The 115,343-nt window shown below is 70.4% G+C and carries 76 protein-coding genes, 1 tRNA gene and 3 pseudogenes (2 of these 80 cut by a window edge); 45 read left to right on the top strand and 35 right to left on the bottom strand.

Features of this window, described 5'->3' with window-relative positions; all coding sequences use genetic code 11:
• The 7 genes from ACZ7MG_RS23630 to ACZ7MG_RS23600 all read left to right on the top strand — a co-directional run.
• On the top strand, positions 1-501 hold the 3' portion of the coding sequence (locus ACZ7MG_RS23630) for an inositol-3-phosphate synthase (protein ID WP_471383991.1). The gene continues 666 nt to the left of window position 1, outside the view; the window shows 501 of its 1,167 coding nt (coding positions 667-1,167); the start codon falls outside the window, past its left edge; it ends in the stop codon at positions 499-501.
• Positions 498-1,409 (top strand): sugar phosphate isomerase/epimerase family protein, encoded by a 912-nt coding sequence (locus ACZ7MG_RS23625; RefSeq protein ID WP_471383156.1) that lies wholly within the window; start codon positions 498-500, stop codon positions 1,407-1,409. Before ACZ7MG_RS23630 ends, ACZ7MG_RS23625 begins: the two co-directional genes overlap by 4 nt.
• Positions 1,406-2,116: an EboA domain-containing protein gene (locus ACZ7MG_RS23620; protein WP_471383155.1), complete on the top strand. Its 711-nt coding sequence runs from the start codon at positions 1,406-1,408 to the stop codon at positions 2,114-2,116. Before ACZ7MG_RS23625 ends, ACZ7MG_RS23620 begins: the two co-directional genes overlap by 4 nt.
• Positions 2,116-2,964 (top strand): TatD family hydrolase, encoded by an 849-nt coding sequence (locus tag ACZ7MG_RS23615; RefSeq protein ID WP_471383153.1) that lies wholly within the window; start codon positions 2,116-2,118, stop codon positions 2,962-2,964. The genes ACZ7MG_RS23620 and ACZ7MG_RS23615 overlap by 1 nt, the downstream gene beginning before the upstream one ends.
• Before the next feature lie 3 nt (positions 2,965-2,967).
• The gene (eboE, locus tag ACZ7MG_RS23610; protein WP_471383152.1) at positions 2,968-4,137 is read left to right on the top strand and encodes a metabolite traffic protein EboE; all 1,170 of its coding nucleotides are present in this window, start codon (positions 2,968-2,970) and stop codon (positions 4,135-4,137) included.
• On the top strand, positions 4,134-5,546 hold the full coding sequence (locus ACZ7MG_RS23605; protein ID WP_471383151.1) for a nucleotide pyrophosphatase/phosphodiesterase family protein: 1,413 nt from the start codon (positions 4,134-4,136) through the stop codon (positions 5,544-5,546). The genes eboE and ACZ7MG_RS23605 overlap by 4 nt, the downstream gene beginning before the upstream one ends.
• A gap of 86 nt (positions 5,547-5,632) precedes the next feature.
• Positions 5,633-6,694 carry a sugar phosphate isomerase/epimerase family protein gene (locus ACZ7MG_RS23600; protein ID WP_471383149.1) on the top strand — a complete coding sequence of 354 codons (1,062 nt, stop codon included), beginning with the start codon at positions 5,633-5,635 and terminating at the stop codon, positions 6,692-6,694.
• A gap of 83 nt (positions 6,695-6,777) precedes the next feature.
• Here ACZ7MG_RS23600 and ACZ7MG_RS23595 read toward each other — a convergent pair whose 3' ends face one another.
• The 4 genes from ACZ7MG_RS23595 to ACZ7MG_RS23580 all read right to left on the bottom strand — a co-directional run bounded on the left by ACZ7MG_RS23595 (position 6,778) and on the right by ACZ7MG_RS23580 (position 13,360).
• Positions 6,778-8,166 (bottom strand): OFA family MFS transporter, encoded by a 1,389-nt coding sequence (locus ACZ7MG_RS23595; RefSeq protein WP_471383147.1) that lies wholly within the window; start codon positions 8,164-8,166, stop codon positions 6,778-6,780.
• A gap of 118 nt (positions 8,167-8,284) precedes the next feature.
• Positions 8,285-10,429: an acetate--CoA ligase family protein gene (locus ACZ7MG_RS23590; RefSeq protein WP_471383145.1), complete on the bottom strand. Its 2,145-nt coding sequence runs from the start codon at positions 10,427-10,429 to the stop codon at positions 8,285-8,287.
• 3 nt (positions 10,430-10,432) lie between these two features.
• Positions 10,433-11,662 (bottom strand): formyl-CoA transferase, encoded by a 1,230-nt coding sequence (frc, locus tag ACZ7MG_RS23585; protein WP_471383144.1) that lies wholly within the window; start codon positions 11,660-11,662, stop codon positions 10,433-10,435.
• A 12-nt stretch (positions 11,663-11,674) separates the two neighbouring features.
• Positions 11,675-13,360, bottom strand: a complete 1,686-nt coding sequence (locus ACZ7MG_RS23580; RefSeq protein WP_471383142.1) for a thiamine pyrophosphate-binding protein — start codon at positions 13,358-13,360, stop codon at positions 11,675-11,677.
• A gap of 176 nt (positions 13,361-13,536) precedes the next feature.
• Between ACZ7MG_RS23580 and sucC the strand changes: the two genes are divergently transcribed.
• The 5 genes from sucC (at position 13,537) to fusA (ending at position 19,861) form a co-directional block, all read left to right on the top strand.
• Entirely contained in the window at positions 13,537-14,667 is a 1,131-nt protein-coding gene (gene sucC / locus ACZ7MG_RS23575; RefSeq protein WP_471383140.1) for an ADP-forming succinate--CoA ligase subunit beta, read from the top strand.
• A 10-nt stretch (positions 14,668-14,677) separates the two neighbouring features.
• A complete protein-coding gene (sucD, locus tag ACZ7MG_RS23570; protein WP_471383139.1) occupies positions 14,678-15,562 on the top strand; it encodes a succinate--CoA ligase subunit alpha in 885 nt (294 codons plus the stop codon).
• A gap of 64 nt (positions 15,563-15,626) precedes the next feature.
• The gene (locus tag ACZ7MG_RS23565; RefSeq protein ID WP_471383138.1) at positions 15,627-17,192 is read left to right on the top strand and encodes an aldehyde dehydrogenase family protein; all 1,566 of its coding nucleotides are present in this window, start codon (positions 15,627-15,629) and stop codon (positions 17,190-17,192) included.
• Between the two features lie 175 nt (positions 17,193-17,367).
• Positions 17,368-17,455: transfer RNA gene (locus tag ACZ7MG_RS23560), tRNA-Leu, on the top strand.
• Between the two features lie 330 nt (positions 17,456-17,785).
• Positions 17,786-19,861, top strand: coding sequence for an elongation factor G (gene fusA / locus ACZ7MG_RS23555; RefSeq protein WP_471383136.1), 2,076 nt, complete (start codon positions 17,786-17,788; stop codon positions 19,859-19,861).
• A 167-nt stretch (positions 19,862-20,028) separates the two neighbouring features.
• Here fusA and ACZ7MG_RS23550 read toward each other — a convergent pair whose 3' ends face one another.
• On the bottom strand, positions 20,029-21,399 hold the full coding sequence (locus ACZ7MG_RS23550; RefSeq protein ID WP_471383134.1) for a glycoside hydrolase family 43 protein: 1,371 nt from the start codon (positions 21,397-21,399) through the stop codon (positions 20,029-20,031).
• 394 nt (positions 21,400-21,793) lie between these two features.
• Between ACZ7MG_RS23550 and ACZ7MG_RS23545 the strand changes: the two genes are divergently transcribed.
• The 5 genes from ACZ7MG_RS23545 (at position 21,794) to ACZ7MG_RS23525 (ending at position 30,748) form a co-directional block, all read left to right on the top strand.
• On the top strand, positions 21,794-22,723 hold the full coding sequence (locus ACZ7MG_RS23545; protein WP_471383132.1) for a hypothetical protein: 930 nt from the start codon (positions 21,794-21,796) through the stop codon (positions 22,721-22,723).
• A 301-nt stretch (positions 22,724-23,024) separates the two neighbouring features.
• On the top strand, positions 23,025-23,468 hold the full coding sequence (locus tag ACZ7MG_RS23540; protein WP_471383131.1) for a peptidase inhibitor family I36 protein: 444 nt from the start codon (positions 23,025-23,027) through the stop codon (positions 23,466-23,468).
• 207 nt (positions 23,469-23,675) lie between these two features.
• A complete protein-coding gene (locus ACZ7MG_RS23535; protein WP_471383989.1) occupies positions 23,676-27,773 on the top strand; it encodes an nSTAND1 domain-containing NTPase in 4,098 nt (1,365 codons plus the stop codon).
• Between the two features lie 172 nt (positions 27,774-27,945).
• Positions 27,946-28,836 (top strand): NlpC/P60 family protein, encoded by an 891-nt coding sequence (locus tag ACZ7MG_RS23530; protein ID WP_471383129.1) that lies wholly within the window; start codon positions 27,946-27,948, stop codon positions 28,834-28,836.
• A 244-nt stretch (positions 28,837-29,080) separates the two neighbouring features.
• Entirely contained in the window at positions 29,081-30,748 is a 1,668-nt protein-coding gene (locus ACZ7MG_RS23525; RefSeq protein WP_471383127.1) for an N-6 DNA methylase, read from the top strand.
• On the opposite strand, the gene ACZ7MG_RS23520 is transcribed toward ACZ7MG_RS23525, so the two are convergent.
• The 6 genes from ACZ7MG_RS23520 to ACZ7MG_RS23495 form a co-directional block, all read right to left on the bottom strand.
• Positions 30,732-32,867, bottom strand: a complete 2,136-nt coding sequence (locus tag ACZ7MG_RS23520) for a UvrD-helicase domain-containing protein (protein WP_471383125.1) — start codon at positions 32,865-32,867, stop codon at positions 30,732-30,734. The genes ACZ7MG_RS23525 and ACZ7MG_RS23520 overlap by 17 nt on opposite strands.
• Positions 32,868-32,907: 40 nt before the next feature.
• The gene (locus ACZ7MG_RS23515; protein ID WP_471383124.1) at positions 32,908-34,143 is read right to left on the bottom strand and encodes an McrC family protein; all 1,236 of its coding nucleotides are present in this window, start codon (positions 34,141-34,143) and stop codon (positions 32,908-32,910) included.
• Positions 34,140-35,948 carry a DUF4357 domain-containing protein gene (locus ACZ7MG_RS23510; protein ID WP_471383123.1) on the bottom strand — a complete coding sequence of 603 codons (1,809 nt, stop codon included), beginning with the start codon at positions 35,946-35,948 and terminating at the stop codon, positions 34,140-34,142. The genes ACZ7MG_RS23515 and ACZ7MG_RS23510 overlap by 4 nt, the downstream gene beginning before the upstream one ends.
• A 96-nt stretch (positions 35,949-36,044) precedes the next feature.
• Positions 36,045-37,064: an EcsC family protein gene (locus ACZ7MG_RS23505; protein ID WP_471383121.1), complete on the bottom strand. Its 1,020-nt coding sequence runs from the start codon at positions 37,062-37,064 to the stop codon at positions 36,045-36,047.
• Positions 37,065-37,114: 50 nt separating this feature from the next.
• The gene (locus tag ACZ7MG_RS23500) at positions 37,115-38,209 is read right to left on the bottom strand and encodes a PASTA domain-containing protein (RefSeq protein ID WP_471383119.1); all 1,095 of its coding nucleotides are present in this window, start codon (positions 38,207-38,209) and stop codon (positions 37,115-37,117) included.
• 110 nt (positions 38,210-38,319) lie between these two features.
• Positions 38,320-39,957 (bottom strand): hypothetical protein, encoded by a 1,638-nt coding sequence (locus tag ACZ7MG_RS23495; protein WP_471383117.1) that lies wholly within the window; start codon positions 39,955-39,957, stop codon positions 38,320-38,322.
• Positions 39,958-40,561: 604 nt separating this feature from the next.
• Between ACZ7MG_RS23495 and ACZ7MG_RS23490 the strand changes: the two genes are divergently transcribed.
• From ACZ7MG_RS23490 to ACZ7MG_RS23470, 5 genes are all read left to right on the top strand, one after another.
• The gene (locus ACZ7MG_RS23490) at positions 40,562-41,035 is read left to right on the top strand and encodes a hypothetical protein (RefSeq protein ID WP_471383115.1); all 474 of its coding nucleotides are present in this window, start codon (positions 40,562-40,564) and stop codon (positions 41,033-41,035) included.
• A 17-nt stretch (positions 41,036-41,052) separates the two neighbouring features.
• Positions 41,053-42,513: a hypothetical protein gene (locus ACZ7MG_RS23485; RefSeq protein ID WP_471383113.1), complete on the top strand. Its 1,461-nt coding sequence runs from the start codon at positions 41,053-41,055 to the stop codon at positions 42,511-42,513.
• Positions 42,510-43,064, top strand: coding sequence for a hypothetical protein (locus ACZ7MG_RS23480; RefSeq protein ID WP_471383111.1), 555 nt, complete (start codon positions 42,510-42,512; stop codon positions 43,062-43,064). The genes ACZ7MG_RS23485 and ACZ7MG_RS23480 overlap by 4 nt, the downstream gene beginning before the upstream one ends.
• A 186-nt stretch (positions 43,065-43,250) precedes the next feature.
• Entirely contained in the window at positions 43,251-45,578 is a 2,328-nt protein-coding gene (locus ACZ7MG_RS23475) for a DUF2786 domain-containing protein (RefSeq protein ID WP_471383109.1), read from the top strand.
• Between the two features lie 354 nt (positions 45,579-45,932).
• On the top strand, positions 45,933-47,315 hold the full coding sequence (locus ACZ7MG_RS23470) for an endonuclease domain-containing protein (protein ID WP_471383107.1): 1,383 nt from the start codon (positions 45,933-45,935) through the stop codon (positions 47,313-47,315).
• Positions 47,316-47,446: 131 nt separating this feature from the next.
• Here the strand turns inward: ACZ7MG_RS23470 and ACZ7MG_RS23465 are convergent, their stop codons facing one another.
• Positions 47,447-48,100: a class I SAM-dependent methyltransferase gene (locus ACZ7MG_RS23465; protein ID WP_471383106.1), complete on the bottom strand. Its 654-nt coding sequence runs from the start codon at positions 48,098-48,100 to the stop codon at positions 47,447-47,449.
• Positions 48,101-48,179: 79 nt separating this feature from the next.
• Positions 48,180-48,680 (bottom strand): glycine-rich domain-containing protein, encoded by a 501-nt coding sequence (locus ACZ7MG_RS23460; RefSeq protein ID WP_471383104.1) that lies wholly within the window; start codon positions 48,678-48,680, stop codon positions 48,180-48,182.
• Between the two features lie 357 nt (positions 48,681-49,037).
• Here ACZ7MG_RS23460 and ACZ7MG_RS23455 point away from each other — a divergent pair, with 357 nt between their 5' ends.
• Genes ACZ7MG_RS23455 through ACZ7MG_RS23445 form a run of 3 tightly spaced genes read left to right on the top strand, consistent with a single transcriptional unit; the run spans position 49,038 to position 50,640 of the window.
• Positions 49,038-49,289 carry a hypothetical protein gene (locus ACZ7MG_RS23455; protein WP_471383102.1) on the top strand — a complete coding sequence of 84 codons (252 nt, stop codon included), beginning with the start codon at positions 49,038-49,040 and terminating at the stop codon, positions 49,287-49,289.
• Positions 49,264-49,779, top strand: a complete 516-nt coding sequence (locus tag ACZ7MG_RS23450) for a DUF6879 family protein (protein WP_471383100.1) — start codon at positions 49,264-49,266, stop codon at positions 49,777-49,779. The genes ACZ7MG_RS23455 and ACZ7MG_RS23450 overlap by 26 nt, the downstream gene beginning before the upstream one ends.
• 6 nt (positions 49,780-49,785) lie before the next feature.
• The gene (locus ACZ7MG_RS23445; protein WP_471383099.1) at positions 49,786-50,640 is read left to right on the top strand and encodes a DUF5753 domain-containing protein; all 855 of its coding nucleotides are present in this window, start codon (positions 49,786-49,788) and stop codon (positions 50,638-50,640) included.
• A 676-nt stretch (positions 50,641-51,316) separates the two neighbouring features.
• On the opposite strand, the gene ACZ7MG_RS23440 is transcribed toward ACZ7MG_RS23445, so the two are convergent.
• Both ACZ7MG_RS23440 and ACZ7MG_RS23435 read right to left on the bottom strand, forming a co-directional pair.
• Complete coding sequence (locus ACZ7MG_RS23440; RefSeq protein ID WP_471383097.1) at positions 51,317-51,655, bottom strand: hypothetical protein; 339 nt, start codon at positions 51,653-51,655, stop codon at positions 51,317-51,319.
• Between the two features lie 169 nt (positions 51,656-51,824).
• Complete coding sequence (locus ACZ7MG_RS23435; RefSeq protein ID WP_471383095.1) at positions 51,825-51,968, bottom strand: hypothetical protein; 144 nt, start codon at positions 51,966-51,968, stop codon at positions 51,825-51,827.
• A gap of 162 nt (positions 51,969-52,130) precedes the next feature.
• On the opposite strand from ACZ7MG_RS23435, the pseudogene ACZ7MG_RS23430 reads away from it, so the two are divergent.
• Both ACZ7MG_RS23430 and ACZ7MG_RS23425 read left to right on the top strand, forming a co-directional pair.
• Positions 52,131-52,998, top strand: a pseudogene (locus tag ACZ7MG_RS23430) (helix-turn-helix domain-containing protein).
• Complete coding sequence (locus ACZ7MG_RS23425) at positions 52,995-53,180, top strand: DUF397 domain-containing protein (protein ID WP_471383094.1); 186 nt, start codon at positions 52,995-52,997, stop codon at positions 53,178-53,180. Before ACZ7MG_RS23430 ends, ACZ7MG_RS23425 begins: the two are co-directional and overlap by 4 nt.
• 63 nt (positions 53,181-53,243) lie before the next feature.
• Here the strand turns inward: ACZ7MG_RS23425 and ACZ7MG_RS23420 are convergent, their stop codons facing one another.
• The 4 genes from ACZ7MG_RS23420 to ACZ7MG_RS23405 form a co-directional block, all read right to left on the bottom strand.
• The gene (locus ACZ7MG_RS23420; RefSeq protein WP_471383092.1) at positions 53,244-55,550 is read right to left on the bottom strand and encodes a competence protein CoiA family protein; all 2,307 of its coding nucleotides are present in this window, start codon (positions 55,548-55,550) and stop codon (positions 53,244-53,246) included.
• A 120-nt stretch (positions 55,551-55,670) separates the two neighbouring features.
• Complete coding sequence (locus ACZ7MG_RS23415) at positions 55,671-59,804, bottom strand: Eco57I restriction-modification methylase domain-containing protein (RefSeq protein WP_471383091.1); 4,134 nt, start codon at positions 59,802-59,804, stop codon at positions 55,671-55,673.
• Positions 59,804-62,755 carry a helicase-related protein gene (locus ACZ7MG_RS23410; protein ID WP_471383089.1) on the bottom strand — a complete coding sequence of 984 codons (2,952 nt, stop codon included), beginning with the start codon at positions 62,753-62,755 and terminating at the stop codon, positions 59,804-59,806. The genes ACZ7MG_RS23415 and ACZ7MG_RS23410 overlap by 1 nt, the downstream gene beginning before the upstream one ends.
• Before the next feature lie 32 nt (positions 62,756-62,787).
• The gene (locus ACZ7MG_RS23405; protein ID WP_471383087.1) at positions 62,788-69,090 is read right to left on the bottom strand and encodes a protein kinase domain-containing protein; all 6,303 of its coding nucleotides are present in this window, start codon (positions 69,088-69,090) and stop codon (positions 62,788-62,790) included.
• A 217-nt stretch (positions 69,091-69,307) separates the two neighbouring features.
• Between ACZ7MG_RS23405 and ACZ7MG_RS23400 the strand changes: the two genes are divergently transcribed.
• From ACZ7MG_RS23400 to ACZ7MG_RS23380, 5 genes are read left to right on the top strand one after another with little or no spacing between them, the layout of a single operon-like run.
• Complete coding sequence (locus ACZ7MG_RS23400; protein WP_471383085.1) at positions 69,308-72,577, top strand: sigma-70 family RNA polymerase sigma factor; 3,270 nt, start codon at positions 69,308-69,310, stop codon at positions 72,575-72,577.
• Positions 72,578-72,622: 45 nt separating this feature from the next.
• A complete protein-coding gene (locus ACZ7MG_RS23395) occupies positions 72,623-75,748 on the top strand; it encodes a helicase-related protein (RefSeq protein ID WP_471383083.1) in 3,126 nt (1,041 codons plus the stop codon).
• On the top strand, positions 75,745-77,592 hold the full coding sequence (drmB, locus tag ACZ7MG_RS23390) for a DrmB family protein (protein WP_471383082.1): 1,848 nt from the start codon (positions 75,745-75,747) through the stop codon (positions 77,590-77,592). Before ACZ7MG_RS23395 ends, drmB begins: the two co-directional genes overlap by 4 nt.
• On the top strand, positions 77,589-78,674 hold the full coding sequence (locus tag ACZ7MG_RS23385; protein WP_471383081.1) for a DEAD/DEAH box helicase: 1,086 nt from the start codon (positions 77,589-77,591) through the stop codon (positions 78,672-78,674). Before drmB ends, ACZ7MG_RS23385 begins: the two co-directional genes overlap by 4 nt.
• A gap of 29 nt (positions 78,675-78,703) precedes the next feature.
• Positions 78,704-79,099 (top strand): hypothetical protein, encoded by a 396-nt coding sequence (locus ACZ7MG_RS23380; protein ID WP_471383080.1) that lies wholly within the window; start codon positions 78,704-78,706, stop codon positions 79,097-79,099.
• A 21-nt stretch (positions 79,100-79,120) separates the two neighbouring features.
• Here the strand turns inward: ACZ7MG_RS23380 and ACZ7MG_RS23375 are convergent, their stop codons facing one another.
• The 3 genes from ACZ7MG_RS23375 to ACZ7MG_RS23365 form a co-directional block, all read right to left on the bottom strand.
• Positions 79,121-82,435 carry a type ISP restriction/modification enzyme gene (locus tag ACZ7MG_RS23375; RefSeq protein ID WP_471383078.1) on the bottom strand — a complete coding sequence of 1,105 codons (3,315 nt, stop codon included), beginning with the start codon at positions 82,433-82,435 and terminating at the stop codon, positions 79,121-79,123.
• 231 nt (positions 82,436-82,666) lie between these two features.
• Positions 82,667-83,677, bottom strand: coding sequence for a Gfo/Idh/MocA family protein (locus ACZ7MG_RS23370; RefSeq protein ID WP_471383076.1), 1,011 nt, complete (start codon positions 83,675-83,677; stop codon positions 82,667-82,669).
• A gap of 73 nt (positions 83,678-83,750) precedes the next feature.
• Complete coding sequence (locus ACZ7MG_RS23365; RefSeq protein ID WP_471383074.1) at positions 83,751-84,512, bottom strand: SDR family oxidoreductase; 762 nt, start codon at positions 84,510-84,512, stop codon at positions 83,751-83,753.
• 195 nt (positions 84,513-84,707) lie between these two features.
• On the opposite strand from ACZ7MG_RS23365, the gene ACZ7MG_RS23360 reads away from it, so the two are divergent.
• Positions 84,708-85,748 (top strand): LacI family DNA-binding transcriptional regulator, encoded by a 1,041-nt coding sequence (locus ACZ7MG_RS23360; RefSeq protein ID WP_471383072.1) that lies wholly within the window; start codon positions 84,708-84,710, stop codon positions 85,746-85,748.
• Between the two features lie 72 nt (positions 85,749-85,820).
• Here ACZ7MG_RS23360 and ACZ7MG_RS23355 read toward each other — a convergent pair.
• Positions 85,821-86,380, bottom strand: a pseudogene (locus ACZ7MG_RS23355) (helix-turn-helix domain-containing protein); the annotation flags it as partial.
• A 132-nt stretch (positions 86,381-86,512) separates the two neighbouring features.
• Positions 86,513-87,493: a helix-turn-helix transcriptional regulator gene (locus tag ACZ7MG_RS23350; RefSeq protein WP_471383071.1), complete on the bottom strand. Its 981-nt coding sequence runs from the start codon at positions 87,491-87,493 to the stop codon at positions 86,513-86,515.
• Positions 87,494-87,629: 136 nt separating this feature from the next.
• On the opposite strand from ACZ7MG_RS23350, the gene ACZ7MG_RS23345 reads away from it, so the two are divergent.
• Complete coding sequence (locus tag ACZ7MG_RS23345; protein ID WP_471383986.1) at positions 87,630-88,025, top strand: RidA family protein; 396 nt, start codon at positions 87,630-87,632, stop codon at positions 88,023-88,025.
• Between the two features lie 94 nt (positions 88,026-88,119).
• On the opposite strand, the gene ACZ7MG_RS23340 is transcribed toward ACZ7MG_RS23345, so the two are convergent.
• The gene (locus ACZ7MG_RS23340) at positions 88,120-88,911 is read right to left on the bottom strand and encodes a CDP-alcohol phosphatidyltransferase family protein (RefSeq protein ID WP_471383069.1); all 792 of its coding nucleotides are present in this window, start codon (positions 88,909-88,911) and stop codon (positions 88,120-88,122) included.
• A gap of 106 nt (positions 88,912-89,017) precedes the next feature.
• Here ACZ7MG_RS23340 and ACZ7MG_RS23335 point away from each other — a divergent pair, with 106 nt between their 5' ends.
• The 5 genes and pseudogenes from ACZ7MG_RS23335 to ACZ7MG_RS23315 all read left to right on the top strand — a co-directional run.
• A complete protein-coding gene (locus ACZ7MG_RS23335) occupies positions 89,018-89,998 on the top strand; it encodes a zinc-dependent alcohol dehydrogenase (protein ID WP_471383067.1) in 981 nt (326 codons plus the stop codon).
• Between the two features lie 169 nt (positions 89,999-90,167).
• On the top strand, positions 90,168-90,566 hold the full coding sequence (locus tag ACZ7MG_RS23330) for a 6-pyruvoyl trahydropterin synthase family protein (RefSeq protein ID WP_045556695.1): 399 nt from the start codon (positions 90,168-90,170) through the stop codon (positions 90,564-90,566).
• A gap of 95 nt (positions 90,567-90,661) precedes the next feature.
• Positions 90,662-91,846, top strand: a complete 1,185-nt coding sequence (locus ACZ7MG_RS23325) for a glycosyltransferase family 4 protein (protein WP_471383984.1) — start codon at positions 90,662-90,664, stop codon at positions 91,844-91,846.
• On the top strand, positions 91,843-92,871 hold the full coding sequence (locus ACZ7MG_RS23320; RefSeq protein WP_471383066.1) for a methyltransferase domain-containing protein: 1,029 nt from the start codon (positions 91,843-91,845) through the stop codon (positions 92,869-92,871). Before ACZ7MG_RS23325 ends, ACZ7MG_RS23320 begins: the two co-directional genes overlap by 4 nt.
• Positions 92,868-94,574: pseudogene (locus tag ACZ7MG_RS23315) on the top strand (lysylphosphatidylglycerol synthase transmembrane domain-containing protein); the annotation flags it as partial. The gene ACZ7MG_RS23320 and the pseudogene ACZ7MG_RS23315, both read left to right, overlap by 4 nt.
• 119 nt (positions 94,575-94,693) lie before the next feature.
• Here ACZ7MG_RS23315 and ACZ7MG_RS23310 read toward each other — a convergent pair.
• A complete protein-coding gene (locus ACZ7MG_RS23310; RefSeq protein ID WP_471383065.1) occupies positions 94,694-95,449 on the bottom strand; it encodes a creatininase family protein in 756 nt (251 codons plus the stop codon).
• A gap of 78 nt (positions 95,450-95,527) precedes the next feature.
• Here ACZ7MG_RS23310 and ribA point away from each other — a divergent pair, with 78 nt between their 5' ends.
• The 4 genes from ribA (at position 95,528) to ACZ7MG_RS23290 (ending at position 99,746) form a co-directional block, all read left to right on the top strand.
• On the top strand, positions 95,528-96,187 hold the full coding sequence (gene ribA / locus ACZ7MG_RS23305; RefSeq protein ID WP_471383063.1) for a GTP cyclohydrolase II: 660 nt from the start codon (positions 95,528-95,530) through the stop codon (positions 96,185-96,187).
• 217 nt (positions 96,188-96,404) lie between these two features.
• On the top strand, positions 96,405-97,550 hold the full coding sequence (locus tag ACZ7MG_RS23300; RefSeq protein WP_471383061.1) for an NAD(P)/FAD-dependent oxidoreductase: 1,146 nt from the start codon (positions 96,405-96,407) through the stop codon (positions 97,548-97,550).
• Positions 97,547-98,587 carry a saccharopine dehydrogenase gene (locus tag ACZ7MG_RS23295; RefSeq protein ID WP_471383060.1) on the top strand — a complete coding sequence of 347 codons (1,041 nt, stop codon included), beginning with the start codon at positions 97,547-97,549 and terminating at the stop codon, positions 98,585-98,587. Before ACZ7MG_RS23300 ends, ACZ7MG_RS23295 begins: the two co-directional genes overlap by 4 nt.
• Before the next feature lie 7 nt (positions 98,588-98,594).
• Positions 98,595-99,746, top strand: coding sequence for a saccharopine dehydrogenase family protein (locus ACZ7MG_RS23290; protein ID WP_471383058.1), 1,152 nt, complete (start codon positions 98,595-98,597; stop codon positions 99,744-99,746).
• A 272-nt stretch (positions 99,747-100,018) separates the two neighbouring features.
• Here ACZ7MG_RS23290 and ACZ7MG_RS23285 read toward each other — a convergent pair whose 3' ends face one another.
• The 6 genes from ACZ7MG_RS23285 to ACZ7MG_RS23260 all read right to left on the bottom strand — a co-directional run bounded on the left by ACZ7MG_RS23285 (position 100,019) and on the right by ACZ7MG_RS23260 (position 107,480).
• Entirely contained in the window at positions 100,019-101,509 is a 1,491-nt protein-coding gene (locus ACZ7MG_RS23285) for a hypothetical protein (RefSeq protein ID WP_471383056.1), read from the bottom strand.
• Between the two features lie 204 nt (positions 101,510-101,713).
• Positions 101,714-102,937 (bottom strand): serine hydrolase domain-containing protein, encoded by a 1,224-nt coding sequence (locus ACZ7MG_RS23280; RefSeq protein WP_471383055.1) that lies wholly within the window; start codon positions 102,935-102,937, stop codon positions 101,714-101,716.
• 25 nt (positions 102,938-102,962) lie between these two features.
• Positions 102,963-104,426 (bottom strand): MFS transporter, encoded by a 1,464-nt coding sequence (locus ACZ7MG_RS23275; RefSeq protein WP_471383053.1) that lies wholly within the window; start codon positions 104,424-104,426, stop codon positions 102,963-102,965.
• The gene (locus ACZ7MG_RS23270; RefSeq protein WP_471383051.1) at positions 104,423-105,001 is read right to left on the bottom strand and encodes a TetR/AcrR family transcriptional regulator; all 579 of its coding nucleotides are present in this window, start codon (positions 104,999-105,001) and stop codon (positions 104,423-104,425) included. Before ACZ7MG_RS23270 ends, ACZ7MG_RS23275 begins: the two co-directional genes overlap by 4 nt.
• Before the next feature lie 184 nt (positions 105,002-105,185).
• Entirely contained in the window at positions 105,186-106,526 is a 1,341-nt protein-coding gene (locus ACZ7MG_RS23265) for an MFS transporter (RefSeq protein WP_471383050.1), read from the bottom strand.
• 288 nt (positions 106,527-106,814) lie between these two features.
• Positions 106,815-107,480 (bottom strand): TetR/AcrR family transcriptional regulator, encoded by a 666-nt coding sequence (locus tag ACZ7MG_RS23260; protein ID WP_471383049.1) that lies wholly within the window; start codon positions 107,478-107,480, stop codon positions 106,815-106,817.
• Between the two features lie 131 nt (positions 107,481-107,611).
• On the opposite strand from ACZ7MG_RS23260, the gene ACZ7MG_RS23255 reads away from it, so the two are divergent.
• Both ACZ7MG_RS23255 and ACZ7MG_RS23250 read left to right on the top strand, forming a co-directional pair.
• Positions 107,612-108,487, top strand: coding sequence for a shikimate dehydrogenase (locus tag ACZ7MG_RS23255; protein WP_471383047.1), 876 nt, complete (start codon positions 107,612-107,614; stop codon positions 108,485-108,487).
• A 127-nt stretch (positions 108,488-108,614) separates the two neighbouring features.
• Complete coding sequence (locus tag ACZ7MG_RS23250; RefSeq protein WP_471383045.1) at positions 108,615-110,405, top strand: TIM barrel protein; 1,791 nt, start codon at positions 108,615-108,617, stop codon at positions 110,403-110,405.
• Between the two features lie 19 nt (positions 110,406-110,424).
• Here ACZ7MG_RS23250 and ACZ7MG_RS23245 read toward each other — a convergent pair whose 3' ends face one another.
• The 3 genes from ACZ7MG_RS23245 to ACZ7MG_RS23235 all read right to left on the bottom strand — a co-directional run.
• Positions 110,425-111,900: a membrane-associated oxidoreductase gene (locus ACZ7MG_RS23245; protein WP_471383044.1), complete on the bottom strand. Its 1,476-nt coding sequence runs from the start codon at positions 111,898-111,900 to the stop codon at positions 110,425-110,427.
• 57 nt (positions 111,901-111,957) lie between these two features.
• The gene (locus ACZ7MG_RS23240; protein WP_471383042.1) at positions 111,958-113,367 is read right to left on the bottom strand and encodes a hypothetical protein; all 1,410 of its coding nucleotides are present in this window, start codon (positions 113,365-113,367) and stop codon (positions 111,958-111,960) included.
• Positions 113,368-113,428: 61 nt separating this feature from the next.
• Positions 113,429-115,343 carry the 3' portion of a peroxidase family protein gene (locus ACZ7MG_RS23235; RefSeq protein WP_471383040.1) on the bottom strand. 1,028 nt of this gene lie beyond the right edge of the window, so 1,915 of the gene's 2,943 nt are visible here — the last part of the coding sequence; the start codon falls outside the window, past its right edge — the gene reads right to left on this strand; it ends in the stop codon at positions 113,429-113,431.

Below are 115,343 nucleotides of genomic sequence, written 5' to 3'. Positions count from 1 at the left end.
TTCGCCCAGCGGGCGCTCGCCGTCCGGGCCTGGTCCGGCACCAATCTGCTCGGCGGCGGCGACGGTGCCGCCCTCGCCGACCCGGCCGCCGCCGCTGCCAAGAACGCCGGCAAGGAGCGCGTCCTGACCGACAGCCTGGGCGGCACCCCCGAGGGCGAGACCCACATCGACGACGTCCCCGCCCTCGGCGACTGGAAGACCGCCTGGGACCACATCGCCTTCGACGGCTTCCTCGGCACCCGCATGGTCCTCCAGACCACCTGGCAGGGCTGTGACTCGGCGCTCGCCGCGCCCCTGATCCTGGACCTGGCGCGCCTCCTGTCCCGGGCCCACGAGGCAGGCCTCTCCGGCCCCCTGTCCGACCTGGGCTTCTACTTCAAGGACCCGGTGGGGGAGGGCCCGGCGGCACTGGGGGAGCAGTACGCGGCGCTGGCGGGCTTCGCGGAGCGGCTGCGGCGGCAGGACGTCAACGGACCGGAGCAGCGCGAGGAGGCCCGATGAGCCACCCATCCCTCCCCCTCTCCTTCGGCTACGGCACCAACGGCCTCGCCGATCTCCGCCTCGACGACGCCCTCGCCCTCCTCGCCGACCTCGGCTACGACGGCGTCGGCCTGACGCTCGACCACATGCACCTCGACCCGCTCGCCCCGGACCTGGCCGCCCGCACCCGATGCCTCGCGCGGCGGCTCGGCCAGCTCGGGCTGGCCGTCACCGTGGAGACCGGGGCCCGCTATGTCCTGGACCCCCGCCGCAAGCACGGCCCCACGCTGCTGGACCCCGACCCGGACGACCGTGCCCGCCGGGCGGACCTGCTGATCCGTGCCGTACAGGTCGCCGCCGACCTGGGCGCCCACGCCGTGCACTGCTTCAGCGGAGTCACCCCACCCGGCACCGACGAGGACACCGCCTGGAAACGCCTCCCCGACGCGCTCACCCCCGTCCTCGACGCCGCCACCGCCGCCGGCGTCCCCCTCGCGATCGAACCCGAACCCGGTCACCTCCTCGCCACCCTCGCCGACTTCCACCGCCTCCGCGAGGCCCTGGACAGCCCCGCCCTACTCGGCCTCACCCTGGACATCGGCCACTGCCAGTGCCTAGAACCCCTTCCGCCCGCCGACTGCGTCCGCGCCGCCGCGCCCTGGCTGCGGCACGTCCAGATCGAGGACATGCGGCGCGGTGTCCATGAGCATCTGCCGCTGGGCGACGGCGAGATCGACTTCCCGCCCGTGCTGGCGGCCCTGGCCGCCGTCGACTACCGCGCCCTCACCGTCGTCGAACTGCCCCGCCACTCCCACGCCGGCCCCCACTTCGCCGAACGGTCCCTCTCCTTCCTCCACCGATCCCTCCCCAACCCGCCCCCGCCGCACCCCACGGCCAGCCGCACGGTCCCTCCCGGGAGCACCTCGTGATCCACGACCACACCCCGGCCGACCCGACGGCCCGCCCCGCACACCCCGCCCGCACCACCCCCGCCGACCTGCGCCGCCGCCTGAACGCCCATCTCGCGGGCGACGCCCGGGCCTGGCTGGGCCGGGCGCTGGACGAGGCCGCCGACCAGCCGGGCACCCACGGGCCCATCGCCGTCTGGGAGTTGCGTCTCGCCGAGGCGGGCCGCCGCTGCGGTACCGAGCACGCCGACGCCGTCCGCGTCCTGATCCTGCACGCGGCCCGCGCCGACACCGACGCGCTCACCCGGGTCTACCGCCAGGGCACCGCCGACGAACGCCGAGCCGTCCTGCACGCCCTGCCCCACCTCGTGGCCGGCCCCGACGCCGTGCCCCTCGTCGAGGACGCCCTGCGCACCAACGACACCCGCCTGGTCGCCGCGGCCCTCGGCCCGTACGCCGCCCGCCATCTGGCCCCGCACCCCTGGCGGCACGCCGTGCTCAAGTGCCTGTTCACCGGAGTGCGCCTCGACGAGGTCACCGACCTGACCCGACGCGCCCACGGCGACACCGAACTCGCCCGCATGCTCGGCGACTACGCCGAGGAACGCACCGCCGCGGGCCGTCCCGTACCCGAGGACCTGTACCGCGTCCTGGCCCTGACCGCGCCCCCACCGGCCGCCGAGCCCGGCCTCGACGGCAAGGAGTCCAAGGAATCCAAGGAGTCCTGATGCGCATCTTCGATCCCCACATCCACATGACGTCTCGCACCACCGACGACTACGAGGCGATGCGCGGGGCGGGCGTCCGCGCGGTCGTCGAGCCGGCCTTCTGGCTGGGCCAGCCCCGCACCTCGCCCGACTCCTTCGTCGACTACTTCGACTCCCTGCTGGGCTGGGAGCCCTTCCGCGCCGCCCAGCACGGCATCGCCCACCACTGCGCCCTGGCCCTCAACCCCAAGGAGGCCAACGACCCGCGCTGCACACCCGTCCTGGAACGGCTGCCCCGCTATCTGCTCAAGGACCGGGTGGTGGCCGTCGGCGAGATCGGCTACGACTCCATGACCCCGGCCGAGGACCACGCGCTCGAACACCAGCTCCAACTGGCCGCCGACCACGGCCTGCCCGCCCTCGTCCACACCCCGCACCGGGACAAGCTCGCCGGTCTGCGCCGCACCCTCGACGCCGTACGGGCCTCCGCACTGCCCGTCGACCGCGTCCTGCTCGACCACCTCAACGAGACCACCGTCAAGGAGGCCAAGGGCAGCGGCGCCTGGCTCGGCTTCTCCGTCTATCCCGACACCAAGATGGACGAGGAGCGGATGGTCGCCGTCCTCAAGGAGTTCGGCCCGGAGAAGGTGCTGGTCAACTCCGCCGCCGACTGGGGCAGAAGCGACCCCCTGAAGACCCGCCGGGTCGCCGACGCCCTCCTCGCCGCCGGGTTCGACGAGGACGACGTCGACCTGGTGCTGTGGCGCAACCCGGTCGCGTTCTACGGACTCAGCGGCCGGCTCGACCTCGACCCCACCGCCACCGGCCTCACCCACGAGGGCAACAGCATCCTGCGCGGCGGTGAGTGACCCATGCGCTTCCGCCACCCCGACGGCTCCACCGTCCACCTCGCCTACTGCACCAATGTGCACCCGGCCGAGACCCTCGACGGTGTCCTCGCCCAGCTCCGCGACCACTGCGAACCCGTACGCCGCCGCCTCGGCCGCGACCGCCTCGGTATCGGCCTGTGGCTGGCCAGGGACGCCGCCACGGCCCTGGTGACCGACCCGTCCGCGCTGCGCGGTCTGCGCACCGAACTCGACCGGCGCGGCCTGGAGGTCGTCACCCTCAACGGCTTCCCCTATCAGGGCTTCGGCGCCGAAGAGGTCAAGTACCGCGTCTACCGGCCCGACTGGGCCGACCCCAAGCGCCTCGACCACACCACCTCCCTCGCCCGCGTCCTGGCCCGGCTCCTCCCCGACGACGTCACCGAGGGCACCGTCTCCACCCTCCCGCTGGCCTGGCGCACCGCCTACGACGACACCCGCGCCGCCCGGTCCCGCACGGCCCTGCGCACCCTCGCCGAACGCCTCGACGTCGTCGCCGAGCTGACCGGCCGCTCCATCCGGGTCGGCCTGGAACCCGAGCCCGGCTGCACCGTCGAGACCACTGCCGACGCCATCGGCCCGCTGACCGACATCGGCCACGACCGCATCGGGATCTGTGTCGACACCTGCCATCTCGCCACCTCCTTCGAAGACCCGCACACCGCCCTGGACGCGCTCACCCGCGCCGGCGTCCCCGTCGTCAAATCCCAGCTCTCGGCCGCCCTGCACGCCGAACACCCGCACCTCCCCGAGGTCCGCGAAGCCCTCGCCGCCTTCGACGAACCCCGCTTCCTGCACCAGACCCGCACCTCCACCGCCGCCGGTCTGCGCGGCACCGACGACCTCGGCGAGGCCCTCGGCGGCGACGCCCTGCCCGACGCCTCCCCCTGGCGCGCCCACTTCCACGTCCCGCTCCACGCGGCCCCCGCCGAACCCCTCACCTCCACCCTCCCGGTCCTCAAAGCCGCCCTCACCCATCTGGTGGGCGGCGCGCACCCCGTCACCCGCCATCTGGAGGTCGAGACCTACACCTGGCAGGCCCTGCCGACCGAGCTGCGCCCCAGCACCCGCGCCCAGCTCGCCGACGGCATCGCCGCCGAACTCGCCCTCGCCCGCGACCTGTTGACGGACCTCGGCCTCAAGGAGCTGCCATGAACCCCGAGGCCGCCACGACCCCGCCACCCGAAGCCGGGCCCACTCCTCTCCTCGTCCTGGACGTCGTCGGCCTCACCCCGCGTCTCCTCGACCACATGCCCCACCTCAAGGCCCTCGGACAGTCCGGCTCCCGCGCCCCGCTCGGCACCGTCCTGCCCGCCGTCACCTGCGCCGCCCAGTCCACGTTCCTCACCGGCACGCTCCCCGCCGAGCACGGCATCGTCGGCAACGGCTGGTACTTCCGTGAACTCGGCGACGTCCTGCTGTGGCGCCAGCACAACGGTCTCGTCGCCGGGGACAAACTCTGGGACGCCGCCCGCCGCGTCCACCCCGGCTACACGGTCGCCAATATCTGCTGGTGGTACGCCATGGGCGCCGACACCGACATCACCGTCACCCCCCGTCCGATCTACTACTCCGACGGCCGCAAGGAACCCGACTGCTACACCCGGCCCCCGGCCCTGCACCACGAACTCACCGCGAAACTCGGCACGTTCCCCCTGTTCCACTTCTGGGGACCGGGCGCCGACCTGGTCTCCAGCCGCTGGATCATCGACGCGACCCGCCACATCGTCCGCACCCGCCGCCCCGACCTGGCGCTCTGCTACCTCCCCCACCTCGACTACGACCTGCAGCGCTACGGCCCCGACGACCCGCGCTCCCTCAAGGCCGCCGCCGACCTCGACAAGGCCGTGGCGTCCCTGCTCGACGACGCCCGCGCGGAGGGCCGTACCGTCGTCGCGCTCTCCGAGTACGGCATCACCCGCGCCGAACGGCCCGTCGACATCAACCGCGCCCTGCGCCGCGCCGGCCTCCTCGACGTGCACACCCAGGACGGCATGGAGTACCTGGACCCGATGGCCTCACGGGCCTTCGCGGTCGCCGACCACCAGATCGCCCATGTCTATGTACGCCGCCCCGAGGACCTGGACGCCACCAGGGAGGCCCTCGCGGACCTGCCCGGGATCGGTCAACTCCTCGACGACGAGGGCAAGAAGGCCCATCACCTCGACCATCCGCGCTCCGGCGAGTTCGTCGCCGTCGCGGAGCCGGACGCCTGGTTCACGTACTACTACTGGCTCGACGACGACCGCGCGCCCGACTTCGCGCGACTGGTCGAGATCCATCGCAAACCCGGCTACGACCCGGTCGAGCTGTTCATGGACCCGCTCGACCCGCTGGTGAAGCTCAAGGCGGCCACGGCACTGGCCCGCAAGAAACTGGGGCTGCGCTACCGCATGGCGGTCGTGCCGCTGGACCCCTCGCCTATTCGAGGCAGCCACGGCCGCCTTCCCGCGAGCGACGACGACGGTCCGCTCATCATCTGCTCCACCCCCCGAGCCGTCGGTGACCGTGTGGCGGCCACCGATGTGAAAGCACTCCTGCTCCGACTTGCCGGTCTCTCCTGACCGGTGCCCAGGACCCAGAGGTCCTGACTGGTCACAAGTGAAGCACTCACCACTGACAACGCCCGCCCACCCGGAGGAGTTCCAGCATGAGCCGCACGCACCAGCCCGATCCCGAACTCACCCACCGCCTCAGCAGACGAGGCATGCTCGGCGTGGCCGCAGGCGCCACCGTCGCCGCCCTGCTGGGCGCGGCGGCCCCGGCGCAGGCCGCCGCCGGCACCGAGGCCGCGACCGCCACCGGAGCCACGGGCAAGGGCCGGGGCCGGGGCCGCCCCGTCCTGCCGCCCGGCCGGCTCGGCATCCAGCTCTACAGCCTGCGCGACAAGGTCTCCACCCTCGGCTTCGCCCCCGTCTTCGCCGAGCTGGAGAAGTACGGCTACGACGAGGTCGAGTTCGCCGGCTACACCCAGGGCTCGGCGGGCGCCATCACCCTCAAACAACTGAAGCGGCTGGCGCGCGACCACGGCCTGAACCCGATCGGCAGCCACGTCGGCTACTACGCGAGCGACCCGAACGCGTACACCTTCGCCCAGAACCTCACCAAGGTCCTCGACGATGCCCAGGCCCTCGGCCTCAAGCACATCGGCACCGCCGCCGGCCCCTTCCGCTACGGCACGACCGTCGACGCGATGAAGCGGGCCGCGCACGAGTTCAACACCTACGGCGCGGCGGCCCGGGCGCGCGGCATGAAGTTCTACCAGCACAACCACTCCGAGGAGTTCTCCTTCGCCACCGACGACCCCAAGGTGCGCCTCTACGACGTACTGCTCCGTGAGACCGACCCCGACCTCGTCTTCCTGGAGATGGACATCTTCTGGGCGTACGTGGCCCAGTTCCGCTTCTCCAAGCGGCCCGACGGCACCGCCGCGCCGTTCGAGCCGCTCGACTACGTCGTGCGCCGCCCGGACCGCTACCCGCTGTTCCACGTCAAGGACGGCGAGAGCGACCCGTCCAACCCGTTCGGCTACCGCATGACGGACGTCGGCGACGGCGACATCAACTACCAGAAGTTCATCTCGGCCGTCAACGATCTGAAGGGTTCCCGACGCGCCCACCACTGGCAGGCCGAACACGACAACCCCGCCGAGTCCTTCACCTTCGCCCGCCGCTCCAGCGAGCATCTGCACTCGCTGCGGGAGAAGTGCTGACCGGCTCGGACGACGACGGCAGCAGGCGGCCGCCCCGTGGTGCGGGACCACGGGGCGGCCGCCTGCTGCCGTACGCGAAGGCGTCAGGCCACTTCGTCACCGAGCGGACGGGGGTTGGGAGTGATGTGCCGGTCACGGGGCCGCCCCGGCGGGTGCAGGAACACGGCCACACAGCCGGCGAACAGGGAGATCGAACCGGCCAGCACGAAGGCACCGGAGTAGTCCCAGGCGGAGACCACGACCGCGCCCATGCCGGAGCCGAGCAGACCCGACACCAGCTTCGACGAGTACACCAGGCCGTAGTTGGAGGCGTTGTTGTTCTCACCGAAGTAGTCCGCGGTCATCGCGGCGAACATCGGGAAGATCGCGCCGCCGCCGAAGCCGGAGATGGAGGAGAACAGCAGGAAGAGCGGCAGATTGCCGATGTTCCCGGAGAACAGGATGCCGTACTGCGAAAGACCGAGGACGATGCAGACGAAGATCAGGCACTGCTTGCGGCCGTACCGGTCGGACAGCCAGCCGATGACACCGCGGCCGGTGCCGTTGACGATCGCCTTCAGGGACATCGCGGTCGCCACGATGCCGCCCGCGAAGCCCGCCTCGTCACCGAAGGGTACCTGGAAGGCGATACCGAAGATGTTCACACCCGAGGTGCACAGCAGACAGAACCACATGAGGGCCACCCGGCCCGTTTTCCACGCCTCCCTGGGGGTGTACTGGTGCACGGCGGGCGGGTTCTTCTCCATCGCGCGCCGGGCGCGCGCGTCGGTGGGCTTCTTCAGCGGGTCGACCGCGGACGGCCACCAGTTCTTCGGCGGGTCCCGGAAGAAGTAGCCCGCCACCGCCACGACGGAGGCCAGGAAGACACCCACCGCGACGAGCACCCAGCGGAAGTTCGTCAGGTCCATGTAGCCGGTGAAGATGAAGACGAACGGCACCGAACCGTAGGCGAAACCACCGTTCACGAAGCCGGTCTTGCCGCCCTTGCGCTCCGGATACCACTTGGCGACCATGTTCACGCAGGTCGCGTAGACCATGCCAGCGCCCATGCCGCTGAACATGCCGAAGCCGATGTAGGCGACGATCACATGCGGTGCGAACGCCAGGGAGAGATAGCCGAGCAGCGTGCCGACGGCACCGAACATCATGGCCCAGCGGGCCGGGAGTTTGCCGCTCTCCCGCAGCTTTCCGGCGGGAAAGGCGACGGCCGCCTGGAAGAACACCCAGACGCCCAGCATCCAGAAGATGTGCGCGCTGCTCCAGCTGTGCGCCGTGTGCAGCGTGTCCTCGGCGGACGCGAACGCGTACTCCGCCGAACTGATGCCCATCATGCCCACCCACGGCAGGATGACCATCCACTTGCGTTTGCGCCCCATGATGTCCAGGTCGGACTCGCCGATCCGGTACATCCGGCCGTTGGCGTCCGTCACCTCCCGGTAGGGGACGGGTGTGGAGATGTCAGTTGTTGCCATGTCGATCGAACCCTCCGCGTGGAAGAAGTCTGGCCAGCGCCCCCTGTCCGTGCTTCTTTGCGCCGGGGCCCGCGGTGAGCGGTCGCCGCGGGCCCCGTGGTTCGAGCCGTCGCTCAGCTCATCGGCCGCCCCCCAACAACCCGGCCGCCCGCGCCCAGCGATACTTCGCGCCGAGCACCGCCACCGGCTTCTCGGTCGTGTACGGGTACGCCACGACCCCCCGCTCGAAGAGGTACTGGCAGGCATCCTCCACCTCGACGTCGCCCGCGAGCGACGCCACGACGGGCTTCTCGATGCCCCGCTCCCGGAACTCGGCCACCACGCGCGCGGTGAGCTCCGCGAAGACCATCGGGGGAGTGACGATGGTGTGCCAGTAGCCGAGGACCAGCGCGTGGATACGCGGGTCCTCCAGACCCAGCCGGATCGTCGCCTCGTACGTCGACGGCGGCTCGCCGCCGGTGATGTCAACGGGGTTGCCGGCGGCGCCGAACGGCGGGATGAACTCGCGGAAGGACGCGTCCAGGTCCGGCGGGATCTCCATCAGGGTCAGCCCGTTGTCGGTCACCGCGTCGGAGAGCAGCACACCACTGCCACCGGCGCCCGTGATGATCACGACGTTGTCGCCCCGGGGAGCCGGAAGCACCGGCAACGCGCGCGCGTACTCCAGCATGTCGTTCAGCCCGGGCGCCCTGATGACACCCGCCTGCTTCAGGATGTCCTCGTACACGGCGTCGTCGCCGGCCAGCGCGCCCGTGTGGGAGCCCGCCGCCTTCGCCCCGGCCGCCGTACGGCCCGCCTTGAGGACCACGACCGGCTTCTTGGGGACGGTCGCTCGCGCGGCCTCCACGAAGGCCCGCCCGTCCTTGAGGTCCTCCAGGTGCATCGCGATGCACTCGGTGTGCGGGTCCTCGCCGAACCAGGTCAGCAGATCGTCCTCGTCCAGGTCCGACTTGTTGCCGAGCCCCACGATCGCCGACACACCCGTCTTCGTGGTCCGCGCGAAGCCCAGGATGGCCATCCCGATCCCGCCGGACTGCGAGGTCAGCGCCACCCCGCCCTTGACGTCGTACGGCGTGCAGAACGTGGCGCAGAGGTCCTGCCAGGTCGAGTAGTAGCCGTAGATGTTCGGCCCGAGCAGCCGGACGCCGTGCCGCTCGGCGATCGCCACGATCTCGTCCTGGAGTTCGTGCTCGCCGGTCTCCGCGAAGCCCGACGGGATCAGTACGGCGTTGGGGACGCCCTTGCGGCCCACCTCCTCCAGCGCCGCGGCCACGAACTTGGCGGGGATCGCGAAGACCGCCACATCCACCTCACCGGGAACGTCCGTGACACTTTTGTACGCCTTGCGGCCCAGAATGTCATCGGCCTTGGGGTTCACCGGATGGATCTCCCCGGCGAAACCCCCGTCGATGAGGTTGCGCATCACCGAATTGCCGATCTTGCCCTGCTCGTTGGAGGCACCGATCACGGCCACCGACGAGGGCTGCATCAGCCGGCGCATCGACGTCAGGATCTCGTCCCGCGTGTACGTGCGCCTCGGCTTCGGCACGGACTCCGCGAGGATCACCCGGATGTCCGCCGCGACCGCCCCCTCCGGGGTCGCGATCACCGGGTTGAGGTCCACCTCGGCTATCTCCGGGAAGTCCGCGACCAGTTCGGAGACCCGGCGGATCTGTTCGGCGATCGCCCACCGGTCCACCGGGGCCGCGCCGCGCACCCCGCGCAGGATCTCCGCCGCGCGGATCGAGTCCAGCATGGAGAGCGCCTCGTCCGCGTCGACCGGTGCGAGCCGGAACGTCACGTCCTTGAGGACCTCCACCAGCACACCGCCGAGCCCGAACGCGACGACTTTCCCGAACGTCTGGTCGGTGACCGCCCCGACGATGACCTCCTGCCCCTTCGGCAGCAGCTCCTGCACCTGGACACCCTCGATCCGGGCGTCCGGCGCGTACGCGCGCGCGTTGTCGACGATCGTGTGGAACGCGGCCCGTACGTCACCCGCGCCCTCCACTCCGACGATCACACCGCCCGCGTCGGTCTTGTGGAGGATGTCCGGCGACACGATCTTCATGACCACCGGCCCGCCGAAGCGCGCCGCGAACGACACGGCCTCGTCGACGTCCCGCGCCAACTCCTCGCCGGGTACGGCGATCCCGTACGCGTCGGCGATCACCTTGCCCTCGGGGGCGGTCAGCGCGCTCCGGCCCTCGGCCCGTACGGCGTCGAGCAGCGTGCGCACCCTCAGCACCCGGTCTTCGGCCATCAATCAGATCACTCCGTTCGACTTGAGCAGGCGCAGCTCCTCGTCGCCGAGCCCCAGCTCACCGACGTAGACCTCTTCGTTGTGCTCGCCGAGCAGCGGTGAACTGGTCACGTCCACGGGGGAGTCGGACAGCTTCAGCGGGCTGCCGACGGTGACGAAGTCGCCGCGCTCGGGGTGTGGGACGGTGACGACCATCTCGTTGGAGACCAGGGACTCGTCCTCGATGATCTCCTTGGTGGAGAGGATCGGCCCGCACGGGATGTTGTGGGCGTTGAGCCGCTCCAGCACCTCCCACTTGGGCAGGGTGGACGACCACTCCTCGATCAGCTGGAACATCTTGTTGAGCTTGGGCAGCCGGGCCTCGGGGGTCGCCCACTCGGGGTCGTCCGCCAGTTCGGGCCGGCCGATCAGCTCGCTCATCGGCTGCCAGCCCACGGGCTGCACGATCACGTAGACGTAGTCGTTGGGGCCGCCCGGCGCGCACTTCACGGCCCAGCCGGGCTGACCGCCGCCGGACGCGTTTCCGGACCTGGGAACCTCGTCGCCGAAGTCGTCGTTGGGATATTCACGGAGCGGGCCATGTGCCAGTCGCTGCTGATCCCTCAGCTTCACCCGGCAGAGGTTGAGGACGGCATGCTGCATGGCCACATTGACCCGCTGGCCACGCCCGGTGTTCTCCCGCTGGTACAGCGCCGCGAGAATCCCCGCCACGGCGTGGATGCCCGTGCCCGAGTCCCCGATCTGGGCCCCCGTCGCCAGCGGCGGCCCGTCCTCGAAGCCCGTGGTCGCCATGGACCCGCCCATGGCCTGAGCGACGACCTCGTACGCCTTGAAGTTGGTGTACGGACCGTCCCCGAACCCCTTGATGGAGGCATAGACGATACGCGGATTGATCTCCTGGATACGGTCCCAGGTGAAGCCCATCCGGTCGACCGCGCCCGGTCCGAAGTTCTCGACCATGACGTCCGAGCGCCGGATCAGCTCGGTGAGGATCTCCTTGCCGCGCTCGGTCTTGGTGTTGAGGGTGATGCTCCGCTTGTTGCAGTTGAGCATCGTGAAGTAGAGGGAGTCGACGTCCGGGAGGTCGCGCAGCTGATTGCGCGTGATGTCCCCGGTCGGCGCCTCCAGCTTCACCACGTCCGCGCCGAGCCAGGCGAGGAGTTGGGTGGCGGACGGGCCGGACTGGACGTGCGTCATGTCGAGGACGCGGATGCCTTCGAGAGCCTTGGTCATGCCGAGGTCACCTCACTTGTACATCGTCTGGTTCATGGTTCCGGGGGCGTACGCGTCCGGGTCGACCCAGACGTTGATGAGCGACGGCTTGCCCGACTCGCGGGCGCGCCGGAGCGCGGGGCCGATGTCGGCGGGGTCGCGGACCTCCTCGCCGTGACCGCCCAGCATCTGGGCGAACTTGTCGTAGTGCACGTCGCCGAGGGTGTTGCCGATCCGCTCACGCTCCAGGCCGTACTTCTGGGCCTGGCCGTAACGGATCTGGTTCATGGAGGAGTTGTTGCCGATGATCCCGACGAAGGGGAGGTCGTAGCGGACGAGGGTCTCGAAGTCCCAGCCGGTGAGGGAGAAGGCGCCGTCACCGAAGAGGGCCACCACCTCCTTGTCGGGCCGCGCCTTCTTCGCGGCGAGCACGAAGGGGACGCCGACGCCGAGCGTGCCGAGGGGCCCCGGGTCCATCCAGTGCCCGGGTGACTTGGGCTGCACGACCTGACCGGAGAAGGTGACGATGTCGCCGCCGTCGCCGATGTAGATCGAGTCCTCGGTGAGGAAGTCGTTGATCTCGCTGACCAGCCGGTAGGGGTGGATCGGCGAGGCGTCGGACTTCAGGCTGGGCAGCCGCTTCTCGATGGCCACCTGCTCGGCGGCGCGCAGCTCGTCGAGCCACTCCTTGCGCCTCGACGCGCCCCCGTTGACGCGTCCGGAAGCCGCCTCCGTCACCGACTTGAGCACGAGGCCCGCGTCGCCGACGATCCCGAGGTCGATGTCGCGGTTCTTGCCGACGGTCCGGTAGTCGAGGTCGACCTGGACGACGGTCGCGTCCGGCGACAGCCGCTTGCCGTAGCCCATGCGGAAGTCGAAGGGCGTACCGACGATGACGATGACATCGGCGTTCGAGAAGGCGTAGCGGCGGGAGAGCTGGAAGTGGTGCGGGTCGCCGGGCGGGAGGGTGCCGCGTCCCGCGCCGTTCATGTAGGCCGGGATGTTGAGCGTGCGCACCAGCTCGATGGCGGACTCGGTGCCCCGGGTCGTCCACACCTGGCTGCCCAGCAGGATTGCGGGCTTCTCGGCGTGCACGAGCAGATCGGCGAGCTTCTCGATGGCCTCGGGGTCGCCGGCCGAGCGGGTCGAGGCCCGGTAGGCGCCGGCCTTCGGCACGCGTGCCTTCTCCACGGGCACCTTGGCGTCGAGGACGTCACGCGGGATCTCCAGGAAGGAGGGGCCGGGGGCGCCGTGGTAGCACTCACGGAACGCCATCGACACCATGTCGGCGGCGCGGGCCGTGTCCGGCACGGTCGCCGCGAACTTGGTGATCGGCGTCATCATGTCGACGTGCGGCAGGTCCTGGAGGGATCCCATCTTGTGCTGGGTGTGCGCGCCCTGGCCGCCGATCAGCAGCATCGGGGACTCCGCGCGGAAGGCGTTGGCGACACCGGTGACGGCGTCGGTCGTACCGGGGCCGGCGGTGACGACCGCGCAGCCGGGCTTGCCGGTGATCCGGGCGTAGCCGTCGGCGGCGTGGGCGGCGACCTGCTCGTGGCGTACGTCGACGACCTCGATGCCCTCGTCGACGCAGCCGTCGTAGATGTCGATGATGTGGCCGCCGCACAGGGTGTAGATGACCTCCACACCCTCCGCTTTGAGTGCCTTGGCGACGAGGTGACCACCGGAGATGAGTTCCTGGCTGTTGCCGTCGGGCATGGCGAAGTCCTGTCCCTTCGTAGGGTTTTCGAGGGGTTTGCACGGGGTCTTCGTAGGGGTCGGAGCGCTCTCGCGGTTGATTGCATACAGTCGACGAATACTGTATGAAGCTTGTTATCCCGCATCCGGTGGGTGGTGTCCAGGGGGCGTGCGGTACTTTTGAGTCAGGAGCCGGAATGGACCTTTTCGAGCACCAGGCAAGGGAACTCTTCGAGGAACACGGCATCGCGGTGCCACGGGCCGAGGTCACCGACTCGCCCAAGGAGGCCCGCGAGATCGCCCGCAGGCTGGGCGGACGCGTCGTCGTCAAGGCACAGGTGAAGACCGGCGGGCGCGGCAAGGCGGGCGGGGTGAAGCTCGCCGCCGACCCCGCCGCCACCGAACTGACGGCACGGCAGATCCTCGGCATGGACATCAAGGGCCACACCGTCCGCACGGTGATGGTCGCCGAACCCGTCGCGATCGAGAGCGAGTTCTACGTCTCGTACGTCCTCGACCGAGCCGCCGGCCGCTTCCTCGCCATCGCCTCGGCCGAGGGCGGCATGGACATCGAGGAGGTGGCGGCGACCCGGCCGGAGGCGGTGGCCCGTATCCCCGTCGACCCTGTGGAGGGCGTGACCTCGGCGAAGGCGGCCGAGATCGCCGACGCGGCGGGCCTGCCCCCGCAGACCGTCGACGTCCTCGTACGGCTCTGGCAGGTACTGACCCGGGAGGACGCCCTCCTCGTCGAGGTCAACCCCCTCGTCCGCACCGAACAGGGCCGGATCCTCGCCCTGGACGGCAAGGTCACCCTCGACGACAACGCCAGCTTCCGGCAGCGGCGTTGGGGCGACGAGGGCTTCGCGCACGACGACCCGCTGGAGGCGGCTGCGGCGGCCAAGGGCCTCAACTACGTGAAGCTGGACGGCGAGGTCGGTGTCATCGGCAACGGCGCCGGACTCGTCATGTCCACCCTCGACGTCGTGGCGGGCTGCGGTGCGCGCCCGGCCAACTTCCTCGACATCGGCGGCGGCGCCTCCGCCCAGATCATGGCCGATGGCCTCTCCGTCATCCTCTCCGACCCCGACGTCAAGTCCGTCCTCGTCAACGTCTTCGGCGGGATCACCGCCTGCGACGCCGTCGCCGACGGCATCGTACGAGCCCTGGACAGCGTCCAGTTGACCAAACCGCTGGTGGTCCGTCTCGACGGCAACAACGCCGTACGCGGCCGGGCGATCCTCGACGGCCGCGATCATCCGCTCGTCCACCAGGCCACCACCATGGACGGCGCCGCGCGCCGCGCCGCCGACCTCGCCCACGCGAACTGAGGAGCCGGACATGGCCATCTACCTCACCAAGGAGAGCAAGGTCCTCGTCCAGGGCATGACCGGCGGCGAGGGCATGAAGCACACCCGCCGGATGCTCGCGGCCGGCACGAACGTCGTCGGCGGCGTCAACCCCCGCAAGGCGGGCCGGACGATCGACTTCGACGACCGTGCCGTCCCCGTCTTCGGCTCGGTCGCCGAGGGCATCGAGGTCACCGGCGCCGACGTCAGCGTCGTCTTCGTCCCGCCCGCCTTCGCCAAGGCGGCCGTCACCGAGGCCGCCGACGCCGGCATCGGCCTCGCCGTCGTCATCACCGAGGGCATCCCCGTCCACGACTCCGTCGCCTTCACGGCGTACGCGCGGGCCAAGGGCACCCGGATCGTCGGACCCAACTGCCCCGGACTGATCACCCCCGGCCAGTCCAACGCGGGCATCATCCCCGCCGACATCACCAAGCCGGGACGGATCGGCCTGGTCTCCAAGTCCGGCACCCTCACCTACCAACTCATGTACGAACTCCGGGACATCGGGTTCTCCACCTGTGTCGGCATCGGCGGCGACCCCGTCGTCGGCACCACCCACATCGACTGCCTCGCCGCCTTCCAGGACGACCCCGACACCGAACTCATCGTCCTCATCGGCGAGATCGGCGGCGACGCGGAGGAACGGGCCGCCGCGTACGTCCGCGACCACGTCACCAAGCCCGTCGTCGGCTACATCGCCGGGTTCACGGCCCCCGAGGGCAAGACGATGGGCCACGCCGGCGCGATCGTCTCCGGCTCCTCCGGCACCGCGCGGGCCAAGAAGGAGGCGCTGGAAGCGGTCGGGGTGCGGGTCGGCGGTACGCCCACGGAGACGGCCCGGCTGGTGCTGGCCGCGCTGGAGGACGCGGCCTGACCGCACGCGAGGCCGGCGACAGACACACCCCCGCCCCCGACTGTGCACCGAGAGCGGAGAAACCATGGCACCACCCACCCTCACCGCCCCCTTGACCCTCAAATCCGGCACCGCCTGGACCGACGCCTGGCAGCACTGTCTCGCCGTCGCCCCCGAGGCCTTCCGGGACGACCGTGTCCTCAACCTCTGGAACGGCGCCTGGCAGGCCGACGGCCGGGTGCTGCCCGCCACCAGCCCCGTCGACGGCAGTCCCGTCGCCGGCCCGCCCCGCCTGGACGGCACCACCGCGCACCGGGCGGTACGGGCCGCCCTCGACCAGCACCGCGCCTGGCGCCACGTCCCCCTCGACGAACGCCGTGCCCGGGTCGCCGCCACCCTCGACGCCCTCACCCGGCACCGCGAACTGCTCGCCCTGCTCCTCGTCTGGGAGATCGGCAAACCCTGGCGGCTGGCGCAGGCCGACGTGGACCGGGCCATCGACGGCGTCCGCTGGTACGTGGACGGCATCGAACCCATGGTCGAAGGGCGCGTCCCCCTCGACGGCCCGGTCTCCAACATCGCCAGCTGGAACTACCCGATGAGCGTGCTCGTCCACGCGATGCTGGTCCAGGCGCTGGCGGGCAACGCGGTCATCGCCAAGACCCCGACCGACGGCGGCGTCGCCTGCCTCACCCTCGCCAGTGCGCTCGCCGCCCGCGAGGGCATCCCCGTCACCCTCGTCAGCGGCGGCGGACGCGACCTGTCCGAGGCGCTGGTCAGGGCCCCCGAGATCGGCTGCGTCTCCTTCGTCGGCGGCCGCGACACCGGCGCCGCGGTCGCCACCGCAGTCGCCGACCTGGGCAAACGCCATGTCCTGGAACAGGAGGGCCTGAACACCTGGGGCATCTGGAACCACACCGACTGGGACACCCTCACCGCCGTCATCCCCAAACTCTTCGACTACGGCAAGCAGCGCTGCACGGCCTACCCGCGCTTCGTCGTCCAGCGCGAACTGTTCGACGAGTTCCTCGCCGCCTACCTCCCGGCCGTCCGCACCCTCCGCGTCGGCCACCCGCTGGCCGTGGAGCACCCCGACGACCCGTACCCGAAGCTGGACTTCGGTCCCCTCATCAACGCGGCCAAGGCCAAGGAACTGACCGACCAGGTCGCCGAGGCCGTCGACCGGGGCGCCGTCCCCCTCCACCGGGGCGGGCTCTCCGCCGCGCGCTTCCTGCCCGGCCAGGACACCGGCGCGTACGTCCAGCCCGTCACCCTCCTCAACCCGCCCCCGTCCTCCCCGCTGCACCACGCGGAACCCTTCGGCCCGGTCGACACGATCGTCCTCGTCGACACCGAGGCCGAACTGCTCGCCGCGATGAACGCCTCGAACGGCGCGCTCGTCGCCACCCTGTCCACCGACGACCGGGCCACCTACGAGCGGCTGGCACCCCAGATCCGGGCGTTCAAGGTCGGCCACGGCACACCCCGCTCGCGCGGCGACCGCGACGAGCTCTTCGGCGGCTTCGGCGCGTCCTGGCGGGGGGCCTTCGTCGGCGGCGAACTGCTGGTGAAGGCCGTCACCCACGGCCCGCCGGGGGAGCGGCTGCCGGGCAACTTCCCCGAGTACCACCTCATGCCGTCCGCGGCCTGACATGGCCGGATCGTGACCGTCCCCTCACCCCCGGTGAGGGGACGCGAAACCCGCGCGCCGGGCCCCGCGCGACCCCGTCCGGGGCCCGGATATGCAGGTGAAGGGCACCCCGAAAGCTTGGTATTGTTGTCCATGTCGCCGCCGGGAACACTCCCGGCCAGGCGGCAGACACCTGGTCCGGGTGGCGGAATGGCAGACGCGCTAGCTTGAGGTGCTAGTGCCCTTTATCGGGCGTGGGGGTTCAAGTCCCCCCTCGGACACCACACAGATCGACAACGACCCCATCACCGGTTTCCGGTCGATGGGGTTCTTCGTTGTCGCCGGGATGAAAAATACGATGCCTCGGCCCCGATCTTCTCCCTAGACTCGCCCCACCGAACGACGAGAGAGGGGAGCCCGGCCATGCGTGAGCGCACCGCTGTCGTCGTTCCCCGTTCCCTGTACGAGGTGATCCTCGTGTCCTCGTCCGGCCGGTGCCCGCTGCGCGGCCGGTACCGGATGCCCGTGACGTACGCCTGACGACGCTCACGTTCCTGACGTCTCGCACGGGAATCGCGCTGCCCTGAAACAGCTCAGCTGAAAGGCCATGGGCCATGCGCAGCAACGTCACCAACATCGCCAACCCTCTGACCGTCGTCCGGAACCTCGGCATCCTCGCGCACGTCGACGCGGGCAAGACCACCGTCACCGAGCGGTTCCTGTACGCCACCGGTACGACGCACAAGCGGGGTGAGGTGCACGACGGCACGACCGTCACCGACTTCGACCCGCAGGAGCGCGACCGCGGCATCACGATCTTCGCGGCGGCGGTCAGCTGTGCCTGGGACGGGCATCGGATCAATCTGATCGACACCCCGGGCCATGTCGACTTCGCCGACGAGGTGGAGCGTTCGCTGCGGGTGCTCGACGGAGCGATCGCGGTGTTCGACGCGGTCGCGGGCGTCGAGCCGCAGAGCGAGTCGGTGTGGCGGCAGGCCGACCGGCACGGCGTACCGCGGATCGCGTTCGTCAACAAGCTGGACCGCGCGGGCGCCGACCTCGACACCGCCGTCGAGTCCATCCGGCAGCGGCTCCATCCGGCGCCGCTGGTGGTGCAGTTGCCGATCGGCGCGGAAGACGGGTTCGTGGGCGTCGTCGACCTGCTGCGGATGCGGACCCTGGTCTGGGCGGACGGCGACGGCACCGCCGCCGAGGGCCCGGTGCCGGACGCCCTGCGCGACGAGGCGCAGCGGCGCCGACGCCGGCTGGAGGAGGCGGTGGCGGAACTGCACCCGGGGGCGCTGGAGGAGTTCTGCGCCGAGTCCACGCTCTCCGGGGCGACCCTGGCCGCCGCGCTGCGCGACCTGACCCGCACGGGCGAGGGCGTGGTCGTGCTGTGCGGCTCGGCCTACCGCAACCGTGGCATCGAACCGCTGCTCGACGCGGTCCTGGCCTATCTGCCCTCGCCGCTGGACGTACCGCCCGTACGCGGTACGCACGACGGTACGGAGCAGGAGCGGGCCGCCGACGACCAAGTGCCCCTCGCGGCCCTGGCGTTCAAGGTGAGCGCCACGGCCACGGGACGGCTGACGTACGTGAGGTTGTACTCGGGGACGATCCGGAAGGGGGACGCCGTGCTGGACGCCGGTACGCGGCGCACCGAGCGGATCGGGCGGATCCTGCGGGTCCGGGCCGACCGGCACGCCGAACTGGACCGGGCCGTGGCCGGGGACATCGTCGCGGTGGTCGGGCTGAAGTCGGCCCGCGCGGGCACGACGCTGTGCGCGCCGGCGGCGCCGCTGCTGCTCGAACCGCCGTCCGTCGCCGACCCGGTGGTGTCGGTGGCCGTCGAGGCGCGCCGGAGCACCGACACCGACCGGCTCGCGACGGCGCTCGCGCGGCTGGCCGAGGAAGACCCGTCGCTGGTCGTGCGGACCGATCCCGAGACCGGTCAGACCCTGTTGTCCGGCATGGGCGAACTGCATCTGGAGGTGGCGGTGGAGAAGATCCGGCAGAGCCAGGGGCTCGACGTCGCCGTCGGCCGCCCCCGTGTCGCGTTCCGCGAGACGGTCGTGCGCGGGGTGTCCGGGCTGGTCTTCCGGCACGTCAAACAGGACGGCGGGGCAGGCCAGTTCGCCCATGTCGTGCTGGACCTGGCACCGCTGGAGGCGGAGGGCGACGGGGCCGCCACGGGCTTCGTGTTCCGCTCGACCGTCGTCGGCGGGCGGGTGCCGCAGGAGTACGTCCGCGCGGTCGAGGCCGGGTGCCGGGACGCGCTCGCCGAGGGGCCGCTCGGCGGTCATCCGGTGACCGGGCTGAGCGTCACCCTGACCGACGGGGCGACCCACTCCAAGGACTCCTCGGAGATGGCGTTCCGTACGGCCGGGCGGCTGGGGCTGCGGGAGGCCATGCGGGTCGGTGTGATGGGGCTGCTGGAGCCCGTCGCCGATGTCACCGTCACCGTGCCCTCGGATGCCGTGGGTGGGGTGCTCGGGGATCTGGCGGCTCGGCGGGGGCGGGTCACGGACTCCGTGACCCGGGGTGGTTCGGTCGTTGTCACCGCGACTGTGCCGTTGGCTGAGCTGTTCGGGTATGCGACGCGGTTGCGTGGGCGGACGCGGGGGCGGGGGACGTTCACTGCGCGGCCGGCCGGGTATGTGTCGGCGCCGGGGGTTGTGCCGGTGCGTTAGGGGATGGTGGGGGTGGGAATTTTTCTCGCCCCCGCCGCCCCTACCCGTCCCATCCTCAAGGGGCTGTGCCCCTTTGACCCCCTGGGTGTGAATTTCGGCGTGCGGTCTGTGGGGGTTCTCGCGCAGTTCCCCGCGCCCCTTTCGGGGCGCGGGGAACTGCTTCGGGCTCAGGCCCAGGGGGTTACCGCTGTGAAGGAGCTGTCGGCTCGGAAGGTGTCTGTGGCCTGGTGGATGTCGAGCCGTAGCTCGTAGTTGTAGTGGCGGATGTAGCGGCCGGGGTAGTTGTACGACTCCAGGCGGACCGAGCCGGAGGTCGTGCCCGGGCGGGCGCAGTACGTGGCGTCCTTGTCGAAGACGGTTGTGCCGTCGTCCGTGGCGAAGCGGATCCGGTAGTCCCAGTGCCGCAGGTAGCGGCCCGAAGTGTCGCGGAAGGAGTAGCAGTTGGCGTCCGCGAGGCCGGGCACGATCGTGAAGGTCGCGCTCTGCTTGACGGCGGTGGTGCTGGACGAGGTCACCGGGTCGGTGTAGCCGAGGCTGTCGGAGCGGACCACGGCGTAGCGGCCCGTGTAGTTGACGGACTGGAGGGAGCGGGTGGTGTTGGTGGGGAGGGTGACCCCGCCGGAGACCGTCTCCTTGAGCACCGTCAGATGGCGTACGAAACCGGTGAGGCCGGGGAGTTCGGTCGGGGTCGACCAGGTGGCGAAGTTGTCGTAGCTGTCGCTGTACCAGTACTTCCCGGCGCCGTAGGCGTCGTAGTAGATCCGCCAGCCGCCGTTGTCGAGCTGGACGAGCGCCGGGCCCTCCATGCCGGAGCCGAAGCCGGCCCAGTTGCCCGTCTTCGTGATGGTGTACGGGCCGGTGAGGCTGGAGGCGGTGCCGTACTCGATGTACTTCGTCGTCTCGTTCTTGGTGAACGCGTGGTACGTGGAGCCGATCTTGACGATGAAGGTGTCGATGTAGTTCGGGCTGATGCCGGAGAGCACGGTCGGGGCGGACCACGCGGTGAGCGCGGAGTTCGTGGCCGTCAGCTTGTACGGCTTGAAGATGTACTCGCCGTCGGCCGCGATGGACGCGGACAGGATGATGTTGACGCTGCCGTTGGTGTCGACGAACCACTCGGGTGCCCAGGCGCGCTGCAGACCGCTGATCGGGACCGTGTAGTCGTACAGGAAGGTCCAGTTGAGGCGGTCGGTGGAGCGGGCGAAGCCGATCGTGGTGGAGAGCGCCGACCAGGTGCGGGTGGTGTAGGTCAGGTAGTAGTAGCCGTCCGTGTGCTTGAAGATGCTGGGGTCGCGGATCAGGCCGGAGGGCGGCGTGTACGCCGGGCCCTTCCGGAGGGTGAAGCCGGTCGCGTCGGGCGAGTCGTAGACGTACATGTTCGACTCGCTGCTGTTGGTGAACGCGGTCATGGTGTACCGCGTCGCCTGTCCGGCCGCCGGGTGGGCGGCTCCGGCCGGAGCGGCGAGGGCGGTGGTCAGGCCCAGCAGGGCGGCCACCGAGGTGAGGAGGGCGAGGACCGCCCTGAGGGTTCTGTTCAACGCTCGTCCCGTCTACGCGTGAACTGCCCTGAGGCGTCGGATGTTGTTCGAAATGTCGGCTCTTGTGCGGAACTTCGGTCAGAAGATAAGAGGGGGGCATGTTCGCGTCAATGGATTGAGCCAGGATTTCTGCGAGACGAGATTCCGCTTTGGGGTCGCTGTGACTCCGCTGTGCTGTCTCCGCGTCCGTCTCCCTTGCCTTCCCTTGCCTTCCCTTGCCGCTCCGGCGTTGCCTCCGCCGTCGCGTTTCCCCAGCTCATCGCCCGTTTCCCGGTCGCCGTGCAGGAGGGCAACAGGAAACCCGTCGACCACGGTGAGCAACCGGGCAACTCTGGATTCGTCAGCGACGGCGAAACCCGGAGACGGGACGGACAGGCCAGAGGAGGTGGAGACCATGAGGCGGGCGCTCAAGGCTCTGTGCGTGGTCATGGCGGCCACCGCGGCCGTCACCACCGGATGCGCCGGCGGGGAAGCGGGCGACGGGGGCCGGGAGCGGGCGGACCGGAAACCGCGTCCCGAGGCGCTGACCTGGCAGCAGGAACTGCGCACCGGCGACGCCCAGCAGCACCTGACCGCCGAGTGCATGCGCCGCCAGGGCTTCATCTACTGGGAGGACCGCACCCTGACCCTCCAGGAGAGCCGCCCGGTGCGCTTCGTCCAGGACGACGTGGCGTGGGCCCGCACCCACGGATACGGCGGGCGGATCGACGCGAAGAGCCAGCGGGCCCGCGAGGACAATCCTCTCGGCGCCTACCGCCAGCGCCTCTCCACGTCCCGGCGCGCCGCGTTCGACACCGCGCTCGACGGTGGCGGCGACGCCCGCGTCCTCACGGCACCGCTGCCGAGCGGCGGGGAGATCCGCAAGCGCAGCGGCGGCTGCATGGAGGAGGCCGAACGCGAGCTCTACGGCGACCCGGCCGAATGGTTCCGGACCAGCAAGATCGCCACGGGGCTCAACGCCCTCTATGGCGAGGACCTGATGAAGGACCCTCAGCTGACCGACCGGCTGAAGGCGTGGGCCCGCTGTATGAAGAAGGCGGGACAGCCCTACGACGACCCCCAGGCGGCCCGGGACGCCGTCCGGGTCGACACCAGCCGGCTGGGCACCGCCCGCGCCGACGAGGCGTTCGCCGTCGAGCGCCGGACCGCCGTCGCGGACGCGACCTGTGCCCGCGAGACCTCCCTCAAGGCCGTGGCCTCGGCCCGGGAGACGTACTACCAGGACCGCCTGCGCGACCGCTTCGGCGAGGACGTCGACACCTACCGGAACCTCGGTCGGCAGGCCTATGACCGGGCGGTGCGCATCGTCCCGGAGCGCGACTGACCACCACGCGCCTCCGGCGCACACACCGACCACGGGGCGCGTGAGGGCGCACATCGGCCGCAGGGCGCCTCCGGGCGCATACCGGCCGCATGGCGCCTCCGGGCGCACACCGACCGCACGGCGCCTCCGGGCGCACACCGACCACCGGTGACGGAGCGACCGCCGGGCCACCGCCCGGCACACCGCCACCGGCGCACCACCCCACGCACCACCCGACGCACCACCGACCAACCGCACCACCGACCAACCGCACCACCACACCACCGACCAGAGCATCACCAAGGAAACGAGGGGAAACACCATGCGCAAGTTCACCGCCACCGCAGCGCTGCTCGGGCTCACCGCCCTGGGCGTTCTCGTACCCGCCGCCACCTCGCAGGCCGCCGTCGCCGGTCCCGGCTGCGACAGCAAGTGGGGCCCGCGCAACGGCAACATGTACGCCTGGCAGGACCTGGACTGCTCCGGCACGCAGCTGATCGTCGCCGCGGGCAACAGCGCCAACTGGGGCGCCGGCTCCAACGACAAGGCCACGTCCGTCATGAACCGCGGCTTCACCGGCGGCCTCGACCACGTCGCGTTCTACGAGCACGACAACTTCGGCGGCGGCCACGCCTGTCTCGCCCCGGGCGAGCTGTACGCCGACAACCTGACCGACAACCGCCTCACCAGCGGTGTGGGAGCGAACGACAGCATCACCTCGCACCGCTGGGTGGCCCGGAGCGCCTGCGGCGCCTTCCTGACCTGATCCCCCCACCGGCACGGACGGCCCGGAACTGACCACCCCGGGCCGCCCGTTCCAGCCCGCGAGCCTCGTACGAACGTCCGGAACCGCGCCACGGTTCCGGACGTTCGTGTTTTCGCCACTCCGGGTGAAAGCCATGGCTGCCCCGACCGCCCCGACAGTAACCTGGGCACCCGCCGTACCACGGCCAGCACTGCCTTGGGGGACACCTTGGGGGACCCGCAGCTCGGAGACGATCCGGACCACCGGGCCGACCGGGAGCGGACCGCGCCGACCACGCGATCCCTCCCCGCACAGCAGTCCTTCCCCGCCCAGCTGAGACGGCTGCGGCGGGAGCGAGGACTGTCGCTCACCGACCTGGCCCACCGGACGCACTACAGCAAGGGCTATCTCAGCAAGATCGAGACCGGTACGAAACGCGCCACCGTCGACGTCGCCCGGCTCTGCGACCAAGTCCTGTGCGCGGAGGGCGAGTTGCTGCGGCTGGTGCAGCAGGCCCCACCCCGCGACGGCGAGGGAGACGGTGGCCGCGGCGCACCCGAGGCCGACACCGTGCCGCGCCCGTCGGGCGGGACATGCCCCTACCGGGGGCTGTCGGCGTTCACCCCGCAGGACGCGGCATGGTTCTTCGGCCGGGAGCGCGCGACGGCCGCCCTGGTGGAGCGGATCTTCGAACGGCTCGGCAGCGGACCGCTGATGCTGGTCGCCCCCTCGGGCGCCGGCAAGTCGTCCCTGCTCAACGCCGGCCTCGTCCCCGCCCTGCGGCGCGGCGACCTCCCGATGCCGGGCGCCGACCGCTGGCCGGTGGTGCTGCTCACCCCCACCTCACGCCCCCTGGACGAGCTGCTGGAGCGCACCGCCAAAGCCCTCGGCGGCGACCTCGGTCTCACCGCGGAGGAGGTCCGCGAGAACCCGGCCGCGCTGCTCGACGCCGTACACGCGAGAACCGTGGACGCGACGGCCGTGGACGCGAGGGTTGTGGACGCGAGGGCCGAGGACGTGAGAGCCGTGGACGCGACGGCCGTACCGGCGGCGGCCCAGCCCGCGACGGCCGCGACGGCCGTTCCGGCGGCCCAGCCCGCGACGCCCGTGCACGCGAGGTCGGACGACCTGCCGACCGCCGCCGGGGACCGTGAACCCCCGCCTCCCCGGCCCGTCCTGATCGTGGACCAGTTCGAGGAACTGTTCACCCTCTGCTCCGACGACGAGGAACGGCGCGCCTTCGTCCGGGTGTTGCGCGCCCTGGCGACCGCCGGACCGGAACCGGACACACGCCCCCCGGCCGTCGTGGTCCTCGGCGTGCGCGCCGACTTCACCGGCAGCTGTCTGGGCCTGCCCGAGCTGACCCCCGTCCTCACCGACGGCCTGTTCGTCCTCGCTCCGATGTCCGTGACGGAGCTGCGGGAGGCGATCACCCGCCCCGCCGAACTCGCCGGTGTCACCCTCGAACCCGGCCTCCTCCCCCTCCTCCTGCGCGACGCCGGACTGCGCGACGAACCGGCGACACCCGTCCCGGACACCGCCCGGCCCACCGGGGTCGGCGCCCACGAGACACCGTCCGGCGCGCTCCCCCTGGTCTCCCACGCGCTGCTCGCGACCTGGCAGCGCCGCACGGACGCCGCGCTCCTGACGGTCGACGGGTACGAACGGGCCGGCGGCATACAGGGCGCCATCGCCCGCACCGCCGAGACCGTGTTCGCCCGGCTGTACCCGGCCGAGCAGAAGACGATCCGCCGCATCCTGTCCCGGCTGGTGCTCGTCGCGGACGGCGCCGGCGCGACCCGCCGCCGGATGAGCCGGGCCGCCCTGATGGAACAGCTCGGCGACGCGGACGGCACGGCCGCCGCCCTCGACGCCTTCGTCCGGGCCCGGCTCATCACCCTGGACAGCGACACGGTCCAGATCACCCACGAGGCCCTGCTGCACGCCTGGCCGCGGCTGCGCGACTGGATCCACGCCGACCGCGCCGGCCTCCTCCTCCACCAGCAACTCGCCCACGCGGCGGCCGAATGGGGGCGCGAGGACCGCGACCCGTCCGCCCTCTACCGGGGCACCCGCCTGGACACCGTACGTACCTGGGCCGACGAGTCGGACGGCTGGAGCCGCCTCGGGCCCGGCGAGGAGGCCTTCCTGAGAGCGAGTCAGGCCGAGGAGGACGGCCGCCGCAGACAGGCCGGACGCCAGGTCAGGCTGCGGCAGTCCATGCTCGCCACGCTCGCCGTCCTGCTCGGCCTCGCCGTCACCGCCGGCGGCCTCGCCTACCAGCAGCGGGAGGGCGCCCGCGCACAGGAACGGGCCGCCCGCTCCCAGGCCCTCGCCGTGCGCTCCGCGTCCCTCGCCGGGGGCCAGCCGGAGGCGTCGATGCTGCTCGCCGGGGAGGCCTACCGGGCCGACACCACCGCCGAGGCGCGCGGCGCCCTGCTCTCCACCCAGTCCCAGCCCTTCTCCGCCCGGCTCGACGGCTACCGGGGGCCGGTCAACGCGGTGGCCTTCGCACCGGACGACCAAACCCTCGCGACGGCCAGCTCCGACGGCACCGTCACCCTGCGCGCCACGGGCGGCGACCACCGGACACTCGCCACCTTCAGCGTCCCCGGCCGCGTCCGCTCGGTCGCCTTCAGCCCCGACGGCCGTACGCTCGCGGCCACTTCGACGGACGGGCCCGTCACCCTCTGGGACATCACCGCCCGCCGCCGGACGGCCCTCCTGTCCGCCGACACCCAGGGCGCCCGCGCCGTGGCCTTCGACCCGCGCGGCGGAGCGCTCGCCGTGGCCACCCCCGACGGCCCGGTCCAGCTCTGGGACACCGGGCGCACACCCCGGCGCACCGCCTCCCTCACGGGCCACAAGGGCACGCTCCACGCGCTGGCGTACGCACCCGACGGCCGCACCCTCGTCTCCGCCGGCGCCGACCGGACCGTACGGCTCTGGAACACCGACCGCGCCCGGCGGCTCACCGTGCTCAAGGGCCACACCGACGAAGTCCTGGGCGTCGCGTTCTCCCCGGACGGGCGGCAGGTCGTCTCCGGCGGCGTCGACCGGACCGTACGCGTGTGGGACGTGCGCGAGCGGCGGGTGACCGCGACGTTCACCGGCAGCAGCGACGACATCAACGCCGTCGCCTACACCCCCGACGGCGCCACGGTGATAGGGGCGGTCGGTGACGGCACGACCCGGCTCTGGGACGTGCGCGGCGGCCGGCAGACCGCCATACTCGCCGGACACACCGACTACGTCATGGGGGTCGCCGTCACCTCCGACGGCGCCCTGCTGGCCACGGCCGGCTTCGACCAGTCCGTCGTCCTGTGGGAGCTGGGCGGCCCGGTGCTGACGGCACGTCCGTTCACGGAGGTCTGGCAGGCGGTGTACAGCCCCGACGGGTCGCTGCTGGCCACCGCCGACACCGACCACACCGTCCGCCTCTGGGACGCCCGCGACCACCGGCTCCTCAAGCGGCTCACCGGCCACACCGAGACGGTCTTCTCGGTCGCCTTCGCGCCGGACGGCGACACGCTCGCCTCGGCGGGTTCGGACGGCACGATCCGCCTCTGGGACGTGGCCGCGCGCAAGCACCTGGCCACGCTCACCGGCCACACCGGCGAGGTCTTCTCGGTGGCCTTCGCCCCCGACGGCAGGACCCTCGCCTCGGCCGGCGCCGACCGTACGGTCCGCCTCTGGGACCTCGCCTCACGGCACGGCGTCGCCACCTTCGAGGGCCACGAGGACTACGCCAACGCCGTCGCGTTCAGCCCCGACGGCCGCACCCTGGCGAGCGCCGGCGACGACCTGACCGTACGGCTCTGGGACGTCCGTTCGCACCGCGCCCTGGCCGAACTGACCGGCCACACGGGCGCGGTGCGGGGCGTCGCCTTCTCACCCGACGGCCGCACCCTCGCCAGCAGCGGCAACGACGGCACCGTCCGCCTCTGGGACGTCCGCGCGCGGCGCTTCGAGACCGCGCTGACCGGCCACACCGGCTCCACCCGGGGCATCGCCTTCTCCCCGGACGGCCGCATGCTCGCCAGCAGCGGCAACGACCGTACGGTCCGGCTCTGGGACCTCACCACCCGGCGCCCGTGGGCGACCCTGACCGGCCACACCAACGCCGTGTGGGGCGTGGACTTCGCCCCCGACGGCCGGACCGTCGCCAGCAGCAGCACCGACGGCACGGTACGGCTGTGGGACCTCGACCCCGGCGCCAGGCTGGCGGAGATCTGCCGGCTGAGCGCCGGGATAGGCCCCGACGAACGCGACACCCTGCTCCCCGGGGTTCCGGTGTCGGCGGAACCGGCGTGCGCGAGCACGTGACTTCCCTGCTCGGACGGGGTTTCCCAGGGTGTTTCCCGGTTGCCCGTTCGAGTGGGGCGACGCCTGGACCTCGACGCACGGGCCGCGCCACCAGCAGGCTGCGACACGACCGCACCAACGCTCCATCCATCGACCGCTCGATCCACTCAAGACAGGAAACGGGGGTCCCGGCATGGTGAGCCGGACCGCACTCATCCGCACACTGATCACATTCCTCGCTGTCCTCTTCTGGGCGCCGCTGTCTGTGGCGGCCACCGCGCAGGCGGCACCGGCCGCACCGGCCGCACCGGCCGCCGACTGCCGCGCCCTCGCGCCCGGCGCGTCGGCCGCCGCCGAACGGGCCATCGCCGCCGCGTGCGCCGAGGTCGCGGCGGGCACCTGGTACACCTGGGGCGGTGGCCACGGCGCCCAGCCCGGCGCCACGTACGGACAGGTCGACCCCACCGACCCGGCCAGTGAACACGACCCCGAGCGGCGGGGCTTCGACTGCTCCGGCCTGGTCCGCCACGCCTACGCGCAGGCCGTCGGCTCGGACATCCTCGACGGGGTGGCCAGCCAGCAGTACTACACACACCGCGCCGCCGCCCGCTTCACCGCCGCCCAGGGCCTCGCCCCGCTCCTGCCGGGCGACCTCCTGGCCTACGGCACCTCGGACAACCTGCACCACATCGCCATCTACCTCGGCGCGGGCAAGATGGTCGAGGCCAAGCAGTCCGGCACCAAGCTGATGGTGAGCGACGTCCGCCTGGGCGGCAGCTACTTCGGCGCGGTCCGCGTCAACACCGGCCAGGTCACCGGCAACATCCACCAGACCTGGGGCACCGGCGTCTGGACCAAGGCCGAGCCCCGCCTCGCGGCCCGCCGCGTCTACGCCTTCCCGTACTCCACCACCATCCGCGTCCACTGCCAGAAGCACGCGGAGTGGGTCTCCTCCGAGGGCTACGAGAACGACGTCTGGTCCTACCTGCCCGACTACAAGGCCTGGGTCACCAACATCTACATCAAGGGCCCGGCGTGGCTGGCCGGCGTACCCGACTGCAAGGACAACCCGCCCCCGGCGTGACGCCCGCACAGTGACGCTTCCCGCACGGTGAACACATCCGCACCATGAACGCCGCTCGCGCCGGTGACCGCCAGGGGGACGGTCGCCGGCGCGGGTGCCTCTCCTGCTCCCCGAACGCGTTCTCGTAAAACTCCGGTGAGGGCCCATTCACAGTGCGTGTGCGATTGAGCGGCCGTGTCTCGTTGACGCCGTCAACGATACCTTTCATTGATGGCATCTGACTGCACTGTGTACGGTGGCAGGTATGTCAGACACCCCTGCGGCTCCCGTCAACGCACTGGTCACGGGCGCTGAGATCGCCAGGCTCGCAGGCGTCACCCGTGCCGCCGTATCGAATTGGAGGCGGCGGTACGACGACTTCCCCGCGCCTGCGGGTGGTGGAGTCAACAGCCCGCTGTTCGACCTGGCCGAGGTGCAGGCCTGGCTGGACAGCCAGCGCAAGGGGCAGCACGTGTCGGCGGAGGTCCAGCTGTGGCAGGCGCTGCGTGGGGCGTACGGAGACGAGATGGTCGGGGCGCTCGCCGACGTCGCCCAGCTCCTCGCCCACGCCGACGCGGAGGGGCCGACCGGGCTGCCGGATGAGGCCGTCCGGTTGGCGCGGGAACTGGCAGTGCAGGGATCGGCCGCCGAGGTGGTCGACGCTCTTGCCGAACGCTTCACCGACTCGGTGCGCAGGGCCGGATCGGATCAGGTCACGTCACCGCGCGTGGTCCGTGCCGTGCGGCACTGCGCCGGTGAGGTGACGGCGGACGCCACCCTTTTCGACCCGGCCTGCGGTATCGGTACACTGCTGTTGGCCGTCGGACCGGAGCGCGGACCGAGGCGGTACGGCCAGGAGTCCGACGCCCGCAGCGCCTCCTTCGCCCAATTGCGCGTCGACCTGACCGGACGCGGCGGGGTCGACATCGTCACCGGTGACTCCCTCCGTGACGACCGCTGGACGGATCTCAAGGCCGATCTCGTCATCTGTGACCCGCCGGTCGGTGACACGGACTGGGGCCGTGAGGAACTGCTGCTCGACTCGCGCTGGGAGCTCGGCACCCCCTCACGAGCTGAAGGTGAACTCGCCTGGCTGCAGCACGCCTACGCGCACACCGCGCCCGGTGGTCGCGTTCTGATGGTCATGCCGGCCTCGGTGGCCTACCGCAAGGCCGGCCGCCGCATCCGCGCCGAGCTCGTACGGCGCGGCATTCTCACCCGGATCACCGCCCTTGCGCCCGGCAGCGCTTCCTCGCACGCACTGCCGGTTCACCTGTGGCACCTGCGTCGCCCGCGAGCCTTGGGGGACACCGGTGGGACGGTCCGCATGGTCGACCTGACCGCGAACGATCCCGACGGCCTTCTGGAACCAGGGCCCGGCCAGGCTGCGGACGTGCCGCTGATCGACCTGCTGGACGACACGGTGGACCTCACCCCCGGCCGTCATGTCGAGGAGTCGCATCGTAACTACGTGACCGAATACGAGAACCTGCGACGGGAGTTGACGGAACAGCTACGGTTGCTGGCCGAGCTGCTGCCGACGCTGGCAGCGGGGGAGGAGCCCGGCGTCCTGGACGGCCCCTCCGTCAGCGTCGCCGACCTCGCACGCGCCGGACTCGTCGAGTACGGCGGCCCGGAACGTCCCGAGCCGGTCTCCGTCAGTGAGCACCTTGACACCGACTACCTGCAGGGTTTTCTGCGCAGCGCGGTGAACACCCGGCGCTCGACGAGCGCGAGTGGCACCTTCCGACTCGATGGCAAGGGCGCCCGTGTCCCACAGATGGACATCGCCCAACAACGCAGGTTCGGAGCCGCCTTCCGAGCCCTCCAGGAGTTCGAGGAGCGGTCGCGGCGGGTGACCGAGCTGAGCCGGGAGGCGGCGGCGCTGGCACGGGACGGGTTGGGCAACGGCGCTCTCACCCCGCGGGGTTGAGGAACGGACTGCCGACCCCGCTCCAGGAGACAGCCAGTGCTTCCCGCGCTCGCGTACACGCCACGAAGAGCAGGCACCGCTCCCGCAGCAGATCCGAATCGTGCTGCAACGCGTCCACGGAAGCGGGTGTCACCTCGCGGGCGAACGGAACGGCACTTGCGGTCACCCCCAGGACGGCGACACAGCGGAACTCCAATCCCTTCATGGCGTGCATCGTGGCAAGCCGTACACCCTCCACGCCCGGTCCGGGGTCGTCCCGGACCCGGACCACCGGCACCCGGGACGCGGCGAGCTTGTCGTGGACCTTGTCGAGGAGGACGTTGAAACGGGCGCACACGCCGATCTCGGACGGTCGGACGCCCTGCGAGATCCATGCCTGGACACGGTCGACGAGGGCCGCGACCTCCGCCTGCTCGGAGCCGTGCCCGTCGGTGTGCGGTCGGTGGCCGTGCAGCAGTGAGCGGTAGCCGGCGAGGCTGTCGCTGCCGTCGCCGCCCAGGTCGTCGATGGTCACCGGGCTGAGAATGCCGGTCGACCAGGCGAGGATCTCTTCCGTGCTGCGGTAGTTGATGCGGAGGCGATGGGCGCGCCCGGTCACCCGGATGCCCAGCGAACCGAGCGACACCTTCGAGTCGTAGATGCGTTGATGGGGGTCGCCCGTGAGGAACAGATCGTCAGGGCCGGGTGCCACCGCGCCACGCAGCACTCGCCACTGGGCGGGGTGCAGGTCCTGCGCCTCGTCGACCACGACGTGGTCATGGGTGGGAGCCGAGCCGCTCAACAGGTCTGCCGCACGCGAGCACACCCCCAGATATGTCGTGGCGCGCTGCTCGCGCAGCATCGACTCGAACAGTTGGACGGCGGGCCAGAGCAGGGCCCGACGCGCGGACGGCAGCGCGCTGCCGCGACCGCGCCGGGAGGCGGCCCGGTAGGCGTCCAGGGTTCGCAGGTCCTGAGCAAGGACGACGTGCCGGTATTCCTGGGCCAGGAACTGTTCGGTCCACGGAAGGCCGAGTTTCTTGACGACGCGTTCCCACAGCTGCCGTTCCTCCCGGTCGTTGACGGGAGAAGGAGCCCTTCCGTCGTGGCGGGTCACCACACCGTGCGCGTAGGCGTTGACCGTGGTCACGTCCACCCGGTCGAGCAGCGAGACGTCGCCGTCGAGGAGCAGCGACAGGTTCTCGCGCAGGGAGGAGGCCAGCGCGTTGGTGAAGGTGGTGAGCAGGACGCGGGCGTCGGGAGAACGGGCGAGGAGGTGTTTGACCCGGTGCAGTGCCGCGACCGTCTTGCCCGTGCCCGGACCACCGGTCACCTGGACCGGCCCGCCGTACGACACCCGGTACGCGACTCGGCGCTGCGACGGGTGCAGGAACACCCGCCAGGCCGCGAACGGCTTCTCCAGGATGTCGGAGAGTTCCTGCGGGCCGGTGACCAGGGTGATGCGGCTGGTGGTGTTGGCGATGGCGACGGCGAGGCTCTCGTCCGGGTCGGGACCGGCGTCGACCGGTCGCCGCACGGCCACCACGTCCCGGTACACGTCTTCGGCGCTGAACCCCTCCGCGAGATACTGCAGCGCCTCGAACTGGTCCTCGGGCAGCAGCGTGCCGAACGCCTCCAGCTGCGCTTTGTCGACGATGGTTCGTACAGCCCTCATGACCTGGTCGTCGATGCCCAGCTCACGCAGCACGGTGTCGGAGTACTTCGCGAACAGCAGTGAGGGCGCGGCGGCCGCCGCCTTCTCCAGCGCCGGGGTGAGCTGCTCGATGGCGGCCACGTTGCGGACTTCCAGGGCCCGCGTCGCGGAGTTCGTCGTGTACAGGCGCTTGGCCGCCCATGTGTATGCGTCGTCATGCCGGACGACGTTGACCAGCAGGAAGACATCGCTGCCGTCGTCGGGGGCGAGGACCACGCCCCGCCAGAAGTCGTTGACGCGGATCGTCCGCATGCGCCGATCGCGGGCGTTCTCCACGGATTCCAGGTGCAGTCCCTTGTCCGCGTGCAGTTCGGCCACAGTGAGCTGCTGGAACTTCTGCATCGCCTTGCGTACGCCGGCCCTGACGGGCTTTTCCAGAAGGTCGTAGCTCTCCCAGAAACTGTTGGCGAACGCGAGCTGCGGCACGAGGTGAACTCCCCACCCTGGACGGACACTCCGCAGTCGATCATACGCGCGGTGTGTTCACCAGTCGGAGTGCGATCCGCTCGATGTCCGTGAGTACACCGGCAGGCTCCTGGTCCAGGTCGAGCGCGTGTTGATGGATGACGATGCCGGCGTGCCGCACGGTGTGGGCCGCGTGCGCGGCGTTGCCCTTCGCATACACGAGGTGTCCCTCACGCAGTCCCAGCGCGGTGCAGTACGCCAGCATCTGGTAGAGGTCGTCGCCGGGATAACCGGCGCGTTTCTCCGCCTTGTACTTGGCGTCCACGACGGCACACGGGATGCCGTCCGGCCCGTACAGCACGAAGTCGGGTTTCATGCGGATCGCGGCTGCCTCGTCGAGGTGGTGCGGGTCCTGGAGCCGGGCCGTGTGTCCGGTGCCGCGACAGGCGTCCCGCAGCGCGACGGTCACGAAGTCCTCGAAGAGCTTGTTCATGTCGAACAGGAACCCGTCGACGCGCAGCCCCCCGGGCGCGTGCTCGGCGGAGAAGCCGTCCAGGACCGCGCGGGCGAGGTGCAGTGCAGGGTGGTACCGGGTGTTGAGGCGGGTAGGCTGCCAATCGGGGATCGGCTGCCCACGCACGATCGCGGTCACGTCGGCCAACCGGCCGCGCTGGTGCAGCAGTCTGCGGCGTACCTCGTGCGGGACGCCGGGCAGCCGCAGGAGACGCTCTACGGCTGTACGTAGGATGCGGTTCTCCGCGATGTCGGTGGTGAACTCGTCGTACGCCACCTCCACCGGCAGTCTCGCCCCGAAGCGACGCCGTATCTGCTCGGCCTCGCGGAGCCGTCCGCGGATGACGAGAGCGGTCGCTTCCGTCGCCTGGTACCCCTGCAGCAGTCCTCGCCGCAGCGACCGGTCGACCTGCCGCTCCACAGCGTGGGCGAGCGCGGGCACCAGATCGCGGTGCTCGGCGACCTCGACCTCCCCGTCCCGCCAACTGCCCTTGCGATCGAGGCTGTAGCCCAGCAGGAAGAAGAGACGGACGATGGGCACCTTGGGCGTGACGCGCACGGTGAGGGGCGCGCCACCCGGGACGGTGACCGTCACTGCCCCGACCTTGCTGCCCGCCCGCAGCGACCAGTGCGCGGGTGAGTACGGGTCGCGGGTCGCCTCCACGATCTCGGCGTCGGCCAGCGCCCGACCGACGGGGTCGGGGAGGGCACGGCGGACGGCCGGCGCGTGCTCCACCAGCTCGACGGGCGCCACGGAGTTCACGGATTCCGCGATGGAGGTCACCCCAGCGACTCCCGCAGCGCGGCCAGGCCGTACCGCTTCTCGATGTCCAGGCCCTCCCCGTAGTGGTGTTCTTCGAGCAGCGGCAGGATCTTCGTCCGCCAGGTCCGCTCCAGACCACCCTCCCGGTAGACACCCTTCTTCATCAGATAGGACGGCCCTATACGGAAGTCCGCGTCGTCGATACGGGAGTTGAGTACGTCGAGCAGGTCGGCGGGCTCGGTGTCCCTGCCCTCCTTCTCCAGCCAGCGGCGCAGCAGCCCGCTTGTCGGTTCGGTACGCGGTGACAACTCCACGAACGCGAACCGGCGCCGCATCGCCGCATCCACGAGGGCGATCGAGCGGTCGGCGGTGTTCATCGTGCCGATGACGAACAGGTTCGGCGGCAGGGCGAAGTCGTCGCCGGAGTACGTCAGCCGCACCGACTTGTTGCGGTACTCCAGCAGGAAGTACAGCTCACCGAAGACCTTCGCCAGGTTGGCGCGGTTGATCTCGTCGATGATCAGGAAGTGCGGGATGTGCCGGTTGCCCTCGCGGGAGGCGAGGTCGGCGAGTCCGCGCAGTGGCCCGGCGGTGAGACGGAACGCGACCTCCCTCGTCTGCGAGTCCTCCTGCGGCCGGAACCCCTCGAAGAAGTCCTCATAGGCGTACGAGGGATGGAACTGCACGAGCTTGACCTGCTCGGGCCCGCCGCCGAGGAACTCGGCCAGCTTCAGCGCCAGATACGTCTTGCCGGTGCCCGGCGGCCCGTACAGCACCAACTGCCGCTCGTCCCACAGCAGGTCGCGCACCTCGCGCAGCCACTCCGTCTCGTGCACGAGAAGTTCATCGGCCAGCTCGTCCGTCGGCTCGGGCAGCTCCAGCTCACGCCGGGCGGTGAGTGCCGGGATCTCCAGGCTGGGGTCCCGCTCTATGGCCTCCGCCTCCTCGACCAGTTCCTCGTCGGTCAGGCCAAGGCCTTCGATGTGGGCCTGAACCGTGGTGAGGTCGACGACGTCATGCTGGACGGACAGCTTCTGCTGGAGCTCTTCCGGAAGTTCGTCGTAGGAGTGCCCCGTCGGCTGCCACTCCACGGGCCGCCGCAGATTGGACCGCCGGTCGTCCGACTGGGTCTGCTCCGGCTCGCCGGTGATCTCACCGACGTACAGGTGACCGCCGGAGATCGTGCACACCGTGTCGCCCGGCTTCATCCGGGACAGGAAGGCGTGCACGTCCTCGACGAGTTGCTGCTGCTGGCTGTATGTCGCCGTGGACTCGTAGTCCTCCTGGACCAGGGTGCGCAACTCGTCCTTGCCGATGCCCTGCCGGAGGCCCTGGCGCAGACGGGACGCGGCAAGGGTGACGAGGCCCTCCGGGATCCAGAGGCGCTTGACCAGGTCGAGCCCGGTGACGTTCGAGCCGCGCACCAGCCACGGCCGGTTGGGGACGGCCGACGACTGTCCGAGAAACTCGATGAGCGAGCGGCCGTCGGCGGACTTCCACACCCCCCACCCGTTGACACTGCATCCCATGAGGATTTCCGCGGCTGCCGACGGCGAGGTGCACTCGATGTCCGACACGGTCTCCAGACAACCGGCCCAACGGTCGGACCTGCGGATCACCCCTGTGTCGATCAGCTGCTGCCGCGTGTAGTACGACGGTGGTCTCCGCGCGGCGAACGACGGAACGATGTTGGCACGGACCGGGGAACCCGCCAGTACGACGAACTTCCGGCTTCCCTTCGCGCCCTTTTCCGCCAGCAGCCGCCCCCGGGCCACCATCCTGCCGTTCGGCAACCTCAGCCGGAACTCCGGATATTCGTCGCCCATACAAATCCCCCTCGACACCCACCGTTCCGATCTTGCCTGCAGCGTACTGGGAGGGTCTGACAGTGATGCTGATACTCAGGTTCCGGCGACCGTCACCTACGTGGGGTCGGTCGGGGTGTCGTCGTCCTGGTCGGTCACCAGTGCGGCCGGCAGTGGCATGATCCCGTACTTGTCACACAGGAATCGGGTCTGGCAGTACCGCTGGGCTTCGGTGGCCACCCTGCCGAGGACAGCGGCATTCATGCCGGCACCGATGAGGACGCCCACGAACGGCACGACCTTGGCGACGTTCTGAACCGGCACTCTGGAGCCGGCCGGGCCGAGCTGCTGCATCAGTTTCTCAATGCCGGCCAGGAGGCGGTGGTCCTGTCGGAGCTTGCTCGACCACCTCACGCGTCCCTTGATCGCGTGCGCTGCCTGTGCGGTCTCTCGCAGCGGCTTGGCCTTGGCCGCCTGTGCCATGAACGACCGGTGTACCAGGCGTTGGATGAAGAGCTGCTCAGCGGGGTCTTTGGCGTCGTAGCCGTAGGAGTACGCGATGCGCGAGGCGATCGACGTGCTCAGGACCTGGACGACGAGGATGTCCGCTGTCATCGCGACGGGTATACCGGCGACGGGGACCAGGGCCAGCAGACCCATGGCGCCACCTTCGAACCCGCCGGCGATCCGCCACCTGAGGGTGTTGCGGGTCAGCAGCCGGTCGCAGACCTTGAGGTCCTGCTCCCGCAGTTCGGCGAAGCTGTCGAGTTCGAGGCCCTGCTTGCGGGCGAGCTTCACGACGCTCTTGGGGTCGTTGAGGTCCATGGCCAGGTCGTTGACCAGTTCGAGCAACGCTGCCGCGCCCGCGAGCGCCGGGCGCAGGGCCGTGTCCGCGACCGCGTCACCCGCGCGACGGATCGGTTCCGTGACCGCATCCGGCACAGCGTCCGTCACCCGTCTCGCCGCATTTCCCGCGACCTCACCGGCGCGACCGAGCGCGTTGCTCGCCCAACTGGGCAGACCGCGACGGTTGTTGCGGCGCTCCCAGTGCTCGTTGAGCGTGTCCCATACCTGCTCCTCGTACGCGCTCATCGGGGTGGCGTCGTCGTCGACGAGCGGGTCGGTGTAGGTGCTCATTGGAGTTCTCCATCAGCGGTCGGACTTCGTGAAGGGCAGCGGGGGCGTGGTCAGGAGGAGCGCCAGCGGTTGCGGCCGTCCGAGCCGGGGCCGCAGACCATGGGGGTTCCCTTCTTGGTGACGCCGGTCGCGCCTTGCGGAGAGCAGTACGAGCCAGGGTGGACGGTGCCGATGCCACCGCCTCCGGTGGAGCCGCCGGACGAGGACGACGAGGAGCCGTCGTCGGCCGAACTGTCTTCCTCGGCAGTGTTGTTGTCGCTCTCGTAGTCGGGATCGTTGGCAGGGATCTTGTAGGTCGTGTCCTTGGCCGTGGGACAGTCCTGGACGAGGTCGGCGTCGGTCCACCGGCCCAGGTCGAGGCTGACCGTGGTGGTGGAGGTGACCTTGGCTCCCTCGTCCGGGGACTGGAAGCACACCCGCCACTCGTCGCCGTCCTCGGCGGCTTCATCAGCGGTGGGTGTGTCGAGGTCGAGGTAGACGTCGTCGAGCGTGACGCTGTCGAGGTCGATGCCGGCCTGCTGCAGATCCTTGGCGGCTGTGGTGTAGGTGGCACCGACGACATTCGGCATCTTCGGCCAGGGAAGCGGGCCGCCGTCCTTCTCGGGGCACGGTTCGTCGCTCTTGACGGCCGCGAAGTCGATGCTTTTCGCGGTGGTGTCGGCCTCCTGGAAGCACACCGTCCACAGGGACCGCATGATGATGGAGCGGTCGTTCGCGGCAGCGTCGTGGGAGCTGGTGGTGAACCCTGCGGAACGTGCCTCCTTCTCCGCCTCGTCCAGTGGCTTCCCGGTGTGGTCGGCGGCCTTGAGAGGCTTCGCGGGGGTCGGGGACGATGCGGCTTCGGCGCTCATCCCGCCGCCGTCCCGCGCCTTGGCGTCGGGCTGCTTCGTGCCGCTCTCGTCCAGCTGCCCGCCCAGGCCCGCGCCGACCGACAGCAGCACGAAGGCCCCGAACGTCGCGCCCAGCTTGGCGAACCAGCGCCACTTCGGCAGCACCCAGACCGCCACCATGGCGGCGATCATCATGACGAACCCGAGCCCGAAGCTGAACGCGCCGAGCAGCGCGACGAGGGCGAGGATGCCGAGCACGGCGGGGGTGGTCTTCCACCAAGGGCGGGGCGGGGCGGGGGCGTTGTAAGGGTTCACGTGACGCTGTGCTCCTCTGGTACGGATGTGGGGCGGCCCGGGCGTGGACTCGTGTGGTCCGGGGTCCGACGACCAGCCGGGGCGCGGGTCAGTCGTGGTGGGTGGTCGCGTCAGGTCAGGGTGTTGTTCAGATGCGGGCCCATGTAGCCGACGTAGATTCCGTGATCGGTACAGGCTCCGTCGTAGTAGTGCAGACGCGGCGCGATGGTGTTGCCTCCGCCGATCCGCAGATGGGCGCCCATGAACAGCTTGCCGTCGGGATGCACGTGGCGGGGTACGGGGAACGTGCGCGCCCGGCTCCAGTCACCGTTGGCCTTGACGGACTTCGACTCGTCTCTGACGACCTTGCGGGGTGAGATCACGTGCGCTCCCTCGGGCGCGTCCGCACACCACTGCTTGAAGTCGCTGTTCGCCCTGCCGTGCGCGACGGCTTCCGCGAAGTCCTGGAGTGCCAGCAGGGAGTCCCAGGCCATGCGGACCCATGACGAACCGTAGGCCTGGTCGTCGAGTTCCAAGGTGTACTTGCGCCGGCCGCTGAAGTGAACGCGTCGCATGCCCTCGACCCGGTCCAGGATCTCGGCGAAGGATGTGGGCGCCTCCACCGAGGGGTCCACCGTCCTGTACGCCTGCTCGGCGGCGCCCAGCCTCAGGAGTTCTTTCTGCAGTTCCCGTATCTGTGCCTTGGCCCGGTGGAGTTCCTTGTACTGCTCGTCGTAGTCGACGACGACCTGGGCCTCGTTGTTCTCCGCCTGACGCAGTTCCCGCTTGAGGTCACGGATCTCGTCCGCTCTGACCCGCTGTTCGCGTGCCGCCTCTTCCAGGATCTCGTGCAGGGCGTCGTTCTCGTCGCGCAGCCGCTCCTGTTCGGAACCGCCGATCCCGTCCCTGGCCCGTGTGCGCATGAGTGGCACCGAATCCAGGGCGTCGGGCAGCGGCAGACGGGTGGCGAGTCCCTGCGGGAGGTGGTTCAGGAGGCGGGCGGCCAGGCGAGGGTTCTCGGCGATCAGCCGTTTCGACATCACACGATGCCGCTGGCCGTCGGCCGGCCAGGCGGGGTCGACGCCGGGCAGGTAGGTGCGGATCCCCCCGTTGTACACGCGGTGATGTTCCATCGCCCGGTTGAAGACAGACTCGGCCCCTGGGGTGAGTACGTAGAGGATCGCCAACCCCACCAGGGGCCGGACGAGTGGGTCGATCGTCCCCTCCAGCCAGGCGTCGAAGTCGACGTCGTACGGCGTGCTCGCCATGACGACGGGGAGGCGTCGGTCGGCGTCGCACAGTTCGTCTATGACCGCCTCGACATCCTCTGCCTCGACGACCTGGGGCATGGCCGTCACGTCCGCAAGGCCGTCGTGTGTGTCGAGTGCCTCCAGCAGGTGTCTCGCGAGCCGGGGTGTCTTGGCGGGGACGGGGGCCGCGTCGGCGTCGTCGGGAAGGTGCTCGACGTCGAGTTGGACCCAGGTCGGCCCGTCGGCGATCTGCCGCGTCACGACGGTGGTCTGCCAGGTGCCGCCGGGCGCGGTCTCCCGGAGCCGCCATCGTCCGTAGGCGCCGGTGACACCCGTGACGGAGTCGTGGTCGAGTGTGACTCCGTGGGCTATCTCGTTCCGGCCTTCGGCCAATGCGGCGACGTTGTAGCGCTTGGGCGGTTGAGTGAGCCATTGGCGCAGCTGCTCGTCGACCAGAGCACCGGTCCGCACGTAGCCGGTCCGGCTGGTGACCACCATGCGGTAGCGGCGGGCGTCCATCAAGATGCTCCTCACGCGTGCGGTTGCTCGGGGTCGATCACGTCGTGCATGACTTCGCCGGGGGGCACTCCGGCTTCCTCCGCAACGGTGGGGGACCCCGGAAGCCCTTCACCGTGCGGCGGAGGTCTCAAGGTGACGCGCGGGGACGCTGAGTCGTCGGTGATCCGAGCATGACGGAAGTTTGTTAGCGCCGTCAACGGACTTGTGTGAACTCGCGACGGTAGGATCGTGTACGCGTGTTCGAGGGCTGCGTCCGGAACGCGCCTGGACCCGGTGAACGAGTGGCCACTGTTGTGGCGGAGGGTCTGGTGGATCTCGATTGTGATCACGCCGGTGGCGAGGCGTGCGGCGCGGACATGACGGCACGTCGGGACTATGTATGCAGCATGGGCGTGGCATCATCGTGTTAGCAACGTCAACGCACTTATTCCAGCTCGGAACTTGCCGGTACGTGCGCACGGTGATCGGGGCGAGTGCGGATTCGGTGGGTGGGCTCCGAAGGGGCGTTTCGGCTCTGGTGAGGCGTACGACGCCAGCAACTCCGTTCGTGATCGGAACAGTTGCTAACGTGGCCAGGGAGGCGGCGAGCGGAACGGGGGAGACGATGACGTTCGGTGAAGAGTGGGCGCGGCTGGTCTCGGAGGCACAGCAGCGTCAGCCCGTGGGGATGCGGCTCAACCAGCTGGAGCCGGGATCTGCCGGTGCCGGCAAGGATCTGGTGGTCACGCAGGACGATCTCGGGGCGGTGGGTCATGAGGCGTTCCTGCTCCACGGAGAGCTGCACGAGAAAGCGGACATCGTGGGTGCGGGCGCCGACAAGAACGGAGAAGGGTCGACCGCGCGGGCGGCCCGGGAGTTCGCGGAGCGGAACATGACCATGGGCGGCGAGCTGTACACCACGCTGTCGGTGTGGGACTCGCAGGTGAAGACCGTCCTGCAGATGTGCGCGCACATCTCCAACCACCTCGACTACTCGAAGAAGCTGCACCACAACGAGGACGCGGCGATCGCGGCCGCCATCCGCGGCCGGGACGGGACCGCCATGCCGGTTTCCGAGATCTCCAAGTACGTGCGCTGACGGGGAGGTCGCACACGATGGGCGCGCTCGCCTATTCCGATCTCATCGCGCTGGACCTCGGCAGGCTGAACACGGCCGTGACCGACTGGGAGACGATGGTCGGGCACCTGGCCAAACTGCGGACCGATGCCAGGGACGGGCTGCTGAAGAAGTCCGAAGGAGCCCGTTGGCAGGGTGTCAACGCAACGGTCACCAAGGACTTCGTGCGCAGTGCCGCAAAGGAGTTCGACGATCTTTTCAAGGAGGCGCAGAGCGTACGCAACGTGCTCGCCGACGCCCACGCCGAGCTCTCGCAGATCCAGAAGCGCGCCAAGGCCCTGACCGAGGAGGCCCGTAAGGGGGATGCGGGCCCCAACCCCGACGCCGAACACGGCCTGCTCGTGATGGACGGTGGGAACGGGACGGTGAAAGTGATCGAGGCGGTGTGCGACGTGGAGGGAACCTCCCAGCGCACCAAGGACAGGATGCAGTGGTACGCCGACACCCTCACCGGCCTGGTCGCCCACGCCGCCGAGATCGACGCCGCGGTCACCCGAGCCCTGCGAAAGTCCCACGGCGGCGACCCGCACAACGCCGGCCACGCCACGTACACCTCGCTCGACGAGGACCAGCTGCCGCGTGCGATGAGGCTCGCCTCGCTCGGCGAGGACGCGAACGCCCAGCAGCGAGCGGAGCTGCGGCGGCTGTGGCAGTCGTTGAGCCCGGAGGCGCGGGGGCAGATGTGGGCGAGACACAGGGACGACCTTCTCGCCGCCGGGCTCCTCATGCCCGCGTCGAAGCGCATCGCCGCGGACTCGGGGGCGGGTGCGTACGGCGTCGAGTCCCCCACCGCACGCGACCAGTGGATCCAGGCCCAGGCGGTGGCGATGTCCAACGCCGGCGACTTCGTGGGGAACACCGACGCCGCTTCCCACATGGATCACTATCTGCGCGGGCTCGGAACCCCGGTGGACCTGGACGTGGACCGGATGCTCACGGACGACGCGATGTTGCGGCAGACCGCTGAGTACGCCATCGAGGACGAGCAGGAGAGGTGGCGCGAGCAGGCTCTCGCCGAGTTCGAGAAGTCGGGTGGGCAGCCCGTGGCGTTCCCGGTGGAGACTTCGCCGCAGGGCTACACCCACAGCGATCGCAACTGGTACCTGGCCGTCGGCAGCGGTATGACGAACACGTCGGGCACGGTCACGGTCGTGCCGGGCGAGAACGGCGAGCCCAGGATCAGTCTCGACTACCAGGTGAACGTGTGGGATCGGTACAACTGGGACCCCGGCAAGACAACACCCATCGGTCCGACCGAAGTGACCGATGCCGACATGGCCCGGCTGCACACCACAGGTCTGGCCAGAGAGTTCGACATGCGAGGCAGCGGATCGGTGCAACACCACGACCTGAGTTCGAACGGCAGCCTGCCCGCTCCCGAGGCCCCAGGGCGGGACGGGACGCGCAGCGATCCCGGGCGGAACGGGGACGCCCGATGACGCGGCCCCTCCACCGGCCCCGCGGAAAGCGTGTCGTCCTCGCCGCCGGAGCGGTGGCCGCCCTCTGCCTGACCGGCCCGGCCCTCACCGCCTGTTCGGCCACGGCCGAGTCGGGTGCGGCAGAGTCCGGCGCGGCCGACCGGACGGGTGGGGTTCCGGAATGGGACGACAAGGCCACCCCGACGACGGTCAGCCGGCAGCTGAACATCGACCTTCCGCCCAAGGCCACCGACACGCGTGCCGCACGTCAGAACGGCTTCCAGGACGACGGGCTGCTGCTGGTCTTCACCCTCCCCACCTCCGGCGTGGACGCTTTCGTGGAACAGCTCGGTCCCGAGAGGGAGCTGAGGCTGCGCGACGAGCCCCGCGAGAGTGTCGCGAAGCCCATGACTCCCTTCTCCCATCTCGGGCTCCCCGAACCGGAGTCGCTGTCGGACGTGCGCGAAGGGCAGGTCTGTGCCCCGTGTGCCGGTGACGTGAACTCCCTGACCATCGCGGTGCACAGGCTGGGCGGCAGCGAAAGCCGGGTCTACCTCAGGGCAGTCGATTGATGGGCCGTCTTCGGTGACCTTCCGCCCGACTCCTCGTCGTACATCGTCGCGGTGGTCGCGGCGGTGAGGCGGTCGCCCCCGGGAGTCGGAACACTCCTGCACGAAGGCTTCCGGGCCGACAGCCCTGCTTCGCTTGCCCCCGGTCGGCCTTCCTAGGATGTCCTTTCGTATCCGGGAGGGGATCACATGACAGTGAGCGGTACGGACGGGCTGTCGGAGCAGGAGTTCCGGCAGGCGCGAGGGGACTGGTTGGAGATCAGGGCCGGGGACCTCGCCGCCCTGTTGGAGACCGCCGAACCCCGGCTGCACGAGTTACTTCCCACCGATCTCGGCGACCGGAACCTGGTCGCCGCGGTGACGGTCGCGCGGGTCGCCGCGGACGAGGCGCGAGCCCAGCCCGTGGCCGAGACGGTCCGCTGGTTGGAGCGGTTGATCCCCAGGGGGCACCTGTACGACCTGGAGGGAGCCGTACGCGAACTCCGGTCCCAGCTCGCGACCAGCGGTGAGCCCGCTCTCTGGTCGTGGAACGCCGAGGGCTGGGAGGAGATGCTGCGGTGGCGGTGGAGGTGGAACCAGCCCGCCACTGACGACCTGTCACGTGCCCGTGCGGAATGGCGGGTCCGCTGGTCGGCGGACATCCCGGGGATGGGAGACATCGACTGGCCGGAGCGCGCGCCGCGCCGCCATGGACGACGGCTCGTCACGCCCGCGGAGTTCTTCGCCGACGAGCCCGAGCCGGTACGACTGCTGGTGCGGGGGGTGCTGGACGCACCCGACACGGCCGCCGGCGTCCAGGACGCCGTTCTGCTGCGGGAGGAGCATCTCCAAGGCGCCGGGCACTTGATGTGGCTGGCCGAGCAGCAGGCGTGCGTCGAACAGCTCGAAGCGTGGCGCCGCAGGCAGCAGGCCACGGGCTCGGAAGCCACCCGGGCGTTCCTCGCGGAGCTGTCCGAAGCGGTCAAGCGATACATGTCGCTCGTACTCCAGCCGGTCGTGGACGCCCTCTCCGCATGCGAGCGTGCCCTGCTCGGGGACAGCAAGCACGGCGCGCGGCGCTCCGCCGCCGACTACCTGGACGCGTTCCTCGACGCGTTGGAACAGCCGGACGCGGAGGCCTGGCGGGACGACCGGCTGAGCGCGGACGTCGAACAGCAGGCGCGCGTACGCGACCAGTTGGGCGAGAAGACCTGGCACGGCATGCTCGGCACGGTCCCCGTCTGGTACCGGGTCGTCTCCTCCCGGGAGGAGCGGGCGGCGGCGCTGGCCTACTCGGGGAAGCCGGCGAGGTCGGTCCTCCAGGTCAGGACCGGCGCGGCGACCCAGAGCCTGCTGTCCGACCTGTTCGGATTCGAGGGCTCGGGGGACGCGCACGAGGAGTGGTATCCCGCACCCGGCATCGAGATCGAGTACGCCCCGGACAGCGCCTTCGACCTGTGCGCGCTGCTCGCCGTCGCCCAACTCGGCCACGCTCGGCTGGAGTTCCTGACGCCACTCGGTGACGGCCGCTTCCAGCGGCTGCGTTCTGTCCGGGCGCGGGTCCGCGAGGACGACACCGGAGCCTGGCGGCGCTGGGCGCTCGAAGTCCTGTCGGAGCTGGTCCCCGACCCGGAGGATCTGGCCGACCTGATCGCCCGGGAGGACGAGGACGACACGGATGAGAGCGACGCGGCGGACGACCGTACCCGCGCCGACGGCGACCGCGTGTCGCCCGACTCCGGTGCGACCCCGTCCGTCCCGGGGCGTGCCGCCCGCGAGGCGCTGCCGGAGTCACTGCTCATCAAGGTCAGGTCACTGCTGCGGAAGGCGGAGAACAGCGGGGCCACCGAGGAGGAGGCGCGCGCCTACCTGGACAAGGCCACCGAGCTCATGGCCAAGTACGGCATCGAGCAGGCCATGCTCGACGACGCCGTGACCGAGCCCGAGCGGCCCGTGGACCGGATCGTCGATCTGTACCCGCCCTACGTCAAGGAAGGGCGCCGGCTGCTCGCCAGGATCGGCTACGAGATGCGCTGCCGGTCCGTCTACCCCGGCGGCAAGGACAACCGCCACCGCGTCCACCTCTTCGGTTTCGAGGCCGACCTCCAGGCCACCGAGGTGCTGTTCGCGAGCCTCCGCTTGCAGATGCTGGAGGGCGCTGACCGGGCGGACCGCCGACACCGCCCGGCGGGCGAGGACGCCCGCGCCTACAAGCGTTCCTGGATGCTCGGCTTCATCCGCGAGGTGACGGCCCGCATCGGCGCCGCCCAGCGGGCCGCGAGGGCCGCCGCCGAGGAGGGAATCGAAGCGGACGGGGACAGGACGAGCGGCCGCAGTGTCGCGCTGGTCCTCGCCGACCGGACGACGGTGGTCGAGGCGCGCCTCGCCGCCCAGTACCCGAAGCTGAACAAGACCCGTCCGACGAAGTTCAAGGGCACCGGCTACTGGCAAGGGGTCGCCGACGGGCGTGAGGCCGACATCGGGGGTCCGGCCTTCGACTCCGACGAGGAGGACCAGCTCACGCAACTCGCGTACTGAACTCCTGCGTCGAGCGATCCGCAAGGCCCGTGGGCCGGGGGAAGACCTCGGCCCACACACCACTGAGGCCGCTGTCGCCGACCGGGAAGCCTGTGGTGGGTCAGCGCGGTACTGAACCGATCCACGCCGTCGCCTGCTCCGGTGTGGCACGGGTGTCGACGCCGAGGACGTGAATGATGCCCAACAGGTCTTCGGGGCCGCGCACCTGGAGCGTCCTCTGGGCGTGACTGCCTCCTCGCTTCGGGGCTGCCGATTTCGGCCCGGGCGGTCTTGCCGCTTGGCGGGTACGGCTCCAGGCACCGGCGGTCGGTGCTCGGAAGCCCGTTGCCGCGTCGGCGCCGTTAGCCTGTCGGTATGTCGGAGCGTGTCATGCCCGGTCGCACGGACGGCCTGATCACCCTGGGTGCCGCGGACGCTCTGTGGGTCGATCTGACGGCCGACAGTGCTGTGCCGACGGCTTCTGGGGCATTCACCTGCTCTCCTTCCCATGCGCAGGTGGGGTACGTCCTGCTCGGCGGCCATGTGGTGGCGACGGTGAGGGCGAGCGGCGGTCAGTGGAGTGTCCCGGAGGGTGAGGTGCGCCGGGCGGCCGCGGAACTGAACGCGGTGGGGGTGGACCGGCGGGACCTGGTCCGCATCGGTCCGTTTCGTGGGGCGCCGAGGCGGGAGCGCGACGAGGAGACGCCGCTGCGTTGGCGTCGGCGCATCACGGGGGAACTGCGGGAGCCGGGCGGCCCCGAGCGGGCGGCCCGACGTGACCTCGTCGGCCAGCCGTACCTTCTCGCGGGGATCGACTGGCGACAGATGCTCGTGGAGCGGACCCGCGACGGGACGCAGCGGACGTGGTGGCTGCCGCGCGCCGTGGTCAGGCTGCTCGACGCGGCCGAGCACGCCGAAGCGCAGTGGGTGCAAGCGGCACGGCCCCCCCGGGCAGGCGCAGCCGCCACCGAGCCGCCCTCCCACCCCCGGCGGACCCGAGACGCCGACGGTCGGCAAGACGCCGACGGTGGGCAAGACGCCGACGGTCGGCAGACGACGAGCCCCGAGGGCCCCACCGCCTCACCACGCCCGTACAACGCGGAGCTGGAAGGTCAGCTGTACTCGGTGCTCAGCAGGAAGCCCGGTACCTCCGGCAGGGTGGCCGGGTGGGCGTGCGCCGTCTGCCGCGACGCGCCCGCCACCGTGCTCGACCACTGCCACGAACACGGCTACGTCCGCGCCCCTGTCTGCCAGTCCTGCAACACACTGGAACGTCCCGACCACCTGTACAGCAAAGACATCCGGGTGGCGAACCGCTATACACGCCTCTTCCACACCGACACCGACGACTGGCTCCGCCACTGGCACCGCTGCCCCGGCTGCCGCGCCTGCACCACCCTGCCCCTGCCGCACCTCGCCGCATGGACCGCCCACACAGCCTGCCGATCGCTGCGCCCGACCCACCGGGCCCCGCGCGGGCGCACGCCGTGCGGTGTCCTGCGCGTGTCCTGGACGGGCAGTCAGCACACGCCCCGTTCCTGCCTGCTCACGGTCGCCGTCGACTGCTGCCCCTCCGGCGAGCACCGTGTCCTGGCGCGAGTCCCCTACCGCGAAGCCGCCGAGCGGTTTCGCATATGGCTGGCCGAGACGGCCCCTGCCGTGGCCGCCGCAGCCGGTCCTGACCGCGTGGACGGCCTCCCCGCCCAGCGCCGGCCAGTCATCGCGGACACCAGCGGCGAGGGCCTGGCACGGTTCTGACCGGGCACCGGGAGACCTGACACCCCAACGTCACTCCGCAGCCACGGCCAGGGGCATTCCGTGGGCCATGAGGTGGCCCCGGTCGGCTACGTCGGCTACGAAGGACACCGGCCGGGGCCGTGACGCGACTGTCAGGCACGGGCCTGGACGACGAGGGTGCCGATGTGCCCGGCTTTCGGGGCATCCACCACCGTCGCCTCAGCGGACGTGAAACCAGCTCGGAGCAGGTGCCGCTCCCACACTGCGGGCTTGTAGCTGTACCGGTACGTGAACATGGCCTTCCCCGCGAACCCGCCCTTGTACATGCCCTGCGGCCCGTAGGCGCCCGGGATGGCCGGCGGCTGGGAGAACACGAAGACGCCGCCGGGGGTGAGGTGCTGGTGGACGAGGGGGAAGAGGCGGGAGGGGTCGGTGAACCAGACCGCGCCGAAGATGGAGTACACGGCGTCGTACCGCCCCTCGTCGGCGGCGAGCCAATCGAGGATCTCCCCCTGCTCGATTCGCACCCCGAGCGGCGCCCACCTCTCACCCGCGAGCGCCACCATGTGCGGCGACAGGTCGACCCCGGTGGCCTTGACGCCTTGTCGTGCGAGGTGGGCGAGGGCGCGGCCGGTGCCGCATCCGATCTCCAGCACGGTCTTCGGGCCGCCGAGGAGTTCGGGGCCGGGGCCGTGGCCGGCGTACTGGGTCCAGCAGAACGACGGCCCGGCGTCGTCCTTGAACGCGGACTCGGCGTAGGCGTCCCACAGTTCGGTCTCGGCGGCGATGTCGTGCGGTACGGGCACAGCTGTTCCTCTGGTCGTCGGGATGCGGGAGCCCCCGCCCTCGGGGGAGCCGTGAGGGCGGGGGCGACTGTAGCCGGGGTCAGTGGCTGTCGGGGACCTTGTCGTCGCACGGTGAGCAGTCCCTGCCGTCGATGGCCCACAGCTCCTCGTCGACCGTCCAGCCCTGGGAACGGAGGAAGTCGCCCGTGCGCAGGCACAGGCCGTCGCGGCGGCGCTCGATGAACGGCGCGTGGTGCTTGAACCGGCCGCCGTTGTACAGGCGGCAGATGCCCCACCAGACGGGTGTGTCGAGGATGAGCTGGTGGACGCCGATGTCGACGAGCTTGCCGACGCCCAGGTGGACGTCGGGGTTCTCGGTGGAGCTCATGACGTACATGACGGCGTTGCCGAGGATCCGTTCGGCCATGTCGCGGACCATGGTGTGGTCGCGCAGGAGCAGGGAGACCTCGCGGTCCCACAGGCTCATGCCGGAGTCGAACACGTTGACGGTCAACTCGGTGATGTGCGGAGCGACCGCGTTGAGGAGTTCCTTCGGGTCCCGCGTGAGTGTCCTGGCGGGCTGTTCGAGTGTGACGGTCATTGACCTGCCCTTCTGGGGTGTCGTTGCCGTGCGGTGTGGTGCAACCCGCCCCGGCTGCTCGACCTGTCCAGGGTTGGGGAGCCGGGGTGGGAGTTCAGGGGAGTCACGAGGCCGGGAGGGGCGCCGGCCGCCGCTTCACAGTCGGCTGTGCCCGGGGTCTCTCGCGAGGCCCGCCGGATTCCGTCGTCCGGTCCGACCGTAGGGGACCCTCCATCGGCCAGGCCATGGAATTGCACTGAATTTCACGGCAGTTGTAGGGTGCAGGTTATGACCATCATGTGCTCTTGACTGAGCGCCGCATGCCCACGATCGTGGTGTAAATCGCTGCAACCAACCAGCGCCGGAGAGTCAGCCACCATGAACATTGAGTTCGTTGGGATCGACCCCGAGACAGACGAGGACGGATGCCCCACCGTCTGGGTGGACACCAGCACGGACGATCTGCTGATCCAGAGCTACCAGGCCGACGACGAGACGACCGCGGCATGCGACGCGTTGTCCCCGGCGAGGGCGCCGATCCCGTCCGGCGAGACTGTCATCAGGATCCCGGCCCGTATGATCCCGATCATCAGGAAGGCGTGCGATGAGCTCGATCCCGGAGTTCGCTGAACTCCTTGCCGACACCGAGCAGTCGGCCGCCCATCTGGAGATGAGGGACGCCTACTTCACCAACCCCCGCTTCGAAGCCTGGCAGGACGGCCGGCGCGTCGACTGGGACGAGCGGGGTTCCTGGTGGCGTCCCTACCATCAGAACATCGCGGACGCTGTCGCCCGCGGCGTGCACGTGCGGCGCGTCAGGATCGTGTCCGAGCCGGTCACCGACTACATCGCGTGGGAGCACTACCAGACCCGCGCCAACGTGGAAGCCGGCGAGGAGGTGCGCTGGCTCCCCCGGCACCGCGCGTGGGACCTGCTCGTCCCGGGCACGGATCTGTGGATCTTCGACGGGCGGCTGATCCGCGTCCACCACTTCTCCGGCGACGGCGAATGGGTCGGCAAGGAACTCCGTGACGAGCCCAGCACGGTCTCCCGGCACGCGGCCGCATTCGAACGGATCTGGGAACGGGCCACCCCCCACGACCAGTACGAGGTCAAGTAACCGTCCATGTCCACATTCCACACGTCCAGCGTGCAGGAAGCACGCGCGGCTCTCGCGGCCCGGCTGCGGGAGCTGCGCCTGGACGCGGGCATCACCGGCAAGGAACTCGCCCGTCTCGCAGGCTGGTCCGTCGCCAAGTCGTCGAGGATCGAGAACGCTGTCACCGCGCCGGCCGACGCCGACATCCGCGTCTGGTGTGCGGCCTGTGGCGCGCACGACCAGGCGGACGACCTCATCGCGGCCAACCGGCAGGCCGACTCCATGTACCTGCAGTGGAAGCGGCTCCAGCGGACGGGCATGAAGCAGTTGGCGGAGTCCTCGGCCAAGCTGTACGAGCGCACCCGCCACTTCCGCGTGTACGCCTCCCACGTCGTGCCCGGCTATCTGCAGACACCCGGCTACGCGACGGCGCTGATGCGCACGATCGCGGGCTTCCGCGGCACCCCGGACGACGTGGCCGACGCGGTCGAGGTCCGCATGCGCCGCGCCCGCGTCATCCACGAGGGAGAGCACCGCTTCGCGACGCTGGTCGAGGAGAACGTCCTCCATCATCGGGTAGGCGATCAGGACGTGATGGCCGGCCAGCTCGGCAATCTGCTTGCCGCGATGTCTCTGCCGTCCATGTCACTCGGCATCATTCCGGCCGCGGCCGCGCGGGAGGCGGTCATGTGGCCGTTGGAGCAGTTCACGGTGTTCGACGACTCGCGGATCCATGTGGAGTTGCTCGCCGCGAAGGTGACCGTCACGGCGCCGGGCGAACTGGACATGTACTTGCGGGCGTTCGCCCGGCTCACAGAACTGGCCGTGTACGGGGCTGATGCGCGGGCCTTGATTGTGAAGGCCATCGACACCCTGAACTGACCCCGGTTCTGGCCGCAGCACGCGGCCCCCAGAACCACTCTCTGGGGGCCGCGGCCGTGGCCCGTGCCTGCCAATCCCCCCGACCGCGGTATGCCTCGTGGGTGAGCGCCGTCCATGAACCTCCTGCGGAAGCCGCTACCGGTCGCGTGGACCGGTCCGGCAGCGCGGGCAGCGGCACGGGGGCCATGCGAGGGACACCGGTGGGAGGGCTGCCGGGCCAGGGGCGTACGTGGTCGGCTCCGCCACGGCGACCGGGTGCCCCGCGCCGTCGAGGCGGTAGGTGCCGATGGTGATGCGGGACCTGCCCGGTTTGGGAGGCGTTCCGACGTTCAACGCTCATCCCCCGACTCCCGGCAGCAGCACGCGCGGTGCTTCGGGATGTGACCGTGGGTCGTCACCGTGCCGCTGCCGCTGCCGCTGCCGCTGCCGCTGCCGCTGCCGCTCACCGCTCACCGCCCGTCGCCGGGGGACGAGGGCGGCAGCGACAGCACATCCGGCACGCGCGGGAAGTGGGGGGCACAGTCCTGGCACGCGTACACCGTGAAGCCGGGACCGGTTCCGTGGTGCACCACGGAGACGACGACCGGCGTAACGGTGATCGCGCAGCAACGCACACACATACGCACCGGCGTGCGTGTCCCACCTGGGACGGTCTCGGGGCGCTCGCTCTGCTCGTTCACCGGGCCACCGCCTCAGCGCCGACTACATGCCGGTCGAGGTCGATGCCGAAGTCCGCCGCCAGGACCATCGCGACACGACGCTGCCGCTGCCGCGCCCGCTCACACTCCCGCTCGGCGAGAACGACATACGGTCGGACCACAGCCGTTGCCTCACCGGGCAGCGGCTCTTCGCGCCCGTACGGCGAGCGCCGCACCGGCGGCCACGGCGCGGTCGCCTCCGGCGTAGGTGCGGGGGTCTGGCGGGCGGGGCGTGTGTCCGCCCTGCGTCTGCCGGTACCGGGCGCGAACACGCCCAGGATCCACAGCATGAGCGGGTGGATAATGCTCACTGTCATCAGCTCCTCAGCGGCTGGTGGCCATGCCCCCGGACGTTTGCAGCGTCGCGGGGGTCCTTACGTTCAGGGAGGGGTGGAGGCCGTACGGGAGGGGGACCGGCGTGGACCATGAGGGCGACGGGAACGGCCTAATCCAGGTCCAGCCACAGCGAAGCTCTTGGCGATCTGCTCACGCGCGTTCGGTGACAGCCGGTGGTACGGGCCAAGTGCGAAGTTCCTCGACGGCGCGCAACCGGGCGCCGCGGCGGGTGGAGGAGAGCCGCTGCGTGAACGTGCGTACGGTGGCGGCGGTTTGGGGCGTGATCGCGTTCATGGGGCCACGGTGATGGGCGCGAGGGGGTGCGTTCCAGCAGGACGGCCCGTACGCAGCGTCAGCGTACGGGCACATTCGGTGGACGGTACGGCGTCCCATCCGTCACTCTGGGTGCTGTTGATCGCGGGGACACAACACGCACGCACCTGGAGGTGGCCGCGTATGACCATCAGCGCGGACGAGAACGACACTGACCTGACGGTCTGCGAGGTGGAGCGGGAACCCGACCGTTCGGACAGTCTGAGGACATTCGGGGCCGTCCTTCAAGCCCTGCGCGAGCACGCGGGGCTCAGCCGAGCCGAGTTCGCCGAGTTGGTGCGGTACTCCAAACACACCGTCGAATCGGTGGAGTTGGGCAGGCGGATGCCGGACGAGTCCTTCGTCGAGCGCGCGGAGGAGGTCCTCGGCAACACGGGTGCGCTGCGGAAGTCGGCCCGATTCCTGACGCGGGGCGAGGCGGGACTGGCGGCGTGGTTCCGACGGTGGGCTCGGCTGGAGAAGATCGCGGTGAGCCTGTGTACGTACGAGTGCAGGCTGGTGCCGGGGTTGTTGCAGTCGGAGGGGTACGCGCGGGCGGTGTTCGAGAGCCACATTCCCCTGCTGACTGACGAGCAGTTGGAGGCCCAGGTTGTTGCTCGGCTGGAGCGGCAGATGATGCTGCGTGCGCGGCCGGATGTGCCGTTTAGCTTCATCGTGGAGGAGCACGTCTTCCGGCGCGGATTCGGCGAAGTGGAGATGATGCGGGAGCTGCTCGATCACGTACTGGAGCACAGCGCGCCGCGCAACGTGGTGCTCCAAGTCGTACCGCTGGAAGCCAGGTTGCATGCGTGTCTGGACGGCCCGTTGCAGCTCGTCGAAACCCCGGAGCGGAGGCGGCTCGCGTACGCCGAAGGGCAGGAGAACGGGCGGCTGATCGCTGACCCGAAACAGGTGAGCCTCTCTCCGGCAGCGCTATGACACACTGCGCTCGCAGGCCCTCAATCCCACAGACTCACGAGGCCTGTTGGAGCGACTGCGAGGAGAGCTATGAGCACGACGGAACTTGCCTGGTTCAAGTCCAGCTACAGCGGCAGTGCCGGCGACAGCTGTGTTGAGGTCGCCGTCGTCGAACAGGCCATCTGCGTACGGGACTCCAAGGACGTGTCGCGACCTCACTTTGTCGTCGGTCGCGAGCACTGGGCGCGGTTCGTAGCGTTCGCTGCCGAGGTCTGAGTGGGCGGGACTGCGCGCGGTCGGGCCTGACCGGCCTGACCGCGCGAGCGCACCGGGCCGGCGCTACGGGCTTGGGTCCGCTGCCTTGTCGTAGAAGGCGAACGCGTGCTCCTGCTCGGTCTTCCTCACTGTGCCGAGTTCGATCGGCCGCAGGCCGTGCGGTCTGCCGACCTGCTTCAGGATGTTGTCGAAATAGGGCACTGGCGTGTGGCCGGGGCCGATGACAAGCGCGGACAGGAGGACGCCGCCAGGGGCTGCCGTACGGTCCACGGCCACCAGGATCGCCTGACGGTCGCGTTCCTTGAAGTCCCCAGGTGCGTGGCCAGCGGCGGTAGCGAGAAACTGCCATCCGACGCACATCTTACGGTGGGCGGCGTCGATCAGAGCATTCCTCACGGCTGTCACGACTGCGCTGAAATCGAAGTCGCGGCTTCTGACGATTGAGTCGATGCTCGGCCCTCTGGGGGCGCGGCCTTTTGCCTTGGCCGCAGCCCATGCGTAGGCGCGGTCGCGTTCCACTTTCAACGCGTCGGCGGCCGTTGGTGCCGTCGCGGTTGGTCTCCAGCCCAGTTCACGCAAGACCGATTCGAACAGCGCGGTGGTGCGGCCCCCGTCCGCTTGGACAAGCGCCGACAGGACGGGCTTGTCGGAGCTCAGTGGCCAGTCCATGGCGGTGAGCAGGCGCGTGCGCTTCTCGGCCGAGACAGTGTTCGGACGGATACCCTGCCGTTTCAGCAGGTTCTCCCACTTGATCAGTCCATGCCCGATGGCCACGAGGTGGAGGTGCTCGCGGAAGCGCCCCACAAGGAATCTGTCGTCCCTGGCGGTCGTGTCGGCTTCCCCTGCGGGGATGGTGCTTGCCCGGCTTGCTACTGCGTACGCGGTGCGCATCTCGCGCTGATGGATTTCGTGAACCTTCGCGTCACTCAGTCCGGACTTCCAGCCGAGCCCGGCAAGGACCTCCGCGAAGAAAGGCGGCGGTGTGCCGAGCTGGTCGCCATACAGTTTGACGAGCGATGACAGCACAGGCTTCTGATCGGCGCGTGGGTGGTCCACGGAGATGAGGAGGCGCACTCGGTCGGCAGGAGTGAAGTCGCCGGAAGTGGCTCCAGCGTGGCTGACCAGTCTTTCCCAGTTGATGACGCCTCGGGACCGGGCCACTTGGGTCAGTCTGGCCCGGAAGAGGTCGACCATGGATTGTTCGTCGAGGAGTCCGTCGTTGCGGGGCTCCTTGATTTCCACCGGTGCTGAGAGAGGGCCTGCTGGGGCCACGGGCGGCAGAGTGGCAGTCGCCGGGCGAGGCTGGGGGACGGGCTTCGGAGGATGCAAGTCCGGCCAACGCGAATCAACGGTCTCCGCAAGGGGGGAGCATTCATCCGCTTCGATGAGCCAACTCGGCGCGTTTCCATGGTCAATGGGGAGCGGGTACAGGTGGGCGACACCGTCGATGACGTGGAGGCGATGAGGTAGAGGTTGGGCAGTCCGGTGAGGCAACGAGACTCGGGCGCGAATCCGTGCGAAGCCTCGCGGCTGGACATCGGCGTCGTAGAGGCGAGTGTCGTCGTCCGACGGGGAAACCTCGACCGATCCCGTGAACGCGATGGTTCCAGGGAGCAGAGGGAATGCTACGAGGGCCGACGCCAGGGTGGTGTCGGGGCTACCGGCTGTGTGCGCGAGCCTGGGCGTGATGATGCCGTGGTCGCCGAGATGGGCTTCGGTGAGAAGTACCCAGTCGACGGTGTGGTCTGTGAGTTGGGTGCCGACGTACACCTCTCGGGTGTGGCCCACGGTTCGGCACTCGAAGCGGATGGCGAGGCCGTGGTCGGCGACCTCATTGTGGGCAAGCCCGCTCCCCGGCCCGTACGTCCAGTGAACCCGCTTCTGCTTGGCGGAGTTCTGTTCGCGCGCGGTCTGCCACTCACGTAGTGGGAGTCGGTCCATCTGTACGCGGATCACACGGTGGCCGGAGTCGAAGCGGACCTCAACAGCTCCGCCCGGCCCTGACCCCAAGTCGACGTATTTGACCATGACGCGTCGCTGGCCCTGACGCCTCAGCCAGCGCTGAAGAGCCTGGCCGATGTACAGGTGGTCGGCGCTGTCCTCGCCGACCGCGGTTCGACGACAGTGGACAGGGGGTCGGTGGGCGAAGTGGCACTTCTTCACCTCGCTGCGGCGGACCGTGAGGACCTTGCCGCAGCCGCCGAGCAGGGTGCCGCAATAGAAGTCGTCGCGTCCCCGGCCATGCATGAACCGGTCGAAGTCTGTGTGGTCGTAGGGCAGGAACACCGGCCGGCCGGAGTCCGCGCCGCCCAGCACGGCGGTCTGTACCTTGCGGGTGTCGTACTCGTCGGGGAGAGGTATGGGGGCCATGGGCGGACTCCATGCGACGGGGAGTGGCGGGGATGCGGCGGAGCGCGGACGCGGCCGACTGGCGCTGTCCGCCCGCTTCTCCAGCGGCGGGGAGGCGGGCGGGATAGAGGCTGGGTGCCCTCAGGACTCAGGGTGGCGGGGGCCGTGGCCCGGGGGTGGGGTGAGCGTGGACGTGTAGATCTCGCCGTCCACGAGGGGGTTCTCCATGCTCAGCCCGGCTTTCGCCATGCGGTCGTATTCGGCCAGGACCAGGCGCTTGGTGCGGTACTCGCCGTACTTGGCGATCTCGTTGTGCTTGAGGCCGCCCTGCTTGTCAGTCTGGAAGGACTCCAGGATGTAGTCGGCGTCCTCGGCGGAGGCCCCGTAGAGGTGGAGGAAGTAGGCGTCCAGCTCGGCGCGGAGCTGGGCACGGCGGTCCTCGTTCCAGGTGAAGGGGGCGCCGGTGTCGCCAAGGTCTTCGGCGAGGGGCTCCATTTCCCAGGAGGTGTAGACGAGTTCCAGGGTTCGCGGGGTGAGGAAGCGCGTGTGGCGGGCCAAGTCGTCGGGGTGAGGGACGGGGAGCTGCTTCCAGGTCATCAGGGCCATGTGGATGCCGCCGACCTTCTGGCGGGCCACGAAGTCGAAGACCAGGGAACTCTGCGCGGCGACCATGGCAGCGGTCAGCGCGACGGGGCCGCTGGGAAGCATCAGCGGATAGGTGTGCCCGACGGCTACCTTCGGTAGGAACGCAGGGATGGCTGTCCGTTCATCCGTTGTGCGGGCGACGTCACGCCAACCGAGTAGCCAGTCCCGATCCCACCTCAACTCTTTGAGACGAACATCGACACCAGCGATGTGGACCTCCTTGCCCTTGCGTACGGTCGGGATAAGGCCACTCTGCTGGACCCAATTGCGAGGCAGAGTGACGCCGTGAGCGTCTTCCTTTTCCTCCAGTGGAACGCGTTCGTAGTCGTCGTTTCCCAGGCCGTAGAAGCGGTTCCAGCGGTGGTCGAAGAGGTGGGCCATCTTGCCCTCGTAGAGCGGCAGCATTCGCTCGCCATCCCGCATGAAGGCGTTCCCCTTCAGCTCCCAGCCGTCTGCCTCAAGCGTGACACGCTTGCCGAAGAGGTCGGAGTCGTCGGTGATGTTGAAGAAGTTCTTGAAGGTGATGTTCCACGGGTTGCCACTCTTCTGGCCCTCCTCCACCAGGACCGGAACCCGGCGCTGGATGGCAGCAGTCAGATCCGCGTCCTTCCGAGTGCGAAACACCGGCAGCGTCCCCGTGTTCGGGTTGATGAGCGCGATCTCCTCGGGCGACAGCGCGAACACGACCTTGCCATCGGCGAGTTCGTCAGGATGGCCGAGGAAGAAAGCGAAACGCGCAGCGGGCTCGGTAAGGCCGCGTCCCGTGAGTGAGATCAGTGCGAACTGGTAGCTGGGGTGCACTGCGGGAAACAGCCTTTCCCGCCTGCCGTTCTCAAAGTCGTACAGATGCTTAACCGCACCCCGCTGCGTCAGATCCTGGAAAAGGAACTGAGCGCCCGCCCCAGTGGCAATCTGCGTCGGCACAACCGTCCCGCAGCGCCCCTCAGGGGCCGTGACGGAAACGAACCGCTCGGTGAACAACTGGTCGGTCTGAAGCGAGTTGACGCCCTTGACCGACAGCCCCTTCCGCAGTTGCGGATACGCCCCCGAAGACCCCAGGAACAGGAACGACGACTTCACCCGCCGCCGCGCCGCGTGGTATCGCTCCCCCTCCTCGGGATGCTCAGCCGCCCACTCTGCGATGGCCGTCCGCCGGGCCGTCCCCGAGATCTCCGCGAGCGACGGCTCGACCACGCTGAAGTACTTCTTGTCCTCGAAGTCCACCTTGTCCCACGGCGGATTCCCCAACACACAGTCAAAGCCCCCCGCCCACCCGGTCACCGGGTCAACCCCCGCCGCCCCCGGATCATTTGGCACCCTGAAGACCTCGGGAAACTCCAGATACCAGTGGAAGAACCGGTACTCCTGGCTCAGCCGCACGATCTCCTTGTGCGTCTCCGGCAACGCACCCCCGTCCTCCTCCGTCGACTGGAGTGAGAGAAACACCCGCTGGGTCACCGGCGACGGCGCGTCCCCCGTCTTCTCCCACATGAACGCGGCGCACCACGCATCCGCGATGTGCAGGGCGTTGAGATAGGCAGGGGACTCGGCCCATTCCTTGTAGCGGTCCGCGAGCTTGCGGACCTGGCCGAGCTTCTCCGTCGGGGACGTGTCCAGAAGGTCCCGCAGCTCCGACGCGAAGGCCACGTTCGTCACGCTCACCGACTCGTCCAGCGCGGCGTCCAGCGTGACGATCCCCTGGTGTTCCTCCTTGTTGCGCTTCAGCCACTCGGTGGCGACCGGCTTCTCGTCGCCCTCGACCACCTTGAACGCCTGCTCCGGAATACCGCCCCGAAGGAGGGCCGGCGTCGCACCGATGAGCCCGTTGCCCCACTTGATGTGGGCGTCCAGGAAGCCCAGCGCCTTGCCCGGCTCCAACGCCTCCATCCACAACGACACCTTGGCCAGCTCCACAGCCATCGGGTTCAGGTCGACCCCGAACACGCACCGCGCGATGACCTCGTGCAGAGCCTCCCGCACACGCTCCGCCGTAGGCTCCGGCGTACGCTCCCGCACAGCCGCCACCCGCTTGGCGATACGGCGGGCCGCCGCGACCAGGAAGTGCCCGGAGCCACACGCCGGGTCACACACGGTCAGCGACAGCAGCTCGGCGACCACGGTCTCCCGGCCGTCGGCCTCCTTCGCCTCGGCGGCCTTCCGCTCGCCCCGCTGCTGTGCCGCGTCGATCACGGGGTCGAGCGTGGAGTCGAGGAGCACGTCGACCAGCGAACTCGGCGTGTAGTACGAGCCCGTCTTCTTGCGCTCGTTGCCCGCGCGGGGCACCAGCTTGAAGGCGCGGTCCTCGCGTTCGGGGACGAGGTCGAGGAGCGACTCGTAGATCGCGCCGAGTTCCTCGGCGTCGAGGGTGCGGTAGTCGACCGACCGCCAGCGCTGCGCCTGCGTGTCGCGGACGACGGCGAGGTGCCGTATGGCGGCCATCAGGTGTGAGTTGGCGAGTGACAGGCCGCGCAGCGGCGCGTCGGCCGGGGTGTCGTCGAAGAGGCCGCCGAGGCCGGGAAGGCCGAGTTCGGGGAGGCCTTCCTCCTTGCTGAGGGCGTCCAGGACCAGGCACAGAGCCTCGTACCGGTCGGAGTGAGACGTGCCCTGTCGACGGCGGGACTGCTCGCGCAGCCGGGCCGTGGAGAAGTAGTCGGCGTACCGCTTGCGGGCGTCGGCCGGCGTCTCCGGGGGGTGCAGGGCGTCGCGGTCCTCGGCGACGAAGACGAAGAGCAGGCGATAGGCCAGGCGCAGCAGTGCCTTGTGGTACTCGTCGCGGTCGAGGTTCTCGCGCAGGGCGCCGTTGTCCTTGTGGGCGAGGAAGCCCGTGCCCAGCTCCTCGATGGCGAGCTGCACGCCCACGCTGATGTCGTCGAGGAAGCGCGCGCCGAGCCGGATCGCGGCGTCCCGCCACACCTCCAGCCAGCAGGTCCACTGTGTGCGGCCCTCGCGGCCCTCGAAGCGGGAGGCGTGGAGAAGCCGGTACAGGACCACGAACTCGCTGAACAGCTCGCCGTCGAAGATCGCCTCCAGGTCGAACTCGACGTACGCGGCGGTGGCCAGCGCGTTCGAGTCGCGGAGGAGTCGGAGTTGACGGCCGTTGGTGAGCAGGGCCCACAGATGGGGCTCGGTGCGGTTGAGGGCTTCCTGGAGAAGCGACTGGGGAGCCGGGGAGCCCGCGCCCTGGTGCTTGTCCGGCTTCACGTTCCAGGCGGTCACGTGCACGAGGGTGTCGTCGCGGCGGTGGCTGACCGGGAACTTCTTGGTCTCGTCGTCAGCGGCCTTGATTCCCTCCGCGCCCACGGGCGTGAGGTGGCCGAAGCCGAGCGCCTCGAAGAGCGGCTCCACCCAGTTGGCGCGGGCGTACCCGGTGCTGTCGAGAGGGACCTCCTGCTCAGGTGCTGCTGGCAGCTTCACGCGCAGCTCGCGCCAGAGTGACTTGAGGTTGTCCCAGTGGCGCTCCGCCTCGTCGCGCACCGAACGGGAGCCGGGGATACGGTAGTCGGCGGAGGCGAGGCCCTTGAGGTCCTTGGTCGACTTGCCCTCGGAGATCCGTACCAGCATGTCGGCCGGGATCAGACCCCCGACCGTGTGGACGGCGGTGAACACCTGGTGGCGGGTGGTGGCGGACATCAGGCGGACGCTCCAGTGGCGGTGCCGGGGGCGGCGGGGGTGAGGGGCAGGTAGACGTACGCGCCGAGGACGTCGGCGTGCTCCTGGGCGGTGACGGACAGGCCTCGGACGATCTCGCCGGAGGCCTGGCGGACCCGGCGGTGGGAGGCGTCGAGCTCGGCCGCCAGTTCCTTGCCGTAGGCGTCCACATGGCCCTGGACGGCGGAGAGCCCGGTGATGAGGCGGGACATGGTGTTCTCGCTGTACTGCCGGTCCGTGCTGATGGCCGCCTTCGCGTCGAGCAGCGCCCGTGCCCGCTTCTGAGAGAGCCACTGCGCCTTCCTCGTGGAGCCCTCGAAGGCCAGCAGGCGGGCGTCCTCGGCGACCAGCTGCCGCTCCCCGTTGCGGGACGGCAGGGTGAGGTGGAAGCGGTAGCGGACCAGGAGCAGCGTCGTCATCGTGGTGACCGCGTCCGTCGTCACCACGCCGCAGCGGCGGGCCGGGCGCGCCCCCTCGACCCGGGTGTCCAGGGCGGCGTTGAGGACGTGGGAGGCGAGGGCGCCCACGACCGGGTCCGTGCGGACCAGGGCCGCCTCGCCGCGTGCCACCGCCGGGTCCGCACGGAACGGGATCGGGTGGTCCTTCTCGATGACGTCCGCGCCGACGGTCGGCGCGAGGGCGTCCTGGAGACCGATGGGAGTGCCGCCGACCTGGGCCGTGAAGTCCTCGCCGGCCTCGCGGAGCACCGCGCCGAGGGCGCCCAGGGACTGCCGTGCGAACGTGTCGATCTCGCCGGTGCCGCCCAGTGCCTCGCGGACCGAGGCGACCTCGCGGGCCACCTCCTGCGGACGTACGGACCGCTGGGCGAACCGCGAGCGCGACGCCTTCTCGCGTTCGGCCGCGGAGTTCCAGTCGTTCTCCACCTTGGCCGCCACGTCCTCGAAGGCGTCGGAGCCGAAGAGGGTGTCCTGCTGCCCCTCACGGCCGCGCAGCAGCAGCCACTCGACGATCGCGTCCGTGACTCCTGTCGACGTCTCGTCGGGCACGGAGACGGAGATGCCCAGGTCCTTCTTGATCTGGCGGTGTTTCCTGATGAGGACTTCGAGGACCTTGCCGTCGATGCCGTTGTCGTCGCCGTAGACCGTGATGACACGGACCTGGTCCTTGCGCTGGCCGTAGCGGTCGACACGGCCCTCGCGCTGGTCGTGCCGGGTCGGGTTCCAGGCGAGGTCGTAATGGACGACGGCGTCGAAGTGATGCTGGAGGTTGACGCCCTCGGAGAGACAGTCGGTGGCGATCAGGACGCGGCGGGCGGCGGCGTCCTCACCGGCCTCCTCGGCGAGCTGCTCGATGCGCTCGATACGTTGCTGCGGGGAGAGCGTGCCGGTGACCGCCTTCACGACGGTCCGCGCGCCGAGCGGGCCGCGCTTGCCGGACTCCTTGTCGTTCTCCAGATGGTCGGCGAGGTACTCGGCCGTCGGGATGTAGCGGCAGAACACGATCGGGTTGTGACCGTCCGCGAGCAGTGCCCTGAGATGTTTGATGAGCGCCTTGAGCTTCAGGTCTTGGGCCGGGCCCTCCAGGGCCTTCGCCCTGACGGCCAGCCGGCCCAGCGGGGAGTCGTCGTCCTCCGTCTCCGTGGTCTCCGCGCCCGGCGCGACGTCCATGCCCTCCATCGCGTCACTGTCGGCCGCGTCGCTGTTCAGCGGCGCGCCGAGCTTGTCCGCCTCCTCGGCGGACGCGGCGATGGCCGCCGCCGAGCGGGTACGCAGGGTCTGCGCGGCGGCGCGCGGGGACGACACGAGGGAGCGGAACAGCGCGATCGCCGACCACCAGGCGATGCGCGCCTCGCGCTTGCCCTGGGCACCGGCCTCCTCGACGCGCTCACTCGCGTACGCGATCGCGTCGTCGAGCAGGGCCCGATACTCGGGGGAGAGCTTGTACTTCTCGTCCTTGAAGTAGCGGTCCGAGGGGAACGCGGTCCGCTCGGCGAGCGAGTCGTCCTCCAGCCCGTCCTCCGTGGTGAGGTACTGACGGACATCCGCCCGCTTGCGCGCCACGAAGTGCTGCGCGAGCTGCTTCCGGCCCGCCTCCGACTCCAGGCTCACGCGGGCGAGTTCCGGCTTCACCAGACCGAGGAGGTTGCGGAACGCGGACTCCTTGCCGCTGTGCGGCGTCGCCGTCACCAGCACCAGATGCCGGGTCTCGTCCTCCGAGACCCGGCGCAGCAGCTCGTAGCGCAGCTGGTTCTGCGCGGTCGACGACGTGTCGTCGGCGGCCACGCACGTGTGCGCCTCGTCGACGATCACCAGGTCGGGGCAGTGCCGGACGAAGTCGTCGCGGTGGCGTGGGGACTTGATGAAGTCCGTCGAGATGATCACGTGCGGGTACTTGTCGAAGAGGGACTGGCCCAGGTCCAGGCCCCGTTCGAGACGGGTGACCGTGGAGGAGAGGACCAGCTCCGCGTCGATCCCGAACTTGGTGCGCAGCTCCTGCTGCCACTGCTCGGCCAGTGCGGGGGAGCAGAGCACGGCCAGGCCCGTCGCCTCGCCCTGTGCGAGAAGCTCCTTGGCGATCAGCCCGGCCTCGATGGTCTTGCCGATACCGACGTCGTCGGAGATCAGCATCCTCACCGTCTTCTGGCGCAGCGCCATCAGCAGCGGGACCAGCTGGTACGCGCGCGGCTCCACCGCGATACCGGCCAGCGAGCGGAACGGGCCCGCGCCGGAACGGAAGCCGACGCGCAGCGCCGTCCGCAGCAGACCCGCCGCGCGCTGGTCACCGAGGTCGGACGGCTCCGGCGGCGCGAACCGGGCCTCCTTGACCGTCTCGAACGGGAGCACGGCCGCGATGTCGTCGTCCGAGCCGCCCAACGGGCGCAGGACCAGCAGATCGGGCTTGCTCTCGGGGAGGACCACCCATTCGCGGCCACGGGCCTTCACCAGGGCGCCAGCCGAATAGTTGAATGCCATGTCAGTCGTCAATCCTTGCGAGGGGCGGGCGGTCAGGGGGCGGCCGGGGAGCCGAAGTAGCGGGAGTTGCGGGCGGCGATGGCGTCCCAGTCCTCGCCGAGCGGGAAGCGGACGACGTCCCAGCGGGCGCTGAACAGCCGGTCCTCGGCGTCCTCGTCCCGGGACGTGTCCTGCTCCCGGTCCGGGAAGTCCACGAACACGGCCACGTTCACCCCGGGCAGGCGGTAGACGAAGTCCGGTGTCGCCATCGCCTCGGTGAGGAATGAGCCGGTCTCGTCCGGCAGTCGCAGTCCGCGCGCCCTTGCCCAGCCCAGGAAGTCGCCTTGCGCGGCCAACTCGGCGGCGGACACCTCGACCGGCGTCGGGTCGGCGGCGGGGGTCCGGTCGAGCAGTCGCCGGTACTGCTCCGAGCGGGACTCGCCGCGCGACTCCTTCCGGGCGGTCGCGGACGCGAGCCGCACGAGCAGGTCCCGCACGGAGTGCCGGTTGATGAGCGTGTGGTTGAGCTGATTGCCGTACGTCAGCAGACACTCGTAGCAGCCGAGCGCGCAGGCCCGGCCGGGGCGGTGCTTCTCGCCGCCCTCGTCCGTGCCGTCCTCGCCGAAGTGGCAGATCTCCAGGGCGCGTCGCGACGCCTTCGCCAGGGCGTCGCCCTCCGCCTGAAGCCGGCGCAGCACGCCCGCACCGCCCTCGGCCGCCTCCGTGAACAGGATGCGCCGACGAGGGCCTTCGTCCGGCGGCAGCAGCTCGCTGGACAGCTCGGCGTCCTCCAGCTCGAACGCCGCCTCGATACCCCGCTCCAGGGCGTACATCAAGGACAGGGCGACCGGCTCGGGGAGCGCCTCGTCGAGGGTCACGACGAGGATGTTGCGGCGGTCCTCCACGTAGGGGATCACGCGCTTCTTGCGGCGCCGTTCCTGGCCGTCCGGGTCGATCACCGGCAGCTCGCTGGAGTCACCGGACGCCTCCGCCGCGTCCTTGTCGTTCATCCAGCGGCCGTCCGCGAGGTCCAGCCAGTAGCCCGCCGGCTCGTTGCTCTTGGCCCGGACCCGGCCGGTGTTGGTGATGCGCACGGTCGCTGAATCGCCGTACGTGATCTTGGCGAGCGAGGCGCCGGAAGTGTCGGTCACGTCCGCGTTGAGGCGGCCCTTGCGGGTGCCGTGGTCGTGGAAGCGGTACGACGTCTCCAGCTTGAAGCCGGCCCGACGGCGCTCCTCCTCGTCGGAGGAGATCCGCTCCCGGCGCGTCGTGTACACGGTGTGCAGGTGCAGCAGGCCGTACGTGGCCTGGCCCAGCTCCTCCCCGCAGAAACCGCAGACGTCCTCCAGCTCCTCCGGGGCGTGGTGATAGCCGCAGTTCGCGCAGCGCCGCGCCTCACCGGTCGTCAGGTCGCCCGAGGCGTCCGGCGGCAGCTGGATACGGGTCACCTGGTAGCGGGCGCCCTCGTGGTAGATCAGCGCACCCGGGCCGAACTCACGGATCGCGAGGAAGCGGGGCCGCTGGAGGTAGTCGCCGTCGCCGCGCCGCCGACCGATCGTGGGGATGTACGCGGCGAGCGGGAGTCGCGGGAAGCTGTACCCGGGCAGGAAACCCTCGGACGCCAGATAGCGGTACGGGGTGAAGTCGGACAGGACCGACTTGCTGTCGACGCTCTCGTTCATCAACAGGTTCAGCTGCGTCTCCGCCTCGCGGCGCCGGGAGTTGGCGCGGATGCGGTCGCCTTCGGTGAGGCTGTAGTCGAGGCGGCGCCGGTTCTGGATGTACTGGTCGTCGAGCGCGGCACGGAACAGCTGCCGCCAACGGTCGAAGGCCCGGTCGAAGCGCTCCGCCACCGTCCGTACGCGGTCCTGGATCCAGTCGTCGTGCCACCACGTGGTCTCGCTGAAGTCCCTGAACAGCGGGCCGAGGACGCGCAACGCCGCGTCGACCGTGCGACGCCCGGCGCTCTCGTCGAGGGACGCCGCGAGAATGTCCGGCAGCAGCTCCAGCGCGGGATTCGGCCGCTCGCCGGTGTCCGGATACGACACGTCGAGCACCTGCGGGATGGACTGGCCGAGCTTCAGGCCGGCTTCCGCGATCCAGATGCCCTGCAGGTGGGACAGGACCAGGTCCTCGTTGGCGAGGTCGAGGCGCGGCGGGACGACCGCGCCCGCGACCATGCGCTCCGAACGGCGGAAGTAGTACTGGTCATGGCTGTTGCCCGTCGCGCAGTACGTGGTCACCAGCGCGGGCTGGCCGCTACGGCCCGCGCGACCCGAGCGCTGTGCGTAGTTGGCCGGAGTCGGCGGCACATTGCGCATCATCACCGCGTTCAGCGAGGAGATGTCGACGCCCAGTTCCATCGTGGGGGAGCAGTAGAGCAGCTTCAACTCCGCCTTGCGGAACGCCTCCTCGCGCTCCTGCCGGTCCTCCGGCGAGACCTGCGCGGTGTGCTCACGCGCGAACAGGCCGGACAGGGTGCCGGCCGCGTCCCGGTACAGATCACGGAAGAACGTGTTGACGCGCGGGCCGTCGCCGCTCTGGTACGTACGCGTCAGCGGGTCGTGCGTGCCTGTCTCACCCCGGCCCGCGCGCCACACGAGGGACTGCGCGGCCACCCGGTAGCCGGTCGCGGCCGGGGCGGAGGGCCTGCGGTACCGGCCCGCGCGCTGTGGGGCCTCCGTGACCTCCTTCACCAGGCCCGCCTTGGCCAGGACCTTCAGCAACTCCTCGATGACCAGCTGGAGATCGGCCGGGTCGAGCCTCCGATACGTCGCGTCCGCGCGCCGCAGGTACTTGCCGAACTTGCCGCGTGCCGACAGGAACAGGGCCGAGCGGTCCATACCGGGCCTGGACGGATGCGGATAGGCGGTGCCGACCTTGGGCTTGTCGGCGGCCGTCAGCACCCACGGGTCGATCAGCCGCTCCTCGCTCGCCCGCTGCAGCGAGTCGAAGTCGTCACGGAAGTACGACACGTCGATGGCCAGCGAGCGGCGCATCTCGTTGAGCAACGCCTTCGTGACCTCGGCCCGCAGCACCGGGTCGGCGTCCCGCAGCGCCTCGTGCGTGCCGGCCCACCGGTCCTGCTTGGCCGCCACCCAGTCGAGGTCCTCGTAGCCGATCTCCAGCAGACCCGTCTGCTCCAGGTTCGGCATGGTGATGCGCCAGCCGCGCTCCAGGTCCAGATAGAGCCGGAACGCGATCACGTCGCGGAGCGTCCTGGCGGCGTTGCGGGCGAGCGAGGGCGGCAGATCGCTCTCGCCGGTGTAGTCGGCCGGGTCGATCGCGAGGGCGTTCGTCACCGCCGAGGCCAGCTCCTCGTGCTGCAGGCCGTCCTCGCCCGCGTCCAGCGCCGCCCGGTACAGCGCGCCGCGCAACTGGGTGATCTGCACGAAGTCGTTGAAGTGGCCGGCCTGGAGAGAGGCGTCCTGCCGGTTGTCGACGAACGTGAGGAGCTTGCGCGCCTCCTTGTCCAGCACCTCCTCCGGCACCGACTTCAGCGACTTCACCACCGAGGCCGAGATCAGTGAGGTCGCCGAGGAACGGCCCTCCTGGTCCAGCGTCGCCAGCTTCGCGAAGTCCCGGCCGCGCGTCTGCTCGTACGCCACTCCGCAGTGCAGACAGAACAGGAAGGGGGAGGGGATGAACGCGGCCTGGAGTTCGCCGCGACCCTCGTGGCCCAGCGGGTCGACGGTGACGGCGCGCGGCACCCGGTCGCGGTAGGACTTCTTCAGGACCTCCTGGCCCTTGTCGTCCAACTCCAGCCAGGATTCCGGCAGTCGACGGTCGTCCACCGCGTACTGGACGTTGGACGGCCAGACACGCTCGTGGTCGATGTACAGATAGCCGTCGCCCTGCCGTCCGCCCGTCGCGGAGGTGTCCCGGCGCGCCTCGTACCGGAACTCGCCGTCCTTCTCGGTCCGCCACACCGTCAGGTACTCCTGGCCGCACTCGCGGCAGAAGGCCAGCGGCATCAGCAACTTGCCGCCGCTGTCCGGCATTTCGAGCTGGTACGAGCGCGTGAGGTGGCGGGAGAGCTTGTCCTCCAGGGTGACGTACACGGTGTCGCCCTTGGAGAGGAACTGGTGCAGCCGGAAAGCGAACAGCGGTCGTTCGGTCACGGGATGCAGCGCCTGCGAACCGGCTTCGAGGGTGGCGCGGATCGCGGCGTCGCACTGGTCCTCACGGACACCGGACTGCTCGTGCAGTTCCTTCGCCGCGTCCTCGATCCTGGCCGGGGCCCTGCGTACCAGGCTGCCCGTGGCCTCGTCCTCCTTGAGACCGAAGCGGGTCTCGATCCAGCGGGCCAGCGGGTCCCGGACGAGATCGTCGTACGCACGCGGTGCCGCGGGAGAGTTGAGGCGCTCGGTGGGCACCGTGTCCGGGGGCTCAACGGTCGCGCGGACCAGGGTCTCGCCTATGACGTGCTCGGGACTGACCGTCGTGCCGAAGAGGGTGCTCGCCACGTCGGCGACGACCTTCTTCTGGTCCTCCAGGCTGCCTTCCGTCGACATGGTGGCCGATGTACCGATGCACTGCAGATCCTCGGCCTGGCAGGCCTCGCGCACCCGGCGGATCAGAAGGGCCACGTCGGCGCCCTGGCGGCCACGGTAGGTGTGCAGTTCGTCGAAGACCAGGAACTCCAGGCCCCGCGCCATCCTGATGAGGCTCGCCCGGTCGGCGGGGCGGGTCAGCATCAGTTCCAGCATCACGTAGTTGGTGAGCAGGATGTCCGGCGGGTTGTCGCGGATCTCCCTGCGCCTCTCGTCGTCCTCCTGCCCCGTGTACCGGGCGAAGGTCACCGGCTCGCGGCCCGCTCCGTAGCCGTCGCGCAGGTACTTCTCCAGCTCCTTGAGCTGGCTGTTGGCGAGGGCGTTCATCGGATAGACGATGATCGCCCGGACCCGCTTGGGAGCCTTGGGGCCTTCGGCCTCCCGCCGGCGCAGCACCTTGTCGACGACCGGGACGATGTAGGCGAGCGACTTGCCCGAGCCGGTGCCGGTCGTCAGTACGTACGACGCGCCGGACGCGGCCGCGTCGATGGCCTCGCGCTGGTGGCGGTGGAGGGTGAGAGGGCGGCCGTCGGGGACGGTTCCCCCCTCGGTCTTCTTCGCCTGGAAGATACGGGCGCACTCCTCGTGCAGGACCTTCTGCTGGGCGAGCTCGACGACGGTGCCACCGCTCTGGAAGAACGGGTTCAGGGACACCCACGGGTTCGGCCACTGGGACTTCTTGTCGAGGTCCTCCTCCACGAACGCGGCGATGCGGTCGTCACGGACGACGGTGCCACCCTCGGTGAAGGAGCGGTAGTCCTTGATCAGCGCGCGATGGACGCCGAAGACGTCCATTCCGGAGGCGGCGAGGGCGACCGGAGCGGGCTGCGGAACGACTGCCTCGGGGACGGGCACGCCTGTGGTGAGGACGGCGCGCAGTGGGACGGTGGGGTCCAGGGCGCTCCAGTGCGGCAGCCGTACGGAGCCCTCGTCCGCCGTGGCCAGCGGCAGGAGTGCGTCGCGTACCGCGACGGCGTCCGCCGGACGGGCCGCCGGGTCCTTGGCGAGCAGTCGGTGGACGAGACGCGCGAGCGCGCTGGGGACACTGCTGCGGATACCGGCGACGGGCGCGGGGTCCTGCCTGGTGTGCTTGTCCGCCAACTCGAACGGGGACTCGCTCGTGAAGGGGGGAACGCCGACCAGCATCTCGTACAGCACACAACCCAGCGCGTACAGATCGGCGGCCTGGGTGACCTGCTTGGCCTCGAACTGTTCCGGAGCCATGTAGCGGGCGGTCCCGACGCTGACCCCCGTGCTGGTCAGCCGTGTCTCGTCCAGGTCGTCGGCGATGCGGCCCATGCCGAAGTCGAGGACCTTGACCGTGCCGCCCTGGGTCAGCATGAGGTTGGCGGGCTTCAGATCACGGTGGACGACCCCCGCAGTGTGCGCGGCTGCCAGACCCGCGGCCACCTGCGCGCCGATGGCGGCGGCCCAGGAGACCGGGAGCTGCGGCTCCTCCTCGACGAGTTCGCGCAGTGTCTCGCCGTCCAGGAGCTCCATGGCGAGATAGGGAAGGCCGCCGTGGTCCTCGGCGACTCCGCCCGCGACGAGCCGGGTGAGGTTGGGATGGTGCAGGCGGCGCATGATGCGTACCTCGCGCGCGAAGCGCTGTACCGCCTTGGGGTCGGCACTGGTGTCGATCTGCAGGCCGGTACGGCGGCGAAGGATGGTCTTGAGCGCGACCACGCGCTCGGGTGACCCCGCGAGGGCCTCCAGATCCTCGGCCCGGTGGACCTCGCCCATGTTGCCCTTGCCGATGACGCGCCCGATACGGAATCTGCCGTCGACCAGCTCGTGGCTCACGCCCCGCTCCTCTGTCCCTGTTTCCACGGGTTGCCGCTGTTCCGAAACGGAATGCGCCCCCTGACCCGACTGTGCCACCGCCCATCGTGGCAGAGGGGACGCCGCGACAGCCGCCACCGTACACGAACATGGGGATAGTTGATAGGTGTTCAGCGTGTTGACGACGTCAACGCGCTACCTCTACTCTCGTTTGTGAAATCGGTTGGGGGTGGCCGTGATGAGACACCAATCCGTCGCCAGTACGGAAGTGCCTGGCCTGAAGGCCGCGCTGGGGGCGCTGCTCGCGCGGCTCCGAAGCGTCGCGGTGGACGGCGTCGTGCCGGAAGCCGCCTTCGTGGAGCAGGTGCATGCCCTGGGGCTCGGTGGTGCCGAGCGGGAGCGGCTGCGGGACGAACTGGCCCGATTGGGGCTGCCCGTCCGGAACGTGCATGTACACACTGACGCGGACATCCCGGATATGGAAAAGGTTGCACGGTTTCATGGAGAAATCGTGTTCCCCGGGGCTGCTGAGGTCCTGGCGCTCCTCCACCGCTACGCGGACACCGACGGCTCGGTGACGCCCGGGGTCGTGGACGGGGTTGCGCGACTGGCCGGGCTCGGTGAGCGGGATGCGGCGGCGCTGCGGGCGGGGGTGAAGGTTCGGGACGTCGAGGCCAAGTCCGAGGCATCTGCGGGGCCGGAGGTGGACGAGGAGGGCGGCCCGACGCCGGATGAGGAGCCGGACCATGCCCTGGCCGGGGGCGACAGTGACGCGGCCGTGGCTGCGGCGATGACCGTCCTGCGGGAGGACCGCTTCCGCCGACGTCCTGGGGACCACATCCTGAAGGCCGAGGCGGAGGTCGGTCTCGCCGTTCTGCTGCGGGGCGGTGCGGACCGTGTCGGGCAGGAGCCTCAGGACGCGGAGCTGAGCAGGCTGCCGTCCGACGACATCAGAATCCAGGCGCGGGACTGTCTCGTCCTGCACAATCAGCGCCTGGTTCACTCGCTGGTCCGCTCCTACCTGGAGCAGGGGCTGGAGTACGAGGATCTGGTCCAGCACGGAGTGCTGGGTCTGATGCGGGCCGCCCGCAAGTTCGACCCGGCGAAGGGCTACAAGTTCTCGACCTACGCGACCTGGTGGGTCCGGCAGTCGGTGGCCCGCGCCGTCGCCGACGAGGGAGCCCTCATCCGGGTCCCCGTCCACATGCACGAGCAGATGCGCAAGGTGGCGGCTGCCGAACGCGTACTGGCGGCACAGGGGCGGCCGGCGGGGGTCGTCGACGTCGCGGTCCAGTGCGACATGACCGTGGACAAGGTGGCGGAGATCCGGAAGCTGACCCGTCGTACCGACTCGCTCGACCGCGTCATCGGTGACGGGGCCACGCTCGGAGACTTCGTGGGCGAACGCGACGCGCTGCCGCCGGTGGAGAACGACGTGGTGAACGCGCTCCTGATGGACGAGGTCATGGCCGTCGTCGACACCTTCTCCGAACGCAGCGCCCGCATCCTCGTCCGGCGGCTGGGCCTCGACGGGGACGAACCCTCGACGCTCGACGAACTGGGGCGGGAGTTCGGAGTGACCCGCGAGCGCATCAGGCAGCTGGAGAACAAGGCGCGCCCGGAGTTCCTGCTCAGGCTGCGGGCGGCCGGACTGCTCAGCGGTCATGGGGCCCGCGGCGAGGAGGAAGACGTAGACAAGCGGAGCCCGTCGAGGCGCGTCCGAGCCAAGACGAGAGCCGTGGTCGCAGGGGTCGGCGACACGGGCGACGGCCGGGCCGCGCGAAGGGAGCCGCTGCCCGAGGTGGGGCCGAGGCCAGAACCGGAAGCGGCCAAGGAACCGTCGACGCGGACCGGGGAGGAGACGGCAGTGGCAGAGGAGGCCGGGCCGCGCATGGCGAAGGACATGCTCGACGGTGACGCGGGCGCCGCACCTCCCGCTCTGGTCGGCGATGCGCGGGAGGCGCCGCACACGGCGGACTGGGAGAAGGCTCAGCGCATGTCGGCGGAGTTCCATGGCGGAATCGACTGGCTGGCCGAATACGTGCTGCTGGCGCTCGGGCATGCCGAACTGGTGCTTGTCCTCGGGGCCGCAGCCGCTGAGACGGTCGTGCGGGCGGCACGCGAACGCACCATGCCGGAACGCCAGGTGCTCACGGCCCTGGAGGTCCTGCAGCGCGTCCTCGACACGCTGAAACCGGCCGGGCTCCGGCCGGAGGACTTCTTCGAACGGCCGGCCGAGGCGCTGGCCGGCCTGACGCCACGGGAGTACCTGACGAAGAGACCCCTGGTGAAGCCGGAATCGCGCCTTGCCACGCGTGACGCGCTGCGTGAGTTCGTCGCCGCCGCGCCGAGCCGGGAAGCGGGCGCCGAACCACCCACGGTTGAGGCCGCCGCCGCGCACGGGACGACGACTACGACTGCCTCGGATGTCTGCGCTGCCTCAGTTGCCGCGGAAGATTCCACCGGCGACACAGACAGCCGGGTGGAGCAGAGACCAGGGCGAGCGGGAGCAGACGCGGCCGGCGAGAAGGCGGAACCGTCCCCCGACAAGGACGGACGACGCGCGCTGTCGGGCCCCGGCACGCCCGAGCAGCACCACAGCCCTGCCCTCGACGACACCGGGCAGCACCTGAGCCCTACCCTCGACGACGACGCGCAGCAGCTCGCCCGGCTTCAGGCGGACGCGGACGACAGGCTCGCCCGGCAAAGGGCCACTGCCGAGGAGCGACTCGCGCGACTCCGCACAGAATCCGAACGGCGCCTCGACGAGGAGCGCCGCGCACATGAGGCTCGCCTGGCCCACGTACAACGTGAACACGAACTGCGGCTCGCCGAGCAACGGCAGGCCGCGGACGCCCGGTTCGCCGCCGCGGTGGCGGACACCGAGCGGCAGCTCGAAGCTCTCGAAGGTGTGCTTCTGCACCGTGTGGACAAAGCCCTGGCACGGCAGGAGAAATTCCTGAAGGGGCAGGCAGAGGGAAGACTGTCCCGTCTGAGGGAGGAGCACCGCGAGGTACAGCGCACCACGGCCGAGCGGGCGACGCGGGCCGCGGAGACGGCGCGGTCCGACGCCCAGGGCTCTCCCCGCGACGAGCAACAGCTGACCATGGCACGGCTGCGCGCGACCCAGGCGGAACAACGGGCGGTCGAAGCCGAGCGGCGGACAGCGGAAGCGGTCCGGCGTGCGTCACGTGCCGAGCGGCAGGTGTTCGAGGGCGACCAGCGCCTGCGACGGCAGCGCGAGGCAGCCCAAGCGTCCGCCGAGGATCTCGAATCCCGGCTGAAGCGGGTCGAGGCCCAGCTGGTCGAGCGGGACCATGCCCTCATCGCCGCACGGCAGCAGGCACAGGCCCAGGTGGAGGCCGCCGAGCAGCGGGCGGCGCGGGAGACGGCCCGGACGGAACGTGATGCCTGGGCCCGCATCACCGAACTCCAGGAGCAGCTCGCCGCAGCACGCAGAGACGACGAGGGCCACACATCGTTCTGGGACCGCCGGCGCCGGTCCTGACCCGCGCCGTAGGTCCCTCACCCGAAGCACATCGCAAGGAAGACCATGGATCCCAGACACGAACTCGTCGCCTATCTGCACCATCAACTCGTCGGCCCGGCAGGGGGAGAGCACGAGATACTCGACGCTCCGCCCGACCGGCAGTACCTGATGGGCACCCTCTATCCCCAAGAGGCGGACCTGCAACGCCAGTTGCACCTCGCGGCAGAGGACCCGGAAGGGGCCGGCACGGAACGCGCGGCCGAGGACACCGCCCCGGCGGGCGATCCGATCCCGGAATCCAACGCCTGGCTTCCCTCCTCCCTCGGCTTCAGCTTCTACACCGACGCCGCCACCATCGAGGTCGGCTGTGCCGGTGCCCGCTATGTGACCCACTCCGCCACGGGGGAACGCGGCAGGCGCTGGGAACGTGTGGCGCTCCCGGCTGAGCAGCACACGCTCGGCCCCGATCGCGACCACATCGAAGTCCTCGACGGCAGGGCCGAACTGCGCGTCCGGCGCCGTCACTTCGGTGTCGGTCAACTGGTCACCGTCGCTCTCGTCAACACCGCTCGCCATGAGCCGACCCTCGGCAAGGCCGCCCACTGGGACCGTATGCTCTTTCAAGTAGCCCTGGAAGCACGGCCGTTGGACGGCGATGTCCTCCAGTACCCGAGTGTTCGCCTGGCCAGCCGTGATCCGGAGGAGCAGGAACTGCGTCTGCAGTACCGGCACGTCCGGACCCACGCCGTCGGCCATGGCTGCGCGGTCGAGGAGCAGTACGGCGGGGCAGGGGACCGGGTGACAGGGATCAGGGCCGCGGTCATGCCGGAGGCCGAGGTGAGCGGTGTCCGTGCGGCGGGTCCGAGTGGCTCCCCGGTGCTCGCCCTTCGGCACCTGGCCGATCCCGAAGTGTCTCTCGAACAACTGCGGGAGGAGCTGGGCGAGTTCGCGGCCGACTACCGTGCCTGGTACGTAGGTCAGCTGACCGCGGAGATCCCCGCCTGGGGCCGGGATGCCGCCGACCGGATCCTGGGCCGTATCGCTGCCGCGGTCGCCAGGATCGAATCAGGCGTACGCACCTTGTGCGACCCCGGCCGCCCCGAACTGCTCCGTGCCTTTCGCGCCGCGAACCGTGCCATGGCCCTGCAGATGCGACACTCGGCACGCGACCAGGCCGGAGAACGCCGCTCCCGCCGTGACCCCGTACTTCTCGATCCCGAACCGGACCCGCGGGCCACCTGGCGCCCCTTCCAGCTGGCGTTCTTCCTGCTCGCTCTGGACGGTGTGACCGACCCACGGCACCCGGACCGGGACACCACGGACCTGATCTGGTTCCCCACCGGTGGTGGCAAGACGGAGGCGTATCTGCTGCTCGCCGCCTTCGCCATGGTGCTGCGGCGCGGCGACCCCGACGGCCGGGGCACCGCGGTGCTCAGCCGCTACACCCTAAGTCTCCTCACCACCCAGCAGTTCCAGCGGGCGGCCACCACGGTCTGCGCTCTGGAGACCTTCCGCCGTGACGACCCGGACACCTACGGCGAGGAGCCCTTCACGATCGGCCTGTGGGTGGGCGAGGCCACGTCACCGAACACGTACGAAAAGGCGCGAGCGGCCTTCGACGACGTCCGTGCCGCCGCCCGGCCCGACGACGTCTTCATTCTCGACCGCTGCCCCTGGTGCGGCACCCGCATCCTGCCCGCCCACAAGTCGCCCGCCATCGGGGACTACGGGGTGCGGGCATCCGCGGACGCGTTCGCGTTCTTCTGTCCACGTGACGAGTGTGCCTTCCACGACGAACTGCCCGTCGCCGTCGTCGACGAGCATCTCTACGACCAGCCGCCGACCTTCGTGCTCGGTACCGTCGACAAGTTCGCCCGCCTGGCGTGGGAGCCGCGCGCCGGACGCCTGTTCGGCGCGGGAACCGCGAACCAACCGCCGTCACTCGTCATCCAGGACGAGCTCCACCTGCTCACCGGCCCCCTCGGCACCACCGTAGGCCTGTACGAATCGGCCGTACTGGGGCTGTGCACCACGTCCGACGGGACCGGGCCGAAGATCGTGGCGTCGACGGCCACGATCCGACGGTCCGGCGAGCAGATCCAGGCCCTCTACGGCGGTGCCGCCCAGCTTTTCCCGCCGGCCGGGCTCGACGCGCGCCACTCGTACTTCGCCGAACCCGACACCTCCCGAACGGGGCGGCGCTACCTCGGCGTCATGGCCCAGGGACACACGGCCGGTCGCGCCGCGGTGGCCACGGCCGCTGCCATGCTGCAGGGCGCCTGGGAACTGCCCGAAGAGCATCGGGACGCGTACTGGACGCTCGTCGCCTACCACCACAGCCTGCGCGAACTCGGCCGTACGGTCACCGCCGCCGCCGATGACATCCCCGCTCAGATCGCGGGACTCGACACGGGCGCGGGAACGCGCCGGCTGCCGGACCACCAGGTGCAGGAACTCACCAGCAACCTGCAGCGCGCGGAACAGCCCGTCCTCCTCGACCGGCTGGAGAAGCCCTGGGACGACCCGGAGTCGGTCTCCTTCCTGCCCTGCACCAACATGCTGTCCGTCGGCGTCGACGTGAAGCGCCTCGCACTGATGCTGATGCAGGGCCAGCCCAAGACGACCGCCGAGTACATCCAGGCCACCAGTCGCGTAGGCCGGCACACCGTACCGGGACTCGTCGTGACCTTCTTCAACGCCACCCGCCCGAGGGACCGTTCGCACTACGAGACCTTCGACGTCTACCACCGCTCGCTGTACAGGCACGTCGAGCCGACCAGCGTCACCCCCTGGTCGGTACCCTCGCGGCGGCGCGCCCTGCACGCCGCGTTCGTCATCCTCGTTCGGCACGGGCTGGGACTGGCTGCCGAGAACCAGGCGGGGCAGGTGATCGACCGGCTGCCCGAAGTGGAGAGGCTGGTCGTGGACCTGGCCGCCCGCGCCGACGCACGGGAGCCGGGGGTGGGCGACGACGTGCGCAAGGAACTGTCCGCGCTCCTCGCCGACTGGGAGGATGCCGCCCGCCAGGCCCGCAAGGACGGCCGCGAGCTGTACTACCGCAGCCAGGGCAAGGGACAGTCCAACCTGATCAAGAGCTTCGAGCAGATCTACGGCCTGTGGGAGACCCCGAACTCCATGCGCAACGTGGACCGGGAATGCCAGGTGACAGTGAAGGGAGCCGACCTGTGAGTCGCACACTTCGGGTACGTCAGTCGCAGACGGTGGTGCCCTTCGGTGTCGGAGCCGTCTTCGACATCCAGGGCGAGTCGTTCGTCGCCACGGGAATCGGTGACTGGCCGACCCGTGGCAGGCAGCGGATCGACTCTCCCAGGCTGGCCTCCAGGCTGGGGGCGACCGGTTTCTACGCCGCCCCCGCGACCGCCAACGACCGGTTCGACGCTCCGGACGCGCCCGGTGCGCCGTACATCCGCTTTCCTTCCTGGCTGTTCTGCGGAGCCTGTCGGCGCATGAAGCGCTGGCGTATCGCCGACGAGAAGCACGGGCAGGCGCCGCGATGTCCTTCCTGCTCACCGCCCCGGACACTCGCACCCATGCGCTTCGTGCAGATCTGCGCGGCCGGGCATCTCAGCGACATCGACTGGTGGTTCTGGGCCCACTCGCGACGCGAGGCCTCCGAACGGCGGCAGTGCGGAGAGCGGGACAGGCTCAGTTTTCTCGTCTCCGACCGTGCCTCGGGTCTTGAGGCACTCTCCGTGGCATGCACCGCGAAGGGGTGCGGTGCGGCCCGCGACCTGCTCGACATCCTCGGCACCCACGGCATGCGCTGCTCGGGCCGGAACCCCTGGCAGCGGGCGGGAGAGGCCGTCGAGTGCGTGAGGCCGGTGCAGATCGTGCAGCGCACGGCGGGCAACCTGTACTACCCGCTCGTGCACTCGGCGCTCGACATCCCCGAGACGGACCTACCGGCCCACGCGGACGACGCCCTCGCCCAACGGGTACGTGAACACGACCTGTGGGTCTCCCTGTGCCGCACGGCCGGAACCCCGCGTGCCGAGGCGCTGCGGATCATGATCCAGGACGACACCGGCGCCGGTGACGATCTGTTGGACGCTCTCGTCGCCGAGGAGACCGGCGGGGCATCGGAAGCCGTTCCCGCCTCTTCGGATGCTCCGGCGCGACCCGACCTGAGCCGTGAGGAATGGGCCGCCTTCACGGCTCCCGCACCGCCGGTCACCCGCGACTTCGCGCTGCGTGGGACGACGCTCGGTCTGGCCGGCGAGACCGCGGAGCCCTGGTCCGGCCTGCGCCGACGCTTCGGCCGGATCGTCCTCGCCGACCGACTGCGCGAGGTCCGCGCCCTCTCCGGCTTCACCAGGGTCTCCCCGGACGCCTCCGTCGTGCCCGCCGACAGCGCGCGGCGCCTGAAGTGGCTGCCTGCCGTGGAGGTCTACGGTGAGGGCGTCTTCCTCACCCTCGACCGGGACGAACTCGCCTCCTGGGAAGGCGACGCGAGGGTACGGCAACAGGTGTCCGGTATGCGTGCCGACCTAGACCGCTCGTTCCAGAAGGACCGCCTCGAAGCCGTGACGGGGCCGGAACTCTCGCCGAGATTCGTGCTGTTGCACACCCTCGCGCACCTGCTGATCCGTCAGCTCTCCTTCGAGTCCGGCTACACGACGGCGAGTCTGCGGGAAAGGATCTACGCCCGCCCCGAGCAGGACCAGTACGGCATCCTCGTGTACACGGCCGCCGGGGACGCCGAGGGCACACTGGGCGGGCTGGTACGCCAGGGTGAGCCTCCGCACCTGGCCGAGACACTGCTGCGGATGACGGAGGCCGCCGCCTGGTGCTCGGCCGACCCGCTGTGTGCCGAACACACGGGTCAGGGATTCGACAACCTCAACCGGGCAGCCTGCCACGCCTGTGCGCTTCTGCCCGAGACCAGCTGCGAGACCGGCAACACCCTCCTCGACCGTGCCCTCGTCGTCGGCGGCGAGCACGTGCCGGGCTATCTGCAGTCCATCGTTGCCGCCGCCCGCTCCGCAGCAGCCGACGCGTTGGAGGAGATGTGACACTCACCTACCGTGACCTCACCGCGGAGCAGCGCTCCTGCCTCGACGGACTGCCCTTCGACGGCAACCACCTGATCAGTGGGCCGCCCGGCAGCGGGAAGAGTCTCCTGGCGGTCCAGCGCGCCGTCATGCTCGCCCTCACCGGTACCCCGACGACGTTGCTGACGTACTCGAATCTCCTGCGTCAGTCACTGGCCGGGGCCGTACACACGTTGGGCCCGGAGGACCGCAGAGTGCGGGTGAGAACCGCGCACGCATGGCTCGGCGAGTGGTACGGCGGTACGCCCCCGAAGGGGGAGGACGGATGGTTCGACTGGCCGGCTCTCTATGAACGCGCCGCGGAGAGCGGGCCCGTCCCCGGACTCACCCTGGTAGTGGACGAGGGGCAGGACCTGCCGCCCGGGTTCTACCGTCTGTGCCGACTCCTGGGAGCACGGGTGACCGTGTTCGCGGACGAGTGTCAACGGCTGACCGACACGAACTCCACCCTCGCCGAGATCGCCGAGCGCCTCGGCCGGTGCGACCGGCACGAGGTCGAGGGCAACCATCGCAACACCTACCAGATCGCGTCGTTCGCGGCCCACTTCCACACAGGAGCCGGTTCGCCTCCGCTACCGGACCGGCAGGGACCCCCGCCAAGACTCCATCACCTGCCCGAACGCGGCGCCGCCGACCTGCTGGTCCTGCTGGCGGAACGACAACCCGGACGCAGCATCGGTGTCATCGTCCACTCGAAGCACACCCAGTTCTCGTTGCTCGGCACGCTGCAGCACCGAGCACCGCGCCTCAAACCGCAGCTGTACACCTCCGATGCCAGGGGCGGGCGCTATCGCACGCTCGACCTCGGTCGCCCTGGCATCGTGCTGGTCCACCGAAGAAGCGCCAAAGGGCTCGGCTTCGACACCGTGGTCGTCCCCGACACTCACGCGGACGCCGCGGTCGATCCCACCTCGGCCGCGCTGCGCATGGCCTACTACGTCCTGGCCACGCGTGCACGAGGCGAACTCCACCTCGCGTACGAGGGGGAGACGGAGCCGCCGTTGCTGGCGCAAGTGGGGGCGAGCGCGCTGCTTCGCGGGTGACCTGGGCCCAGTGTGCTAGGCATGACGGCATGCCACTGCAGCATGTAGTTCTCAGCGGTTCCCAGTACCGGCTGCTGGCCGAGGTGACCCTCCATGCCCTCGGGGACCCTGCTGGAGGGGAGGGCGCAGAACAGGAGGCACTCGTCCGGGGACTGGAGCCGCAGACGGTCCTGGCAGATCTTCCGGAGCTGGCCTTTCTGGGGCTCGTGAAGCGAGAAGGGGGAAAGGTGACGGTCACCGGTCTCGGGGAGGCCGTGCACTACCGGTCGTTGTACGAAGCCGCGGAAGAGCGGCTGTCCGATGTGGTCAGGCTCGTTGACGAGATCGCCGATTTCCACCCTCGACTTGTTTGTGCCGTGAGGAAGGTGGCGTTGCAGGACGGCTCCCTGGAGGAGGAGTTGTCGAGCCTGCGACAAGTCGACTGACGCGGAGGCCTGGGACCGGGCTCAAGTCGCGATCTCTCCGGCGGAGAACAGCCCGTCCGTGGTCGGATGCCGGGCTTTGCGCGCGGCGGCCGTGATGGGCAGCACTCCGGCCGCTACCAGGTCGTTCTCGGGTATCAGGCGGCCGTTGAGGATCTCACCGAGCAGGACTTCCTGGGTTGCGGCCACGTCGACGAGGCGACGCAGGACGGAGAGCAGTTCCATCAGCTCGATCGTCCACTCGTGGGGCCAGGAATCCACGTGGATGTCGTCCAACGGACTGGTCTTCTTGCTGGTGGGGGATGCCTTTCGATAGCCGAACCACTTGTTGACGACACCCATGCCACCGACGTCGTACCTCCATACCGCTTCAGGTACGGGAGCGAAGGTGCCTTCGCCGACGTACAGGGTCTGAGTCGTGGGGTCATGGCGGATTCGGTCCGGCATCGTGTCACCGATGTGGGTCAGGTACTTCACCTGTCGTTCGTCGCCGCGTGTGAAGAGCACGCCCCTTGCCGGGCGTCCGGCAGCCGCGTTCGTGTAACGCTCGCCGTACGTCGATGCCCAGAGGACTTCTCGGCCCAGAGCCACGCCTCTGTCCCAGAACTCGCGCTCGCGGGTCAAGGGAAGACGCACGCCAGGAGTGAGCAGGTCCTCGGTGAACCGCTCGGTGAACGCTCCGTGGCCGGCCACGGCCATCACGTACGCGGCCAGGTCATGAACGGTGATCCGCTCCGCCCCGAGCAGGCCGGCGAGGTAGGAAAGCAGACCGGAGGCGGTGTTGGGGGAGCCGTCCGGATGCAGCAGCGGCATGATCCGGCCACCGCGGCCGTTGAAGTGGTGGGTGTCGGGGAGCAGATGGGTTGCCACCACTGCGGCACCAGAGCCTATGGCGTGGGAAGACTGTTGGTTGAGGAAGATCTGGAGGGGCTGCAGAGAAGCCCAGAGCTCGGGTCTTGGGCGGTCCAGTACACGGTTGTCGGCAATGAGATGCTGTCGGTCGAAGCTGCGCAAGGCGACGTGAATGAGACGCGGAGCGGTGTTGACCTCCTGACCGACGGGATAGGTCACCGTGTCCTGTCCAGGAAGCTCCCCAACTCTACTGACCAGGTTTCTGTCCTGAGTTTCCTTGAACAGCCCGGCTTTCTCCGCGAGGTCGTGTTCCCGGACCATCCGAGCCCACCGACGTCGCAGGGTTTCGGGTGAGGGCGCACTGACCCACGAACGGTTGGCCTTCGAGCCCGGACTGCCCCAAGGGAACAGGTCGTCGAGCGCAGGGAAATCGTCCCACCCCGACTTTGTGGCCGGTGTGAAAGGACGTACACCCTCGTCGTGCGCGTCCCGCCACCCCTCGTCGTCGAGGTGGATCTCCTTGAGCTGACGGAACTTGTCCGCGCGCCTTCCGGACACGGCTCGGTAGTGGACGCGGGCACGATGGTTCGGCCCCCGCTGTGTGTCCGCTCTGCGGACGAAGATGTGGATGGCCAAGGGCTGGGCGACTCCGGGGAAGACACGGTTGGGGACCGGGGAGCGCTGGCCCTCGGGTGTGAGGTCGATGATCCATCCCTCGTCGCATGTACGACGGAGGTAGTCACGCATACCCCGACCGCCGGGGCCCGTGGCCCAGCCGGACGGGGTGATGAGGCAGACCACCCCGTGCCGGTCCTCGGGATGGGCGTCGAAAACTTTCCAGGTGGCCCAGCGCCAGAAGTACACATGCATATTCTTGAGTACATGCTCGTATCGGCCGTTGCCCTGGTGACGGAACGCGTCGAGCAAGGGCGGCTCCTGGCCCTGGGCGCGCTTCTCCACCCAGCCGCCTCGGCCTTCCGCCTTGTCGTCGTAGGGAGGGTTCATGACGACGGCCGTGACGGGAATGTTCGCCTTGACGGCGTTCGCCCGCCTGCGGAAGGCGGACAGAGTGCCATAGGTGGAGGCGAGGTACTCGTCCTCGACGAAGGGGTTGTCCAGGGTGTCCGTGACGAAGAAGTTGAGCCCGTCACCGGGCAGCGCGGCACGGTAGCGCTTCAGCAGGTCGGAGGCGCGGAGTTCGGCGACGGCGAAGGGGCCCATCTGCAACTCGAAGCCGAACAGGCGTGTTGCCAGACGAGAGATGGCATCCCTAGCCATGGCGGGTCCGTGATGCTCGACGGCCTGCTCCGCCACGCGCTCGATGATGGTGTGGAGGAAGGTCCCGGTGCCCATGGCAGGGTCGATGATCTTCACTTCGTCGCTGCCGAAGCCGGCCTCCTGGTGCAGCCGTACTCTCAGAACGTCCTCGGTGAGGCGGACCATTTCCTCCACGATCTCGTGGGGCGTGTAGTACGAGCCGCTCTGCTGCCGCAGGGCCGGGTCGTAGACCGTGAGGAAATGCTCGTACAGATGGAGGTAGGCATCGCGGTTGCCGGAGCGTATGGCCGGCCAGTCCACCCTTGCGATGGTGCGGGTGAGCAGATCGAGAGTGACGGTGAAGCGCTCATTGACATTGTCCGTGAGTAGCTGGAGCGCTTTGCCTATGAGCGCGTGACCTGCGTCGAGGCGGCGGCCGATCTCGTGGAACGAGTTCGGGGCGAGCGGAATGTCCTCGGTGTGGGCCAGAAGGAGCGCGAAGGTCACCGTCTGGGAGTAGCCGTCGGCGAATGTGGCATCGTCGGCCGACGGGAAGAGCAGCCGACGCCAGTCGTTCTTCAACCCGGTGAAGGGACGGGCTCGTATGTCTTCCTCGGCCGCGGACGACCTTGCCTCGAAGGCCAGTTGTTCCATCACGGCGGAACGCAGTAATCGACACAGGGGGGCCACGTGCTGGACGAGCCGGGGGACCTGTGCGATGTGAGCAGGAGTCCAGCGCAGGAACTGTTTGAGCAGAGCGTCGAAGGCGGCAGCTTCGACCGGCTCCAGTTTCTCCCCGGCGCTCTTGAGGGTCCCTCGGAAGAACACCGCCTCGCCCACTTGCTCGCCGTGGCGGAAGATGCGCCACTCGGTCCCGTTGGAGTAGAGGAGGTTCGGCAGATCCCGGAGCTTCTCCCACTGTTCGCGGTTGGCCTTGCCGAACGTCTCGGGATCAACCGACAAACCGGGCTTCTTCAACTCGATGTACCCGGTTATCTCGCCGTTCGCGCGTATCGCGTAGTCGGGCCGCACACCGAGGTCGGGGAGACGGAACTCGTCGTGCCACGTGACTTCACGGTGCTGATGGTGGTCGCCGACAGCTCGCAGCAGAGCTTCCAGGGGGCCGCGAATGGACGATTCCTGACCGCCCCCGCCCGACAGTTTTTCACGACACTGACGGCCGAACTCCGACACGGCGATCCGTAACCAGCCGTACTCGTCCTCAGGCATTCCCCGCCCCCGGAATGAGAAGTGGCCCCGGTCGCTTTCTCTCCTGGGCATGCCATGGGAAAGACGGTGCGTCACATGCTGTTGTGTCTCAAGGATGGTGACGGCACGTGAGGACACTTGTCCATACCGTGTCATCACGAAATCGGCAGAGTGCTCCCACGCGCCCCCGTCCGGCGAGTGCACAGGGTGCGGACGGGGGCTCCTCCAGGAGGGAGTGCGACCGGCCGGGGCCTAGGAGAGTGTCTTGCGGACCTCGTCCAGGGTCACCGGGCGGTGTTCTGCCACCGACAGGGTCGCGGCCTCGGCGATCCAGCTGGCTTCCAGGGCGTCGGCGACCGTGCAGGGGGAGGTGCGGGTGCCGGCGACGACCTCGGTGAAGGCGGTGAGTTCGGCGCGGTAGGCGGGGGCGAAGCGGTCCATGAAGAAGGTGTGCGGGACGCCGGAGGGGAAGGTGACGCCCGGCTCGGCGGAGCGGAGGGGGAGCTGGGTGTCGAGGCCGGCGGCGATGCTGTCCTTCATGCCGTGGACCTCCAGACGGACGTCGTAACCCCGGGCGTTGTGACGGGTGTTGGAGATGACACCGATGGTGCCGTCGTCGAAGGTGAGGAGCGCGGACGCCGTGTCGACGTCACCCGCCTCCTTGATGTACTCCGCTCCCTTGTTGCCGCCCGTCGCGTACACCTCGACGACCTCGCGGCCCGTCACCCAGCGCACCACGTCGAAGTCGTGCACCGCGCAGTCCCGGAAGATGCCGCCCGACACGGCGACGTAGGCCGCAGGCGGCGGGGCGGGGTCGAGGGTGGTCGACCGTACGGTGTGCAGCGCGCCCAGCTCACCGCTGAGGACGGCCTCGCGGGCGGTCACACAGCCCGCGTCGAAGCGGCGGTTGAAGCCGATCTGGGCCTCGATGCCGCTGTCGCGCACGGCGCGCAGCACGGTGAGGCTCTCCTCGACCGTCTTCGCCACCGGCTTCTCGCAGAACACCGGGATGCCCGCCTCGACGGCGGCCAGGATCAGCCCCGGGTGCGCGTCCGTGGCGGCCGTGATCACGACACCGTCGATCCCCGAGGCGAACACCGCCTCGGGCGAGTCGGCCACCGTCGCGCCGAACTTCTCGGCGGCGGCCTCCGCCGCGGCGGCCAGCGGGTCGGAGACCACCAGCTGCTCGACGACGTCGAGCCCGGCGAGAGTCCCGGCGTGGAAGGCGCCGATGCGGCCCAGCCCCAGGATGCCAATGCGCATGATCGAGTGTCCCTTTCGGATGTGCTGGAAAAGCGAGGTGAGAGCGGGTGCGGGGTGGTCGAGTCGGATCTGGTCAGTCGGAGGCGCCCAGGACGTGCTGGTCCCAGTCGATCACCGAACCGGTCACCACACCGCTGCGGTCGGAGAGGAGAAAGGCCACGAAGTCGGCGATCTCGTCGACCTGGCCGAGCTTGCCCATCGGCAGGGTCTCGGCGGCCCGTTCCAGCCAGTCGTCGCCCGCGCCGTGGAACTCGCGCTGGACCGCGTCCTCGCCCTCGGTCTCCGTCCAGCCGATGTTGAGGTCGTTGATACGGATACGGTCCCAGCGGTGGGCGTGGGCGGCGTTGCGGGTCAGGCCCGCGAGGCCGGCCTTCGCGGCGACGTACGGGGCCAGGTACGGCTGGCCGCCGTGCCCGCTGGTCGAACCGATGTTCACGATCGTGCCCGGCGCCTCGCGGGCGGTGAGGTGCTCGACCACCGCCTGCATCGCGAAGAAGGGGGCGCGCAGATTGATGGCGATGTGCGCGTCGAAGAGTTCGGGCGAGGTGTCGAGGAGTGAGCCGCGGGAGGTCAGTCCGGCGGCGTTGACGAGGCTGTCGACCCGGCCGTGGTCCGCGACCACCCGCTCCACCGCGCCGCGCACCTGTGCCGTGTCCGCCAGGTCGGCCCGGAGGAAGGTGGCCCCGGTCTCCGCCGCGAGGCGCTCGCCGACCTCCGCGCGGCGGCCCGTGAACGCGACGGTCGCGCCCTCGCGCAGGGCCGCCCGGACGATGCCCGCGCCGACGCCCTGGCTGCCGCCGTTGACGAGGACGACCTTGTCCTCCAGTAGTGCCATGGGGGGGTGTTTCCTTTCGATCGGCTCCGGCGGGCCACGCGGTTTGACGGGGCCTGTCGCGGTCCTGGTCGTACGGCCTTCCACGGAGCCGTCGCCTCTGTCAGTCTTGGGGCGCGCGGGCCCTCGTACAACCCGCAGCGGACCATCAAAAACCCATCATCCGGAACCCATCATCCGACCTCAGGACGCATCGCCATGGCGCACCCGTACACGATCCGTGAGATCGCCCGTCAGGCCGGGCTGAGCCAGGCCACGGTCGACCGGGTGCTCAACGGGCGGGGCGGGGTGCGGGAGAGCACCGCCCGTGAGGTGCGGCAGGCCGTGCAGGACCTGGACCGGCAGCGGACGCAGGTGCGCATCGGCGGCCGTACGTTCATGGTCGACATCGTGATGCAGACCCCGGACCGGTTCTCCACGGCGGTCCGGGAGGCGCTGGAGGCCGAGCTGCCGTCGCTGCATCCGGCGGTCGTGCGGTCCCGTTTCCACTTCCGGGAGACGGGGTCCGCCTCGGAGATGGTGCGGGTGCTCGACCGGATCGGGCGGCGCGGCTCGCAGGGCGTGATCCTCAAGGCGCCGGACGTGCCGGAGGTCACCGCCGCCGTCGAGCGGCTGGTCGCGGCCGGGATCCCGGTGGTCACCTTCGTGACGGACCTGCCGAGCAGCCCGCGCGGCGCGTACGTCGGCATAGACAACCGGGCCGCCGGGGCGACCGCCGCGTATCTGCTGCGGCAGTGGCTCGGCGACCGGCCGGGCGCGGTGCTGGTGACGCTCAGCCGCAGCTTCTACCGCAACGAGGAGGAGCGCGAGATGGGGTTCCGGGGTGTGATGCGGGCCGTCGCACCGGCCCGGGCGCTCGTCGAGGTCACCGACAGCGACGGCCTCGACGCGACCCAGCGGGACCTCGTCCTCGACGCGCTGCGGCGGGAGTCGGGCATCGCCGCCGTGTACTCCATCGGCGGCGGCAACACGGCGACGCTCGACGCCTTCGCCGAACTCGGCCGGGAGCCGCATGTCTTCGTCGCCCACGACCTCGACCACGACAACACCCGGCTGCTGCGCGAGCACCGGCTCTCGGCCGTGCTCCACCACGACCTCCGCCAGGACGTGCGCCGCGCCTGCCAGACGATCATGCGCGCCCACCACGCCCTCCCCGACGAGGGCCCGTTCCTCCCGTCGGCGATCCAGGTGGTGACGCCGTACAACATGCCACCGGGGGCCGGGACCGTCACCGGCTAGCCGAGGACGGCACGGCGGCTCCGCCCGGAACATCGGCGCCCGCCCGGCACATCGGCGCCCGCCCGGCACATCGGCGCCCGCCCGGAACGTACGCCGATACGTCAGCGGCGGCACCCCGATCGCCGTGTGCAGCTGCCGGCGCAGGGACGTGCCCGTGGCGAAGCCGACGTGGCCGCGCGCGATGTCCACGTCGACCGGGAGGCCGGTGGATTCGAGGAGATGGCGGGCCCGGGCCACGCGCGCTGGATGAGCTGGCGGCCGGGACTCATGCCGACCTCGTCGTCGAAGCGGCGGGCGAAGGCGCGCAGACCCATCCGGGCGTGCCGGGCGTGCTGGGCGTGCTGGGCGTGCCGGGCGAGGTCGGCCAGCGTCAGCGGAGCGTCCAGGCGTTCGAGCGCCCACTGCCGGGTGGCGGCCGTACCGCTGGCCGGGCCCTGGGGGACGGGCCGCTCGATGTCCTCGGCCTGGCCGCCCTGCCGCCGCGGCGGCACCGCCACACAGCGCCGGGCCACCCGGTCGGCGACGGCGCTGCCGCGGTCCCGGCGCACCAGGTGCAGACAGAGGTCGATACCGGACGCGGCACCGGCACCGGCACCGGCACCGGCCGAAGTCAGGACGCCGCCGTCGTCGACGCGACGTTCCCGCCCGCCGAGCCCGCCGAGGCGCCCGCCCACGGGGAAGATCGTCCTCACGGTCCGCTGATCCAGCCGGCACTCCAGCGCTCGTACGACCCCTCCAGGGGGGTCCGAACGCGCTGGTCATGATTACGCGTCGAGGACCATGGCCTCGTAGCGGGCGGCAACCGCGGCGGCGCGGTGGCGAAGGGCAGCGCGCAATGACGCCGGCGCCAGGGCCTCCGCGTCCGTGCTGAGCTGCCACAGCGCCCACTCGGCGTGTCTCAGATCCTGGAACGTCACCTCCAGCCGCAGCCAGCCGTCCCCGTCGGGTTCTGCGGCGCGGACGGCCACCGCGCTGCTCAGCAGGTCCTCCCGTCGCTCAGATTTCACCCGTACCAGCACGGCGATATGGTCGCCGGACAGAAACTGCGCGCAGCGTTCCCGCCAGACCCGGTCCAGATCAACCGCGTTCGGTCGCTGCGCCGGTTCGGGAAGTTCCTCGGCGGCCAGTACCCGCGACAGCCGGTAGGTGCGGTCCGCGCCGGACCTCGTGGCCAGCAGGTAACCCCGGTCGCGCACCGTGACCAGGCCGATCGGGTCGACCGTGCGCCACCGCGGTGCCTGGTCCGTGGCCGCGTAGTGGATGCGCAGTTTGTGTCCGGCGAGCACCGAGCGCCGGATCTCGATCATTGTCGTGCCGGGCACCTCCTCGGTGACCGGCCGGCGTGAGAGCAGGTCGGTCTCCGGCTCGACGAGAAATCGCCGGGCCGCGTCGCTCGCGGTCGCCTGATGGCTCTCGGGTAACGCGTCGACCACCTTGCGCATGGCCGAAGCGAGCGCCGAGCCGAGGCCGAACGCCTGCTCGCCGCGCCCGGATCCGGCGGTCAGCAGGGCAAGGGCCTCGTCCTGGTTCAGTCCGGTGAGTTCGGTCCGGAAACCGGGCAACAGTGCGAACCCGCCGTGTCGGCCGCGTTCGGCGTAGACGGGGACGCCGGCCGCGGACAGCGCCTCGATGTCGCGCAACACGGTACGGGTGGACACCTCTAGCTCACGGGCCAGTGTGTCCGCGGTCAGCCGACCGCGCTGACGCAGCAGCAGCACCAGCGAGACCAGCCGGTCGGCGCGCATACGCGGACCTTATCGAATACATGACCAAGGGTGTCATGTTTTCTTGGCAGGCTCGTGAGCATCGACGTCATCGACTGCGACCGACGCGCCGATGGACGTCCGTACTCCCAACGAATCGCCTGGAGCTGATGTGGCAGTGGAACGAACGGCAGTCAACCCGGTGCCGTGGTCCTTGGAGCTGGGGTTCAACCAGGGGGAGATCGTCTCCGGGCACACCCGGACCCTGTACTGCTCCGGACAGACCGCGATGAGCGGCGAAGGCAAGCCGCAGCATGACGGTGACATGGCCGCACAGCTGGCGCTGAGCCTCGACAACCTGGAGGCCGTGCTCGGTGAGGCCGGGATGTCCCTCGCGAACCTCGTCCGGCTCAACGTCTACACCACCGACGTCGATCTGCTGTTCCCGCACTACGGCGTGCTGGCGTCGCGGTTGGGCGCCGCCGGGGTGGCACCGACCACCACGATGCTCGGGGTGACACGGCTGGCGATCCCCGGCCAACTGGTCGAGCTTGAAGGGACCGCCGTCGCCTGACGCGACGCCGCCGCCTCCGCCGCGGACACGCGGTGACTGTGACCGGTACACGCGAAACACCACAAGAGCGGTTCGTGGAGGGAGTGCGTGCCGGTCAGCTGGTGACCAGCTCGGGCGCCCGGCGCTCGACGTGGGCGGTCCCGACGGTCACGGTCACGGCCGCCGTCACCCCGCGCTCCCGGTTGCGGAACAGCCAGGCGATGTCCCGGCCGAACGACCAGAGCAGCGAACCCAGCGCCAGCGCGACCAGGCCGAAGCCCGCCGCGTACGGCAGCAGACCGGAGGCGGCGACCAGCAGGAAGACGCCCTGGACCGCGGCGACCGTCTTGCGGGCCATGCTGTGCGGGAGGGAGTTGTTCAGCCACGGGGCGACCTTGGCGGCGGCGACGAACACGTACCGCATCAGGCCGATCAGCAGCACCCACGGGCCCATCGACATCGAGACGTACACGCTCAGCACCAGGATCAGGAACGCGTCGACCTCCATGTCGAAGCGGGCGCCCAGCGCGGTCGACGTCCCCGTCTTGCGGGCCACCTTGCCGTCGACGCCGTCGAGGATCAGCGCCACCGCGGTCAGGCCGACGAAGAGCGAGACGGGCGGCGAGCTCTGGAAGGAGTCGGCGACCAGCGCGGTGACGGCGCCGACGAGTATCGCCCGCCCGAGCGTGACGCGGTTGGCGGGGCCGAAGGTGCGGGTCCGGGTGCGCAGCAGGGCGCGGTTGAGGACGGCCCAGGTGGCGAGCCCGAAGGCCAGCCCGGTCAGCCAGCCCGCCGGGCCCAGTCCGATCGCCGTGCCCAGGAAGGCGAGGAGCAGCACCTGGGCGCCCGCGCCCACCGTCGTCTCCGAGAGCAACAGCCGGCCGTCGTATGTGTTGATCAGGGCCACCGCATACCTTCCGAACGTGTGACAAGTGGATCATCGCCGCGTACCGTGTCCGCGACTCCCACCGCTGCGTACGTGGCGAACCGCTCGACCGTTCACGGAGACGCACATGAAACCGACAGCCAATGCCTTCTGGCTACGCTCCCCCGGGCGGGGTGAGATCCGCCAGGAGACCCTCGCCACACCGGCCGACGACGAGGTCCTGGTCCGCGCGCTGTACTCAGGAGTCAGCAGGGGCACGGAGACACTCGTGTTCCGCGGCGGAGTGCCCGAGAACCAGCACGCGACCATGCGCGCGCCCTTCCAGGAGGGCGAGTTCCCCGCCCCCGTGAAGTACGGCTATCTCAGCGTGGGGCGGGTGGAAGAGGGGCCGGACGCACTGGTCGGCAGGACCGTCTTCTGTCTGTATCCGCACCAGAGCCGCTACGTCGTTCCCGTGAGCGCCGTCACCGTCGTGCCGGAGTCCGTCCCCGCCGCGCGGGCCGTCCTCGCCGGGGCCGTGGAGACCGCCGTCAACGCCCTGTGGGACGCCGCGCCCCTCATCGGCGACCGGATCGCCGTCGTCGGCGGCGGCATGGTCGGCTGCTCGGTCGCCGCGCTCCTCGCCCGCTACCCCGGCGTACGCGTCCAGCTCGTCGACGCGGACCCGGCGCGCGCCGACATCGCCCGCGCACTCGGTGTCGACTTCGCGCTGCCGGAGGAGGCACTGGGCGAGTGCGACCTGGTCGTGCACGCCAGCGCGAACGAGCAGGGCCTCGCGCGCTCCCTCGAACTGCTCGCCTCCGAGGGCACGGTGATCGAACTGAGCTGGTACGGCGACCGCCGGATCGCCCTGCCGCTCGGCGAGGCCTTCCACTCACGCCGGCTCACCATCCGCAGCAGCCAGGTCGGAACCGTCTCCCCGGCCGGACGAGTCGGACGTACGTACGCGGACCGGTTGGCACTCGCCCTCGACCTCCTCGCCGACGCCCGCTTCGACGCGCTCGTCACCGGAGAATGTGCCTTCGAGGAACTCCCGGACGTCCTGCCGAAGCTGGCGAGCGGCGAGCTGCCGGGGATGTGCCACCGAGTGCGCTACGACGCCGAGTGAGCCCACAGGTCGAGCGTTCCCGTTCGCCCCACCCGCCCCTGAACTGCCCGAACGGAACGCTGACCTTCAAAGAAACCGCAAAACTCGGCTGAACAACGGGTAGGGAGCAGCCGTACTACACGGCATGCCCCGGCCCGGGGGCAGACGTACCGCACTGGAGGGTCGTCCGTTGTTCAGCATCACCGTCCGCGATCACATCATGATCGCCCACAGCTTCCGCGGGGAGGTCTTCGGACCCGCGCAGCGCCTGCACGGCGCCACCTTCCTCGTGGACGCCACCTTCCGGCGCGCCGAACTGGACGACGACAACATCGTCGTAGACATCGGGCTGGCCACGCAGGAGCTGGGTGCCGTGGTGAGCGAGTTGAACTATCGCAACCTCGACAACGAGCCCGCCTTCGCCAACACGAACACCTCCACGGAGTTCCTGGCCAAGGTCATCGCCGACCGCCTCGCCGAGCGGATCCACAAGGGCGCCCTGGGGGAGAACGCCAAGGGCATCGCGAACCTCACGGTCACCCTGCACGAGTCGCACATCGCCTGGGCGAGTTACGAGCGTGCCCTGTGACCGACGTGACCATCGACCGGGCGGCCGTCGGCACCACCACCACCGCTCCGGCGAACGGGGGAGAGCAAGTGCGGCTCGCGAACGGGGGAGACCAGATGCGGCTCGCGGACAGGGGAGAGCAAGCGCGGCTCGGCTATGTGCCCGTGCAGAACGCGGCGCTGAAGAACGCGGCGATCGTCCCCATGTCGCTGCGTTCGATGCACTTCGTGATGCCCGGGGGCGTGGACGACCTGGCCCGGCCCAGCGGCGGCAACGCCTACGACCGTCGGATCTGCCTCGACCTGCCCGGCTTCGGCTGGCAGGTGCACAAGCACGCGATCGGCGGCAGTTGGCCGCGCCCGGACGAGACGGCCCGCGCCGAACTCGCCCGTACGCTGCGGGAACTCCCCGACGGCACGGTCGTCCTGCTCGACGGTCTGGTCGCCTGCGGCGTCCCCGAGATCATCCTTCCCGAGGCCGAACGGCTCTGCCTGGCCGTGCTGGTGCATCTGCCGCTCGGCGACGAGACGGGCCTGGAGCCGGAACTCGCCGCCGAACTCGACGCCAAGGAGCGGACCACCCTGCGGGGCGTGTCCGCCGTGATCGCGACCAGCGACTGGGCGGTCCGCAGACTCGTGTCCCACCACGGGCTCGCCCCCGAGCGGGTCCATGTCGCCGCTCCCGGCGCCGACATCGCGCCCCTCGCCTCCGGCACCGACGGCGTCTCCCGGCTGCTGTGCGTGGCCGCGGTCACCCCGCGCAAGGGCCAGCACCGACTGGTGGAGGCCCTCGCGACCGTCACCGAACTGCGCTGGAGCTGTGTGCTGGTCGGCGGCCTCGACCAGGACACCGAGTACGTCGAGCACATCCGCACGCTGATCGCGAAGTTCGGCCTGGAGGACCGTTTCCACCTCGCCGGACCGCAGGCGGGCGCCGAACTCGACGCCAGCTACGCCGCCGCCGACCTCATGGTCCTCACCTCCTACGCCGAGACGTACGGCATGGCGGTCACCGAGGCCCTCGCGCGCGGCATCCCCGTCCTGGCCACGGACGTCGGCGGTCTCCCCGAGGCCGTCGGCCGAGCCCCCGACGGCGGGGTCCCCGGCATCCTCGTCCCGCCGGAGAACCCCGCGGCCATCGCGGCGGAGCTGCGCGGCTGGTTCGGGGAGGCCGACGTACGGCGTCGGCTGAAGGCGGCGGCGCGCGGGCGCCGGGCCGCGCTGGACGGGTGGGCGACCACGGCCCGCAGCCTCGCCCATGTCCTGGGCCGGCTGCGGCACGAACCTCGGAGGGCCGCATGACCACTTCTGCCGATATGACCATGTCCGCGGGCGGGCCCCTGTCCACGGGCCCGAACGCCTCGGCGGGTACGTCCGCGGCGGCCGGGCCGGGCGGTTCCGCGGTCGGCGGGGCCCCTGCCGAGGCGCTCGCCGGGTCCGTCGCCGGTGGGGTGCTCAGCATGGCCGGGCGCGGTGGTGACACGCCGGCGCCCGAGGGGCATCAGTACGCGCCGCGCTGGCTGGAGTTGCGCGAGAGCGCCGACGCCGACGCGCGTGCGGCGGATCTGCTGGACCCGCTGCGCATCCGCCTCGCGAATCTGCCCGGCCGGGCCACCGGGCTGGTCGTCCACGATCTGGGCTGCGGCACCGGTTCGATGGGGCGCTGGCTCGCGCCCCGGCTGGACGGTGCCCAGCGCTGGGTGCTGCACGACCAGGACCCGAACCTGCTGCGGCTGGCCGTCGCGCGCGCGCCCCGTGCCGCCGCCGACGGCAGCCCCGTCACGGTCACCACGCGGCGCGGCGACATCGGGAGGCTGACGGCGGACGACCTGGCCGGGGCCTCCCTGGTCACCGCGTCCGCGCTGCTCGACGTGCTCACCCGCGAGGAGATCGAGGCGCTCGCGGCGGCCTGTGCGGGCGCCGGGGTGCCCGCGCTGCTGACGCTGTCGGTCGTGGGCCGGGTGGATCTCGTCCCCGCCCACCCCATGGACGCCGAGATCGCCGAGGCGTTCAACGCGCACCAGCGCGCGAGCGAACTGCTCGGGCCGGACGCGATCACCACGGCCTGCGAGGCGTTCGCCCAGCAGGGCGCGACGGTCCGGGTCCACCCGAGCCCCTGGCAGCTCGACACCCGGCACACCGCCCTCACCGAGGAGTGGCTGCGCGGCTGGGTCGGTGCGGCCGTCGAGCAGCGCCCCGAGCTCGCCGAGCGCGCCGACGCGTACCTCCGCGACCGGCTGGCCGCCAACGCGGCCGGTGAACTCCGCGTCGTCGTCCACCACAGCGACGTCCTCGCCCTGCCCCGGCCGACGGGCGGAGCCTCATGACAGCGCCGGTGGAGGAGACGGTCGAGGCCCACCCGCCGACGACACCGGACCCCGTACGCGTACGCCCACGCGGCGTCCGCGCCCGCGTGAAGGCGGGCACACCGGGTGCACGGGCAAGGGTCCGCGCCCTCGCCCCCGCCAGGCCCTCGCGCGAACTCCCACCCACCGCGACGGCCCCGGACCCGCGCTCACCCGGCCCGGGTTCCGACCGGGGCCGGGTCTCGACGCCCCCGGCCGCACCGGTCCGGGGCACGGCCGCGGAGGTCGCTTCCGACCCGTCCGCTCAGCACGGCCGTACGGCGTCGTCGGCGACCGCGGTCCCGGCCTTGGACGCGGCGTCGATCGCGTCGGCCCGCACCACGGCCGTGGAGTCGATCGGCACCTCGGACATCGCTCCCGACTCGATCGGGTCGGACGGCAGTGCCGCGTCGGCGATGGAAGCGGGTTTGGGCGGGGCGTCGGCCATGTCGGTCGGCGACCCGGGCTCGGAGGCGGTATCCGGCGACTCGGTGTCCGCCGGGGGGCCTTGGGCGGGCCCGGCGGTCGTGGCGGGCGACCCGGTCGGTGGCCGGAGCCGGGACGGGGCCGGTGCGGTCTCCTCCCAGGCAGCCCCGAGCGGTGTTCTGCCCGCGGCCCCGGCCGGCTCCCCGGCTGTGACCCGTACGGCACCGGACGCGAAGTCCCCTGCGGCCGACGCGAACTCCGTCGAGGCCCACGCCATGTCCTCCGAGGCCCACGCCACGTCTTCCGAAGGCCACGCCACGTCTTCCGAAGCACAGGCGACGTCTTCCGAAGCCCACGCCAACTCTCCGCGCGGCGGCGCCAAGTCACCGCGCGGTGGCGCCGACTCTCCGCGCGGCGGCGTCGAGTCGCGGCGCCCCCGTTCCCGGTTCACCCGCGCCCTGCGTACCCACTTCGGCACCCTCGCCGGGACCGCCATCCTCGTTGTCGTGTTCTGGCGGATGGGGACCGGCGTGTTCGTGGACGGGCTGCGGCGGATCGACGGTGGGACGCTCGCGGCGGCGGTCGGGATCGGCGTGCTGACCACGGTGTTCAGCGCGTGGCGCTGGTGCGCGGTGACCCGGGCGCTCGGCCTCCGGCTGCCGCTCGGCCCGGCCGTCGCCGACTACTACCGCGCGCTCTTTCTCAACGCGGCCCTCCCCGGCGGCGTCCTCGGCGATGTGCACCGCGCGGTGCGCCACGGCCAGAGCTCCGGCGACATGGGCCGGGGTGTGCGCGCGGTGGTGATCGAGCGCACCGCGGGCCAGTTGGTGCTGGCCCTCGTGGGCGTAACGGTCCTGCTGGTCCTGCCGTCCCCGGTGCTGGAGCAGACCCGGCACGTCGCGGGCATCACCACGCTCGCCGCGCTGGGCGCCGTGGCGATCTGGGCGGCGGTCCGCATGGGCCGCAGGCCGAGCGCGGCCAAGGGCAAGGACAGCCAGGTCCGCGCCGCGCTCACCGAGGCGCGCGGCGTCCTGCTGAACCGCGACAGCGGCCCCGCCGTCCTGCTCTCCTCGGTGGCGGTGCTCGCCGGATACGTGGCGACGTTCCTGCTCGCCGCCCGCGTCGCCGGCTCCACCGCGACCGCGCCGCAACTGCTGCCCCTCGCCCTGCTGGCCCTGATCGCCATGAGCCTGCCGCTCAACGTCGGCGGCTGGGGCCCCCGGGAGGGCGTCACCGCCTGGTCGTTCGGCGCCGCGGGCCTGGGCGCATCCCAGGGCCTGACCGTGGCCGTCGTCTACGGTGTGCTCAGCTTCGCGGCGGCCCTGCCCGGAGCACTCGTCCTCGTCGGACGCTGGTACGGCTCCCTGCGGGCCCGCCGTCAGCCGCCCCAGGTGTCCGAGGTGACCAACGAGAAGTACGCCCCGAAGGAATCCACGAACCCTGCCAGCAACTCCTTCCCCTTCGCGGCGGACGCCAGGGACGGACGGCCGATGACACCGGAATCGGTGTAGGCCGACATACCGAGGGAGAGGAGATGACGGCGGTCGTCGGCAAGGAAATCGGTGGTCTCGTGACCGGGCCGGACCAATTCGGGATGGCAATGCAGAAGTATGGAGGTCTCTATTTCTCCCGCATGCATATCACTGAGCAACGAGGTCTGTACGCCCGCACGTTCGCACGCGGCGTTCCAGTCCTCCATCGCCGGGAAGAGCGCCATTCGATGTCCCGCCGCGGTGGATTCCTGGACGACGTTTCCCAGCACATAATTGCCGCCATGTCCGTTCACCACCACGAGCGCCTCGACGCCCGACCGGCGCAGGGACGCGGCGATATCGCTCACCACCGCGTGCAGCGTCGTCGCCGAGATGCTGACGGTGCCCGGCCAGGCCGCGTGCTCGTGCGAGCAGGCGACGGTCACGGGCGGCAGCAGGTGCACCGGGTACGCGGCGGCTATCTCCCCGGCTATCGCGCAGGCGACCAGCGTGTCGGTGGCCAGCGGCAGATACGGGCCGTGCTGCTCGTAGCTGCCGACCGGAAGCACCGCGACCTGCCGGCCGGCCCGTGCCCCTCGCTCGCGGACGTCCGCGGTGGTGTCCGTCGGTACCAGCGTCCGTACAAGACTCGAACTGCTCATCTTTTCACGGCCTTTCGTCTCTGCTGATGCTCCGTCATTTTCGCATGACGTCAGGACTCACCAGATAGGAACCAGATCATGACAGAAAATGTTGGTGTACTCGGCACGAATGCCCAGTCCTCCGGTGCCGTACGCGTCGTGAACGCCCCCCTGCCCACGACCTACGGCGACTTCGAGGCCGTAGGTTATCTCGACCAGGACCGCGGCGAGGAACAAGTGGCGTTGGTGTACGGCGACATCAGCGACGGTGCGGGAATTCTCATCCGGCTGCACTCGGAGTGCCTGACCGGTGACGCGTTCGGCTCCCAGCACTGCGAATGCGGTGAACAGCTCGACAGCGCGCTGCGGGCGATAGTCGCCGAGGGCCGCGGCATTCTCGTCTACCTCCGCGGCCACGAGGGACGCGGTATCGGGCTGCTCGCCAAGCTCCAGGCGATGAAGCTCCAGGCGGAGGGCCTGGACACCGTCGAGGCGAACCTCGCCCTCGGACTGCCGGTCGACGCCCGCGACTACCGGGTGGCGGCCGAGATGCTGCACGACCTCGGCGTCCGCTCGGTCCGGCTGATGTCGAACAACCCGCGCAAGCGGGAGGCGCTGCTGCGCCACGGCATCGACGTCGCCGAGCAGGTACCGCTGCTGATCACGCCCTGCGAGGACAACATCACGTACCTGCGCACCAAGCGTGAGCGGCTCGACCACTACCTGCCGCACCTGGACGCGGTGGTCCACTCGTCCTGAGGCCGGGGTCCGCGCGGCGGCCGACCGGAGACGATCCGGCCCTTGCCGGTGACCACCGGCCGCCGTGCCCGCCCGGGCTTCCTCGACCCCGCTCCTCCTCTTCCCCCGGCCCTTCGGGCTTCGGGCAAGTACGCGGACGCCCCGCATGAACGTTCGCCTGTGGTGGAAGACCTGACTCCGTCGGGCAAGCCGACCACGTCGGACGAAGGGAGCGTTCGTGATCCGCAGCGCACGGGTCGTCGTCATCGGCGGAGGGGTCATCGGGACGAGCATCGCCTACCACCTGGCCGCCGCCGGAGTGGACGACGTCGTCCTCGTCGAACGCGACGAACTGGCCTCCGGATCGACCGCCAAGGCCGCCGGCGGGGTCCGCGCGCAGTTCTCCGACGAACTCAACATCCAGCTCGGCGCCCGCAGCCTGGAGGCGTTCGGCCGCTTCCGGCAGGAGCTGGGCCATGACATCGGACTCCACCGGGTCGGCTATCTCTTCCTCCTGACGACCCCCGACGAGGTCGCCCAGTTCGAGGCCGGCGTGCGGCTCCAGAACGACCTGGGCGTGCCCAGCCGTATGGTCGACCCCGCCGAGGCACAGCGGCTCTCCCCGCTGATCTCCACCGACGGCCTGCTCGCCGCCGCGTTCTCGCCCGACGACGGGCACTGCACCCCGGAGTCGGTCGTCCACGGCTATGCCGCCGGGGCCCGCCGCCACGGGGCCACCGTGCTGCGCAACTGCGAGGTCCTCGGCATCGAGACCTGGCGGGACACGATCACGGCCGTGGTCACCAGCAAGGGCCGGATCGTCACCGACACGGTCGTGTGCGCGGCCGGCGCCTGGTCCCGGTCCGTGGGCGCCATGGTCGGCGTCGACCTCCCGGTGGAGCCCCTGCGCCGCCAGATCGCCGTCACCGAACCGGTCCCCGGCCTGCCGCCCGACCTCCCCATGACGATCGACTTCACCAGCAGCCTCTACTTCCACACCGAAGGCCCCTGCCTGCTCGTCGGCATGTCCGACCCCGACGAACGGCCCGGCTTCGCCACCGACACCCACGACCGCTGGATCCCCCGCCTGTACGAGGCCATGGAGCGCCGCGCGCCCGGCCTGCTCGACCTGCGCCGCACGGGCGGCTGGGCGGGCCTGTACGAGATCACACCGGACCACAACGCCCTGATCGGCGAAGCCGGTTCCTGCTCCCGCTTCCTGTACGCGACCGGGTTCTCCGGCCACGGGTTCCTCCAGGGCCCGGCGGTCGGCGAGGTGGTCCGCGACCTGTATCTGGGCCGCGTACCCTTCGTCGACATCAGCCCCTTGAACGTCGACCGGTTCACGGCCGACGCGCTGCGCCCGGAGGCCAACCTCGTATGACCGATCTCCACTTGTGGCTCCGCCACGAGACCCGCACCACCGAACGCCGCACCCCGATCGTGCCGTCCGACGCCCACCGGCTCGTCGAGAGCGGCGTACGGATCACCGTCGAGGACTCCGCGCAGCGGATCTTCCCCGTGGCGGAGTACGAGGAGGCCGGCTGCCAGGTCGCCGACCCCGGGTCCTGGGTCTCGGCGTCGGCACGGGCGGTGATCGTAGGCCTGAAGGAACTCCCGGACGCCCCTGCTGAATTGACGCACCGTCATGTCTTCTTCGGGCACGCCTACAAGGGGCAGCCCGGCGCCGAGGCCCTGTTGCGGCGGTTCGCCGCCGGGGGCGGGGCGCTGCTCGACCTGGAGTACCTGGTGGACGACCAGGGCCGCAGGCTCGCCGCGTTCGGGTTCTGGGCGGGCTATCTGGGCGCGGCCCTCGCCGTCCTCCACCACCGGGGCGTCCTGCGGGCCCCGCTCGTCCCCACCACCAAGGAGGAGATGGAGGCCGAACTCCGCGCCTCCACCGGTGACTTGACCGCACTGGTCGTCGGCGCCCTGGGCCGCAGCGGCCGGGGTGCGCGCACGGCGCTCGGCGAGGCGGGTGTCGAACCGACCTGCTGGGACCTGCCCGAGACCCGTGACCTCGACCGACCCGCCCTGCTGGCCCATGACTTGATGGTCAACACGGTCCTCACGACCAGCCCGGTCCCGCCGTTCCTGACCGACAAGGACCTCGACGGCCCGGACCGCCGGCTCAGGACGCTCTCCGACGTCACGGTCGACGTCGGCTCACCCATGAACGTCCTCCCCGTCTACGACACGACGACCGAGTGGGACCACCCCGTACGGCGGCTGCGCGAACACCCCCCGCTCGACCTCATCGCCATCGACAACCTGCCCTCCCTGCTGCCCCGCGAGGCGAGCACCGACTTCTCGGCCGCCCTGCTGCCGCAGCTGCTGGACTTCGAGACGGGCGGGGCCTGGGGCCGCTGCCTGGACCGGTTCCGTCAGGTCAGCGGCGAACTGGGCCTCACAGAAAGGTAGTTGCCCGATGACCGAGGTGGTCCCCGCGAGCGGCACCGTCCACTGGGTCGGCGCCGGCCTCTCCACGGGCAGCGGCCTGGCGGCACTGTGCGACACCGCCGCCCGGGTACGGCTGTGGCACCGCACCGAGGAGCGCGCCGAACAGGCCCTGGCCGCGCTGGGGCTGGCGGGCCGCGCCGAGCCCCGCGCGTACACGCCGGCGGCGCTGGTGGCCGAGCTGGCCCCCGGAGACATCGTGGTCTCGATGCTTCCGGCCCCGGAACACGGCCCGCTGCTCGCCGCCTGTGTCGGGGCACGGGCCCACTTCGCCTGCTCCAGCTATGTCTCCGACGCGATCCTGGAGCAGGTACCGGCGGCCACGGCGGCGGGGCTCACCGTCCTCACCGAGGCGGGCCTCGACCCGGGCATCGACCACCTCTTCGCCCACAGCCTGATCGCGAGGGCGACCGAGGCGGTCGGCCCGGAGACCCCCGCCTCGTACAACCTCACCTCGTACTGCGGCGGTGTCCCGGCCGTCCCCAACGACTTCCGGTACCGCTTCAGCTGGGCCCCGGCGGGTGTGCTCAACGCCCTGCGCTCACCGGCCCGTTACATCGAGGACGGCGCGGAAACGACGGCCGACCGCCCCTGGACCGCGACCCGCCCCCATGTCATCGACGGCGAGACCTTCGAGGCCTACCCCAACCGCGACAGCGTCCCCTTCGTCACCCAGTACGGTCTCCCACCGGCCTGGAAACCGCTGACGTTCGTCCGCGGCACCCTCCGCCTGGACGGCTGGCTCACCGCCTGGGCCCCGGTCTTCGCGGAGCTGGACCAGGGCGACGACCGGCGCATCGCCGAACTGGCGGGCGAACTGGCGGCCCGCCACCCGACGACCGACTCCGACCTGGACCGCGTCGTCCTCGCCGTCTCCCTCGACGTCCACACCGACGCGGGCGACCACTGGTCCGGCCGCTACCTCCTCGACACCACCGGCACGAAGGAGGAGAGCGCCATGGCCCGCCTGGTCTCCCGCCCCCTCGCCCTGGCGATCGGACACATCCTGGACGGTTCCCTGCCGACGGGCCTGATCAGGGCGGCGGAGACGGGGGAGCGGTCGGAGACGTGGCTGACCGAACTGGCGGAGGCCGGTGTGGAGTTCACGGCGCGCATCGACTAGGTCATGGCTCTCGGATCATCTGATCGTCGGTTCGAGTGTGGGCTTGACCGACGTGCAGTGGGCGCGGATCGAGCCGTTGCGCACCTGGCAGCGGGTGTTCACAGGTCATGGCGGCACTGCGAGTGCCGCGGCAACGCGGTCGGCCGAGGGTTCGCCCGGCGGTTGTGACGCGGCACCGCCACCCGCTTTGACAAGACCGCCACCATCCACCAGGCCGGACTCCTGATCGCAGGCATCTTCCTCTGGGCCGCACGGTGATCCAGGAGAACGCCCTAGTCCTCCTCGCCACACCATCCGTCCACGTCGCGTACGCCCGCTGCGGCGAGTGCGGCCAGGTGGGCCGGGCAGCCGAACGCCTCCGCGTCGGGGCGCGGCGCCGGGACGGTCTCCGGGGCGTGGAGGTGTCGTAGGACCGCGCCGCCGAGCCGTTCGAGGGCGGGGTGGTCGTCATGGGCGCAGGTGTGGGAGTGCGGGGTCTCGGCGACGGTGCGCAGCAGAGTCCGGATGTCGCGGGCCAGGGCGATGGCCGGGCCGGGATGCGTGATGCGCAGGGCCGTGGCGGCGGTCAGGACGAGTACGGTCCGCTCGCGGGCGTCCGCGGCGTGCGCGTGCCGCCGGGCGGCCCAGATGCCCTGGAGCTCGCGGGCCGACTCGTCGCGCCCGTCGAACAGCGCGGTGAAAGGCTCGATGGCGAGGGTCCCGTCGGCGCGCAGGAACTCCGTGTCGAGGTGCCCGGTCTCCCGGTGTCCGAACAACTCCTCGCGGCCCTCGCGCAGTTCGCCGAGGGTTTTGCGGGCCGTGGCGGCGGTGGACCGGGGGCACAGCCAGAGTGAGAGGTCGATCCCGGCCTGTTCCAGGAGGGCGCGGCCGCCGTCGTCGCCCAGGTGCACGCCGAGGGTGAGGGTGTCGTCGGCGATGGCGGGGCGGTCCGGTTCGTCGTCGAGGAAGCCGGGCAGCCCGGGGTGCCCGTCGTCGCCGTGCGCGCAGGGGTGGTCGAGGGCATCGAGGGGGACCTCCTCCAAGGTCTCGATCAGGTAGTCGAGGACCCATCGCTCGCGCACGATCCCGGACAGCGCGTACCGGGACGCCGCCGTCGCGACCAGCACGCCGCCCGCCCGGTCCCCGTCACTTGTCACGAAGCGGAGTTCCGAACCGGCGTCGGCGATCTCGTTGTAGGCGTCGAACCCGTATCCCTCCAGGACGGAGTTGAGGCTGTCGAGGGTGTCCTGGGCGTCCTCGGAGAGGCGCGCCGGCACGTCGGCGGCGGAGCCGGGCTGCAGCCGGTCCATGCCCACGCGTGCGAGCCCTGCGATGTTGCGCGGGCAGGCCCACTGCTGGCCGGTCCAGCCGATCGCGGAGAAGTCCGTGTCACCGTGCGCCAGGGGGCGGGCGACGTCCTCCAGATAGTGCGGCGGGTCGTCGAGGCCGTCCTCGTACGGGTGCTCGGCGTGTGTGCACGGGCGACTCTTGAGCGCGCGGTCCGCCCGGTCGAGCGCGTCGTGCACGGCGCCGGACACCCGCTCCGGCCCGTGGTCGGCGTACGAGAGCGTCATCGCGAGGCCGAGCACCCACAGCGGGGCGCGGTCCCCTCCGGGGTCGGCGACCAGTCGCCGTACGCAGTCGAGGACGGTCTCGTCGTACTCCGGGTTCCCGTGCGCCCGGACGTCGTCCTGTACGTCCTGCCAGGCGCCGATCAGCGTTTGCAGGTCGGGGGTGGTCTCGGATGGGTCGGCGACGCCCTCGCCGTCCGTGGATTCGATCATGCCCGGTACGACGCGGGGCCCGGGGCGGAAGTTCCCGCGGGCGCACGCGCACCGGCGAGCCGGGGTCCGATGCGACGGGATGCGCGAACCGGGAGGTTCAGGAGAAATGCCGCGACTGTGTCTCTTTCACGGCATTTGCCCAGACCGGGCGGGAGCCATGCGGCTCCGCCGCGTGGGCGTGACAAGCCCCCACCGGGCCCGCGGTTAGATCACGGCCTCATGAACCAACCGCTTCAACTCCGGATACACCGAGAACGACGACCGCCGCCGCACCTGCGTCATGAACTGAACGGTCAGGTCCCGCGCCGGATCCACCCAGAAGATCGTCGTCGCGGCCCCGGTCCACCCGAACGTCCCCAGCGAGGACGGGCATTCGGTCGCGGCCGGGTCGATCACCACGGACACCCCGAGCCCGAACCCGACGCCCACATTGCCCGGCTGCCGGTGGACCGGACTGCCGTACGTAGCGATGTCCGCACCCCCCGGCAGCTGGCTCGTGGCCATCAGGGCGACGGACTCGGGCGACAGCAGCCGCACCCCGTCGAGTTCACCGCGCCGCCGCAGGAACTCGGCGAACCGGTGGTAGTCCCGGGCCGTGGCGACCATGCCTCCACTGCCGGACAGGAAACGCGGCCGGCCGCGGACGGGGAGGCCGGGGACGGGCGCGATCGACCCGTCCTCCTGCTCGCCGTACAACTCGGCCAGCCGTCCCGCCTGTTCGGGGGTGACCTGGAAACCTGCGTCGGTCATCCCCAGCGGCCCGAGGATCCGCTCGGCGAAGAACACGTCGAGGTCCTGCCCCGACACCACCTCGATGATCCGGCCGAGGATGACCGTGGAGACGGAGTAGTTCCACTGTGAGCCAGGCTCGAACTGCAGCGGCAGGCTCGCGTACTCCGCGCACGTCTGCGCCAGGGTGGCGCCCGGCCGGACGGAGGTCTCCAGACCCGCGTCGCGGTAGAGCGCGTCCACGGGGTGGTCGTAGTAGAAACCGAAGGTCAGTCCCGAGGTGTGGGTCATCAGATGACGGACGAGGATCGGCTGCTCGGCCGGACGGGTCCGGACGTCGGTGCCCTTGCCCGACTCGTACACACGGGGCTCGGCGAACTCCGGGAGGTAGCGGGAGACCGGGTCCGTGAGCGACAGCCGCCCCTCCTCGACCAGTATCAGCGCGGCGACCGACGTGACGGGCTTGGTCATGGAGTAGACGCGCCACAACGTGTCCGTCTCGACGGGGAGTTGTGCCTTGCGGTCGCGCTGTCCGTACGTCGTGAGGTGGGCGACGCGACCGCCGCGGGCCAGGGACAGCAGATAGCCGGGCAGCCGGCCCTCGTCGACCTGGAGTTTCAGGTACGCGTCCAGCCGGGCCAGGGTCTTGGGGTCGAGGCCGGCCTCACGCGGCTCTGCCTCTCGGCGCAGTCGTTCCATGGTGGTTCTCCTCCGGTGGCCCGGGTCACGGCTCGCGTTCACGCTCGTCGCCCGCACGCTTCTTTCCTTCATCGTTCCGTACTGATCGCGTTCCATCCCTCACGGGGCGGGCGGGTCGGGGCATTCGCAGGGCAAGAGGCGCACCGAGCGCGGCCACACCGGCCAGGAGCAGCAGCGCGGGGCCGGTGCCGAACGGCATCAGCGTGGTCGCGGCCGCCACCCCGAGCGTCGGGCCGACGTTCATCGCGGTCTGCTGCAGCCCGCCCGCCACCCCGGTCGCCTCCGGCGGAGCGTGCCGTACGGCGACGGCGGTCGCGGTGACCATCAGCGCGCCGAAACCGGCCCCCAGCAGCAGGAATCCGCCGCCGATCAGCACGGTCGACGACCCAGGGCCGAGCCCGGACAGTGCCAGCACACCGGCGGTGAGCAGCACCGTTCCGGTGAGGGCCGTGGGCCGGGCGCCCCACCGGCGCAGCAGTACGGCCGACAGTGGCGCCCCGAGCACCATCATCACGCCGCCGGGCAGCGCGACGAGGCTGGTGCGCAGGGGGTTCATGCCGAGGACGTCCTGGAGGACGAAGCTGCACACGAACAGCGCGCCGAGCATGGCCGCCGACGCGGTCACCAGCACCCCGAGCGCCGCACCGACCGTGGCCGAGCCCAGCACGGCGGACGGCAACAGCGGGTCGGGCGTACGGCGTTCATGGCGGACGAGGGCGACGGCGGAGGCGGCGGCGACCAGCAGACCGAGTGCCCCCGTGGCCGTCCAGCCGTGCTCGGGCACCCCGACCAGCGTGTGGACGAGACCCGCGAGGGCCACGGCGAGCAGTGCGGCGCCGGGCAGATCGAGGCGGGTGCCGCGGACCCGCTGGGGGCGCCCCGCCCCCGGAGTCCGTACCGCCAGCGCCAGGACGCCCATGACCAGCGCCGGTACGACGTTGAGGAAGAACACCGCCCGCCAGCCGAGCTGGGCGACGAGGACGCCGCCGACCAGGGGACCGGCGGCGACCGCGACACCGATGGCGCTGGTCCGCAGTGCGATGGGCATCCCCAGCCGGTCGGGCGGGAACGCGGCCCGCAGCATCCCGAGCGTGGCGGGCTGCAGCAGCGCCCCGAAGACGCCCTGGACGACCCGCAACCCGATCACCCAGCCGACGCCGGGTGCGAACCCGATCCCGGCGGATGCCGCCCCGAACCCCAACACACCCCAGGCGAACACACGTTGATGTCCGAACCGGTCACCCAGCCGCCCCGCGAACACCAACAGCCCCGCCACCGCGATGAGATACCCGGTGCTGGTCCACTGCACCTCCGTGAGGGAAGCGTCGAGGTCGCGCCGCAGGGACGGCTGAGCGATCATCAGGACCGTTCCGTCGAGGGCGACGATCACGGCGCCGAGCACACTGTTGGCGAGGGTGAGCCGGCGGTGTGCGGCGGACACCGGGCTGCCTCGGTCCACCCCGGTCTCTGCCGTCGTGGACGCCGTCATCGGCCCTCGCTCCCCAGGTGCGCGTCCAGTGCGGTGTGCAGCAGGGGCGTGAAGTCGGCGGCTCCCGTGGTGAGTTGGAGGCTGCCCCAGGTCCACAGCTGGGCGATGCCGTAGAGGTTGGCCAGCAACGCGCCCGCGACGAGCGGGGCGTCGGCGTCGGGCCGGGCCCGTCCCACGAGGTCCACCAGCAGCGAGAACATCGGCAGACTGGCGTCGCGCAGCCCCAACTCGTTGCTCTCCAACAGATCATGACGGAACATCAGCTCGTGCATGCCCCGGTTGGTGAGCGCGAAGTCCAGATACACGCGCCCGAGCGTCGCGATCTGCTCCCGCGGACTCGCCGTACCGTCCCCGAGGGCCGCCATCCCTCTGCCGGCCAGCTCCTCGAAGCCCCGGCGGGCGATCGCCGACAGCAACTCCAGATGCGTGGGGAAGTACCGCCGTGGCGCCCCGTGCGACACCCCCGCCCGCCGCGCGATCTCCCGCAACGACAGCGCCTGCACCCCTTCCGCCGTCACCAACTCGACCCCGACTTCGACGAGGCGGGACCGCAGCCCCGTGTTCGGCTCACCCATAGACACTGTCTACCAAACGGCGGTAGACAGTGTCTACTGGTGGTCGGCTCGCCGGTCTGCTCCTTGGCGGGGCCGTCCGGAGCCGTCCGGGGCCGTCCAGGGCCCGCCCGGACGACCGCCACGCCCGAGTCCCCGGCCACCTCGCCGGTGGCCGGGGACTCGGGCGGGACTCGACAATCGCGACTCAGGCCGAGACGCGCTCCCGGTCGTTCTTCTCGTGCGGGGTGCGGGTGCCGAGGAGTTCGGTGGGGATCTTATGGGTCTCGCGGGCGGTGAGCGCCGCGAGGACCGGCGGGATGCACAGGGCCGAGGTGAAGAGGGCCACGGCGAACCAGTCGTCGCCGTCCGGGCCGGCGATCTGCGCGGCGAAGGTCACGGCGAAACCGGCGATGGCGAAGCCGATCTGGGTGCCGATGGCCATACCGGACAGCCGGACCCGGGTGGAGAACATCTCACCGTAGAAGGAGGGCCAGATGCCGTTCGCGGCGCTGTAGACGACACCGAAGGTGACGATGCCGAGGATCAGGACCAGCGGGTAGGCGCCGGTGGAGATCGCCCACAGGTAGACGAACATCATCACCGCGCTGCCGGCCGCGCCGATCAGGAACACCGGGCGGCGGCCGATGCGGTCGGAGAGCGTGGCCCACAGCGGGATCGCGCCGAGCGCGACCAGGTTGGCGAGCGCGCCCACCCACAGCATCGAGGAACGGGACAGGCCCACCGACTCGCTCGTGCCGTACGCCAGCGCCCACACCGTGAAGATCGTGGAGACCGAGGCGACCAGCGCGCCCGCGATCACCCGGAGCACGTCCGCCCAGTGCTCGCGCAGCAGGATGGCCAGCGGCAGCTTGGCGACGCCCTCGGACTCGGTCTGCTGGGTGAAGGCCGGGGTCTCGTCCAGCGTGCGGCGGATGACGTAGCCGACGACGGCGACCGCGATGCTCATCCAGAACGGGACCCGCCAGCCCCAGGACAGCAGCTGGTCCTCGGGGAGCGCGGCGATCGGGATGAAGACCAGGGTGGCGAGCAGCTGCCCGCCCTGGGTGCCGCTGAGGGTGAAGCTGGTGAAGAAGCCGCGCCGCTCCGACGGTGCGTGTTCCAGCGTCATGGAGTTGGCGCTCGCCTGCTCCCCGGCCGCCGATATGCCCTGCAGGACACGGCAGAGCACCAGGAGGACCGGGGCGAGGGTGCCGACCTGGTCACGGGTGGGCAGGCAGCCGATCAGGAACGTCGACAGGCCCATCAGGATCAGCGTGAAGACCATGATCTTCTTGCGGCCCACGCGGTCGCCGTAGTGCCCGAGGAACAGCGCGCCGATCGGTCGCGCCGCGTACGCGACACCGAACGTGGCCAGCGACAGCAGGGTCGCGGTGGCCGGGTCGGACTCGTCGAAGAAGACCGTCGGGAAGATCAGGGCGGCGGCGCTGCCGTAGATGAAGAAGTCGTAGTACTCCAGGGCGCTGCCGATCCAGGCGGCCGTGGCGGCCTTTTTGGGCTGGCCGGGAGGTGCGGCGGGGACGGACACGGCGTGTGCTCCTTCGGGGGATCTCCACCATGAGAGGGGAGTGAAGCGGAGGAAGGCAAGGCGGGGCGGGACAGGGCGGGGCAGGTCACAGTGGGGGAGGAGCCGATCCCTGGGGGTGGTGGGACGGCCGCGCCGGGCGCTACCCGGCTTATTTAACGCACTGGATAGTTAATAGCGGTTGGCTACGGATGTTGCGCCGACGTTTCCCAGGTGTCAAGAGGTCCCGCCGATCCCGCTGATCCCGCCGAAGGATTTCGTCGCGGAGCGTGCGTCTGTGCGGTGGAGGGCTCAGTCCGCCGCGCGGTCCGCCGTCAGATAGGCGATCACCATGTCGCCGAGCATCTGGCGGTAGTGCTCGCGCCGGCCGGCCTCGATCAGGTCGCGGCCGAAGAGAACGCCGAAGGTGTGCCGGTTGGCGACCCGGAAGAAGCAGAAGGCGCTGATCATCGCGTGCAGGTCGACGGCGTCGACGTCGGCCGTGAACAGCCCCGACTTCTGGCCCGACTCCAGGATCCGGCGGATCACGTCCAGCGCGGGCGAACCGATCGTGGCGAGCATCTCGGAGGAGGCGATGTGCTCGGCCTCGTGGATGTTCTCGATGCTCACCAGGCGGATGAAGTCGGGGTGCGCCTCATGGTGGTCGAACGTCACCTCGGCCAGCCGGCGGATGGCCGCGACCGGGTCCAGATGCTCGACGTCCAGGTCCTGCTCCTGCTGCCGGATCACGGAGTACGCCCGCTCCAGCACGGCGGTGAACAGCTGCTCCTTGCCGCCGAAGTAGTAGTAGATCATCCGCTTCGTGGTCCGGGTCCGGGCGGCGATCTCGTCGACCCGGGCCCCGGCGAACCCGCTGCGGGCGAACTCCTTGGTCGCGACATCGAGGATCTCGGCCTTGGTGCGGGCCGCGTCACGGATGCGCCCGTTCGGTCGTGCCGGTTCTTCGACGCTGGTCATCGGGTTCCTTCGGGCGAGTGCGGCCGGTGCCCGTGATTCTAGGAGCTGCGGCGGCGGTCTTCCCTTGGGAGGGGCGCGGCTGCTATTACTAACGTACTAGTTCGTACATTAAATCTCCCGGGAGGGACCCCGTGGCCAAGGACGCGTATCTCGTCGGTCTCATCGGCTCCGGAATCGGACCCTCGCTCAGCCCCGCCCTGCACGAGCGGGAGGCCGATCGGCAGGGCCTGCGCTATCTGTACCGCCTGATCGACATCGACGAGCTGGGCGTCGGCCCCGAGGCGGTCGGCGATCTCGTGCGCGCCGCCCGTGACCTGGGCTTCGACGGGCTGAACATCACCCACCCGTGCAAGCAGCTCGTCATCGAGCACCTCGACGGGCTCGCCCCGCAGGCCGCCGCGCTCGGCGCGGTCAACACGGTCGTCTTCGAGGACGGCCGAGCCATCGGCCACAACACGGACGTCACCGGGTTCGCCGCGTCCTTCGCCCGCGGCCTGCCCGACGCCCCGCTGGAGCGGGTGGTGCAGCTGGGGGCCGGGGGCGCGGGCGCGGCCGTCGCCCATGCCACGCTCACCCTCGGCGCGGAGCATGTCACCGTCGTCGACGCGATGCCCGACCGGGCGACCGACCTCGCGACCTCCCTCAACCGCCACTTCGGTCCGGGCCGGGCCACCGCGGCGACACCGGACGCGCTGCCGGCGCTGCTGGGGGCGGCGGACGGGGTCGTCCACGCGACGCCGACCGGGATGGCGGCGCATCCGGGGCTGCCGTTCGCCGCGGAGCTGCTGCATGCCGGGCTGTGGGTGGCGGAGGTGGTGTACCGGCCGTTGGAGACGGAGTTGTTGCGGGTCGCGCGGGATCTTGGCTGCGCCACGCTGGACGGGGGAGGGATGGCTGTGTTCCAGGCCGTGGACGCGTTTCGGTTGTTCACCGGGCGTGAGCCGGACGCTTCGCGGATGTTGGCGGACATCGGTGAGTTGGCCGGGGTCGCGGGGGCCCGTAACTAGGCGCCGCGATGGCCGGTCAGGTGGGTCGGCTGCGGGTTCGTCGTGGCTGGTCGCGCAGTTCCCCGCGCCCCTTACGGGGCGCGACCCCTACGGGGCGGGCGCGCCCCTCGATCCAAGGAGTTCCCCCATGCGTACGTCCATCGCCACCGTCTCCCTCAGTGGGTCCCTCACCGAGAAGCTGACCGCTGCCGCGCGGGCCGGGTTCGACGGGGTGGAGATCTTCGAGAACGATCTGCTGGCGAGTCCGCTCACGCCGGAGGAGATCAGAGCTCGTTGTGCGGATCTCGGGCTGAGGATCGATCTCTATCAGCCGATGCGGGACATCGAGGCCGTGCCGGCGGAGGTGTTCGAGGGGAATCTGCGGCGGGCGCGGCACAAGTTCGAGCTGATGGGGCGGCTCGGCTGCGACACCGTGCTCGTCTGCTCCAGCGTGCATCCGCTGGCCGAGGACGACGACGCGCTCGCCGCGTACCATCTGCGGCAACTGGCTGATCTGGCCCGCGAGTTCGGGATCCGGGTGGCTTACGAGGCACTCGCGTGGGGGCGGCACGTCAGTACGTACGACCACGCCTGGCGGATCGTGGAGGCGGCCGACCATCCGGCGCTCGGGACCTGTCTGGACAGCTTCCACATCCTGGCCCGGGGCTCCGACCCCAAGGGCATCGAGGACATTCCCGGCGAGAAGATCTTCTTCCTGCAGCTCGCGGACGCCCCGCTGATGGCGATGGACGTGCTTCAGTGGAGCCGGCACTACCGGTGCTTCCCCGGACAGGGCGGCTTCGACGTCGCCGGGCTGGTCCAGCACGTCATGGCGGCCGGATACGACGGACCGCTGTCGCTGGAGGTCTTCAACGACGTCTTCCGGCAGTCCGAGGCCGGCCCCACCGCCGTGGACGCCCACCGCTCGCTGCTGATGCTCCAGGAGGCGGCGGGCATCGCCGCGCTGCCGGAGCGGGTGGTGCCCACCGGGGTCGCCTTCGCCGAACTGGTCACCCCCGACGCCGAACCGGTCGGCGCGCTGCTCGGCGCGCTCGGCTTCGCCCGCACCGCCCGGCACCGGAGCAAGCCGGTGGACCTGTGGGCGCAGGGCGAGGCGCGGGTGCTGGTCAACACCGGCCCGGCCGCCCGCCGCGACGGCACCCAGCTCGCCGCGATCGGCCTTGAGTCACCGGACCCGGTCGGTGCCGCCCGCCGCGCCGAGGCCCTGCTCGCGCCGGTGCTGCCGCGCCGCCGCGCCGCCGAGGACGCGCCCCTGGACGCGGTCGCCGCGCCCGACGGCACCGAACTCTTCTTCTGCGCGACCGACCGCCCCGAACTCCCCAGCTGGACCGGGGACTTCACGCCCGTGGCGCACGCCGACGCCGCGGGCCACGTGCGGCGCGTCGACCACCTCGCGCTGACCCAGCCCTGGCACCAGTTCGACGAGGCGGCCCTCTTCCACCGCACGGTGCTCGGGCTGCACGCCTGCGACAGCGTCGATGTCGCCGACCCCTACGGCCTGTTCCGCAGCCGCCCGGTGACCAGCGAGGACGGCGGCGTCCGGATCGCCCTCAGCGTCGGCCCCGCCCCGACCGACACCGCCGCGCGCGCCCAGCACATCGCCCTCGCCACGGACGACGTCGTCGCCGCGGCCCGCGCCTTCCGCGCGGCCGGGGGCCGGCTGCTGGCCGTCCCGGCGAACTACTACGACGACCTGGCCGCCCGGTTCGAGTTCACCGACGGCGAGCTGGAGACGTACCGCGCCCTCGGCATCCTCTACGACCGTGACCCGGACGGCGAGTTCCGGCACTGCTACACCGAGACCGTCGGCCGGGTCTTCTTCGAACTCGTCCAGCGCGACGGCGGGTACAAGGGCTACGGGGCACAGAACGCCCCCGTGCGCCTCGCCGCCCAGCACGCCCAACGCCCGCTCAGGTGAGGCGAGTCGGCAGCGCGGTTCACTGGCGGCTGACGGTTCGCGTCACACCGGTGACGACCGTCGTCGCCAGGATCCAGCCCGTGACGACGAGGACGTACGACAGCCACTGGGTCGGGCCCTCCGGCGCGTACGCCCGCTCCTGACCGAAGTCGATGATCGGCAGGAGCAGGTCGAGGGTGTAGACGACCGCGTTGAAGTGCGGTGCCTCGTCCGCCTTGAGCGCGCTCGGCGGGTGCACCGCGTACGCCACCGAGCCCACCGCCATCAGCGACAGCAGCCACACGGCCGCGCGCAGCGGGCGGAAGCCGTAGCCCACCGTGGCGTCCTGGGCGTACCCCCACAACTGCCCGTACCAGCGGAGCGTGGCGCGATGGCGGCGCTGCTTGGCGAGCTGGACGCGCCGGGCCGCGTCCTCGTCGCCGATCCTGCGGTAGGCGGCGGTCAACTGCTCGTAGGAGTACGGCAGATACGCCTCCCCGTCCCGCTCCAGCATCGGCAGCCGCCGCTCGGCGGGCTCGTGCGGGATGAGGGAGGTGTAGGTCAGGCTGTTCAGGAGGACCCGCTCGGGCAGCATGTCCGGCTCCACGAACAGGACCTCTATCTGGGCCCGGCGCAGGTTGAGGACACCCTCCATCGGGGGGCCCTTGCGCAGCCACAGTTCACTGATGACGCTGCTGCTCACCCGCAGCGCCGTACCGCCGGGGTTCGACAGCCGGGCGTACGACAGCTCCAGCCAGCCGCCCACCCGGGCGCCGCGCAGTTCGACCCGGCCGCGTACGTCCGCGTGGCGCAGGACGACATCGGACTCGGTGGCGAGGCCCGACGCTCTGAGCGCGGTGCCGCCGGGCCGGTGCAGCCGGGCCCGCTTCAGATCGACCGCGCCCGTGACATGGGCCCCGCCGAGCTGGATCTCGCCGTTCGCCCGCAGCCCGGGAGCGCACAACTCCTCCCCGATCTCGGCCTGGTTGAGCCGGAGCGCGGGCTCGTCGTCCGGTGAGGTGAACTCGGCCCGCTCCATGAACAGGGTCCCGGAGATCTGCGCCCCGGTGAGCCGCACCGGCCCCCGGAACCGGCACTCGGACAGCCGCAGCCCGCCGTCGACCCGTACCCGCGCCGAACGCAGGCCGGGCAGCACGGACTTGGTGAGATTGAGGTAGGTGAACTGCGCGCCCGAGAAGTCGGGGATCTCGTCGAAGTGGCAGTCCCTCAGCCGTACGACACTGTCGACCGTCGCGTACTTCAGCTCCAGCGCGCCGGTGATCCGGGCGCCCTCGATCCTGAGGGCCGCGACCTCGCCCTCTTCCCGGGGAGCGGTGAGCAGCAACGCCCGCAGCACCCGGGCCCGTACAGTCCGCTCCGGGCCCCGGTCGGCGCCGTCCGTCGCGGTCGTGTCCCCGCCGGTCCCGGAGTCCTCGGCCGTGAAGTCCACCGCCGCGCCGAGCGGAAAGGCGTCCCACACCCGCCGCTCGGCCGCCGTCAGATCGTTGATCATCATCACCGGGAATCTCACCCGCGATGCCTGTACCTGTCAACCACGCCTCCAGGACCGTCCCTAGTGGGCCCAGGCCTCGGCGTGCGACCGGTGGGCGTCCGTGAGGCCGTTCGCGAAGAACTGCTCGTAGTACTCGTTCTCCACGTGGTGGACCTGGAGCCACACGCCCGGGACATGGATGGCGTCCGTGTGCGCCGGGAAGCGGCCGTGCGTACGCAGGATGTACTCGCAGATGTCCCGGGCGCAGTCGATCACCCGTTCTTCGTACTCGCCGGCCTCGGTGAGATAGCGCTGCCCGTAGTCCTCCCGGTAGATCCGGGCGAAGACGTCCCGGTCGGTGTAGACGCCGTTCCGGCCGAACTTCTCCTGGATGATGGTCTCCACCGCCTCCGACATGCTCCCGAACACCGGCGGGCACGCGGCGGCGATCAACGGGGCGCCGCCGTCGGGGGAGGGCAGCCGGACCGGGTGCGAGCGCACGTTCGCGTACTTCGGCAGCGGGATGTGCCAGCGCCAGATGTCGGCCGGACGCCAGCGCGGGGTGACGAAGTCGAAGCCGAGCATCCTGCCGTACGCCCGGGAGAACTTCGGGTCGCCCAGGGCGATCTGCGGGTTGATCGTGGCGTGGATCCAGGCGCCCAGACCCATCGCCTCGGCGGTGAGCATCAGATTCTGGAGGAGCAGGTCCGCCTCGATCTGGGTGCGCATCGGACCCAGCGCGCCGAGGGGCAGCTTCAGGTCCCCGTTGAGGAAGCCGTTCTTCACCCACTTCCGCACCCCGGCGGCCCGGTAGAAGTTGCGGTCGTCCACCAGTGTCGGGCGGGAGCCGTCCGGCTGGGTGAGCAGATACATCAGCGCGTTCACATACTGGTGGGAGAGGTCGACCACCGGGAACAGCAGGGTCGTCCCGGGCAGGTTGGACAGGAAGCGGTTGGAGTCCAGGTACGCCGGGAAGTCCCGCTTGTCCGGGGCGACATCGAGGCGGTGGTCGAGGACCTTCACCTTCGCCCGGCGTGCCCGCGCCACCAGCGTCGCGGCGTCGAAGGGCTCGTCCGGCGCCGGTTCCAGCCTGCGCAGGAAGTAGGTGCCCGAGTCGTTGATCAGGAAGAAGTGGGTGCCCTGCGCGTTGTCCGGGCTCCCGGCGGTACGGCCCGCCATCGTCAGGTTGGGCTTGGACATGATCGGTGTGCCGTTGTCCGGGTCCTCGAAGGGCCGGTCGGGCATGGTGAGTCCGGTGGTGCCGGTGATCGCGATCAGCACCGCCTCCTCCAGCTCGGTCAGCGGCTGCACCGCGTTGCGCGAGGTGTAGGTCATGGTTCCGGCGGACACCTTGGCGCCCCGGCTCACCCGGTGCGTACGGCGGCGCCACACGGTCCGCAGCAGCGGACGCGCGAAGAGGTCGGCGAGCCCCGGGTGGGTGGTGCCCACGGTGGTTTCGGGCAGCTCGGAGTGGCTGTCGGTGAAGGTCATGCGCTTTCCCCCGTTGTGGTTCGGACCCGGGGCGTGCCACACCCCGGGTCGTGTCACGGCGTTATGGTGAACCGCCGTCGCTCGTACCGGTGTTGCTCGTAGCGGTGTCGCTCGTACCGCCGTCGCTCGTCCCGTTCCCGTCCGCCCCGCCGTTCCCCGTGGTGCCCACCGTCCGCCACGGCGCGAACGCGCTCGCGTCGCGTGGCAGGAGGGGCGCCAACTCCGGGCAGTGGCGCAGGAGTACGGAGTTCATGCCGCCCTTCTCGACCCAGTCGATGCCGAGCGGGGTGTAGACCTCCGGCCGGTAGTCCACGGTCAGGAACCGGTCGCTCTGCAGCCGCCGGCTGGCCATCAGGATGAAGACACGGAACGCGGTGTCGCTGAACCCGAAGCCCTCCGGCGGGTTCTCCGCGAACAGCCCGACCACGGTGTCGATCTCGTCGACGTCCCGGTAGACGTCCTTCAGCCGCGCCAGCGTCTCCGGGTTCTCCGTCAGCTCCTCGAAGGAACGGATCCGCCCCCGGTGCAGCCCGGCCCGGAAGTCGTTGTAGCGTGGCACGCCGCGCCGACGCGTGCGGACCAGGTCGACCACCGACAGATCGATGATCTCCCCGTCCCGCTCGAAGTGCTGGAGCGCACGCGGGAAGTTGTGCAGGGTGATCGCACCCGGGTGGGCGATGCCGAACGAGTACAGCGCGTTGGCCAGCCCCGTCTTGCGGATCTGCGCCTCGCCCGCCCCGCCCTGGATGTCCATGAAGCCCACGGTCTCCAGCCGCCGCCCGAACTGGTGCTCCCGCAGCTCGTAGTCGTCCGGGATCAGCGGATGCAGCCGGTAGACGGTCGTGAAGTCCTCGGTCAGCGAGTACGGCGCCGCGTGGTGGTCCGGCAGCGTCTTCGGGATACCGGTCAGCGAGTGCGCCTCGAACAGCCACAGGCCCAGCTGGTTGAGCCAACTCTTCGGCGGCCCCGACCAGTTGGTGTGGAGCGCGAGATCGATCGCCTCGGTGGCGAGGATCGCCGGAGTCCACTCCACGGTATGGATCTTCGCGATCAGCGCGGACACCACGAGCCGGGCCGTGTGGTAGATCTTCTCCTCGCTCATCGACGGGTACGCGGCACGCAGCGCGTCGCACACCGCGTTGTGCTCCCGCGCGAACAGCGTGTGCAGTGCGCTGAGCCCCATCCACCAGCTCTCGTTGAACCCGGTGAGCGGAACGCCGTTCGTCCCGCCCGGCAGATGGCCGTCCTCCAGGCGGAGTTTCGCGCCCCCGCCCGGCTCGCGCAGGAACCGCGCGGTCCGCTCGTTCTCCCCGTACACCTCGGAGCCGTCCCACCAGTGCGAGGCGGAGTTGGCGAACAGGATCGGCGGGGCGCCGGGCACCTCGACGCCCTCGTTCTCCGCGAACCGCATCACCCGCTCGGTCGGCCCGCCCGGCACGTTCCGCCACTGCCCGTCGAAGCCGGGCGGCAGCGGCACCTCCACACTGCGGCCACCGGTCTTGTACCGCCGGTGGTTCACCCAGTCGTGCACCTGGAACTGGATCCACGCCGCCGCCAGCACATTGAGCGAGGTCGCCGGCACGAAGCTCTCCCGGTACAGCAGCTGCCTGCTGACCGTGACCGGGTTCGGGGTGTCGAAGGTCTCCGGCCGATAGTCCGGCTTGAGATTCCGGCCGAACGCGGCCCCCACCGCGCCCATCCCCGGGTCCGACAGATCGTTGTACGTCCCGTCGTACGACCGTTCCGTGCGCAGCCGCTCCGGGATCGGCTCCGGTACGGGCTGGGCCTGAGGCGGGGCCTCGCGGACCTCGGTGTCGATCAGATTGAGCCTGCGCAGCACCTTCCGCAGGAACACCAGGTTCAGCAGGCTCAGGGACAGCGGCAGCCGGTGCCAGGGCACGGCACGGTTCAGCAGCCCGAAGACGGGGCCCACGAGACGGCCGAGCAGCCTGTTGCGCAAGGGCTCCGCGGTGACG

The sequence above is a fragment of the Streptomyces sp. NPDC107538 genome (genome assembly GCF_055657445.1).
Note: the sequence above shows the minus strand (reverse complement) of the source record. Positions and strands in the feature narration are given on the sequence as shown.

Coding starts and splice junctions, on each gene's coding strand:
- ACZ7MG_RS23625 (WP_471383156.1), top strand. CDS start 498: ATGAGCCACCCATCCCTCCCCCTCTCCTTCGGCTACGGCACCAACGGC.
- ACZ7MG_RS23615 (WP_471383153.1), top strand. CDS start 2,116: ATGCGCATCTTCGATCCCCACATCCACATGACGTCTCGCACCACCGAC.
- eboE (WP_471383152.1), top strand. CDS start 2,968: ATGCGCTTCCGCCACCCCGACGGCTCCACCGTCCACCTCGCCTACTGC.
- ACZ7MG_RS23605 (WP_471383151.1), top strand. CDS start 4,134: ATGAACCCCGAGGCCGCCACGACCCCGCCACCCGAAGCCGGGCCCACT.
- ACZ7MG_RS23600 (WP_471383149.1), top strand. CDS start 5,633: ATGAGCCGCACGCACCAGCCCGATCCCGAACTCACCCACCGCCTCAGC.
- ACZ7MG_RS23595 (WP_471383147.1), bottom strand. CDS start 8,166: ATGGCAACAACTGACATCTCCACACCCGTCCCCTACCGGGAGGTGACG.
- ACZ7MG_RS23590 (WP_471383145.1), bottom strand. CDS start 10,429: ATGGCCGAAGACCGGGTGCTGAGGGTGCGCACGCTGCTCGACGCCGTA.
- frc (WP_471383144.1), bottom strand. CDS start 11,662: ATGACCAAGGCTCTCGAAGGCATCCGCGTCCTCGACATGACGCACGTC.
- ACZ7MG_RS23580 (WP_471383142.1), bottom strand. CDS start 13,360: ATGCCCGACGGCAACAGCCAGGAACTCATCTCCGGTGGTCACCTCGTC.
- sucC (WP_471383140.1), top strand. CDS start 13,537: ATGGACCTTTTCGAGCACCAGGCAAGGGAACTCTTCGAGGAACACGGC.
- sucD (WP_471383139.1), top strand. CDS start 14,678: ATGGCCATCTACCTCACCAAGGAGAGCAAGGTCCTCGTCCAGGGCATG.
- ACZ7MG_RS23565 (WP_471383138.1), top strand. CDS start 15,627: ATGGCACCACCCACCCTCACCGCCCCCTTGACCCTCAAATCCGGCACC.
- fusA (WP_471383136.1), top strand. CDS start 17,786: ATGCGCAGCAACGTCACCAACATCGCCAACCCTCTGACCGTCGTCCGG.
- ACZ7MG_RS23545 (WP_471383132.1), top strand. CDS start 21,794: ATGAGGCGGGCGCTCAAGGCTCTGTGCGTGGTCATGGCGGCCACCGCG.
- ACZ7MG_RS23540 (WP_471383131.1), top strand. CDS start 23,025: ATGCGCAAGTTCACCGCCACCGCAGCGCTGCTCGGGCTCACCGCCCTG.
- ACZ7MG_RS23530 (WP_471383129.1), top strand. CDS start 27,946: ATGGTGAGCCGGACCGCACTCATCCGCACACTGATCACATTCCTCGCT.
- ACZ7MG_RS23525 (WP_471383127.1), top strand. CDS start 29,081: ATGTCAGACACCCCTGCGGCTCCCGTCAACGCACTGGTCACGGGCGCT.
- ACZ7MG_RS23510 (WP_471383123.1), bottom strand. CDS start 35,948: ATGGGCGACGAATATCCGGAGTTCCGGCTGAGGTTGCCGAACGGCAGG.
- ACZ7MG_RS23505 (WP_471383121.1), bottom strand. CDS start 37,064: ATGAGCACCTACACCGACCCGCTCGTCGACGACGACGCCACCCCGATG.
- ACZ7MG_RS23495 (WP_471383117.1), bottom strand. CDS start 39,957: ATGGACGCCCGCCGCTACCGCATGGTGGTCACCAGCCGGACCGGCTAC.
- ACZ7MG_RS23490 (WP_471383115.1), top strand. CDS start 40,562: ATGACGTTCGGTGAAGAGTGGGCGCGGCTGGTCTCGGAGGCACAGCAG.
- ACZ7MG_RS23485 (WP_471383113.1), top strand. CDS start 41,053: ATGGGCGCGCTCGCCTATTCCGATCTCATCGCGCTGGACCTCGGCAGG.
- ACZ7MG_RS23480 (WP_471383111.1), top strand. CDS start 42,510: ATGACGCGGCCCCTCCACCGGCCCCGCGGAAAGCGTGTCGTCCTCGCC.
- ACZ7MG_RS23475 (WP_471383109.1), top strand. CDS start 43,251: ATGACAGTGAGCGGTACGGACGGGCTGTCGGAGCAGGAGTTCCGGCAG.
- ACZ7MG_RS23470 (WP_471383107.1), top strand. CDS start 45,933: ATGTCGGAGCGTGTCATGCCCGGTCGCACGGACGGCCTGATCACCCTG.
- ACZ7MG_RS23460 (WP_471383104.1), bottom strand. CDS start 48,680: ATGACCGTCACACTCGAACAGCCCGCCAGGACACTCACGCGGGACCCG.
- ACZ7MG_RS23455 (WP_471383102.1), top strand. CDS start 49,038: ATGAACATTGAGTTCGTTGGGATCGACCCCGAGACAGACGAGGACGGA.
- ACZ7MG_RS23450 (WP_471383100.1), top strand. CDS start 49,264: ATGAGCTCGATCCCGGAGTTCGCTGAACTCCTTGCCGACACCGAGCAG.
- ACZ7MG_RS23445 (WP_471383099.1), top strand. CDS start 49,786: ATGTCCACATTCCACACGTCCAGCGTGCAGGAAGCACGCGCGGCTCTC.
- ACZ7MG_RS23440 (WP_471383097.1), bottom strand. CDS start 51,655: ATGACAGTGAGCATTATCCACCCGCTCATGCTGTGGATCCTGGGCGTG.
- ACZ7MG_RS23435 (WP_471383095.1), bottom strand. CDS start 51,968: ATGAACGCGATCACGCCCCAAACCGCCGCCACCGTACGCACGTTCACG.
- ACZ7MG_RS23425 (WP_471383094.1), top strand. CDS start 52,995: ATGAGCACGACGGAACTTGCCTGGTTCAAGTCCAGCTACAGCGGCAGT.
- ACZ7MG_RS23420 (WP_471383092.1), bottom strand. CDS start 55,550: ATGGCCCCCATACCTCTCCCCGACGAGTACGACACCCGCAAGGTACAG.
- ACZ7MG_RS23415 (WP_471383091.1), bottom strand. CDS start 59,804: ATGTCCGCCACCACCCGCCACCAGGTGTTCACCGCCGTCCACACGGTC.
- ACZ7MG_RS23410 (WP_471383089.1), bottom strand. CDS start 62,755: ATGGCATTCAACTATTCGGCTGGCGCCCTGGTGAAGGCCCGTGGCCGC.
- ACZ7MG_RS23400 (WP_471383085.1), top strand. CDS start 69,308: ATGAGACACCAATCCGTCGCCAGTACGGAAGTGCCTGGCCTGAAGGCC.
- ACZ7MG_RS23395 (WP_471383083.1), top strand. CDS start 72,623: ATGGATCCCAGACACGAACTCGTCGCCTATCTGCACCATCAACTCGTC.
- ACZ7MG_RS23380 (WP_471383080.1), top strand. CDS start 78,704: ATGCCACTGCAGCATGTAGTTCTCAGCGGTTCCCAGTACCGGCTGCTG.
- ACZ7MG_RS23375 (WP_471383078.1), bottom strand. CDS start 82,435: ATGCCTGAGGACGAGTACGGCTGGTTACGGATCGCCGTGTCGGAGTTC.
- ACZ7MG_RS23370 (WP_471383076.1), bottom strand. CDS start 83,677: ATGCGCATTGGCATCCTGGGGCTGGGCCGCATCGGCGCCTTCCACGCC.
- ACZ7MG_RS23365 (WP_471383074.1), bottom strand. CDS start 84,512: ATGGCACTACTGGAGGACAAGGTCGTCCTCGTCAACGGCGGCAGCCAG.
- ACZ7MG_RS23360 (WP_471383072.1), top strand. CDS start 84,708: ATGGCGCACCCGTACACGATCCGTGAGATCGCCCGTCAGGCCGGGCTG.
- ACZ7MG_RS23350 (WP_471383071.1), bottom strand. CDS start 87,493: ATGCGCGCCGACCGGCTGGTCTCGCTGGTGCTGCTGCTGCGTCAGCGC.
- ACZ7MG_RS23335 (WP_471383067.1), top strand. CDS start 89,018: ATGAAACCGACAGCCAATGCCTTCTGGCTACGCTCCCCCGGGCGGGGT.
- ACZ7MG_RS23325 (WP_471383984.1), top strand. CDS start 90,662: ATGCGGCTCGCGGACAGGGGAGAGCAAGCGCGGCTCGGCTATGTGCCC.
- ACZ7MG_RS23320 (WP_471383066.1), top strand. CDS start 91,843: ATGACCACTTCTGCCGATATGACCATGTCCGCGGGCGGGCCCCTGTCC.
- ACZ7MG_RS23310 (WP_471383065.1), bottom strand. CDS start 95,449: ATGAGCAGTTCGAGTCTTGTACGGACGCTGGTACCGACGGACACCACC.
- ribA (WP_471383063.1), top strand. CDS start 95,528: ATGACAGAAAATGTTGGTGTACTCGGCACGAATGCCCAGTCCTCCGGT.
- ACZ7MG_RS23295 (WP_471383060.1), top strand. CDS start 97,547: ATGACCGATCTCCACTTGTGGCTCCGCCACGAGACCCGCACCACCGAA.
- ACZ7MG_RS23290 (WP_471383058.1), top strand. CDS start 98,595: ATGACCGAGGTGGTCCCCGCGAGCGGCACCGTCCACTGGGTCGGCGCC.
- ACZ7MG_RS23285 (WP_471383056.1), bottom strand. CDS start 101,509: ATGATCGAATCCACGGACGGCGAGGGCGTCGCCGACCCATCCGAGACC.
- ACZ7MG_RS23280 (WP_471383055.1), bottom strand. CDS start 102,937: ATGGAACGACTGCGCCGAGAGGCAGAGCCGCGTGAGGCCGGCCTCGAC.
- ACZ7MG_RS23275 (WP_471383053.1), bottom strand. CDS start 104,426: ATGACGGCGTCCACGACGGCAGAGACCGGGGTGGACCGAGGCAGCCCG.
- ACZ7MG_RS23270 (WP_471383051.1), bottom strand. CDS start 105,001: ATGGGTGAGCCGAACACGGGGCTGCGGTCCCGCCTCGTCGAAGTCGGG.
- ACZ7MG_RS23260 (WP_471383049.1), bottom strand. CDS start 107,480: ATGACCAGCGTCGAAGAACCGGCACGACCGAACGGGCGCATCCGTGAC.
- ACZ7MG_RS23250 (WP_471383045.1), top strand. CDS start 108,615: ATGCGTACGTCCATCGCCACCGTCTCCCTCAGTGGGTCCCTCACCGAG.
- ACZ7MG_RS23245 (WP_471383044.1), bottom strand. CDS start 111,900: ATGATGATCAACGATCTGACGGCGGCCGAGCGGCGGGTGTGGGACGCC.
- ACZ7MG_RS23240 (WP_471383042.1), bottom strand. CDS start 113,367: ATGACCTTCACCGACAGCCACTCCGAGCTGCCCGAAACCACCGTGGGC.